General features: G+C 54.2%; 81 protein-coding genes, 2 tRNA genes and 3 pseudogenes. 52 read left to right on the forward strand and 34 right to left on the reverse strand.

The window, feature by feature from the left end; genetic code table 11:
* The first annotated feature begins 313 nt into the window (after nt 1-313).
* The 15 genes from rplU to A7P97_RS08330 all read left to right on the forward strand — a co-directional run bounded on the left by rplU (nt 314) and on the right by A7P97_RS08330 (nt 9,450).
* On the forward strand, nt 314-622 hold the full coding sequence (gene rplU / locus A7P97_RS08265; protein ID WP_023887837.1) for a 50S ribosomal protein L21: 309 nt from the start codon (nt 314-316) through the stop codon (nt 620-622).
* Nucleotides 623-651: 29 nt separating this feature from the next.
* Nucleotides 652-924 (forward strand): 50S ribosomal protein L27, encoded by a 273-nt coding sequence (gene rpmA / locus A7P97_RS08270; RefSeq protein WP_023887836.1) that lies wholly within the window; start codon nt 652-654, stop codon nt 922-924.
* A gap of 176 nt (nt 925-1,100) precedes the next feature.
* Nucleotides 1,101-2,099 (forward strand): 4-hydroxythreonine-4-phosphate dehydrogenase PdxA, encoded by a 999-nt coding sequence (gene pdxA, locus A7P97_RS08275; protein ID WP_067530090.1) that lies wholly within the window; start codon nt 1,101-1,103, stop codon nt 2,097-2,099.
* Nucleotides 2,100-2,350: 251 nt separating this feature from the next.
* Nucleotides 2,351-3,151 (forward strand): ABC transporter ATP-binding protein, encoded by an 801-nt coding sequence (locus A7P97_RS08280; protein ID WP_064087054.1) that lies wholly within the window; start codon nt 2,351-2,353, stop codon nt 3,149-3,151.
* Nucleotides 3,152-3,155: 4 nt separating this feature from the next.
* A complete protein-coding gene (gene mlaE / locus A7P97_RS08285) occupies nt 3,156-3,932 on the forward strand; it encodes a lipid asymmetry maintenance ABC transporter permease subunit MlaE (protein WP_023887833.1) in 777 nt (258 codons plus the stop codon).
* Nucleotides 3,933-3,939: 7 nt separating this feature from the next.
* Nucleotides 3,940-4,410, forward strand: coding sequence for an outer membrane lipid asymmetry maintenance protein MlaD (gene mlaD / locus A7P97_RS08290; RefSeq protein ID WP_067530091.1), 471 nt, complete (start codon nt 3,940-3,942; stop codon nt 4,408-4,410).
* A gap of 45 nt (nt 4,411-4,455) precedes the next feature.
* A complete protein-coding gene (locus A7P97_RS08295) occupies nt 4,456-5,046 on the forward strand; it encodes a phospholipid-binding protein MlaC (protein WP_067530092.1) in 591 nt (196 codons plus the stop codon).
* 4 nt (nt 5,047-5,050) lie between these two features.
* A complete protein-coding gene (locus tag A7P97_RS08300; protein WP_067530093.1) occupies nt 5,051-5,341 on the forward strand; it encodes a lipid asymmetry maintenance protein MlaB in 291 nt (96 codons plus the stop codon).
* Nucleotides 5,338-6,240 (forward strand): VacJ family lipoprotein, encoded by a 903-nt coding sequence (locus tag A7P97_RS08305; RefSeq protein WP_067530094.1) that lies wholly within the window; start codon nt 5,338-5,340, stop codon nt 6,238-6,240. Before A7P97_RS08300 ends, A7P97_RS08305 begins: the two co-directional genes overlap by 4 nt.
* Before the next feature lie 112 nt (nt 6,241-6,352).
* Nucleotides 6,353-6,706, forward strand: coding sequence for a VacJ (locus A7P97_RS08310; RefSeq protein ID WP_067530095.1), 354 nt, complete (start codon nt 6,353-6,355; stop codon nt 6,704-6,706).
* A 40-nt stretch (nt 6,707-6,746) separates the two neighbouring features.
* A complete protein-coding gene (locus tag A7P97_RS08315) occupies nt 6,747-7,175 on the forward strand; it encodes a thioesterase family protein (RefSeq protein ID WP_067530096.1) in 429 nt (142 codons plus the stop codon).
* Nucleotides 7,172-7,462 (forward strand): hypothetical protein, encoded by a 291-nt coding sequence (locus A7P97_RS08320; protein ID WP_067530097.1) that lies wholly within the window; start codon nt 7,172-7,174, stop codon nt 7,460-7,462. The genes A7P97_RS08315 and A7P97_RS08320 overlap by 4 nt, the downstream gene beginning before the upstream one ends.
* Nucleotides 7,462-7,614 (forward strand): hypothetical protein, encoded by a 153-nt coding sequence (locus A7P97_RS10795; RefSeq protein ID WP_231865692.1) that lies wholly within the window; start codon nt 7,462-7,464, stop codon nt 7,612-7,614. The genes A7P97_RS08320 and A7P97_RS10795 overlap by 1 nt, the downstream gene beginning before the upstream one ends.
* Before the next feature lie 8 nt (nt 7,615-7,622).
* Nucleotides 7,623-8,525: a tRNA pseudouridine(55) synthase TruB gene (gene truB, locus A7P97_RS08325; protein ID WP_067530098.1), complete on the forward strand. Its 903-nt coding sequence runs from the start codon at nt 7,623-7,625 to the stop codon at nt 8,523-8,525.
* A gap of 133 nt (nt 8,526-8,658) precedes the next feature.
* Nucleotides 8,659-9,450, forward strand: a complete 792-nt coding sequence (locus A7P97_RS08330) for a Slam-dependent surface lipoprotein (RefSeq protein WP_067530099.1) — start codon at nt 8,659-8,661, stop codon at nt 9,448-9,450.
* A gap of 143 nt (nt 9,451-9,593) precedes the next feature.
* Here A7P97_RS08330 and A7P97_RS08335 read toward each other — a convergent pair whose 3' ends face one another.
* Together A7P97_RS08335 and A7P97_RS08340 are read right to left on the reverse strand one after the other, a co-directional pair.
* The gene (locus tag A7P97_RS08335; protein WP_067530100.1) at nt 9,594-10,451 is read right to left on the reverse strand and encodes a folate-binding protein YgfZ; all 858 of its coding nucleotides are present in this window, start codon (nt 10,449-10,451) and stop codon (nt 9,594-9,596) included.
* Nucleotides 10,452-10,566: 115 nt separating this feature from the next.
* Complete coding sequence (locus A7P97_RS08340; RefSeq protein WP_067530101.1) at nt 10,567-10,818, reverse strand: hypothetical protein; 252 nt, start codon at nt 10,816-10,818, stop codon at nt 10,567-10,569.
* A 208-nt stretch (nt 10,819-11,026) separates the two neighbouring features.
* Between A7P97_RS08340 and A7P97_RS08345 the strand changes: the two genes are divergently transcribed.
* The 3 genes from A7P97_RS08345 (at nt 11,027) to A7P97_RS10230 (ending at nt 13,981) form a co-directional block, all read left to right on the forward strand.
* Complete coding sequence (locus A7P97_RS08345; protein ID WP_067530102.1) at nt 11,027-12,001, forward strand: hypothetical protein; 975 nt, start codon at nt 11,027-11,029, stop codon at nt 11,999-12,001.
* Nucleotides 12,002-12,231: 230 nt separating this feature from the next.
* Nucleotides 12,232-13,734, forward strand: coding sequence for a DASS family sodium-coupled anion symporter (locus A7P97_RS08350; protein WP_067530103.1), 1,503 nt, complete (start codon nt 12,232-12,234; stop codon nt 13,732-13,734).
* A 52-nt stretch (nt 13,735-13,786) separates the two neighbouring features.
* Nucleotides 13,787-13,981, forward strand: a complete 195-nt coding sequence (locus A7P97_RS10230) for a hypothetical protein (protein WP_125080006.1) — start codon at nt 13,787-13,789, stop codon at nt 13,979-13,981.
* Between the two features lie 149 nt (nt 13,982-14,130).
* On the opposite strand, the gene A7P97_RS08355 is transcribed toward A7P97_RS10230, so the two are convergent.
* Together A7P97_RS08355 and A7P97_RS08360 are read right to left on the reverse strand one after the other, a co-directional pair.
* On the reverse strand, nt 14,131-15,018 hold the full coding sequence (locus A7P97_RS08355; RefSeq protein WP_067530104.1) for a polyprenyl synthetase family protein: 888 nt from the start codon (nt 15,016-15,018) through the stop codon (nt 14,131-14,133).
* A complete protein-coding gene (locus A7P97_RS08360) occupies nt 15,011-15,238 on the reverse strand; it encodes an exodeoxyribonuclease VII small subunit (RefSeq protein ID WP_067530105.1) in 228 nt (75 codons plus the stop codon). Before A7P97_RS08360 ends, A7P97_RS08355 begins: the two co-directional genes overlap by 8 nt.
* 265 nt (nt 15,239-15,503) lie before the next feature.
* On the opposite strand from A7P97_RS08360, the gene A7P97_RS08365 reads away from it, so the two are divergent.
* Entirely contained in the window at nt 15,504-16,919 is a 1,416-nt protein-coding gene (locus A7P97_RS08365) for a sodium:proton antiporter (RefSeq protein WP_067530106.1), read from the forward strand.
* 519 nt (nt 16,920-17,438) lie between these two features.
* Here the strand turns inward: A7P97_RS08365 and A7P97_RS09830 are convergent.
* Nucleotides 17,439-17,798: a YbaN family protein gene (locus tag A7P97_RS09830; RefSeq protein WP_167508199.1), complete on the reverse strand. Its 360-nt coding sequence runs from the start codon at nt 17,796-17,798 to the stop codon at nt 17,439-17,441.
* Nucleotides 17,799-18,163: 365 nt separating this feature from the next.
* A complete protein-coding gene (locus A7P97_RS08375; RefSeq protein ID WP_067530107.1) occupies nt 18,164-19,129 on the reverse strand; it encodes a PhoH family protein in 966 nt (321 codons plus the stop codon).
* Between the two features lie 376 nt (nt 19,130-19,505).
* Here A7P97_RS08375 and A7P97_RS08380 point away from each other — a divergent pair, with 376 nt between their 5' ends.
* Nucleotides 19,506-20,537, forward strand: a complete 1,032-nt coding sequence (locus A7P97_RS08380; protein ID WP_067530108.1) for a porin — start codon at nt 19,506-19,508, stop codon at nt 20,535-20,537.
* A gap of 324 nt (nt 20,538-20,861) precedes the next feature.
* Here the strand turns inward: A7P97_RS08380 and A7P97_RS08385 are convergent, their stop codons facing one another.
* The 5 genes from A7P97_RS08385 to A7P97_RS08405 all read right to left on the reverse strand — a co-directional run bounded on the left by A7P97_RS08385 (nt 20,862) and on the right by A7P97_RS08405 (nt 26,263).
* Nucleotides 20,862-22,163, reverse strand: a complete 1,302-nt coding sequence (locus tag A7P97_RS08385) for an adenylosuccinate synthase (protein ID WP_067530109.1) — start codon at nt 22,161-22,163, stop codon at nt 20,862-20,864.
* Nucleotides 22,164-22,217: 54 nt separating this feature from the next.
* Nucleotides 22,218-23,219 (reverse strand): hypothetical protein, encoded by a 1,002-nt coding sequence (locus A7P97_RS08390; RefSeq protein ID WP_067530110.1) that lies wholly within the window; start codon nt 23,217-23,219, stop codon nt 22,218-22,220.
* Nucleotides 23,220-23,317: 98 nt separating this feature from the next.
* Nucleotides 23,318-24,352 (reverse strand): phosphoribosylformylglycinamidine cyclo-ligase, encoded by a 1,035-nt coding sequence (gene purM / locus A7P97_RS08395; RefSeq protein ID WP_067530111.1) that lies wholly within the window; start codon nt 24,350-24,352, stop codon nt 23,318-23,320.
* An 84-nt stretch (nt 24,353-24,436) separates the two neighbouring features.
* Complete coding sequence (locus tag A7P97_RS08400) at nt 24,437-25,351, reverse strand: TIGR01777 family oxidoreductase (protein WP_067530112.1); 915 nt, start codon at nt 25,349-25,351, stop codon at nt 24,437-24,439.
* A gap of 267 nt (nt 25,352-25,618) precedes the next feature.
* On the reverse strand, nt 25,619-26,263 hold the full coding sequence (locus tag A7P97_RS08405) for a hypothetical protein (protein WP_067530113.1): 645 nt from the start codon (nt 26,261-26,263) through the stop codon (nt 25,619-25,621).
* A 255-nt stretch (nt 26,264-26,518) separates the two neighbouring features.
* On the opposite strand from A7P97_RS08405, the gene A7P97_RS08410 reads away from it, so the two are divergent.
* Nucleotides 26,519-27,139 (forward strand): L-threonylcarbamoyladenylate synthase, encoded by a 621-nt coding sequence (locus tag A7P97_RS08410; RefSeq protein ID WP_067530114.1) that lies wholly within the window; start codon nt 26,519-26,521, stop codon nt 27,137-27,139.
* Nucleotides 27,140-27,318: 179 nt separating this feature from the next.
* Here A7P97_RS08410 and tpx read toward each other — a convergent pair whose 3' ends face one another.
* The 4 genes from tpx to A7P97_RS10910 all read right to left on the reverse strand — a co-directional run bounded on the left by tpx (nt 27,319) and on the right by A7P97_RS10910 (nt 29,398).
* Nucleotides 27,319-27,813: a thiol peroxidase gene (gene tpx / locus A7P97_RS08415; protein ID WP_067530115.1), complete on the reverse strand. Its 495-nt coding sequence runs from the start codon at nt 27,811-27,813 to the stop codon at nt 27,319-27,321.
* A gap of 270 nt (nt 27,814-28,083) precedes the next feature.
* The gene (locus A7P97_RS08420; RefSeq protein ID WP_067442020.1) at nt 28,084-28,596 is read right to left on the reverse strand and encodes a protein disulfide oxidoreductase; all 513 of its coding nucleotides are present in this window, start codon (nt 28,594-28,596) and stop codon (nt 28,084-28,086) included.
* A 136-nt stretch (nt 28,597-28,732) separates the two neighbouring features.
* Nucleotides 28,733-29,245, reverse strand: coding sequence for a hypothetical protein (locus A7P97_RS08425; RefSeq protein ID WP_231865693.1), 513 nt, complete (start codon nt 29,243-29,245; stop codon nt 28,733-28,735).
* A 21-nt stretch (nt 29,246-29,266) separates the two neighbouring features.
* A complete protein-coding gene (locus A7P97_RS10910; RefSeq protein WP_255361157.1) occupies nt 29,267-29,398 on the reverse strand; it encodes a hypothetical protein in 132 nt (43 codons plus the stop codon).
* Nucleotides 29,399-29,466: 68 nt separating this feature from the next.
* On the opposite strand from A7P97_RS10910, the gene A7P97_RS08430 reads away from it, so the two are divergent.
* The 3 genes from A7P97_RS08430 to rpsO all read left to right on the forward strand — a co-directional run bounded on the left by A7P97_RS08430 (nt 29,467) and on the right by rpsO (nt 31,941).
* Nucleotides 29,467-30,507 (forward strand): PTS transporter subunit IIC, encoded by a 1,041-nt coding sequence (locus A7P97_RS08430; RefSeq protein WP_067530116.1) that lies wholly within the window; start codon nt 29,467-29,469, stop codon nt 30,505-30,507.
* A 137-nt stretch (nt 30,508-30,644) separates the two neighbouring features.
* The gene (locus A7P97_RS08435) at nt 30,645-31,421 is read left to right on the forward strand and encodes an RNA methyltransferase (RefSeq protein ID WP_067530117.1); all 777 of its coding nucleotides are present in this window, start codon (nt 30,645-30,647) and stop codon (nt 31,419-31,421) included.
* A 250-nt stretch (nt 31,422-31,671) separates the two neighbouring features.
* Entirely contained in the window at nt 31,672-31,941 is a 270-nt protein-coding gene (gene rpsO / locus A7P97_RS08440; protein WP_003823508.1) for a 30S ribosomal protein S15, read from the forward strand.
* Nucleotides 31,942-32,222: 281 nt separating this feature from the next.
* Here rpsO and coaBC read toward each other — a convergent pair whose 3' ends face one another.
* Nucleotides 32,223-33,410 (reverse strand): bifunctional phosphopantothenoylcysteine decarboxylase/phosphopantothenate--cysteine ligase CoaBC, encoded by a 1,188-nt coding sequence (gene coaBC / locus A7P97_RS08445; protein WP_067530118.1) that lies wholly within the window; start codon nt 33,408-33,410, stop codon nt 32,223-32,225.
* A 338-nt stretch (nt 33,411-33,748) separates the two neighbouring features.
* Between coaBC and A7P97_RS10800 the strand changes: the two genes are divergently transcribed.
* The 13 genes from A7P97_RS10800 to A7P97_RS08485 all read left to right on the forward strand — a co-directional run bounded on the left by A7P97_RS10800 (nt 33,749) and on the right by A7P97_RS08485 (nt 46,748).
* Nucleotides 33,749-34,171: an ESPR domain-containing protein gene (locus A7P97_RS10800; RefSeq protein ID WP_231865694.1), complete on the forward strand. Its 423-nt coding sequence runs from the start codon at nt 33,749-33,751 to the stop codon at nt 34,169-34,171.
* Nucleotides 34,172-34,300: 129 nt separating this feature from the next.
* Nucleotides 34,301-34,654: a hypothetical protein gene (locus tag A7P97_RS10805; RefSeq protein WP_231865695.1), complete on the forward strand. Its 354-nt coding sequence runs from the start codon at nt 34,301-34,303 to the stop codon at nt 34,652-34,654.
* Nucleotides 34,655-34,800: 146 nt separating this feature from the next.
* On the forward strand, nt 34,801-35,880 hold the full coding sequence (locus A7P97_RS10810; protein WP_231865696.1) for a hypothetical protein: 1,080 nt from the start codon (nt 34,801-34,803) through the stop codon (nt 35,878-35,880).
* The gene (locus A7P97_RS10815; protein WP_231865697.1) at nt 35,870-38,179 is read left to right on the forward strand and encodes an autotransporter outer membrane beta-barrel domain-containing protein; all 2,310 of its coding nucleotides are present in this window, start codon (nt 35,870-35,872) and stop codon (nt 38,177-38,179) included. The genes A7P97_RS10810 and A7P97_RS10815 overlap by 11 nt, the downstream gene beginning before the upstream one ends.
* A gap of 77 nt (nt 38,180-38,256) precedes the next feature.
* Nucleotides 38,257-38,826, forward strand: a complete 570-nt coding sequence (locus tag A7P97_RS08455) for an OmpA family protein (RefSeq protein ID WP_067530119.1) — start codon at nt 38,257-38,259, stop codon at nt 38,824-38,826.
* A gap of 580 nt (nt 38,827-39,406) precedes the next feature.
* Complete coding sequence (locus A7P97_RS08460; RefSeq protein WP_067530120.1) at nt 39,407-40,531, forward strand: ABC transporter ATP-binding protein; 1,125 nt, start codon at nt 39,407-39,409, stop codon at nt 40,529-40,531.
* A 210-nt stretch (nt 40,532-40,741) separates the two neighbouring features.
* Nucleotides 40,742-41,716 carry an ABC transporter permease subunit gene (locus A7P97_RS08465; protein WP_067596349.1) on the forward strand — a complete coding sequence of 325 codons (975 nt, stop codon included), beginning with the start codon at nt 40,742-40,744 and terminating at the stop codon, nt 41,714-41,716.
* Complete coding sequence (locus tag A7P97_RS08470) at nt 41,679-42,695, forward strand: ABC transporter permease (protein ID WP_067530121.1); 1,017 nt, start codon at nt 41,679-41,681, stop codon at nt 42,693-42,695. The genes A7P97_RS08465 and A7P97_RS08470 overlap by 38 nt, the downstream gene beginning before the upstream one ends.
* A gap of 149 nt (nt 42,696-42,844) precedes the next feature.
* A complete protein-coding gene (locus tag A7P97_RS10235) occupies nt 42,845-44,515 on the forward strand; it encodes a hypothetical protein (RefSeq protein ID WP_125079996.1) in 1,671 nt (556 codons plus the stop codon).
* A complete protein-coding gene (locus tag A7P97_RS08480) occupies nt 44,509-44,994 on the forward strand; it encodes a hypothetical protein (RefSeq protein WP_067530123.1) in 486 nt (161 codons plus the stop codon). The genes A7P97_RS10235 and A7P97_RS08480 overlap by 7 nt, the downstream gene beginning before the upstream one ends.
* A 2-nt stretch (nt 44,995-44,996) precedes the next feature.
* A complete protein-coding gene (locus A7P97_RS10240; protein WP_125079995.1) occupies nt 44,997-45,596 on the forward strand; it encodes a hypothetical protein in 600 nt (199 codons plus the stop codon).
* 102 nt (nt 45,597-45,698) lie between these two features.
* Nucleotides 45,699-46,163 carry a hypothetical protein gene (locus A7P97_RS10245; protein ID WP_125079994.1) on the forward strand — a complete coding sequence of 155 codons (465 nt, stop codon included), beginning with the start codon at nt 45,699-45,701 and terminating at the stop codon, nt 46,161-46,163.
* An 84-nt stretch (nt 46,164-46,247) separates the two neighbouring features.
* A complete protein-coding gene (locus A7P97_RS08485) occupies nt 46,248-46,748 on the forward strand; it encodes a hypothetical protein (protein ID WP_067530124.1) in 501 nt (166 codons plus the stop codon).
* A gap of 101 nt (nt 46,749-46,849) precedes the next feature.
* Here the strand turns inward: A7P97_RS08485 and A7P97_RS08490 are convergent, their stop codons facing one another.
* Both A7P97_RS08490 and luxS read right to left on the reverse strand, forming a co-directional pair.
* Nucleotides 46,850-47,065: an RNA-binding S4 domain-containing protein gene (locus A7P97_RS08490; protein ID WP_067524609.1), complete on the reverse strand. Its 216-nt coding sequence runs from the start codon at nt 47,063-47,065 to the stop codon at nt 46,850-46,852.
* 83 nt (nt 47,066-47,148) lie between these two features.
* Nucleotides 47,149-47,658: an S-ribosylhomocysteine lyase gene (luxS, locus tag A7P97_RS08495; RefSeq protein ID WP_067530125.1), complete on the reverse strand. Its 510-nt coding sequence runs from the start codon at nt 47,656-47,658 to the stop codon at nt 47,149-47,151.
* Between the two features lie 124 nt (nt 47,659-47,782).
* Between luxS and A7P97_RS08500 the strand changes: the two genes are divergently transcribed.
* Nucleotides 47,783-48,004: a hypothetical protein gene (locus A7P97_RS08500; protein WP_067530126.1), complete on the forward strand. Its 222-nt coding sequence runs from the start codon at nt 47,783-47,785 to the stop codon at nt 48,002-48,004.
* A 171-nt stretch (nt 48,005-48,175) separates the two neighbouring features.
* Here A7P97_RS08500 and murJ read toward each other — a convergent pair whose 3' ends face one another.
* The 8 genes from murJ to A7P97_RS08540 form a co-directional block, all read right to left on the reverse strand.
* A complete protein-coding gene (murJ, locus tag A7P97_RS08505) occupies nt 48,176-49,714 on the reverse strand; it encodes a murein biosynthesis integral membrane protein MurJ (protein WP_067530127.1) in 1,539 nt (512 codons plus the stop codon).
* 154 nt (nt 49,715-49,868) lie between these two features.
* On the reverse strand, nt 49,869-50,072 hold the full coding sequence (locus A7P97_RS08510; RefSeq protein ID WP_067449296.1) for a hypothetical protein: 204 nt from the start codon (nt 50,070-50,072) through the stop codon (nt 49,869-49,871).
* Nucleotides 50,073-50,306: 234 nt separating this feature from the next.
* Complete coding sequence (locus tag A7P97_RS08515; protein WP_067530128.1) at nt 50,307-50,927, reverse strand: GDSL-type esterase/lipase family protein; 621 nt, start codon at nt 50,925-50,927, stop codon at nt 50,307-50,309.
* Between the two features lie 95 nt (nt 50,928-51,022).
* On the reverse strand, nt 51,023-51,409 hold the full coding sequence (gene gcvH, locus A7P97_RS08520; protein WP_067449292.1) for a glycine cleavage system protein GcvH: 387 nt from the start codon (nt 51,407-51,409) through the stop codon (nt 51,023-51,025).
* 190 nt (nt 51,410-51,599) lie between these two features.
* Nucleotides 51,600-51,791, reverse strand: coding sequence for a YqaE/Pmp3 family membrane protein (locus A7P97_RS08525; RefSeq protein ID WP_067449290.1), 192 nt, complete (start codon nt 51,789-51,791; stop codon nt 51,600-51,602).
* Nucleotides 51,792-52,119: 328 nt separating this feature from the next.
* Nucleotides 52,120-53,220, reverse strand: coding sequence for a glycine cleavage system aminomethyltransferase GcvT (gene gcvT, locus A7P97_RS08530; protein ID WP_067530129.1), 1,101 nt, complete (start codon nt 53,218-53,220; stop codon nt 52,120-52,122).
* A gap of 332 nt (nt 53,221-53,552) precedes the next feature.
* Nucleotides 53,553-54,920, reverse strand: a complete 1,368-nt coding sequence (locus A7P97_RS08535; protein WP_067530130.1) for an L-serine ammonia-lyase — start codon at nt 54,918-54,920, stop codon at nt 53,553-53,555.
* 148 nt (nt 54,921-55,068) lie between these two features.
* A complete protein-coding gene (locus tag A7P97_RS08540) occupies nt 55,069-56,346 on the reverse strand; it encodes an HAAAP family serine/threonine permease (RefSeq protein ID WP_067530131.1) in 1,278 nt (425 codons plus the stop codon).
* Nucleotides 56,347-56,882: 536 nt separating this feature from the next.
* On the opposite strand from A7P97_RS08540, the gene A7P97_RS08545 reads away from it, so the two are divergent.
* Nucleotides 56,883-57,368: an Lrp/AsnC family transcriptional regulator gene (locus A7P97_RS08545; protein WP_067441972.1), complete on the forward strand. Its 486-nt coding sequence runs from the start codon at nt 56,883-56,885 to the stop codon at nt 57,366-57,368.
* A 344-nt stretch (nt 57,369-57,712) separates the two neighbouring features.
* Here A7P97_RS08545 and nrdD read toward each other — a convergent pair whose 3' ends face one another.
* On the reverse strand, nt 57,713-59,515 hold the full coding sequence (gene nrdD / locus A7P97_RS08550; RefSeq protein WP_067530132.1) for an anaerobic ribonucleoside-triphosphate reductase: 1,803 nt from the start codon (nt 59,513-59,515) through the stop codon (nt 57,713-57,715).
* Nucleotides 59,516-59,579: 64 nt separating this feature from the next.
* A complete protein-coding gene (gene nrdG / locus A7P97_RS08555) occupies nt 59,580-60,134 on the reverse strand; it encodes an anaerobic ribonucleoside-triphosphate reductase activating protein (RefSeq protein WP_067530133.1) in 555 nt (184 codons plus the stop codon).
* Between the two features lie 569 nt (nt 60,135-60,703).
* Between nrdG and A7P97_RS08560 the strand changes: the two genes are divergently transcribed.
* The gene (locus tag A7P97_RS08560; RefSeq protein WP_067530134.1) at nt 60,704-61,909 is read left to right on the forward strand and encodes a hypothetical protein; all 1,206 of its coding nucleotides are present in this window, start codon (nt 60,704-60,706) and stop codon (nt 61,907-61,909) included.
* 402 nt (nt 61,910-62,311) lie between these two features.
* Here A7P97_RS08560 and fumC read toward each other — a convergent pair whose 3' ends face one another.
* The 3 genes from fumC to A7P97_RS08575 all read right to left on the reverse strand — a co-directional run bounded on the left by fumC (nt 62,312) and on the right by A7P97_RS08575 (nt 64,224).
* Entirely contained in the window at nt 62,312-63,706 is a 1,395-nt protein-coding gene (fumC, locus tag A7P97_RS08565) for a class II fumarate hydratase (RefSeq protein WP_067530135.1), read from the reverse strand.
* Nucleotides 63,707-64,061: 355 nt separating this feature from the next.
* Nucleotides 64,062-64,138, reverse strand: a tRNA-Asp gene (locus tag A7P97_RS08570).
* A gap of 10 nt (nt 64,139-64,148) precedes the next feature.
* A tRNA-Val gene (locus A7P97_RS08575) sits at nt 64,149-64,224 on the reverse strand.
* 217 nt (nt 64,225-64,441) lie between these two features.
* On the opposite strand from A7P97_RS08575, the gene recJ reads away from it, so the two are divergent.
* From recJ to A7P97_RS08620, 9 genes are all read left to right on the forward strand, one after another.
* Nucleotides 64,442-66,139, forward strand: coding sequence for a single-stranded-DNA-specific exonuclease RecJ (recJ, locus tag A7P97_RS08580; RefSeq protein ID WP_067444245.1), 1,698 nt, complete (start codon nt 64,442-64,444; stop codon nt 66,137-66,139).
* Between the two features lie 242 nt (nt 66,140-66,381).
* A complete protein-coding gene (gene pilB, locus A7P97_RS08585) occupies nt 66,382-68,055 on the forward strand; it encodes a type IV-A pilus assembly ATPase PilB (protein WP_067449272.1) in 1,674 nt (557 codons plus the stop codon).
* A 45-nt stretch (nt 68,056-68,100) separates the two neighbouring features.
* On the forward strand, nt 68,101-69,336 hold the full coding sequence (locus A7P97_RS08590) for a type II secretion system F family protein (protein ID WP_067530136.1): 1,236 nt from the start codon (nt 68,101-68,103) through the stop codon (nt 69,334-69,336).
* An 89-nt stretch (nt 69,337-69,425) separates the two neighbouring features.
* Nucleotides 69,426-70,283 (forward strand): A24 family peptidase, encoded by an 858-nt coding sequence (locus tag A7P97_RS08595; RefSeq protein WP_067449268.1) that lies wholly within the window; start codon nt 69,426-69,428, stop codon nt 70,281-70,283.
* A gap of 1 nt (nt 70,284) precedes the next feature.
* Nucleotides 70,285-70,890, forward strand: coding sequence for a dephospho-CoA kinase (gene coaE, locus A7P97_RS08600; RefSeq protein WP_067530137.1), 606 nt, complete (start codon nt 70,285-70,287; stop codon nt 70,888-70,890).
* Nucleotides 70,891-70,893: 3 nt separating this feature from the next.
* Entirely contained in the window at nt 70,894-71,670 is a 777-nt protein-coding gene (zapD, locus tag A7P97_RS08605) for a cell division protein ZapD (RefSeq protein WP_185737496.1), read from the forward strand.
* Nucleotides 71,667-71,849, forward strand: coding sequence for a DNA gyrase inhibitor YacG (gene yacG, locus A7P97_RS08610; RefSeq protein ID WP_067530138.1), 183 nt, complete (start codon nt 71,667-71,669; stop codon nt 71,847-71,849). Before zapD ends, yacG begins: the two co-directional genes overlap by 4 nt.
* Nucleotides 71,850-71,909: 60 nt before the next feature.
* Nucleotides 71,910-72,623, forward strand: coding sequence for a hypothetical protein (locus A7P97_RS08615; protein WP_067530139.1), 714 nt, complete (start codon nt 71,910-71,912; stop codon nt 72,621-72,623).
* A gap of 197 nt (nt 72,624-72,820) precedes the next feature.
* Nucleotides 72,821-73,615: a thymidylate synthase gene (locus tag A7P97_RS08620; RefSeq protein WP_067530140.1), complete on the forward strand. Its 795-nt coding sequence runs from the start codon at nt 72,821-72,823 to the stop codon at nt 73,613-73,615.
* A gap of 422 nt (nt 73,616-74,037) precedes the next feature.
* On the opposite strand, the pseudogene thrB reads toward A7P97_RS08620, so the two are convergent.
* Nucleotides 74,038-74,952 (reverse strand): annotated as a pseudogene (gene thrB, locus A7P97_RS08625) (homoserine kinase); the annotation flags it as partial.
* Between the two features lie 372 nt (nt 74,953-75,324).
* On the opposite strand from thrB, the gene adhP reads away from it, so the two are divergent.
* The gene (gene adhP, locus A7P97_RS08630) at nt 75,325-76,362 is read left to right on the forward strand and encodes an alcohol dehydrogenase AdhP (RefSeq protein ID WP_082887655.1); all 1,038 of its coding nucleotides are present in this window, start codon (nt 75,325-75,327) and stop codon (nt 76,360-76,362) included.
* Between the two features lie 125 nt (nt 76,363-76,487).
* Here the strand turns inward: adhP and A7P97_RS08635 are convergent, their stop codons facing one another.
* Nucleotides 76,488-77,354 carry a DMT family transporter gene (locus A7P97_RS08635; RefSeq protein WP_067530141.1) on the reverse strand — a complete coding sequence of 289 codons (867 nt, stop codon included), beginning with the start codon at nt 77,352-77,354 and terminating at the stop codon, nt 76,488-76,490.
* Nucleotides 77,355-77,526: 172 nt separating this feature from the next.
* Nucleotides 77,527-78,855: a metalloprotease PmbA gene (gene pmbA, locus A7P97_RS08640; RefSeq protein WP_067530142.1), complete on the reverse strand. Its 1,329-nt coding sequence runs from the start codon at nt 78,853-78,855 to the stop codon at nt 77,527-77,529.
* Nucleotides 78,856-78,973: 118 nt separating this feature from the next.
* On the opposite strand from pmbA, the pseudogene zwf reads away from it, so the two are divergent.
* Together zwf and A7P97_RS10250 are read left to right on the forward strand one after the other, a co-directional pair.
* Nucleotides 78,974-80,195, forward strand: a pseudogene (gene zwf / locus A7P97_RS08645) (glucose-6-phosphate dehydrogenase).
* A gap of 364 nt (nt 80,196-80,559) precedes the next feature.
* A pseudogene (locus tag A7P97_RS10250) lies at nt 80,560-80,776 on the forward strand (gamma-aminobutyrate permease); the annotation flags it as partial.

Raw genomic sequence — 80,776 nt, forward strand, 5'->3', positions numbered from 1 at the left:
AAAACACCCACACTTATCGGTAATCTGATTGTTAAAGAGCTGCTGAACCGTAAAACCGACAACAAAACCGTGCCGTAAGGAACAGCGAAGATGCGGACTATACGCCTACCAAAATATTTTGTCAAATGTATTATTCTGATCCATTTTAATACCAACAACACAGCCATCAGACTACAGACTACAAGAGAAAAATAACCTTTTGACAAGATGCCTGCTGATACAATAAAATACCTAACTCTTGTGCTCGATAAGACACCGTCGCCGAGCACTAATCTTAAAAACCTTAATAAATTAACCCAATACGGAGTTGAGTATGTACGCGGTCATAAAAACCGGCGGCAAACAATACAAAGTTGCTGTTGGCGAAAAATTAAAAGTAGAACAGATACCTGCCGAACTCGATAGCCAAATCGAACTGACTGAAGTTTTGATGATTGCTGACGGCGAGTCTGTAAAAGTAGGCGCACCTTTTATTGAAGGCGCGAAAGTAACAGCCAAGGTAGTGGCTCATGGCCGTGGCGAAAAAATCCGCATTTTCAAAATGCGTCGCCGTAAACACTATCAGAAACGCCAAGGCCACCGCCAGAATTTCACCCAAATTGAAATCGTGGCCATCGCCTAAGTTTTTAACCTAATTCAGGAGTATCAAACATGGCAAGTAAAAAAGCAGGCGGCAGCACCCGTAACGGCCGCGACTCAGAAGCCAAACGCTTGGGCGTGAAAGCCTACGGCAACGAGCTGATTCCTGCCGGTTCCATCATCGTTCGCCAGCGCGGCACTAAGTTTCATGCAGGTAACAACGTAGGCATGGGTAAAGACCATACCCTGTTTGCCAAAGTGGACGGCTATGTAGAATTTACTGTAAAAGGCGTACACAACCGTAAAACCGTTAATGTCCGCCCCTACACTGGCGCCGACGAATAATTAACGGCTAGCCAAATCTCAGGATGCTACTTTAAGGTAGCATCCTTTTATTTTGCTCAATCAAATTATCCTGACTAATACCCTCATTTAGCACACAAGCATTATCCGCCATCAAAAATCTGCTTAGCTACCAACTGCTATAATCCTGCCATCTTTAGTTTTCAGGTAGCCTCACCATGCCCGCCACCCCTATCCTAGCCATCACCTCCGGCGAACCTGCCGGTATAGGCCCCGATATCTGCCTTACTTTAGCCCGGCAAACTCTGCCCTGCCGCTGCGTTGTCTTAGCCGACAAACAACTCCTCACCGAACGTGCTCAGCAACTCGGCTACAACATCCACCTTGCCGATTATCATCCCAACCATCTGCCCGCCCCAGGCACACTGGAAGTTTTGCACATTCCCCTCACCGCTCCCTGCCACACTGGCCAACTCAACTCCGCCAATGCCCGCTACGTACTCTCCCTGCTTGATCGTGCCTATAGCGGCATCTGCCAAGGTGAATTTGCCGGCATGGTAACCGCCCCGTTGCACAAAGGCATCATCAACGATGCCGGCATCCCCTTCAGCGGCCACACCGAATACCTCGCTGCCATCAGCCATACCGAACAGGTCGTCATGATGCTGGCCGGCAACGGCCTACGCGTTGCCCTCGCCACCACCCACCTCCCCCTCAAAGATATCCCCGCCGCCATCACCCGCCCGCTGTTGCACTCCGTGTTGCACATTTTACACACCGACCTGCAAACCAAATTCGGCATCACCAAACCCACCATCCTCGCGGCCGGGCTCAACCCCCATGCCGGCGAACAAGGTCATCTCGGCTGGGAAGAAATCCAAATCATTGAACCCGAATTACAATCCCTGCGCGAGCAAGGCCTCGATGTACGCGGCCCCTATCCCGCCGACACCCTATTCCAGCCTTTCCTGCTCAAAGATGCCGATGCCGTGCTTGCCATGTATCACGACCAAGGCCTGCCTGTACTCAAATATGCCTCCTTCGGCCAAGGCGTGAATATTACCCTCGGCTTACCCTTTATCCGCACTTCAGTCGATCACGGTACCGCCCTCGACCTAGCCGGTACCGGCCGCGCCGACCACGGCAGCCTGCTCACCGCCATTCAAACCGCCCTCAATATGGCCGAACACTGGCAACACCACCGCACTCCATCATAGCCGCACACTATCAGGCACAAAGGCTACCTGAAAATCCACCACTCATGCAGCAGTCTTAAAACTTTCAGGTAGCCTTCAGTTCAAGCTATCTACATGATATAAAAACACTTCCCCCCCACACAAAGGCTACCTGAAAAAATCTACAACACTTCCAGCCAGCACTCGGCCTCACCACTGGCAAAATCATTGAACCCAGTGCGCTTTTTCCCTATAATCGACACCCTTGTATGTAAACCTAACCTCTGCCACCTATGGCCACACCCTTCATCGAAATGCAAAACGTCGCCTTTGCCTATGGCGAACGCCCCATCCTGAACAACGTTAGTTTTCAGGTAGCCCAAGGCACGTTTGCCGCCGTGATGGGTGGTTCCGGCAGTGGTAAGACCACCCTGCTGCGCCTGATTACCGGCCAAATTGCGCCCACTTCCGGCCGCGTGCTGATTAACGGCCGTGACCTTGCCGCATTCAACGCCAAAGAGTTGTACCAACATCGGCGCAATATGGGCGTACTGTTCCAATTCGGCGCACTGTTTACCGATTTATCCGTATATGAAAACGTGGCTTTCCCGCTGCGCGAGCAAACCGACTTGCCCGAAGAAATCATCCGCGACTTAGTGCGCCTGAAGCTCAGCGCCGTCGGCCTGCACGGCACGGAAAACCTGATGCCGGACGAGCTATCCGGCGGCATGTCCCGCCGCGTTGCCTTGGCGCGTACCATCGCCCTCGACCCCGCGTTGATGCTGTATGACGAGCCATTCACCGGCCTCGACCCGATTTCTCTGGGCGTAATTGCCGACTTGATCAGCAAAATCAACCGTGCCCTGCGCTCCACCAGCATGATGGTTACACACGATGTGCCACGCTCGCTGCAGATCGCCGACCAAGTGATTTTCCTTGCCCACGGCGAAATCCTGTTTTCAGGTAGCCCGGAAGAAATGCGCAGCCTCGATTCGCCGTGGATTACCCAATTTATCAACGGCCTGCCCAATGGCCCGGTCGCCTTCCGCTATCCGGCCGAACGCGGCATACAACAAGTTTTGCTCAATAGCTAAAATTATGAATTTTTTCCGAACCCTAGGCGCGAAAACGCTGGATTTCCTACAGGAACTGGGCAAAACCACCCTATTCCTGTTTGCCGTGCTGGCACGCTCCGGCACGCTGCTGCCGCGCCTGCGGCTGGGCATCCGCCAAATGTATTTTACCGGCGTGCTCTCCATCATTATCATTGCCGTATCAGGGCTGTTCGTGGGCATGGTATTGGGTTTGCAGGGCTACACCCAGCTGGCCAAATTCAAATCGGCCGATATTTTGGGCTATATGGTAGCTGCATCGCTGTTGCGCGAACTGGGGCCGGTGCTGGCCGGCATTCTGTTCGCCAGCAGCGCCGGCGGCGCGATGACCAGCGAAATCGGCCTGATGAAAACCACCGAGCAGCTGGAGGCGATGAAGGTAATGGCGGTCGATCCCGTTGCCCGCGTGGTGGTGCCGCGCTTTTGGGCAGGCGTGATTTCCATGCCACTGTTGGCTTCTATCTGCAATGTGGCCGGCATTTACGGTGCCTATCTTATCGGCGTGCGCTATTTGGGCTTGGACGGCGGCATTTTCTGGTCGCAGATGCAGGCGAATATTGATGTGGGCTACGATGTGGTGAACGGGTTGATTAAATCGGTGGTGTTCGGCGTGGCTATTTCTCTGATTGCCGTGTATCAAGGCTTCCACTGCCGCAGCACGCCGGAAGGCATCCTGCGGGCCAGCACCCGAACCGTGGTGAGCAGCGCGCTCACCGTTTTGGCCTTGGATTTTGTTTTAACCGCCATCATGTTTATCGGATAACCGGATTATGAAAAGAAGCACTTTAGAACTTTGGGTCGGCGTTTTTGTGGCCTTGGGCATTGCCACTGTGGTATTTTTATCACTGCGCGTAGCCGGTGGACAAACGGTTTCCCGTCAGTCGTCCTACACTGTTTCCGCCAGCTTTACCGACATCGGCGGCTTAAAGGTAAAAGCCCCGGTAAAAGCTTCCGGCGTGGTGGTGGGTAGGGTATCCTCCATCCAGCTCGACCCGAAAACCTACCGAGCCAATGTGAGCCTGAATATCGACAGCCAATACCGTTTCAGCACCGACGTTTCCGCCGAAATCCTCACTTCCGGCCTGTTGGGCGAGCAATACATCGGCCTGCAGCAGGGCGCGGAGGAAGCCGAACTGAAAAACGGCGACACCATCGAAATCACCAGCTCCGCTCTCGTGCTGGAGCAATTAATCGGCAAATTTATGACCAATACCGTAGAAAAAAACGGCGCAACACAATAAACACACTACAGCATTTTCATTTTTCACTGGGAAAGGAAAACATCAATGAAAAAATCCGCACTCACAGCCGCCCTGAGCATTGGCATCATGAGCATCGGCCTGGCCTTCGCTACACCGCAGCAGGCCGTGGCGCAACTCAAGCAGAACAGCACCCAAGTGCTGAACATCTTGCAAAACGCCAAAAACAACAACGATGTGCAAGTTCGCCGTCAGGCCGAAAACTATGCTATTCCCTATTTCGACTTTGCCCGCATGACCGAGCTGGCCGTGGGCGCCAACTGGCGCAACGCCACCCCGGCACAGAAAACCGCGCTTACCGAGCAGTTTAAAACCCTGCTCATCCGCACCTACTCCGGCACCATGCTGCAATACCGCAACGCCAACGCGGTTATCCGCGAAAACGCGGTTCAGCGCGGCAACAGCATTATCGTTACCGCCGACATCACTCCCGCCGGCGGCAAACCGGTAACCATGGATTACACCATGTACCAAAGCGGCGGCAAATACCGCGTTTATAACGTGGCCGTAGAAGGCGCCAGCCTGGTAACCGTGTACCGCAGCCAGTTCAACAACACCATCGCGCAAAAAGGCATCGACGGCCTGATTCAAGAGCTGCGCAGCAAAAACGGCAGCTGAGTCCATGCACAGCGAATGCCGCGATGAAACCGTGTACCTCAGTGGGGAAGTGACCGTTGCCACGGTAACCGCCCCGCTGTTTCACGCCTATTGCCAACAGCTGGGCTACCTGAAAAACAGCCCCTCCCCCGCAATCGATTTCTCCGGCGTAAACCAAGCCGATTCCGTCTGCATTTCCCTTATGGCCACCGCCAAACGCAGCCGCCCCGAAGCTGCTTGGGTGTTCCGCGGCCTGCCCGCCGGCGTGGCCGCTTTGGCCGAACTGTATGAAGTAGGCGGCTGGATAACATCATGAAAAAACTGCTCACCCTTACCCTGCTGACCATCGGCCTGTCCGGCAATGCCTTGGCCGAAGGCGTCGCCTACGACCCCTATGAAGGCTACAACCGCTTCATGTTTGGCGTAAACGACCGCATCGACCGCCACTTCCTTTCTCCCGTGGCACGCGGCTACCGCGCCGTTACTCCCCGCCCCGTGCGCAGCGGCATCGGAAACTTTTTCAATAACTTGCGCGACATCGTGAGCGTGGGCAGCAACCTATTGCGGCTCAACATTTCCAAAGCCGGCAGCGACCTCGTGCGCGTGGGCATCAACACCACCTTCGGCTTCGGCGGCCTTATCGATATCGCCGGCGCCGCCCAAATGCCCAACAACAAAAACACCCTCGGCGACACCTTCGCCAGCTGGGGCTGGAAAAACAGCAACTACTTCGTCTATCCCCTGCTCGGCCCCAGCACCGTACGCGATGCATTGGGCAACACCATCACCAGCGTTTATTCCCCCGAAAAACTCGCCTTCGGCAACGGCGCCGGCTACTGGGCCGCCACCGGCGTGAAAACCCTCGACACCCGCGCCAACCTGCTCGACCTCACCGACGGCGTAAACCAAGTTGCGCTCGACCGCTACACCTTCATCCGCGATGCCTACATGGCCGCCCGTGCCAAACAAACCGGCACCACACTGCCCGGCAGTGAAGACGACTACGTCCCCAGCTTTGAAGAGGACGGTGGCAACACTGGCAGCGAAGCCACAGCTACTGCCGAGCAACCCGCCGCTGAACCAGACACCACCGCACAACCGTCTGCCGAGCCCGCAGCAAACTCAGCCACCCCAGCTGCCAATACTCTGGCAGACAACACAAACGGCGGTCACCCAGCTCCCAATACCATCCACGAAGAAATCATCAGCCGCTAAAATTGCCACCCTTCAGATTTTCAGGTAGCCTTTCCACAAGCAGCAAGGCTACCTGAAAAACAAAGGCTACCTGAAACCCTTTTCCCCCAACGCCTCATCAAAGGAGCGCATCATGTACGAAATCAACCGCAGCGTATTCCGGCTGGTGCCGCTACAGCCGTTTTGGAACTGGCTTACCGCCCTGCCCGGCGCCGAGCTCGACGACCTTACCCTCGAAGATCTGCAAAACAACGCCAACGCCTACCTCACCAACCCCTGCGATGACGGCGAAGAAGTGTGGGCGGAAATCAAACCCCAAATCGACACCATCTTTGCCGCCGAGCTGGCCGACTGGTGCGAAGACGAAAGCCAATGGCCAGATTTGCATCCCGACATCTTTGCCGAATGGTTCGATATCCAGATCTCCCCCATCCTCTGCGATTTGTCCGCCCGCGAAGTAGAGCGCGAACCCTTCCAGCCCCTGTAAAACCAAAGGCCGGCAGCCCGCACGCCGGCCATTTCCATCCATGCCACACCACACCCACCTCACCGTACGCGGCTACCACCTCGACGTATACCGCCACGTAAACAACGCCCGCTATCTCGAATTTCTCGAAGAAGCCCGCTGGGACTATTTCGACCACAACGGGCTGGCCGAATTCTTCCGCAACAGCCGCTACGGCATGGCCATCGTCCACATCGACATCCACTACCGCCGTGCCGCCCTCCTCGGCGACCGGCTCGATATCGAAACCGCCTTTGCCCAAGCCGATGCACGCCAAGCCGTGATCAGCCAAATCATCCGCAAAACCGGCAGCCCACACATCCTCGCCGAAGCCCGTGTCAGCTTCATGCTCATCAACCAAACCTCCGGCCGCGCCATCCGCTTCCCCGCCGAACTGCAGCAAGCCATTGCCTCCCATATCCCATCCAACCCCGCAGAACCCGCCTCATGAAAAAATACCTCGGCGCCTTCCTCCTGCTGGCCGTGCTCGCTGCCGCCGGCTACATCCTGTTCGCCCCCAAACGCCTCCGCCTTCGCCCTGCAAAACCTGCAAGGCCAAAACGTGGATCAACCCGCCCCGCAAGGCAAAGTTACCCTCATCAACTTCTGGTTTCCCTACTGCCCCGGCTGCATAACCAAAATGCCCAAACCCACCGTCTGCTCTTCACCGTGCTCTACGACACACAAGGCCAAACCCAGCAGGCCTACCAAGTCATCGCCGCTGCGTTTCCTTTCTGATGGACAAAAACGGCCAGATCGCCAAAACCTATGTGGGCGAGCTCAACTTCGCCGAAGTGTACCGCCTGGCCGAACAACCCGCCCCAATATTCTCAGGTAGCCTTCCTCCGAAGAAAAGCTACCTGAAAAATAAACTACCGATCAATCAATAATCCACACCATGAAACCTCAAAAACGCCCCCTTGACGGCGTCCTCCTGCTCGACAAAGCCACCGGCCTATCCAGCAACAGCGCCCTCCAGCAAGCCCGCCGCCTCTACCATGCCGAAAAAGCTGGCCACACCGGCGTGCTCGATCCGCTGGCCACCGGCCTGCTCCCCGTTTGCTTCGGCCAAGCCACCAAATTCGCCCAATACCTGCTCGATGCCGACAAAGCCTACATCGCCACCCTCCGTCTCGGCCAGGCCACCGACACTGGCGATGCCGAAGGCAGCATCATCGCCACCAGAAACACCAAAATCAGCCAAACCGATTTTCAGGTAGCCTGCCGCCAGCACCTTGGCGCACAGCAGCAGCAGCCTCCCATGTATTCCGCCCTCAAGCACCAAGGCAAACCCCTCTACCAATACGCCCGCCAAGGCATCGATATCCAACGCCAGCCCCGCAGCATACATATTCACGCCATCCAAATCCTCCGCTTCCAATTCCCCGAAGCCCAAATCAGCGTGCAATGCAGCAAAGGCACCTACATCCGCACCCTCGCCGAAGACATTGCCAAAAGCGCCCGCACCCTGGCCCACCTCACCGCCCTGCGCCGCACCGCCACCGCCGGCTTCCAAATCGAACACAACCACAGCATCGAAAACCTTACCGCGCTCACCGAAGAGCAGCGCGACGCCTTGCTGCTGCCCTGTGATGCATTGGTGCAACATTTGCCACAGCACACCGCCAGTGAGCAAACCATCCGCGCCCTGCGCTTCGGCCAAACTCCTGCCGCCCCACTGGAGCTGCCGGAAAACACCCCTCTACGCATCTACGCCGCCAACGGCGAATTCATCGGCCTCATCACCAGCCAGCAAGGCTACCTGAAAGCCCTGCGCCTGATGAGCACGCAAGCCAACTGAATTAGGCAAACCCCATATTTATGCTAGAATCGCGCCCTTTTTTACTTAACGTTCCATGGCCACGCCGACCCACCATCGCGACACTCGTTACCCAGTCAGCAGGCCGATAGCCTTCTCAACACAAGGAATAAGAATGAAAGCACAAACCCTACTGACCATCGCCATCACCGCCCTTGGCTTGGCTGCTTGCGGCAGCGGTGGCGGCGGCAGCCCGATCGACAACGGTCGCAACGGCCCCAACCCCAACAATCCGATCAATCCCGACGACCCCAACCCGGGCGGCGGCAATCCTCCTCCCCCTCCCGCTAATCAGCGTACCGGCAAGGCCATCACCCTGTCATCTAACGGCTATCAGTGCATCAGCGAGCAGGCTCTGTCCTTTACCCAGCAAAACTTTGGCGTTCTGAAGGTAGATGGTCAAGAGCTGAACATTATCCCTCCCAATATAGTTGCCGGCGGTCTGCTCAATATGCAAGCACGAAACACCGCACGCGTAGGGCAAGTGATGACGCAATCCAGCTATGGCTATGTCCGCGAAGGAACCGATGCTCAGGGTTATATGTTTTCACAAGGCATCGTAACCTCAGCCAACGACATGCCTACCAGCGGTACATTTAACTATTCCGGTTATGCCGTTCACGCCCCAGTGTCCAATCAACCCAACGCTCGGATTGAAACCGGCGCGGCCAACTTCAATGTTAATTTCGGCAACCGCACTATCAGCGGCACGCTTTCCCCCACCAACAACGCAGCCGTTGTGTTGGATAACGGTATCATTTCCGGCAACAGCTTCGGCGGCACGGCCAACTCCGGCGCGAAATTCAGCGGCCACTTCTATGGCGGCCATGCCGACGAGATGGGTGGCACCTACCAAAAACAAGGTGAGTACACCGGCGCTTTCGGCACACGGAAAATCGCTCCTTAATCGATCTGGCTGAAACGCTTTTGCTGTGTAGTTAATCAAAGCAGCAACACAACAGGCTACCTGAAATTTTAGCTTCACAGAAACTGCGTAGCATTTTCAGGTAGCCTGTTTCTTATTCCATTTTAATCAGGCAGGCGGCTATCTCATCCCGCCGCTTCCGTTTCAAACCACAACTTCTGCGTTTGCAAAGCCTGGCCATCAGCCTGCAAGGCCTTGCCTGCCGCGCCGTGTTTGATTACCACCAGCAACACAAAAGCCCCGTCGTGTGCCGCACTGTTAATCACAATGCCCACTTCCTCACCATCGGCTTCCACCTTGCTGCCCGCGGCTACAGGCTGGGCGCTGCGGCACACCGCCATACCACGCCGCACCTGGCCGCGATATTGCGCACGGGCGATGATTTCCTGCCCCGGATAGCAGCCTTTTTTGAAATGCACACCGCCGAGCAGGTGCTGATTCAACATTTGCGCCACACAGCTTTCCACAGTGGGCCGTGAAATCCACGGCCGCCCCTGCAAAATTTCGGCGGCCTGCCAGGCTTCGGCAGCGGCAGGGCAGTCGGCATCGGGCAGCGGCACCGGGCTGAGCACCATGCGGTTGCCGCCGGCCAAAGCCAGCGTAATCAGCCCGTTATCGTCTTCTTCGGCGGCAAATTTGAGTGCGGCGGCATCCGCGCCCGTATCCGCACCGCTTTGGCCGTACACCTGCCAGGCGCTGTCGGTATGGAACACTGTTTTGCTGCGCAGCACAAACATCCGCAGCCGCTTTATCGTGGCTTCCAGCAAATCCGCCGCCATCACCAGCAGGAAACAGTCGGCACGGCGCAACACCAGCATATTGGCCAGCACCCGCCCGCGCGGCGAATTGTAGGTGGCGAAACAAGCCTCGCCCGGCTGCAAATCCAAAATGTGGTTAGAAAGCTGGCTGTGCAGAAATTCGGCAGCATCCGCGCCACTTACCTCCGCCACGCCGAAAAAGGGCAATTTGCAAAGTGTATGCATGGTTTTCTCCTGTGTTTTAGCAAATGAAATTTAAACCGATACTGCATTGGCCCGACTGTACTATCTGCGGCCAGTCTTATCCCGATTTAAATCTGATTCACGACACCTGATTTAGTCAGTAGTTCTTCTCACCAAAAAAGGCATAAGTTGCATCATGGAACAGCTCGCTTTGTGCGCTGTCGGAATATTCCAGCCGCGCCAATTCATCGTCAAACCCCGCACGCACTGCCTCCAGCACATCTTGCGCCATATCCGGCGGCAGGCTGCGCAGCAAGCTTTTCAGCGCACTGCCCAACACCAGATTTTGCACATGCAAAGCCTCGCAGATTTCTTCCAAATAGCTGATTCTCTGATTGATTTCTTCCATAACATTCTTCCTTTCCGCCTTAGGCCACGCTGCCGGGCAACGGGGCGGATTATAAGCTCAAGCCCGGCGATTGGACAGCCGCCACCCACAGAAGCATATTTTATGAAATAATATCGTCTGTTACGTTTTCAGGTAGCCTCATGGCAAGCAATCAAAGGCTACCTAAAACGGTTAATACATAAACTAACCACTCCTCGAAAAAACCACCATGACCCAAGCGCAAGACAATTTGGTTTTCACCCTCAATGACAACACCTCCACCCCGCAATCCACCACATCAGACACCGAAGATTGGGAAAAAGGCCTGGAACGCCTGCAACAAAAACGCCGCCATCTGGCCAAACAGGCACAACAACCGCCCGCTGCCCAATCCAACCGCCTCCCTTCTGCCGCCCTCCTATACGACACTTTGGTGGCCGAGGCCAACCCAACACCTGCGCCGTCTGCCACGCCTACTGCCGAACCCCGCACCGTACCGCTTCACACCCCCGCGCCCGTGGCCGAAACTGCCGCACAGCCCGCTAGCACCGGCACGCGCCCCAGCGCACTCAGCGGCAGCCGCCACCGCCGCCTGAATCTGGACGAACAAAAACAAGCCTATCAAGCCTATCTCCAACATTGGCAGCAACAGCACAACCTGCAAACCGCCAGCTCCGAAGCCGAGCTGAATAATCCGCAAATCCTGTTTCAAGAAGACTGGCTGGCCGCCCAAAACTCCCTGCGCGTCGGCCGCGACGAGCCCGTAGTCGAGCAAGCCACCGTTTTGCTGGGCGGCGCACAGCCCACGGTAATGCCCGATCAAGATGTAGCCGAACAAATCGAAGCCGCCGCCGAGGCTGCCGCACAGCCCGAATACGATGCCCAAGCCGAGCCCGGCACCGCTGCGCTGGCCGCCGCCGAAAAAGTGGTACTGCTCAATGCCTATGCCCTGCCCGGCAATTTGCAACACAAAATCCTCTGCCTAAGCGAGCAAGTCCTACTCGAACGCCTGGCCGAAAAACTGCGCCCGCATCTGGCCGATGCCGTATCCGGAATGGTGAAAACCGCGCTTCAACGGCAAACCGCGCTGATGGTGCAGAATATGCAGCGGGCCTTCTTAGACGAAGTGCCCCGCTTGGTAAACGATGTATTGGCCTACAACCTCACCCGCGCCCTAGCTGCCGTGAAAAAAGAGCAGCTATGACGGCTAAAGCCCAAATAAAGGCTACCTGAAAATCCCCACCGATTTTCAGGTAGCCTTTGCCATTTTGCCCTGCCCCAATGCCGCCATATTCGCCTCACTTCGGCAAGTCATTACATTTACAGCAAATTTTCGAAAAGTAAATTCCCTCTATTTGCATAAAAAATTGCTGAAATGCGCTAGACAATTCATTGGTTGCAGTACTTTCATCAACTTGAATTAAGGAGTAGGAAATGGACAACAAACTCGGGTTCAAACCCATACCAATGGCGGTGGCTGTTGCGCTGACGCTGTTGATTTGGTTTGTCATTCCCGTGCCGCAGGGCGTTACCCCCAATGCCTGGCATCTGTTGGCGCTGTTTATGGGCGTGATTGCCGCCATTATCGGCAAAGCCATGCCCATCGGCGCACTGTCGATTCTCGCCATTATGTTGGTGGCCATTACCAAGGTAACCGTGCCCGAGCTTGATCCCGAAGGCAACCCGATCAAAAACCCGGCCACCGTGGCCATTAAAGACGCGCTGAGCTCCTTCGGCGACCCTCTGATTTGGCTCATCGGTATTTCCATCATGATTTCGCGCGGCATCCTGAAAACCGGGCTGGGCGCGCGTATCGGCTACTACTTTATCTCCTTGTTCGGCAAGAAAACGCTGGGCATCGGCTACAGCCTGGCCATTTCCGAGCTGATTCTCGCCCCGGTAACGCCCAGTAATACTGCGCGCGGCGGCGGCATCATCCACCCGATTATGAAATCCATTGCGGGCAGCTTCGATTCCGACCCGGAAAAAGGCACGCAAAGCCGCATTGGCAAATACCTGGCCTTGGTAAACTACCACAGCAATCCGATTACCTCCGCCATGTTCATCACCGCCACCGCACCCAACCCGCTGATCGTGAATCTGATTGCCAAAGCCACCAACTCCGATATCCACCTGAGCTGGGGCACTTGGGCCATTGCCATGTTCATACCCGGCCTGGTAGCCATGTTCCTAATGCCGCTGGTGCTGTATCTCTTCTTCCCGCCTGAAATCAAGGAAACCCCGAATGCTTCTCAGTTTGCCAAAGACAAGCTGCAAGAGTTGGGGCCGATGAACCGTGGTGAAAAAATTATGTTGGGCATTTTTGCCATCCTGCTGCTGCTGTGGGCAGGCATTCCAGCCATGATTTTCGGCAAAGCCTACGCCGTCAACCCCACCACCACCGCCTTCCTCGGTCTCTCCCTGCTGCTGCTCAGCGGCGTGCTTACTTGGCAGGATGTCCTGACTGAAAAAGGCGCGTGGGACACCGTTACCTGGTTCTCTGCCCTGGTGATGATGGCCACCTTCCTCAACAAGCTCGGCCTGATTGCCTGGCTCTCCAAACTCTTGGAAAGCGGCATCGGCGGCATGGGCATGGGCTGGGTTGGCGCGGTAACCCTGCTGCTTCTGGCCTATATGTATGCCCACTACATCTTCGCCAGCACCACCGCCCACATCACCGCCATGCTCAGCGCCTTCTATGCCGCCGGCCTGGCCTTGGGCGCACCTCCCATGCTCTACGCCCTGCTGCTGGCTTCCTCTTCCAGCATCATGATGACCCTTACCCACTACGCCACCGGTACTTCGCCCGTGATTTTCGGCTCCGGCTACACCACCTTGGGCGAATGGTGGAAAGCAGGCTTCATCATGAGCGTGGTCAACCTCGCCGTCTTCGTGATCATCGGCGGTGTTTGGTGGAAAGTGATGGGTTACTGGTAAACCCGAAGCATTACGCCGGCAACGTTGAAGCATAACGGAAGGCTACCTGAAAATGAGCGAAGCGGATTTCTGCGAAGCTAAAGTTTCAAGTAGCCTTTTTTATAGTAGATCAACAACGCACAACGAGATCGATACGTCGAGGCTTGAGCAATTGGCATTCCAGCTAGCCCGTGCTGTTTCAGGCTACCTGAAAACGAAAGAAGGGCGCACCGATTTTTCAGGTAGCCCCAAATTGCAGAAGCCGTAGGTCGGACTCTCAAATCCGATATTTCCAGCATAACGGTTTTGTCGGATACAAGTATCCGACCCACGGTTTGGTGCCGGATTAAAAAGGCTACCTGAAAATCCTTTTAGCAGGTTTTCAGGTAGCCTTTCCCTTTTTCGGCCAGCAACCCATCAGTTCCGCCGTTCGGTAACAAAGGCGGCCAGTTGGCGCAGACGGTCGGCACGGGCATCGAAGCCGGACAAGGCCTGCTGCGCTTCGGCCACGAGCCGTTCGGCATAGTCGCGGGCGGTGTTCAGCCCCATGAGTTTGACATAAGTGGGTTTGTCGGCTTCTTGGTCTTTGCCGGCGGTTTTGCCCAATGTGGTAGTGTCGGCTTCGCAATCGAGCACGTCGTCGATTACTTGGAAGGCAAGGCCGAGTTTGGCGGCGTAGTCGTCGAGCCGCTCCAGGGCGGCATCGTCCAAATCGGGGCAGCTTAGCGCGCCCAGAGCCACGGCGGCGCGGATCAGGGCGCCGGTTTTCAGGCGGTGCATGGTTTCCAGCTCGGCCTGGCCGATGCGCTGCCCCACGGATTGCAAATCGATGGCCTGCCCGCCGGCCATGCCGAGACTGCCGGAAGCACGGGCGAGGGTGTGCACCATTTGCAGCTGCTGCTGCGCAGAAAGGCCATTGGGGCGGCTGAGCACATCGAAAGCGAGGGTTTGCAGCGCGTCGCCCACCAAGAGGGCGGTGGCTTCGTCGTATTGGACATGGCAGGTGGGCTTACCGCGGCGCAGGCTATCGTTGTCCATGGCGGGCATGTCGTCGTGCACCAAGGAATAAACGTGCACCAGCTCCACGGCAGCCAGGGCGGCCTCGGCAGCAGCGGCTTCGGACTGGCCCAATTCGGCGGCGGCCAGTACCAGCAGCGGGCGCAGCCGTTTGCCGCCGCCGAGCACGGCATAGCGCATGGCTTGGTGAAGCCGCTGCGGCAGGCTGTTTTCTTTGGGCAGCACGCGCTCCAGCACGAGTTCGGCTTGGGCGCGGGCGCGTTGTTGCCAATTATCGGGTTTATTCATCTTGCTCCAACACCAGTTTGCGTTCTACGCCAGAATCCAGCACTTGCAGCTTCTGCTCCACCTCGGCCAGCCGCGCTTGGCAGAAACGCACCAGCTCGCTGCCTTCCTGATAGGCAGCCAGCGCGTCTTCCAGCGGCATATCGCTGGCCTGCATGGCTTGGTTGATGGCTTCCAGCCGGCTCACGGCTTCTTCAAAGGTTTTCGGTTTTTTCTTGGTCATGGCGGGTTTGCGGCAGTTCGATTCAAGGGCGGGATTGTAGCACAGCGGGCGGGTGGGTTTTAGGTAGCCTCCTCTGCCGCCTAAGTGACTGGGATAGGAAATCAAGCCTACTTATTTTCAGGTAGCCTGCCGCCGTCATCGTATAACATATAACATATACTGACACACCGCCCGCTTTCATTTACAATCAGCACAGTAAAGCAGCCGGAATAACCCGTCCGGCTGAAATATTTTGTTTGTGACCTCCTGCCAATAAGGAAACCCTATGCGTATCCGAACCGCCCTCCTCCTGCCGCTTCCCGCGCTGGCCGGCGAGCTCAACGGTGCCGAGCTGAGCCTGCCCTGGGGCATCCCCTTCGTGCTGATTCTGCTCTCCATCGCCACCGGCCCGCTGTTTTTCTCCCACATTTGGCACCACCACTTCGGCAAAATCACCGCAGCGTGGACCCTGGCCTTCCTCATCCCCTTTACCCTCGTGTACGGCTTCTCCACCAGCCTGCACGTGCTGGTGCACGCCTTGGTGACCGAATACATCCCCTTCATTTTACTGCTGTGGGCGCTCTACACCATCTCCGGCGGCATCCTCGTGTGGGGCAATCTGCACGGCAGCCCATGCATGAACACCGCGCTGCTCGCCATCGGCACGCTCCTGGCCTCCGTGATGGGCACCACCGGCGCCGCCATGCTGATGATCCGCCCCATCCTCAAAGCCAACGACAATCGCAAGCACCGCGTGCATGTGGTGGTCTTCTTCATCTTCCTCGTGGCCAATATCGGCGGCGGCCTCACCCCGCTGGGCGACCCCCCGCTCTTCCTCGGCTTCCTCAAAGGCGTGGATTTCATGTGGACAGTGCAACACATGCTGCCGCCCGTGTTGATTAGTGCCGCCGTGCTGCTCACCGTGTTTTACGTCCTCGACAGCAAATACTTCGCCCAAGCCGACGAAATCCTTGCCAAAGACCCGAGCCCAGACAGCCCGCCCGAAAAAATCAAGCTCATGGGCAAATGGAACTTCCTGCTCCTGGGCGGCGTAGTGGCAGCCGTGATGATGTCCGGCATTTGGAAGCCCGCACACCCTGGCCTGGAAATTTTTGGCACCCACTACGCCCTGCAAAACCTCACCCGCGACCTGATGTTGGTGGCACTGGCCATTACTTCCCTCGCCATCACCCCCAAACAGGTGCGTGCCGGCAACGAATTCAACTGGGGACCCATCGCCGAAGTGGGCAAACTCTTCCTCGGCATCTTCATCACCATCGCCCCCGTATTGGCCATACTGCAAGCCGGCGAACACGGTGCGTTTGCCCCGCTGATTTCCCTCGTGCACGATGCTTCCGGCAATCCGATCAATACCATGTATTTCTGGATGACCGGCATGCTCTCCGCCTTTTTGGATAACGCCCCCACCTACCTCGTGTTCTTCAACATGGCCGGCGGCGACACACACACCCTGATGAACGGCCACCTGTTCCACACCCTGCTCGCCGTGTCCATGGGTTCCGTGTTCATGGGCGCGCTCAGCTACATCGGCAATGCCCCCAATTTCATGGTGAAAGTCATCGCCGAACAGCGCAAAGTGCCCATGCCCGGCTTTTTCGGCTACATGGCCTGGTCATTCGGCATCCTCGTGCCGCTGTTTATCCTGCACACCTTGATTTTCTTCGTGTGGCAGATTTTATGATTCCATAGCAGGTAAAAGGCTACCTGAAAGTGTAAGCTTCAACGAAGTTAAAACGGCTACGCAAGTTTCTGCGCAGCTGGAATTTCAGGTAGCCTTTTTATTCAAGGAAGCCACCATCCAGTACAGGCTGCCTGAAAACAAGAGCTCCAACAAAGTGAAAACATAACTATCTTTTCTCGCGAAGAAACACCATCTTGCCGCAATACGCTACTACCCATCGCCACAAAACCCTTATACTGCCAAAACATTACAGCTAAAGCACTTATTGCTTCATACCGCGTTGGCTCGCCCGGTATGAAAAACAATTGCTGCAGCCGTATCCACCACGCCCGAAAGGGAAAAATCATGACTCAACAAATCCTGCAAGAAGCCACCGGCACACGCCGCAGACAAACAGCTCGCTCCGATTGAAGAACTGTTTTTAAAGTACACAGCCTGTAGAACGGCACGTTATTTGATACAGGAGGGGCTACCTGAAATCTTCAGGTAGCCCCTTCCTCATGTTCCCCTCCCTCAACTTTACTTGCTCGGCAGCCGCCACATCCACACTGTTACCGCCAAACACACTATCACCATCCCCACACCTGCCCACCAGCGCTCTGGGAAACGATACAGCATCCACGCACACGAACAGGACATCATCAACGCCGATATTATCTTGCCCTTAAGCGGAATCACCCGTTTGCGCTCCCAGTCACGCACCATTGGGCCGAAATGGCGGTGTTCGCTCAGCCAACGGTGGAAACGCGGCGATGTGCGCGACCAACAGCCTGCCGCCAGCAACACAAACGGTACAGTCGGCAAACCCGGCAAAAAAATGCCGATAATACCCAAGAGTATAGCCAGCCAACCTGCCAGCCACACCAAAGGCCGCCACAACGGTAAGTAAGAATCTTGACCAGATTGCCGGCGATGCCGTATCCACGCCACCCCAGCCGCCAGCCCTGCCGCCAAAACCGCAATCATCCATTCCATTTTGCCCATTATTCCTAATTCTCCCGCAAGGTTTGGTACGATTGTATCATTTGGTGAAGGAAATGCGACTTATTCACATATGCCGAAATGGTGTGAATATTTTGAAATAGAGCCGCAACGGCAGCCGCATATTTTGCATAATCGTTCTTTAATAATCGTTCTTTATGAAGGTTGAGGTCGAACCCGAGATAAATTTCAGGTAGCCCTCAAACCATCTACTTAAAGGCTACCTGAAACCGGAATAATTAAAGAGGCAAAGGCGGCAAACGCTACTCTTCCCGCTCTGCATTCGCAGCATCGTAAGCATCCACAATTTTCTGCACCAAGGGATGGCGTACCACGTCTTCGCTGGTAAAGGTGTGGAAATAAATGCCCTCGATGCCTTGCAGTTTTTCCCGCGCGTCTTTCAGACCGGACTTAATATTGCGTGGCAAGTCGATTTGGCTGATGTCGCCGGTGATTGCTGCCTTAGCGCCGAAGCCGATACGCGTGAGGAACATTTTCATTTGTTCCGGAGTGGTATTTTGCGCTTCGTCTAGAATCACATACGAACCGTTCAGCGTACGCCCGCGCATATAGGCCAGCGGTGCAATTTCAATCAGCCCGCGTTCCAGCAGCTTGGTAACGCGGTCGAAGCCCATCAAATCATACAGCGCGTCATACAGCGGGCGCAGATAAGGGTCTACCTTTTGCACCAAATCGCCCGGCAGAAAGCCGAGTTTCTCCCCCGCTTCCACCGCAGGGCGAACCAATACAATGCGTTCCACCTCATGTTTACTCATTGCGTCCACTGCTGCCGCTACTGCCAAATAAGTTTTGCCCGTGCCCGCTGGGCCTAGGCCGAACACAATATCGTGGTTGAGCAGTGCGCGGATATAACCGTTTTGGCGCGGCGTGCGTCCGCCCAGCTTGCCGCGCCGCGTTTGCAGGAAATACTGATATCCAGCTTCGCTCTTTGGCACAAAAGCCTCGTCGGCTGTTTTGGCCTCTACCGCTGAGAGCTGGATGTCGTTATCGTCCAAATCCCGCCGCTCAGCCAATTCGGCCAGCTTTAAGAGGGCGACCCGCGCTGCATGAGCATGATTGCCAATAAAGGTAAATTCGGCAAACTGTCGCCCAATTTCCACTTCCAACACTTTACCAAGTTTTTCTAAATTCTCTTCCAGCGGCCCGCACAGCCGCTGCAAAACAGAGTTGTCTATCTCTTCAAATTTCAGGTGTACAGTGTGGCTCATAAACTCTCAAACATTTATTTCAAACTCCCGGCTGCACCGCCTTCTGGCAGCTGGAACAATATAATTTATACGATAATAGGCCGTATCGCGTACCAGGGCAATCCTCGCCGCGCAACCAGATGCTGCCAGAAAGCACAGCCCTGAAACAACACAAAACCCGCCCCTCAACACAGCGCTACATTGTTGCATAAAGCATACAACTTCGCCCGCATCTGCTGTTTTGCCCGCGATTGGATTTGTTTTTTTGCCGCCGAACAATTATATTGCAGTTATGAAATCGCTAATGCGGCGATTGCGTAAGAGCTTAAATAAAGGAAGACGAAGTTTCTTTTTTAAGTGTGTATTTTTAGTTTAGACATAGATAAAGGAATGCAGCATGAAAAAAACCCTGATTGCATTAGCATTGGTTTCCTTGCCGGTTGCCGCTTCTGCGGAAGTGATTCTGTACGGTAACATCCGTGCCGGTGTTGAATTTGTTCGTGAAGGCACCTCTGCCCAGCCGAAGAGCGTAAGAAACGCTTGGGGTGTGGTTGACTACGGTAGCTACATCGGCTTCAAAGGTTCTGAAGACCTAGGTGGCAACCTGAAAGCTATTTGGCAAGTTGAAGCTAACACCAGCTTGGCCGGTGGCAGCTTTGTAAACAACCGCGACAGCTTCGTTGGTTTGGAAGGTGGTTTCGGTACTGTTAAAGTTGGTCGTGTAAGCACTCCGCTGAGAAATGCTGTAGTTGCCCAAGACAACTGGGAATATGGCAGCTACCTCTTAGGCTTGGATCGCTATACCCGTTTCGGTACTCGACGTACCAGCTTGAACTATCAGTCTCCTGACTTTGGTGGTTTTGACTTCTCATTCCAGATGGCTCCTGGTGCTAACGTACACGGCGGCCGCACTAATGACGGCAAGCCGGTATTCGGTTTGGGCTTAGGTTACAAAAACAGCGGCTTCTTCGCACGTTACGCAACTGAATACGCTCGCAAATCTACCAGTGCTGCCGCCGGTCGGAAAGACAGCCACGCCCACAACCTGTCTGTAGGTTATGATGCTAACAACCTGTATGTTGCTGGTGGTTTCCAATACGCTAAGAATGTGAACTCTAACTTCTTTGCAGATGCTGATGTTGCTACTAACACCGAAAACAACGGCAAAACCACAGAGGCTCAACTCTCTGCTGCTTACACTTTCGGTGCCATTACTCCGAAAGCAACTGTAGCTTACGGTCGTGCCAAGAGTGATAATGTTCAGACCGATGGTGGCCGCTACCTGCAAGCCATCGTTGGTGCTGACTACGCGTTCTCTCGCCGCACCACTGGCTTGGTATCTGTAGGTTGGTTGCGTGAAAAAGCCAATACTAACGATAAAAACGTAAACAACTGGGGCGTAGGCACTGGCGTGGTACACAAATTCTAATTTGTGGCTAACCTAGTCTAGTAACCCAACAAAAAGGCTTGCTTCGGCAAGCCTTTTCTTTGCCTATACTCTTCTTGATTGTTTGGAACAAAGGAAAATAGGGTTACCTGAAAGTAACGCTTCAACGAAGCTAAACCAAGCAAATCTGTATTCTCAGGTAACTTTCGATTTAGTATAGCAAACTATGTGCATGGAGTGTGCCGAGCTTTCCCTTGCAATATTTCTCTCGCAATATGGCTCACAAAGTTGCTCCGCACTCACCTTGTACATGAAGGAGGCTACCTGAACCCCTTCAGGTAGCCTTTTCTCATCCAGCCCAGTGGTTTAATTGGTAAACGGATGCTGCAGCACGATGGTCTCCACGCGATCTGGGCCAGTGGAGACGATGGCGATGGGTGCTCCGCACACTTCTTCAATGCGTTTCAGGTAGCCTTTGGCGTTTTCTGGCAACTGATCGAAGCTTTGTACGCCGAAGGTGGATTCTGTCCAGCCGGGTAAGGTTTCGTAGATGGGCGTGCAGCCGACTACGGTATCACTGCCGAAGGGCAGGATATCAGTGGTACTGCCGTCGGAAAGGGTATAGCCGGTGCAGATTTTGATTTCGGGGATGCCGTCCATCACATCAAGTTTTGTAATGCACAGACCGCTGATACCGTTGATTTGGATGGCGCGTTTGAGGGCGGCAGCATCGAACCAACCGCAACGGCGGGCACGGCCGGTTACCGAGCCAAATTCGTTGCCGCGTTCGGCCAGGCCTTTACCGGTGTCGTCAAACAGTTCGGTGGGGAAGGGGCCGGAGCCGACGCGGGTGGTATAGGCTTTCACGATGCCGAGTACATAATCCAAAGCCTGCGGCGGTACTCCCGCACCGGCCGAGGCCGCGCCTGCCAAACAATTGGACGACGTAACAAAGGGATAAGTGCCGTAGTCAATATCCAACAGCGTGCCTTGCGCACCTTCAAACAGCAGGCGTTCACCGCGCTGGATGATGTCATGCAGGCTGCGCGACACGTCGGCGAGCATAGGCAAGATGCGTTCTTTGAAGGCTTTGATTTTGGCCATCACGTCATCAAACTGCACGGGCTCTGCGCCATGCAGGTGTTGCAGCTGCACGTTGTACACTTCGAGATTGGCACACAGTTTGTCGGCCAACAGTTTGGTATCGGCCAAATCGCCCAAACGGATGGCGCGGCGGGATACTTTGTCTTCATAAGCCGGGCCGATGCCGCGGCCGGTGGTGCCGATTTTGCCGGCGCCTTTGGAGGCTTCGCGGGCATGATCGAGCGCAATGTGGTAGGGCAGAATCATCGGGCAGGTGGGGGCGATGTGCAGCCGGCCGGCCACGTTTTTCACGCCGGCAGCAGTGAGCTCGTCGATCTCGCCGAGCAGGGCTTCGGGGGAAACCACCACGCCTGAGCCGATATAGCAATGCAGGTTTTCATGCAGGATGCCGCTGGGAATCAGGCGCAGCACGGTTTTTTTGCCGTTCACCACCAGCGTATGCCCGGCATTGTGGCCGCCTTGGAAGCGCACTACGCCAGCACATTCTTCGGCCAGCCAGTCTACGATTTTGCCCTTGCCTTCGTCACCCCATTGTGCGCCGATTACTACGATATTTTTTGCCATGATATTGTTGCCTTTGTTGGTTAATTGGTAGAAATGGTTTTTTGTAACTTCTGCCTACATTAGAACCTTAATGTGTTCAGGTAGCATGGGCAGGGTAAGGAATGTTAATTCATACATGCTGCTGAAAGCTTTGGCCTGCGCTTCGTCTATATCGGTAACCAGTAAGATAAAGTTTTCGGCGGGAATATTCAGCCGTTTGCGTAGGGTAAGGTATTTATCCAAATCGCGACGGTACTCACCAGTTTTGCATTCGATTACCAAAGGCTGTTTGCCAGTAGGCAGAAAGACGACATCCAGTTCATGCAGGTCTTCATTGGCGAAACGGATTTCCAAGCTTCTGGCGCAAGAGAACGAATAAGTTTTCCCCCGTTGCTTGGCTTCTTTCAATATCTGCCCGAGTGCGTACCATTCCAGCCATTCGCCACTAAAAAATTGGCGGACAGGTACGGCACTTTGTAGCTTCAAGTGGATGAGTTTATCTTGTTTTTGATAAGAATAGCGTGAAAATAGGGTGTTGCTATAAAACTCGCGGCAGAGGGTGTTAATTTGTTGGGCGTCTTTTTGCGAGTATTTTTTCAAATCCAAATTCAGCCCGCTGTGGCTATTGCGGTATGACCAAGTAATTCTGCCGATAATGTCTTTGAATACGTTGTAATACTGCCCAATACGTTCGGCAGCTTCATCGTAATAGCCGCTCATGTCCACGGCGGAATAGTCGAAGTTTGGGGTAATTTGTTTGTCAGCAAACCATTGCGCCAATCCGAAATGCTGCTGTGTAGTACTTAGAACTTCAGTATTCGACAATTTAATGCCGTATAGTGGATTGGTATCACTTGATTGTGTGGCCTCATTTGCTAAATTAGAAACCTGTTCGCTTTCCTGCTCTTTCAACGCATTTAGTTCACGCATAACAGCAGCGTAGCGGTTAATCAGCTGGCTGATGAAATACACGGTATCGTAAACGGTAACTGGCTGCCCACATTTTTGGCATACGGCACCTTCTTGTACAGAATGTTCCCCTAGTTGTTTACAATGGTTGCAGCGATAGACGCCCATTACCTCCCCTTTCTAATCTTATTAATCTTAATAAATAAGAAGCAATTAGATTTTTCAGGTAGCCTCCCCATACCAATAATTAGGCTACCTGAAACTATTTATGCCACCTGCGTTTGATGCTCGCTTCCCGCGCGTTCGCGGATTGTGCCCAGGCGGTACGCGGTTTCGCCTTGTTCGGCGAGGAAGGCTTGCGCTGCCTCAGCCTGCTCGGCAGGCACGATAACGGCCATGCCGATGCCGCAGTTGAAGGTGCGGTACATTTCCTGCTGCTCCACGTTGCCGGCCTGTTGCAGCCATTGGAACAGTTTGGGCAGCGGCCAGGATTGGGCATCGATTTGCGCCACGCAGTTTTCAGGCAGCACGCGCGGGATATTTTCGGTAATGCCGCCACCGGTAATGTGCGCCATGCCTTTGATTTCAAATTTTTCCAGCGCCGCCAAAATCGGTTTCACATACAGGCGGGTGGGCGCGATAACGGCTTGGCGTAGGGTTTGGCCGCCGTCGAACTCGGCATCCAAATCGGGATTGCTGCGCTCGATGATTTTGCGGATGAGCGAATAGCCGTTGGAGTGCGCGCCGTTGGAGGCGAGGCCGAGCACCACATCGCCGGGCCGGATGCTGCGGCCGTTGATGACTTTGCTTTTTTCCACCACGCCCACGGCGAAGCCGGCCAAATCGTATTCGCCTTCGGGATACATGCCGGGCATTTCGGCCGTTTCGCCGCCAATCAGGGCGCAGCCGGATTGTTCGCAGCCCTCGGCGATGCCTTTAATCACATCGGTGGCGCGCGCCACATCGAGCTTGCCGCAGGCGAAATAGTCGAGGAAAAACAGCGGCTCTGCGCCTTGCACGAGGATGTCGTTCACGCTCATGGCAACCAGGTCGATGCCCACGGTGTGGTGGATATCCCATTCAAACGCCAGTTTCAGCTTGGTGCCTACGCCGTCGGTGCCGCTCACCAGCACGGGGTTTTGATACTTTTTGCCGATTTCCACCAGCGCGCCGAAGCCGCCCAAGCCGCCCAACACTTCGGGGCGCAGGGTGCGCTTGGCAAAGGGTTTGATGTTTTCGACCAGTTGGTCGCCCGCATCGATATCGACACCGGCGTCGCGGTAGCTGAGGGATTGGGTCATGGCATTCTTTCGGGGAAAAATTTAAAACAGGAAAACGTTATTTTACCTGATTTTAAGCAATGGCTAAGGATTGAATTGGGCGGCCTAATCCAGCAGGTTGTCGAGCGCACGCTCAATGATGGGGAAGGCAAATTCAAATCCTTGCTGCAACAGGGCTTTTGGTGGGGCAAATTGGCCGTCTAGCACCAAATCGGCCTGCTCGCCCAGCATCAGGCGCAACACTTGCTCGGGAACGGAAAACAACAGCGGTCGGCGCAGCCGTTGGGCAGCAGCGCGGGCAAAGTCGAGCTGGGTGGTGCGCTTGGGGGCAGTAATGTTGTAGGCCTGAAAGCCGCTGTGTGTTTGCGTAGCCAGCAAACGGATGGCGGCCACGGCATCATCCATATGCACCCACGGCAGGGGCTGCTCGCCGCTGCCGAGCCGGCCCGCGCAGTAGCGCACCGGTTTGAGCAGCTGCGGCAAAATGCCGCCATCCCTGCCCAGCACCACGCCAAAGCGGCATACGGCCACCGGCACGCCGCTCTCCTGCTGTACGCGCTGTATTGCCGCTTCCCATTGCCGGCACAGCTGCGAAGGGAAAACATTTTGCGGTGGTGCGTTTCCCGCACACGGCGGCCAGCCCTCCGCGCTGCCGTTGCCATAATAGCCCACGGCGGAAGCCTGAATGATGAGGCGCGGCGGCTGCGGGTGGTGGCGCAGCCAGTCGGCCACAGCCTGCACCGGCTGCAAGCGGCTTTGCAACAGCTCCTGCTTGCGCTGCGCCGTCCAGCGGCCTTCGCCCACCGACGCCCCGGCCAGGTTAATCAGCAAATCGGGGCGGATACTGTTGTAGAGGTGGTGCAGCGCGGCGATGTATTCAAAACGCTTATCCGCCTCACGCGCGCTGGCCGGATGGCGGCTAACGATGATCACACGATGGCCGTCGGCCTGATACGCCGCAGCCAGATGGCGGCCGATAAAGCCGCTGCCGCCGATAATCACGATAGTTTGCCGGCTCATGCGCACCTCCGGCCGGCAAAAGAAAAGGCTACCTGAAACATGACTTCTCTTTCATGAAGAATTTTCAGGTAGCCTGCCATGTTCCAAACAGGTGTGCAAGTTTATTGATGCGAGGATATTCGGGCTTGTTTCAGGTAGCCTCAGCGGCGCAGACCACCTGAAATACCATCCTATTCCTTGCAAAAGAACAAATCTGCAAGCACTCAAAATATCAAAAGGCTACCTGAAACCTTTCAGGTAGCCTTTAATCATGCTTACAACAGTAGCCTACTGATGCCGGCGCAGCTCTTGGCGCAGCGACTGCAAGCCGGAGCGGCGGTCGGCAATTTGCAGTTGCAGGTTGCCGGCACGATCAGACTGGTTGTTGCGGCGGGCAGTGGCCAGCTCGCGTTCCACCTGCGCCAAGGCACGTTCTTCACGGCGGATGTCGCGGGCGATGATTTCCTTGGGTGTGAGCGGTTTGGCGGCAGCAATCACCGGAGCAGGGTGCACGGGGGCGCGACGCTCGGGCTGGTGGCGCAGGGTAACGCGCATGGGCACGGATTTGCTGATTTCCACATCGCTGGCGGCAGCCACGGCTTCTTGCCATATGGCGGGCAATTCGCTGCTGCCACCATTGGCTTTATCGGCAGGTTGGCTAGCGGATGCGGAGGCAGCAACCACGGGGGGAGACACAGCGGCAGCCTGCTTGGGCAAATCAGCCTCTTCCTCCACCAAAGACTTAGTCACGGGGCGGCAACGGCCTTGCGGCAAGGAGGTGCGCACACTACGCCCATCGGCCAGCTGGCAGAGATAGGAAATTTCAGCCGGAGCGGTTTCGCTGCGGGCAGCGGGGGTTTCGGTGGCGGCACTGATGCCGAAAGCCAGCAGCAAAAAGCTGGGCAGAACAATATGGGCTAATTTTTCAAACATGATGTGGTATGTATTGCTAAAGCGTTTAATTTCCCATACGGCATTGGCTTACTATGGCGAATTAATCCGCTGTGTTATGAATAGATACAGCATTATATCAAGCAGCAGGCACACGGGCTGTTGGCTTAGGTTTAAACAGGTAAACAGGCTACCTGAAAAACGCAACAGGCTTTAAGCGGCGTGAATTCAATTTAATTCAGGACAAGGCACGGCATAAAGGCTTAAAATATTCATTTTTTCCAGCAGGAGAGAGCCATGGCACAATTCTTCGCCATCCACCCCGAAAATCCCCAAGAGCGGCTGGTGAAACAAGCCGCCGAAATCGTGCGCCAGGGCGGCGTGATCGTGTATCCCACCGACTCCTGCTACGCGCTCGGCTGCCAAATGGGCAACAAAGAAGCCATGGAGCGCATCCTGGCCATCCGCAAAATCGATTTGAAACACCACCTCACCCTCATGTGCGCCGATTTGAGCGAGCTGGGCACTTATGCCAAAGTGGACAACAGCCAATTCCGCCAGCTCAAGGCCGCCACCCCCGGCGCCTACACCTTTATCCTGCCCGCCACCAAAGAAGTGCCCAACCGCACGCTGCACCCCAAACGCAAAACCATCGGCCTGCGCGTGCCCGACAACCAAATCGCCCTCGCCCTTTTGGCCGAGCTGGGCGAACCCATGCTCTCCTGCACCCTGATGCTGCCCGAAGAAACCGAGCCGCAAACCGACCCCTACGAAATCCGCAACCTGCTCGAACACGCCGTGGATTTAATCATCGACGGTGGCTGGTGTGGCACCGAGCCGACCACGGTAATCGATATGACCAACGGCACCGAGCTTATCCGTCAAGGTGCTGGCGATACCACGGTGTTTGGGTTGTGATCAGCGAGTGAACCGAAACAGCTGTTGCAACCGACACACAACAAAGGCTACCTGAAACCCTTCGTAAAAATCCCGCTGCGGAGTATTTCAGGTAGGTAGCCCCTCCCTGCCCTACCACCCAAAGCCAAACCGCCTGCACACAATGGATGCAGGCGGTTTGGCTTTGGCTTGGCGCCGGGTTACAGCACTGCCAAAGCAGCATCGTAGTTGGGCTCTTGGCCGATTTCGGGCACGAGTTCGGCGTGCAGCACTTTATTGTTTTCATCCAGCACCACCACGGCACGGGCGGTGAGGCCGCGCAGCGGGGTGTCGGCCAGGGTGATGCCGTAGTCGGCGCCGAAGCCGCTGCGGAAGCTGGAGAGCGTTACCACGTTTTCAATGCCTTCCGCGCCGCAGAAGCGGGAAAGGGCGAAGGGCAGGTCGGCGGAAACGCACAGCACCACGGCGTTTTGCAGCGCGGCGGCGCGTTGGTTGAAGGTACGCACGGATTGGGCGCACACGCCGGTGTCGATGCTGGGGAAAATGTTGAGCACTTTGCGCTTGCCGGCGAAGTCGGCCAAGGTTTTATCGGACAAATCGGCGGCGGTGATGGTGAAGGCGGGAGCGGCGGTGCCAACGGCGGGCAAGTTGCCTACGGTGTTGGCGGGCGTGCCGCGGAGGGTGATGTTTGCCATTTTGCTATCCTTTTCTTGATGTTGATGAAGATTGCTGTTACGCGGCGGCAAGGATAGAGGTTTTTCTACGGATTGCCAAGCAATGGCTATCTGAAAGCGCGGCTTTAACGAAGTTAAAACGACACGCAGCAGGGTTTCTGCGGAGCGATAGCGGACTGAATTGTAATCGATACAAGGCAGCGAGCCGCAGGCAATAACAAGAATCCGGCCAAGCAACCCAACACCATATCGGCCATTCAACCGGCTCACTATCCAACTTTTCAGGTAGTCTCACCCATCCAGCACATCCAACAAAGCAATCCTCGCCCGCAGGCCCCAATAGCTGGACAACCCAGTGGTGCTGTGGCGCACACGGCCGTTTTTCACCAGCACGATGGTGGGCGTTACCTGCACCTGCCATTGCCGCGCCCAGACGCCGTCTGCATCATTTACTGTATCGAATTGCCAGCCGTGCGTTTTCAGGTAGCTCCTCACTTCTTCATCGCCGCCCGACTGCAAGGCCACACCCACCACGGGCACGCCGTTGCGCGCGAGTTTATCCACCGCCGGAGAGGTGTGCCGGCAAATACCGCACCACGAACCCCAGAAATACAGCACGGTAGTGCGGCGGCCGCCCAGTTCGGACAAGGTGGTTTGCCTCCCTTGCAGGGTGTGCAGCGGCAGTACGGCAGTCTGGGGCGGCACGACAGGGGCGCGATACCAGTCAAGCAGCAGGCTGATAACGATAAAGGCGGCAGCCATCGTGGCGGCTTGGCGCAGAAAGGAGAAAAGGCGTTGGCGGATGGGCAGCATGGTTTGGTTTGAATGGTGTGTGGAAGGATTGGTTTTTAACTTCATTGAAGCTGCGCTTTCAGGCAGCCCCAATCCCCCAATAATAAAGGCTACCTGAAAAACGATGCGAAGCAAAGTTTCTGTGAAGCTAAAGCGCAGCTTCAATGAAATTAAAACGAGCAGCACGAGTTTCTATGAAGCTAAAATTTTTTGGCAGCCTATGTTGAGCCTTATTTTTCTTGCAGCTTGCGGATTTCGTTTTTGAGCCATTCAGCCCAGTTGGAACGTTGGCGGCAGAGGGCTTCACTTCAGTAGAGGCAGTCCCTGCCATACCGCGCGAAGCTTCGGTATTGCGGGCAAATATTTGGGCAACAAAGAAGGCAAACGTTTCCGCGCTTTGCCACATGCCGCCATGCTCGCCATACACGCGGCAGGCTTCAGGGTGGAGCACATCAAGCAGGGCTTCGATTTCGGGTTGCCGGGCAAGCCATGAGCCGTTGTCATCATCTAAGTTGGGCACTTCCTCCAGCCAGCATTTGATGTTTTCCAGCCCCTGAAAGCGCGGGTTGTGCCAGAGCAGGCACAGGGGCGCAGGCAGGGCTTTAGTTAGTTTCCGGTATGCCTTGCGGGTTATTGTGGTCAAATCGCCAAACAAGTTCATACAGGACGCGGTTGTGCTTGGTTACGGGCAGGGCGAGCAGGATGTCGCGGACTTGCTCGGGGTATGCCAGAGGCTGAGTTTGGTCATGATGTATTCGGTGTGGGGTTGGCCGGTTTCAGGTAGCTTTTCCGTTTCCGCGCCCAAGCCACGCAAATTTGCGCTCTTTTATCGGCAGCGTTATATTTCTCCATACATAAATCTTTCTCCAAAGGAGTGAAATCATGGAAAAACTCACCCCCAAATCCTTTATGATGCACCTGCTCAACGGCTCGGCCTTGGGCATTGTGGTAGCTCTGGTGCCGGGTGCGCTGTTGGGCGAGCTGTTTAAGGCGCTCACGCCGTATTGCGAGCCGCTAGGCATGCTCACGCAGATGATTGGTGCCACCAACGCCATGGTCGGTATCGCCGTAGGTGTGTCCATCGGCTATATGTTTAAATTCACACCAATTGAATCGATTTCGGTGGGGATGGCTACCATGGCTGCCGGCGGTGCGGTGCGTTTTGCCGACGGCATCATCCAGCTCAAGGGCACGGGCGATATTTTCACCATGGTGTTCACTGCTGGCATTGCCGCCGGGCTGATTGTGCTGCTGCGCGGCAAGGTGCGCGGCTATGCGATTTTGGTGGTGCCTGTGGTGAGCTTGTTTGTGGCGGGCACGCTGGGGCGGCTGGCGTTTCCGTATTTCATCGCCTTTTCGCAGCTGTTGGGCTCATGGATTGCCCACCTGCTCACGCTGGAGCAAACGCTGATGGCGGTGCTGATTGCCATCGCGTTTGCCTGCCTGATTGTTTCGCCGGTGTCTTCCGTGGGTATCGCCACGGCGATTCACTTGGCCGGCGTGGGCTCGGGCGCGGCCAATTTGGGCATTTGCGCCTGTGCGTTTTCGCTGGCCGTGGCCGGGCGGCGGGTGAACCCGTTGGGCACTTGCGCGGCGCATTTTGTGGGCTCGCCCAAGCTGTCCATGCCCAATATCGTGGCCAAACCCAAGCTTTTGCTGCCGATTATGCTCAATGCCGCGCTAGCCGGGGTGCTGGCTTCGCTGTTTCAAATCCAAGGCACGGAATTTAGCGCCGGCTTCGGTATCAGCGGCCTCATCGGCCCGGTGAACCATTTGAAACTCGCCGGCTGGGGCGCGGAGCAGCTGGCGGTGTCGCTGCTGGTGTTTGTGCTTGTGCCTGTGGCCGGGGCGTTTGCAGCGGACTGGCTGTTTGTGAATAAGCTCAAATGGATTGCGCCGGAAGATTACAAGATTGATGTGTAATGAAAAGAGGCTACCTGAAAAATGGGCAAGCAGTTTCAATTTCGTTGAAGTTGCGCTTTCAGGTAGCCTTTGGTTTGTGTGCCGAAAGGCTACCTGAACAAGCAAAATTACCTTGCCCTGCTATATAATCCGCCGCCATGAACACCATCGAATCCGCCCAAAACCCCGCGCTCAAACATCTGGCCAAACTGCTGCGCAGCGCCCGTGCTCGCCGCGAGAGCGGGCAGGCTGTGCTGGAAGGGGCACATTTGCTCTCCGCCTATTTGCAGGCGGGCGGGCAGGTGTTGCAAGTTTATGTGCCTGCAAGCAAAACGCAGCAGCCGGAAACTGCACGGCTGCTCACGCAGCTGCCACCCGAACGGGTGGTGCAGACGGCGGGCGCGGCCTTGCAGAAAATCACCAGCCTCACCGATGCCGAAGAAATCACCGCGCTGATTGCGCTGCCGCCCACCGCGCCGTTTGATGCCGAAGCCGATTGCGTGGTGCTGGAGCGTATTCAAGATCCGGGCAATATCGGCACGATTCTGCGCAGCGCGGCAGCAGCGGGCGTGGGGCAGGTGGTACTTTCCGCTTATTGCGCCGATGCGTGGTCGCCCAAGGTGCTGCGTGCGGGCATGGGGGCGCATTTTGTGCTGCGCTTGTTTGTTGAGCCGGATTTGGCCATGTGGCGGGAGCGATGCTGTGTGCCGCTGCTGGCCACCGCGCTGCGCCGCAACAGCGTGAGCCTGTATGATTGCGATTTGCGCGCACCCGCTGCCTGGCTGTTCGGCAACGAAGGCACGGGCGTGAGCGAAACCATGCTGGCCGCGGCCAGCCGCCTCGTGCATATTCCGATGGCGGCGCAAACCGAATCGCTGAACGTGGCGATGGCGGCCACCGTTTGCTTGTTTGAGCAGATGCGGCAGCGGTTGTAGCGGAAGTTCGGTTTTCGGCTAAAAGGCTACCTGAAAACGAGGCTTCCAAAGAAAGCTGAGTTTTCAGGTAGCCTTTTGGTTGCACAGCGGCATCATCTTTAGTGCGATTTTGCCTATGCGGCTGTTTTTGGCAGCGGTTTTGTGCCATAATTCGCGCCTGCCTGTTTTAGCAGGCATTTAGGAGTTGGCGTGGGTCTTCCCGGCTCGGCCAGCTTGTCCGGCCGCAAGGCTATATTTTTGGAGTTTTATTATGGCATTAACCGTAGAACAAAAAGCGCAAATCATCAAAGACTTCCAGCGCAAAGAAGGCGATACCGGCTCTTCTGAAGTACAAATCGCTCTCTTAACTTTCCGCATCAACGATCTGGCTCCGCACTTCAAAGCCAACCCGAAAGATTTCCACAGCCGCCGCGGCCTGCTGAAAATGGTGAGCGCCCGCCGCCGCCTGTTGGCCTATCTGCGCAACACTGATGTGGATACCTACCGCGATGTGATTACTCGCCTGAACCTGCGTAAGTAATCTTTGCCCAATAAAAACCGTGCCGCCGGAGCTTTCCGGCGGCACGGTTTTTTTGTTTTAGCTGCTCTTTAACTTGATAGCAACTCAGCTTTGACTTTGCCAAAACCTCGGTCCGCTTCGCAGAAACTCGTCCTCCTGCGGAAACCTCATTTTCAGGTAGCCTGTTGGGTGTAAGGCTACCTGGAAATAGTATCGTTCAAGCCCTGCTTTTGGGCTGTTGCGTTGGTTCTTCTTGCTGCTCTGCTTGGTATGAAAAACGCGCTGCAGCCATAGGGCAGGTTTCAGGTAGCCTTTTCCAGCAGGCGGGCGATTTCGGCCACGATGGCATCGGCGGTATCGCGTTTGCCCATTTCCGGCAGCGCGGTTTCGGCCGAACCGCTGATGAGCGTTACTTGGTTGTTGCCGCTGCCCATGGCACTGACAGCGTGGTTGGCCACGATCAACGGCACGCCTTTGCGCAGCCGTTTGGCGCGGGCGTGTTCGAGCACGTTGTGGCTTTCAGCGGCAAAACCCACGCAAAAGGGCGCGTTGGGCAGCCGAGCCACGGTGGTGAGGATGTCGGGGTTTTCTGCTAGCTCAATAACGGGCGGTGTGCCGCTGCCGTCTTTTTTCAGCTTTTCGGCGCTGCGGTTGGCCACATGGTAGTCGGCCACAGCGGCCACGCTGATGAATACGTCGCAGCTACGCACTTCCCGCATCACAGCTTCGTGCATTTCACGCGCGCTGTGGGCATGGAGCACGGCTACCCCGGCGGGCGGGGCTACCTGAAGCTGCCCGGCCACCAGCACCACTTCTGCCCCGGCGGCACGGCAGGCTTGTGCCAGTGCCACACCCATGCGGCCGCTGGACAGGTTGGTGATGCCGCGCACGGGGTCGATGGCTTCAAAGGTGGCGCCAGCCGTGAGCAACACGCGTTTGCCAGCGAGCAGCTTGGGTGTCCATAAATCGGGCAGCAGTTCGGCCAATTCGGCGGCTTCGAGCATGCGGCCTTCGCCGGTTTCGCCGCAGGCCTGGCTGCCGCTGGCGGGGCCGAACACGGTAATGCCGTCGGCCTGCAGTTGGGCGATGTTGCGCAGGTTGGCCGGGTTGCGCCACATTTCCACGTTCATGGCGGGGGCAACAGCCAGCGGGCAGGCGCGGGCGGCGGCTAGGGTGGGGAGCAGATTATCGGCCATGCCGTGGGCAATTTTGGCTAGGGTATTGGCGCTGGCGGGAGCGATGAGGAATACGTCGGCCTCGCGGCTTAGGTGAATGTGTGCCATGCCGTCGGCGGAATCGGCAGTATCGTCCGTCCACACAGTGTACCCGCTTAGGGCTTGGAAGGTTTGCGGAGAAACGAAACCGGCAGCGGCGCGGCTCATGGCCACGCTCACGGTATACCCCTGTTTTCTGAGCAGGCGTACGAGTTCGCAGGATTTGTAGGCGGCAATGCCGCCGCTGATGCCGAGCAGGATGTGTTTGGTGGGCATGGTGTATGGCGTGATGTGAAAAGATGGGCGCTATGGTAACACAGGGATGGGCAGGGTGTTTCAGGTAGCCTTCGGATAGGGAAATGCTACCTGAAACTAGTTGTTGCACATTGATAACAGAGAAACAGTATCCATTTAGAGTAAGCAGTCCAATGAGATGTGTTGTATTGCTATTTTGTACCTTTTATCCATCAATTGCTGTTGTTGGTGATGAGTTTTCGTTAGCTCCCTTGTTTGCATATGTTAGAATCCGCTGCTTTTATTTTGCGGAACGGTATGTGAGCATTTGAAGCCTGTTCAAATGTATCAACGTATTTGCACTTTAATGAATTAATTTAATGAATAAAATTTATAATATTGTGTACTCTGAAGAGCGCGGCAGCTGGGTGGTGTGCTCAGAGCTGGAGCGTGCTAGTCGGAAAAAATCTTCCAGTAATTCTGCCGCCAAGCTGCTGGCTTCTGCTGCAGTGATTGGTCTTGGCGTATCTGCTTTGCCCGCAGCGGCTTCTACCTGCGGCGACGGTAGTACTGTAGCCAATGGCGGTAGCTGTGATATGGGCACATTCAGCGCAACCGTTAATGACCGTAAGGTTGGTCAGGCTTTGGCTAATAATGGTGATACCGTTACTGTAACCACCTCAGATATCAACAAAATTACATCGGCAAGCAGCTCGTTCCGAGCCGGCAAGCTGCGCAATTTGTTTACCGATCCAGCTATTCTCCAGCAGTTGAGTGATTTGCAGCGTGTGAACCCCAATTAAAAAGGCGAAACACGTACTGTTACCGACCCAATCAGCGGCAGTAATCAAACTGTTAACGTATACAATAATATTGGCTTTCTATCCGCATTGGACATCGATAGCATCGTGGCGACAGGGAATGATGTTTATGTGGATATACGCATCGGTACCGCCACCGGCAGTGGCAGCAAAATCATTGCCTCTTTGGGTGATCCCAATGCTGCTATAGTAGATAATACCGTTGCCACCAACCGTACGGCTACGCCTATCGCTGCAAAAGATACGCGCATGGTGCAGGCTGAAAATGGTGCTTCGGCGGAATGGACATCTAAAAACCGCATCCGGTTTGAGCAAAATGTAGTTGTGTCCGATAAATTATCTATTACCCAGGCTTTGTTCCAGCCGAAAACTGTTACCTTTTATGGACGGCAGCACCTATCGGCTCGACACAGTGCAAGATCTGATCAATTACAACAACAATGTTTTGAAACCTGCTATCGGTAAACCTGGTTTTGCCAAAGCCGGCGAAACTCAACAGGCGGCTTATGACCGCTGATTCAATGAGGCTGCCAAAACCCAAAATTATAAGCTTGAACAACCTAATCCAATCACGCCCACTCCGGATTCGTTGCTGCCTACAAGGAAATTTGGTGTTGGCTGCTACTGGCAGCGGCTCAACTGCTACATTGAAGAATGGCGGTCAAATCGACCATCGTACCGGACAAGGTACCGGTGGCGGTATGCTGGCTGAAGAAGGCGGTAAGGCTGTTATTGAAGAAGGTGCTAATTTGTCTGGCGTCTTCAGTAGCTTAGTTGTGTGTGGTTCGGGCAGTGTCGGCGAAAACCACGGTGTGATTTCCAGTGGTTATTATGCTTCCGACAATTTCGATACCAGTAAAGCTGGTCAGGTCAATAAAAACGATAATTATGTTGAAGCCATAACAGTTAATGCTACTAATAATGGCGTTTTCAAAAACGACGGTATCATCAACGTTACCAGTTTTACTTATCCCGATCTGAATTTCAATAACTACGGTATTCGGGTAAACAATAATGCCACAGCTGTAAACCAAGCAGGCGGTGTTATTAACGTTGCGGTGAATCACACGCCGAATAATCCTGTGCATGGCGTACGTATGGAGGACAATGGTACGTTCACGGGCGAAGCCGGCAGCGAAATTTTCATCGGCCGTACTGCGCAATATAGCAAAAATACGCCCACGACCCTAATCGGCAACACCTCCGATCAGGTTGGTATCTTGGTGAGAGGCAACAATGCTACCGTAAATCACGATGGCACTATTACCATCGGTAAGGAAACCCAAGGTGCAACCGCTGTTAGAGTGAGTAATGGTAATGCCACGGTAGCAGGCGGTCAGCCGAAGCAGAATATCGGCGTTCAAGCGCAAAACTCCGGGACTGCACAAATCACTAATGCCGGCACAATTAATGTGAGCGGCACCAATGCTGTGGGCGAGAACATCGTGGCCGAAGCTGGGTATACGGCCAAGATTACCAATACTGCCAGCAGCAAAATTATTGTGGAAGAAACCAGCGCCAACACTGCTACCCGTAACTACGGCATTTATGCTGAAGGACGAGGCACAGGTAAGGCTGATGTGGTGGTAGATGGTACGCTGACGTTGAAAGGTGATAACGTAATCGGTGCCCATACACGTGGCAACTCAGCGATGGACGTAAATTCGAACATGATCAACAGTGTTCGATGATTCCAACAACGCAAAAAACCAAATTGCCTACTATATTCACGGCGGTTCAGCCACAGCCAATATAGCGGCTTTATCCAACAATACCAACATTATCACCGAAAACTCCACCCTATTCCGTGCGGAGGCGGGCGGCACTATTAATGCAGCAAGCCTGAATGTAACCGCTTCCGGAAAAGATGCAGTAATTTTAACCAGCAACGGCAAAGATACTGGCGCCAACAAAGTGTCCAGCATCACAGTAAACAACGGCACGTTCAACCTCACCGGAAACGGCGCAACTGTTGCGCTGGTATCCGGCGGTGCAACCGGCAATCTGAAGGGCACAGCAACCATTGCTGACAGCGCCACTGGTGCCACCATCGGTAAAGCAGATGGCAGAAGCTACGGTTTGGATAACCAGCTGATTGCAGGTAGCGCCAGTAATAACACCACCAAATTGGTTTCCGAACTGAACACCATCACTAACGCAGCCGGTGTAACCGGATATACCGCGCAAAACAGCAGCACAGTGGAATATTCAGGTAGCTTCAATCTAAATGGCGCCAACAGCGTTGCTGTACAAACACTGGATAACGGTACAGCCAACCTGAACAACGCAACGGTGAAAGCCAATGGTGATGCTTTGCGAGCCAATGGTGGCAACAACACCATCAATGTTAATGGCGGCACGGTAACCGGCACCACCAACGTATTTAATTCAGTTACCGGCACCAACTCGCTCGTTACCACAAACGGTGCAGTGCTGAATGGTGTGATGTCGCTGGCGGCAGGAACTTCTTCCGTGGAGCTGGCTAACGGCACCACCTGGAACAATACTGGAAATTCCACCGTAACCAGCTTGGATAACTCAGGCACCGTAGCCTTTGCCACACCGGTTGCAGCTGCTGTTGGTAATTACAAAACTATCACCGTAAACGGCGACTACACCGGCAATAACGGTAAATTGGTGGTGAACAACCTGTGGAACAGCGATGCCGACAAAGATTCTGATCACCTGATCATCAAAGGCACCGCTAGCGGTACTACCGTGGTTAGCACGCCGAACGGCATCATCGGTAACATCAGCAAAACCAACGCCCAGCAATTCTCGTCTGACGTGGTTACTGTAGAAACCCCGAGTGCCAATGCCCCTAATCAGCAAGAAGGCCAGCCTGACGGCAATGCCATCTTTACCGGTACGGCTAATACCACCAATGCCGGCCAAGCTCAGCTTGTATTGAAGAGCACTGCTGGCGGTAAAAACGTGTATACCTGGACGCTGTTTGCCGACCCCAACGCCGGTCCGTCGACCTACATTTACGCCCCTGCCGTGGCCGGCTATGTGTTGATGCCGCAAGTGAACCAAGAAATTGGCCACCACACTATCGGCACCCTGCACGAGCGCCGTGGCGAGAACCAAACCCTTGCTTTGGATGATTGCGCCCGTTGCGGCGAGCAAGCCAAAGGCCAAACTTGGACCCGCCTCCTTGGCAGCCGCCTCGATAGCGATGGCAAAGAACGCTTCAATTTTGAAACCAAAATGGGCGGTTTCCAGATCGGTCACGACTTCGCTGTTCGCCGCAACGATAAAGGCGGCCACCGTCTCACCAGCGGCTACCTGGCCTATACCCGAACCAGTACCGATTTCTTCGACCGTTATCGTGCTGTAAACGGCAGCATCAGCCCTGACCACTACAGCGGCAAAGGCACCACCGATGCAGTTAGCCTCGGCTTGAGCAACACCTATTATGCCGCCAACGGCAGCTACTTCGACTTGGTTGGCCAGCTGAGCTGGTTGCGTAACAAATACCAAGATCGCGACAGCGCCAGCGTGAAACAAAACGGCTGGGGTGCTGCCATCTCCGCCGAAGTCGGCCGTCCGTTTGCCTTAGGCAGCCATGCCGACAACCAAGGTGGCTGGCTGATTGAGCCGCAGGCACAACTGGTATACCAATACGTTGGCCTCAAAGATTTCAACGACGGTATCCGCCAAGTTAGCCAAGACAAGCAGCACAGCTTGCGCGGCCGCCTTGGTGCCCGCTTGGCCTACAACGGCCCCAGCCGCAGCCTGCGCACCAACACCTTCTATGCCGTGGCCAACGTATGGCACGACTTTATCCAGCCGCACGGCGTAGATATCGGTGAAGACAATGTGCGCGAGAAACGCAACGCCACCTGGGGTGAAGTTGGCCTCGGCGCCCAGCTGCCCGTATCCCGTAACGCCTATGTGTATGGCGATGCCTGCTATCAGCACAACTTCGGCAGCACCAGCCGCCATGGTTACCGTGGCAGCGTAGGCTTCAAATACACCTGGAAATAAGCGTTTGATGCAGCAAAGGCTACCTGAAAAAGTTTGAGCAAACCGTTTTCAGGTAGCCCCAACAAGGATTGAATACAATGAATCAGATTACAAAAACCCTCCTTCTCACCGCTTTGACCGCCGGTTTGAGCAGCCAAGCCGCCGCCCGCGACGTACACCACCGCTGGTGTGCCGAAGAAGCGCCCGTTGAGCAACCCGTTGTGGAAGACCCGATAGTTAAAAGTGAGCGCATCAACCTCTCGGCTGACGCCCTGTTCCGCATCAACCTCTCGGCTGACGCCCTGTTCCGCTTCAACCAATCGGATGCTGCCGATATGTTGCCCGAAGGCAAAGCCACCCTCGACCGCTTGGCCGAAAACCTCGTTAGCCGTCAAGCTCATATCGACAGCATTACCCTCACCGGCCACACCGACCGCCTCGGCAGCGAGCAATACAACTACAACCTCGGCCTGCGGCGTGCCCAAACAGTAAAAGACTATCTGCAGGGCAAAGACGTGCAAGCCCCCATCAGCGTGGCCAGTGCCGGTGAAAGCCAGCCGGTTACCACGGCTTGTACCGGCACCCGTGCCACTGCTGCTCTGAAAGCCTGCCTGCAGCCCGACCGCCGCGTTACCGTGGATATTTCCGGCACAGCAGCGCAAGAGTAGTCTAGCCGGTTGGAATCAAGGCTACCTGAAAAACAGCAGAGCGGAATTGCCGCCAAGCTGAACTTTCAGGTAGCCTTTTTCTATGGTTAAACCAAAGTATAGTGGATTAAAATAAGAATGGGACAAGGCGGCGAGCCGCAGACAGTATGAGCAATACGGCAAGGCGAGCCAACGCTGTAGCATTCTTATTTTAATTCACTATATTGAATCGTTTGAAATCTTGGGCATGAATTGAGGCTACCTGAAAAATGGAATAATGGCTTGCCGGCTTGGCCGGGCAGCTTTCAGGTAGCCTTTTACAGCACCGGTATGCTCTCAGGCGACAACACTTTCCCTGCCGAATCGGCCAAAAGCGGGCGCATTCGGTTTTTTTCATTGCCCCTGCCGGTGCTCTATCCTACAATTACGCTTTGCAGTCTGTGATTTATCGCTTGAAATAAAAACGATACGAGGGCGAATCGCCTTGCCGCTTCAATGCCACCATTTTGCCTCGTTGCCATTTTGAACAAGCATACACAAACTGCCACCTGCGGCTTCCCGTGCGGAAGCCGGTTTGCAACTGCTGCGGAGCCCTGTGCCCATGTCTGAAAAATACATTCCTCCCCAAAAGCCCTATCTGCAAATCAAAGACGTGGTGAAAACCTACGGCGAGAATTATGCGGTGGACCACATCGATTTGGATATCGACCGACACGAAATCTTCGCCCTGTTGGGCAGCTCCGGCTCGGGCAAATCCACGCTGCTGCGTATGCTGGCGGGTATGGAAACGCCGGATCAGGGCAAGATTATTTTGGACGGGCAAGACATCACCCGCCTGCCGCCCTACGACAGGCCGATTAACATGATGTTCCAAAGCTACGCCCTGTTTCCGCACATGACGGTGGAGCAGAACATCGCTTTCGGCCTGAAGCAGGACAAAATGCCCAAAGACCAGATTGCCGAACGGGTGGAGGAAATGCTGCGCCTGGTGCAGATGAGCAAATACGCCAAACGCAAGCCGCACCAGCTTTCCGGCGGGCAGCAGCAACGTATCGCGCTGGCCCGCGCGCTGGCCAAACAGCCCAAACTTTTGCTGCTGGATGAGCCTTTGGGTGCGCTGGATAAAAACCTGCGCCAGCAAACCCAGCTGGAATTGGTGGATACGTTGGAGAAGGTGGGCGTAACCTGCATCATGGTAACGCACGACCAAGAAGAAGCCATGACCATGGCCGCGCGCATCGCCATCATGTCGGAAGGCCAGCTGCAGCAGGTGGGCACGCCGCGCGAGGTGTACGACTTCCCCAACAGCCGCTTCACCGCCGAATTCATCGGCGAAACCAATATTTTTGAAGGCCACCTGGTGGCCGACGAGGCCGACCACGCCGAAATCGACTGCCCCGAGCTGGCGCAGAACATCCTCATCGACCACAGCGTGGCCGGGCCGGAGGAGCAGACCATGTGGGTCAGCATCCGCCCGGAAGACATCAATATGCACAAGGAAAAGCCGGCCAATGCGGGCGAACACAACTGGACCATCGGCACGGTGAAGGAAATCGCCTATTTGGGCAGCTTCGCCATTTATCATGTGCAGCTGCCCAGCGGGCGCATGGTGAAAAGCCAGGTGCTGTCGTCTTATTGGTATTTGGCCAACCTAGAGCCGCCCACTTGGGACGAAACCGTGTATCTGAGCTGGCCGGCCAACCAGCCCGTGCCACTCACCCGCTAAAGGCTACCTGAAAGCGAAGCTTCAACGCAGTTAAAGCTTAGCGAAGCGAAGTTTCTGCAAAGCGGATCGAGTTTCCGCAAAGCCAAAACGCGGTTGCAACAGAGTTAAAACCAACATACCGGTTCGGCAAGGCAGCCGAACATGAAAAGGCTACCTGAAACCTGAAACCGCACTTTCAGGCCAGGGCAAGCAAGAGAGGCTACCTGAAAAATGAAATGGCAGGCTTTAAAACGCAAACTCAGCCCCGGGCAGGGGCTGGTTATCGGCATACCCTATTTGTGGCTGCTGGTGCTCTTCCTGATCCCCTTCTTCTTCGTGCTGAAAATCAGCCTGGCCGAGCAAGCCACCTCGATTCCGCCCTACACCCCGCTCTACACGGTGGACGAAGCGGCCGGGCGCGTGAACATTTCCCTGAGCTACCTGAACTACACCGGCATTTTCGATAATTTCTGGCAGTCGTTGTGGCTCGGGCTCAACCCTTTTGCCGACAAATCCGGCAGCAACCTGTATGTGCACATCTACCTGCTCTCCATCAAAACCGCCATCACCGCCACGCTGATCTGCCTCTTGGCCGGCTACCCCATCGCCTACGCCATCTCGCGCAGCCGCGAAAAATGGCGCAACCCGCTGCTCTTGGCCATTATGCTGCCGTTTTGGACCTCGCTGCTGCTGCGCGTGTACGCCTGGATGGGCCTGCTTTCGCAAAACGGCATCATCAACAACCTGCTGTTGCGTTGGGGTTGGATTAACCAGCCGCTGGATATGTTCTACAACAGCTTCTCGCTCAATATCGTGATGGTGTACACCTATCTGCCCTTTATGGTGCTGCCGCTGTACACCCAGCTCCTCAAGCTGGATAACCGCCTGCTCGAAGCCTCTGCCGATTTGGGCGCCGGGCCGGTGAAATCATTTTTTTCCATTACCCTGCCGCTCTCCAAAAGCGGCATCATCGCCGGTTCCATGCTGGTGTTTATCCCGGCGGTGGGCGAATTTGTGATTCCCGATTTGGTGGGCGGGCCCGAACACCTGATGATCGGTAAAGCCCTGTGGCAGGCCTTCTTCACCCAAAACGACTGGCCGCTCGCCTCGGCCATGGCCGTGGTGATGGTGCTGCTTTTGGTGGTGCCCATCGGCCTGTTCCACCGTCATGAAGCCAAACAGCTGGAAGGAGCGCGCCGTGGCTAGAAAATCTGCATCGTCCACCTGGTTTCTGCGCATCTGCCTGTTTTTGGGGCTGGCCTTCCTCTATATCCCGCTGCTGGTGCTGGTGGTGTATTCCTTCAACCGCTCCGAGCTGGTAACCGTATGGGGCGGCTTCTCCACCAAATGGTACGGCGCGCTGCTGAATAACAGCGAGATTTTGGAAGCCACCTGGCTCTCCATCCGCATCGCGCTCATTTCCTCCGCCGCCGCCGCGGTGCTCGGCACGATGGCCGCCTATGCCCTGGCGCGCATCAAACGCTTCCGCGGCAGCACCTTGTTTACCGGCATGGTGTCCGCCCCCATGGTGATGCCCGACATCATCACCGGCATCTCGCTGGTGATGCTGATTCTGCAAGTGCAGGCCTTGCTGCGCGGCTCCAGCCTGAGCTGGCTGCAATTCGAGCGCGGCTGGTTCACCATCTGGCTCGGCCACACCACCCTGTGCATGGCCTACGTTACCGTGGTCATCCGCACCCGCCTGGGCGAGCTCGACCAATCCCTGGAAGAAGCCGCGCAGGATTTGGGCGCCAAGCCGTGGAAAGTTTTCTGGGTGATCACCCTGCCGCTGATCGCCCCCGCCATCGCCTCCGGCTTCCTGCTCGCCATGACCCTTTCCATGGACGACCTGGTAATCACCTCCTTCCTCAGCGGCCCCAACTACACCACCCTGCCGCAGCTGATTTTCGCCAAAGTAAAACGCGGCGTGAACCCGCAAATGAACGTGCTCGCCACCTTCCTAATCGCCATCATCGGCACCCTCGTCATCACCGGCAACTACTTCATGATGCGCCGCGTCAACAAACGCGACCGCGAAGCCGCCCTGGCCTACAAACAAGCCCAGGAAGCCGCAGCGGCAACAGCCACCCCGCCGCCCTCCGCGCTGATTGAGGCCGAAGAGGCTGCGCAGGAGGCAGATACGGCTGCCGAAACGGCCGATACCGGCAGTACCTCGTCAGAATAACAAGCTGACCGCAGGTTTGACTTACTGCAAATAAATGCCAATATTTACAGTATATTGATTGCCATCCGCCATCAAGCAGCCTATATTGAAGGCTACCTGAAACCTTTTTTCAGGTAGCCTTCAAACACATCTGCAGAAAGGGAAAGAATATGCCCACCATCCATGCAAATACCCAACTGAAAACCGGCGACACCGTAAACGGCCTGATCGGCCTGAAAGATTGCGAAAGCGGACGCTGTTTGAATTTGAGATTAGACGGCAAGGCCGTGGCACCTGAAGGTTGGCCATCAGTGTGCCAACCTCCTCATGCCCGCTATTTTTACGTAAATCTCAATTTGCATGAACATAATCCGTCCGTGCCACCGTATAAGAGCCTGCGGATGGATGTATCAACCAAGCAGGAGGCTGTAAATTTGCTTAAACAATTTTATGCAGGATATTCAGACAGTAATTTCGGCTGTGCTGAGGAGCCGATAACTAAATCGTTTGTAGAAGCATTAGAGCGGTATAGTGTTTGCCATACTCAAAGGCAGCTTTGCACTCCAGATCGTAAAAGTAAAGTTTGGTGTTCGGGAGGGGTTTTTGCCAGATTTTGTCCTAGAGAAAACGCGCCTGATGTTTGCAAAGATAAAACCTCCTGGCCGAAAGAAACCTGTTCCGAATTAATCTACGATGCCGCCTCCGGCCGCTTCAAGCCCGCCTGCGCCCAACACGATCCGCACCTGCCCGAGAGCCTGAAAAACGAACGCCGCTGCCTGAGCCTGTGCGACACCGAAGGCAACTGCGTGATCATCCGACGCACCGAGCGCGGCATCGAGCTGTGGCAGGAAAAATACAAACAGCGCGCACTGCTTGATCCGGCTACGGGGAAGGTGTTGGGTATGGAACAGGATAATGGGACGGCCAAATTGAAGCTTTCATCATCAGTCAATGTGCGAGATGTACTCACTAACCGTATTTCTCTTATTAGCGGAAGCACATTAACCGTAACAGCCAATCAGAAGGTTACTTGGTCGGTTAGTAGTACATTATTAACAGTAATGGAAACTAGTGAGACTCAATTAACTCTTAAAGTAGGTAGTCAAAATGGCCCGGTAACAGTTTATGCCAGAAATGAATGTGAATCTAAGGATATTGGTTTTAATGTAATCTTAGGTACACCTATGGAAGTTACCCCTGACCCCTGGGAGGGAGTGCCGCTCGTTTTTTCGGAAAAAGGATTATTTCAATATCATCTATGCAGATTTATGAAAGAATACGGGATAACCAATAAAACAGAGGTAGCCGCATTTTTTGCAAATGTTGATGTAGAGACGGGAGGAGGAAAGAGTATGACGGAGAGTACTGTATATAAAACATTTAATGCGTGGAAAGGATTGAATCAAGATGTTAAAGACTGGGTTAGTCAAAAAGGTAATAATGCTGAAGCTGAATTCCTTAAACTTTCTGAAGAGGAGCGTATCAATATCCTGTATGACAAACGCCCTGGGTTGGGAAATATGTATCCCGGGGATGGCTATCGGTTTATAGGCAGAGGATGGGTGCATTTAACTGGACGTGATGCATATCAAAGTTTTTCCAATTTCAAACGTATGCCGCAAATTATGGAAGATCCGTCACTGATTGCAAAAAACCCTGTCTTGGCATCGGAAAGTGCGGCTTGGTTTTGGACGCATTATAAAAGCAAGTTGGCTCAAGCAGCCCGTGAAGGTCGTTTTGATGAAGTGCGCAGAATTTTAAATGGAGGGGACAATGGGAAGAGAGATAGATGGGATAGGTTCAATCAATATTTAAATGGTAAGGGAGCATTGGGATGTTAAAAATAAAATATTTCCTTGCAATATTTATTGCATCTGTAATATTTCCAGCTTATGCACAACGCCCCAAAACCGTTTTTTCTTGCACTACTGTCCGAGGCAATCAGGTAAAAGTAGAAAGCATAGGTAATTCTTATCGATATAGTTTTGGTAAACGTGGGCAACGCCCCCAGTTGGTTTTTTCTCAATCTAAACGGCAGGTCATCGCCCTGAGCCCCAGAGGCCCGGAGATTATGCGGTTTCGGTGGCGTGCGATGGTTATGGAAAATAAGGGCTATCGCTATCGCGTATATACAGCGATAGATAGCGCAACAGAAACCGTCTGGATGGGGGTTTCTGTGTGGAATAGACGTAAGAATAAGATTCGGGATGAGGAATGCTCAAAACGTTATCCAATCATAGACGATATGGATGAGCCATTTGATGGATATGCTTATGGATCTGCGGATGGGATGCCGTTTTATGATTATCTCGAGAATTGAGTATGAATCATGTATTTTTTATCATGACTGTTATTGCCAGCAGCTCTATTTATGGTGAAGTATATAGGCTTAGTCATCTAGATAGGGGTTCAATCGGAATAAAGTGTGGTGCTAGGACTTATATAGGCGAGAAAGGAGGATTATTCATAAATTTTGCCCAAAATGGATTGATACTATTAAGGCGAAATCAAGCCCCTAATCCTCAAACTTCTAATCAGTTTTATAAAATAGACGAAGATCAGATTATTCCTGGCTCTTTAGCCCATGCCGAACAAATAGCCGCCGATTGTGAAACCTATCTCCGGCATCGCTATCATGTAATGGAGCAGGCTACAAAACAGAACCAAAATAGTATCAGGAAGTGGGATGTTGCCGCCTATTTTGTAGAAACAATACATGAGTGGGCTCCATCTCCAAAAAGTATGCGGTTTTTTAAGGTTGGTTCGAATGTTATTGGGGGAGAAGGTGGTTATGTATTGAATCCAGTAGATTCAGTAGTTTATGAATCTTTGAAAGATAATCCAGAGATGTGCAGATATGTACATAAATTGTGGTGGGGCGATACGGAGGCAAATCCTCATTGCCAGGAAGGGTTATTTTAAACCAATTGAGGCTGCCTGAAAGGTTCAGGTAGCCTCAGAGAATAGTATGGTAGGCATATGATAAGCATAAATTTTTAGGTTAAACTAAAGCTAATAGGCGGAATGTCTATGAAAATATTTCCAATAATTGTTATGTGCACAATAAGCTCTTTTATACAGGCGGAAATAAAAAAGCCAGAAGCATTGGCTATAACAGTTTTTTCCTGTACAACAGTGAATGGGAAACAATTGGCAATTTATCAAAAAGATGATAACTATATTTATAGTTTTGGCCATCCCAATCACCCTGAATTGGTTTTCAGCAATCCGAAACAAGATGTTTTAGAAAGGAGTTTGGATAATACAAAAACCGGCAGCTCCGGATTGTGGGGTGAGAAAAATATGATAAATGGTCGCTATAGCTATAGTGTATTTTGGGCTGTGAATAAATGGGACAATGACATGATTGTAGGAGTTGATGTTTCAATGGAAGGAAATTTAGATACTGTGCGTGGTGATCTAAATTTTCCTTCGGCTAGAATTCTTTGTGATAAGAATAAGCCGATTTACTCGTATCCGGGATCGTGATTAGGGGATAAGTTATGCAAGAAGGTTACCTGAATTTTTCAGGTAGCCTGTAAGAGTTCTACTGTGAATATGAAAGGATTGGATATGTCGAGATTTGTTTTTTCTATACTTTGTGTACTGATAATGCAGCAAGCATATCCAGAAGTTGTTTTGTACAATCAACATATGCCAATCTCAATTTGCGGCAGCAATGTAGATGGAGCAGAATCAGTTGCCAAACAACAGGCGGCTTTGCAACAGTTTTCCAGAAGCAGTTTGTTGCTGTTGAGAAACGAGACACCTCCTTCGGCAGCAGGCAGGCAAAAATTACTGCCCGTTATGCCTGAAGAGCAGTTGAATCAGAGATACCCAAGCTGTTCTGCCTATCTGCAAGCGAGGTATCGGAATCTGGTGGATGCGGCGGCGCAAAATAAGCAGGGAGGAAACGGACGGCTGGATATTTTAACGTACTTTATGCTTTCCGTTTACCATTGGCGGGATTCGCAAACGAAGGCGATGAATCCGGCATTTAATGCAATCATGGATGATGTGTTAAAAGATAACCGGCCTTTGAGAGATTATATTTTGCAGGAATTGGAAAGTTAGGTTGAGAGAAAGGCTACCTGAAAGCGCAGCTTCAACGGAGTTAAAACGCAGCACAGCGGAGTTCCTACGAAGCTAAATTTCAAGTAGCCTTTATTGCGGCGCTATTCCTGCACTTCAATCGCGCTGCCGCTATCCAACTCGATGATTTCGCCGGCGACGATTTTGGCGGTTTTGCGGGTTTCGGTTTCGCCGTTGCGGCGCACGCGGCCTTCGGCGATCCAGGTTTTGGCTTGGCCGCCGCTGTCGGCCAGGCCGGTGAGTTTGAGGAGGTCACACAGGGCGATGTGTTCGTGGCCGTTGAGGGAGAAGGTTTGCATGGCTTTCGTTTCGAATATTTGGTTTGGCGGGCGATAGAGGCTACCTGAAAAATATGTTTCAGGTAGCCTCTTTGTTTGGCTATTTATAGCTTGCCGAGAATGTCTTCGCTCAGGGCGAGGTCGGCATTTTTATTGATGCCGATCTGGCGGGCGAGGATGTTGCGGGCGATTTGCTGGGCTTCTTCGAGGGAGTGCATGCGGTAGGTGCCGCATTGGTATTCGTTCAGCTCGGGGATTTGGCTTTGGTCTTGCACGTTTAAAATATCCTGCATGGCGGCTTGCCAGGCAGCGGCCACGGCTTCTTCGCTTGGGGTGCCGATGAGGCTCATGTAGAAGCCGGTGCGGCAGCCCATGGGGGAAATGTCGATGATTTCTACGTTTGCGCTGTTGAGGTGATCACGCATGAAGCCGGCAAACAGGTGTTCCAGCGTGTGGATGCCTTTTTCGGGCAGGATTTCTTGGTTTGGCACGCAGAAGCGCAGGTCGAACACGGTGATGTCGTCGCCTTTTGGGGTGCGCATGTTTTTGGCCACGCGCACGGCGGGGGCATGCATGCGGGTGTGGTCTACGGTGAAACTGTCGAGCAGGGGCATGGAAGTTCCTTTGTGTGTTGGAATTGCGAAGACGGTATCATACCATTTTCACTTGTGGCTTGAAAAAATGTATGCTTTGTGCAGGATTTTGCCTCTTTCTTAACCATACAACAATGGGACAATCATGCAAAACATAGGTAGCACTTTGGCCATTTTAGGCATCCTGGCGATTTTTCTAGACTTCTTCAACCGTGTGCCGAAAGTATTGGCTTGGATTTACAACTGGGGCGACGACGTGGCCTGGGGCATTAAGATTGCACTCGTTGTGGTGGGCGGCGTATTGTGGCTGATCGGCCGCAATCAGGAAGCGGCGCATCCTGCCTTGGCAGAGGAAGACGACGAATAACCCCCCGCAACGATAAAATCCGCCGGCAAACACGATTGTTTGCCGGCGGATTTGTTTTGTTTGGATTGGGCGTTTGAACTACATTGAAGCTGCGCTTTAGCTTCGCAGAAACTTCGCTTCGCTCCGTTTTCAGGTAGCCTTTTGATAAGAGGCTACCTGAAATCTCCAGAACTACATTTCCCGCCGCTTGAAGTGGCGCGGCCGGAAGCCCAGCAACCCAAGCGTGGCAAAATACAGCACCATGCCGAAGCCGATCAGCGCAAACAGCTGCCCCGTGCGCCGCAAGCCGCCCACGCGCACCCACTCCAGCGCCACATAATGCTGTACTGCCCAAAGTCCGCCGGCCATCACGGCCAGCGCAATCGCCAACTTCAGCAAAAACGCGCGCCAGCCCGCCTTGGGCTGATACATCTCTTTAATCCGCAACAATAAAAACAGGAACGCCGCATTGATACACGCGCCCAGGCTGATGGATAAGGCCAGCCCGGCATGCTGCAGCTTCCACACAAATATCAGGTTCATCAGCTGCGTGCACACCAGCGTTACAATCGCCACCTTCACCGGCGTTTTGATGTTTTTCTGTGCATAAAACCCCGGCGCCAGCACCTTAATCAGAATCAGCCCCAGCAGGCCCACCGCATAGGCAATCAGCGCCTGTTGCGTCATCTGTGCGTCGTGCACGCCGATTTTGTTATACATAAACAGCGTGGCCACCAGCGGGAAGGCCAGCACCGCCATGCCCACCGCCGCCGGCGCCGTGAGCAGCAGGCACAGGCGCAAGCCCCAATCCAACAGCGCGGAAAATTCCCGCTTGTCGCCCGTGGCGGCGTGTTTAGACAGCCCCGGCAGCAGAATTGTGCCCAGCGCCACGCCCAACACACCGGTGGGCAGCTCCATCAGCCGGTCGGCAAAATACATCCACGATACGCTGCCGCTTTGCAAGTACGACGCGATATTTGTGTTGATCACCAACGACACCTGCGCCACCGACGTGCCCAAAATTGCCGGTGCCATCTGTTTAATCACCCGGTTTACCGCCGGATCGCCGAAACGCAACTTCGGCATTTTCAAAAAGCCCAGCTTAAACAGCCAAGGCAGCTGGAAACCCAGTTGCAGCACCCCGCCGCAAAACACGCCCCAACCCAAAGCCATCACCGGCTGCTCGAAATGCTTCGTCCCCAACAGCGCAAAGCCGATGAGCGACACATTCAGCAACACCGGTGTGAAGGCAGGCACGGAAAACTTGCCATAAGTGTTGAGAATGCTGCCTACTAAAGACGATAGTGAAATCAGCAGGATATACGGGAAAATAATCCGCAAAAGCTGCGAAGCCAGCACAAACTTCTCCGGCTTGCCGCCCCAGCCGCTGGCCGTGGCCCAAATCACCGCCGGCGCCGCCAGCACGCCGATGGCGGTAACGATGAGCAGCGCAAACATCAGCATCCCCGCCACATGCTGCACAAATTCCTGCGTTTCTGCCGGCGATTTCTTCTGCCGGTATTCCGCCAAAATCGGCACAAAAGCCTGCGAAAACGCCCCTTCGGCAAAAATACGGCGCAGCAGGTTGGGCAGGCGGAAGGCCACCACGAATGCGTCCATGGCAATGCCCGCGCCGAAAATCCTCGCCAGCACCGCATCGCGCACAAAACCGAGCACCCGCGACAGCATGGTCATGCTACCGATTTTCGCCAACGCGCTAAGAAGGTTCATGCTTTCCTACCTATAGATAAAACGGGCGCAAGTGTACCGCAAGCAGCTGCTTTTGTGGGAGGGAGCGAAGAAAAGGTTACCTGAAAGCATCGGCTTTAACGAAGTTAAAACTGTTTTGCGGTTTTCAGGTAGCCTCAAAATATGGGCAGCAGGATTAGCCGGGCTTGGGCAATGCGGCCGATAAAATCAGGGAGGAGATGGCACCGACTAAGGCAAATACCGGTCCGAATATGGGCAAGGCCTCGCCTGCACCGTTATCACTAGGCAGAATAGCGAAGACAAGAAAAAACAGTGAAATGCCGGCAAAGTAAACACCGCCGTCGATTAACGCCGACAGCAGCTCGCCGGCAAACAGCATTCAGCCGACCATTTCCAGCCCCAGGTTAATGCGAAACCGGCAACCATAAGCAACAGAACCAGCGGAAAGCCCAAAAATACCTGCATGACAGTATAGCGGCTGTAGAGGGATACCATACGCGTAAACTTTCACTCTGATGGTGTTTTTATCTTGATTCATCGGCAATTCTCTTAATGTGGCAAACGCATGGCTTAGTTTGGGATGAAACTTTTTCAGGTAGCCTCAACAGCGGTTTTAAGCAAAGCCCTGTTCTTTTAAAAAGGCATACAGCTTTTCGGCAAACAGGCGGTAACCGGCGGCATTGGCGTGAATTTGGTCGGATTTCAAATCTCGGTCACCGAGGATTTCCGACCACGCGCCGCTCATCAGGGGGAGGCGGTATTGTTCGGCTATTTCCCGGTAAAGCGGGTGGTCGCTGAGTTTGCCGAACAGTGCGCCTACGGTGAAATGGGGGATGGCCACCAGCACGGCGGGGATGTTTGCGGCCTGCACGGTTTGGATAATTCTGCCGATGTTGGCGCGGGTGGTGCTTTCGGGCAGTTTGCGCAGGAAGTCGTTGCCGCCGATGCTGATAATAACGAGTTTGGGCTGCCGTTGCATAAGCCCGGGCAGGCGGGCGAGGGCATCGGCTGTGGTGTCACCGGATACGCCGCCGTTAATGATTTTCCAACCGGTGAGCTCAGCCAGCTGCATAGGGTAGGCGGCAGCAGGGGCGGCACCATAGCCGTAAGTGAGGGAATCTCCCAGAGCGAGTACGGTACTGTCTTTGGGAAGGGCCTGGGTGCGGTTGCGGCGCTTGCCGCAGGCGGCCAGGGTGAGGATGGCGCTGCTGATGAGGAATTGTCGTCTGTTCATGGATGTGTGGGTTTCAGGTAGCCTTTTGGCAAACCTGCTGCGGGCGGAAATGGAAAACAGCCTGAAAGCCAACTTTCAGGCTGTTGTTTACCTAGTTAGGCAATTTCGGCAGCGTATTGCTCTGCGTTCATCAGGCTGTCTAAGTCGGCAGGGTTGACAGGCTTGATGCGGAAGAACCAGCCTTCGCCGTAGGGGTCGCTGTTTACGGTTTCGGGCGCATCGGGCAAGGCTTCGTTTACGGCCACGACTTCGCCGGCAATAGGGGCGTACACGTCGGAAGCGGCTTTCACTGATTCCACTACGCCGGCTTGGTCTTCGGCGGCGAGCGATGTGCCCACTTCGGGCAATTCAACGAATACGATGTCGCCCAAAAGCTCCTGTGCGTGGTGGGTTACGCCCACGGTTACGCTACCGTCGGCTTCGGCGCGCAGCCATTCGTGGCTGGAAACGTATTTGAGTTCGGCGGGAATGTTGTTGCTCATGGTTTTTCTCCGGAGTTATGAAGGTGGGCTGATGTAAGGTCATTCACATTATACAGATTTGCCTGTATTGGGTTTGCGCTGACGCAAGGCTACCTGAAAAACAGCATCTTGCACTGAGCAAATTCGTGGTGTGTGTTGAACGGGCTTACGCTTTTGCTTAGCTTCGTTGAAACTGTGCTTTCAGGTAGCCTTATTTATCTTGTAGGGCACGGCGGATTTTCTGGTCGGTTTTATATTGGCTCAGGGCATACACCGACCAGATGGCGGCGGGAATCCAACCGATGAGCGTGAGTTGCAACAGCAGACAGATGACGCCAGAAATGGGTTTGCCGATGGTGAAAAATTGCAACCAGGGCAGAAGCAGGGCGAGGATGAGACGCATAGCGGGTTTCCTTTCTTGAGTGGTGCGGTGGAATGAATGTTTTCAGGTAGCCTGCATTACTGCCGAGACGGGGTTAATGCCCTTTGCAATGCCTGCCTTTCAAACGGCCAGCTGGCAGTATATTTTTCTACCAATGCTTTAATCTGCGGATATTGCTTCATGTTCGATCCGAGCGACCAGCGAGCGGCACCATAGATTAGAATTTTTTCAGCATTTTGCCGGGTGGGGTTGGTCGGTTTTTCATCAAGCAGCTTGGCATTAAAGCTTTGCTTTCAGGTAGCCTGTACGCCCGATTGATGCAACAGGCTACCTGAAACCCTAAACGCGTTTAATCAAACTGTTTCTGGCCGTTGCGCACGAAAGGCAGTTTCAGCACTCGCACATCCACTTCTTTGCCGCGAATCACCACTTTGGCAGTATTTCCTTCAAAGGTTTTGGGCACGCGGGCGATGGCGATGGATTGCTTGAGGCTGGGTGAGAACACACCGCTGGTGGTTACCCCTTTGCCCTGCGGGGTGATCACTTCCATGTGCTCGCGCAGCACGCCTCCCTTGGCCAAGAGCAGGCCGACCTGTTTCACACTCACGCCTTTTTCTTTCAGGGCCACCAGCGAGGCTTTACCGACGAAATCGCGGGCTTCGTCTTTCAAATCCACCGTCCAGGCCATGCCGGCTTCAAGCGGGCTGGTATCGTCGTCCATATCGTTGCCGTAGAGGTTCATGCCGGCTTCCATACGCAGGGTGTCACGCGCGCCGAGGCCGCAAGGCTTCACGCCGGCCTGTTGCAATGCTTTAAAGAAAGGCTCGGCTTCGCTGCCGGGCAGAATCACTTCCACACCGTCTTCGCCGGTGTAGCCGGTGCGGGCTACGAACCAATCATTGCCCAAATCGGCGCTTTGGAAGGGCTTGAGGCTGTTTACGGTGTCAGCCCATTCAGGTTTCACGGCGAGCAGCTTAGCCACGGCTTTGGGGCCTTGTACGGCGAGCATGGCCAAATCGTAGCGGGGTGTAAGCTTAATGCTGAATTCGGCGCCGATTTTTTGGAACTGGGCGGAGTCTTTTTCGCGGGTGGCGCCGTTGGATATGATGCGGTATTGCGTTTCGGCTTCGTTGCCGCGATAAACGATGAGGTCGTCGATTACTCCGCCTTGGTCGTTGAGCATGGCGGAGTAGAGGGCTTTGCCAACAAAGGCGAGTTTGGCCACGTCGTTGGCCAGCAGTTTCCGGAAAAAAGCCTTGGCTTGCTCGCCGGATACATCGGTTACGAGCATATGGGATACGTCGAACATGCCAGCATCGGTGCGTACAGCTTCGTGCTCGGCGATTTGCGAGCCGTAATGGATGGGTAGCTCCCAGCCAGCAAAATCAACCAGCTTGGCGCCCGCATCTTGATGGGCTTGGTAGAAAGGGGTAGTTTTGATCGCAGGCATGATTTCAGGGTCTCCATTGGGCGGTAATAAAAGTAGCTTCTCTAATCTGTTTCGGGTATCTGAGATTTTCAGCGAATTTGCCGATTCTTCAGTGGGCACTGCACGCTGCTCTCTGGATGAAGCTGTTTCAGGCAGCCTAGCAGACAGGCCGACACATAAGGGACTTGGGAAGCAAGTTTACCCCCAACGGATGATTCCTCTTTAATCATCGCAAAGAAGACCTGTATCAACTCTTGCTAAAGATGTTGCGGAATCATCCGTGGGGTATAGGCCCCATTTAATAACCCCCCAGTTATCTAGGATAGCTTCTTTAATGAAAGCAGGTTGCAATGTTAATTGCAGACAATCTTGATTGCCAGGCCTCCTTGTGATGTTTCGCGGTATTTGGCGTCCATATCCTTACCGGTTTCATACATGGCATCAATCACTTTGTCCAAGTCGACATATGGCGTACTGGCGCGGCGCAGAGCCATACGTGCAGCGTTGATGGCTTTTACTGAACCGATGGCATTACGTTCGATGCAAGGAACCTGCACTTGGCCGCCTACTGGGTCACAGGTGAGACCAAGACTATGCTCCATGGCGATTTCTGCTGCGCTGCAAACGCGTTCGGGCGTACCGCCTAAAATTTCCGCCAACCCTGCCGCTGCCATTGAACAGGCTACGCCGACTTCGCCTTGGCAGCCTACTTCCGCTCCCGAAATAGAGGCATTCATTTTATAGAGCGATCCAATAATGCCTGCGGTGAGCAAATAGCGGTCGATGATTTCGGGGGTGAGCGGTTCGACAAATTTGTCGTAATACATCAAAACGGCAGGCACGACACCGCACGCACCGTTGGTCGGGGCAGTTACCACGCGGCCACCGGCGGCATTTTCTTCGCTTACCGCTAGAGCATACATATTTACCCAGTCTATAATCTGCATCGGGTCGTTGCTGAGGCTTTTATTAGCAGAAAGCCAGCGGTGAAGCCCTGTGGCGCGACGGACGACTTTTAGTGGGCCTGGCAACACGCCTTCAGTTGCCAAGCCATGCTTCATGCAGTCGGACATGGTTTGCCAGATGTATTGCAGGTATTCTTCAACTGCTTCTTCGCCATGCAATGCAACTTCATTTTGATACATCAGATTGGAAATGGACAAACCGTTGTCGTTGCAGTACTTGATAATGTCTTTGGCGTTTTTATAAGGGAAGGGGACTTCAATTGTTTGTTTTTCTTCAGCGCCGAAATGCGCTTCGTCAACAATAAAACCGCCGCCGATGGAATAATAAGTTTGGCGGTAGGCTTCTTTTTCGTCTTTATCAAAGGCTGTGATGGTCATGCCGTTTTCATGCAGAGGCAAAAAATCGTTATGGAACAACATGTCTTCGGCGTATTGGAAGCGTACTTCGTGTTCGTTTAATGCCACAGCCAGTTTGCCGCTTGCTTTAACGTTTTCAACAAAAATCGGAATCAAATCGATATCGACGTTATGCGGCAAATAACCAGCCAACCCCATAATGATGGCAGTATCCGTCCCATGACCCAAACCGGTCATGGATAATGAACCATATACGTCAATGCGGATATGCTCTATCTGCTTCAATTTGCCTTGAGCGCACAAATCGTCAATGAATTGTTTGCCTGCTTTCATCGGACCGACAGTGTGTGAGCTCGAAGGACCGACCCCAACTTTAAAAATATCGAATACACTAATCATGGCACTGCTCACTTATCTTTAGGATACGGCTTTATAAAGCCGGAATGGTATTTGTCTGAGAGGCCGTCTGAGAAACCTCTTGCTTCACATGACCATAAAACATTTGAACAGATGGTTTTCAGATGGCCTGAATACGGTTACAGCTTATTTAAGCAATTAGGTTATAGATAATATTGGATATTGCAATCAAGCCCATTACCACCACGAAGATATTGCTGAATTTGCCTTGGAACCGTTTCATTGCCGGTACTTTTCTGACGGCGTACATCGGCATAATGAACAGGATCGTAGCAATAATGGGGCCGCCCAGCGACTCAATCAAGCCCAAGATGCTCGGATTGATGATGGCAACAACCCACAAAGTAATCAGGAAGAACAGAGCAGAGTAGAGGTTCAGTTTTTTATGATTGATGGCAGTATCCGAGCTGGCATCGCGTTTAAGTTTGATAAACAAGCCTTCCAAACCCTCGCGCGCACCCATATAGTGGCCGAAGAAAGAGCTGGCAATAGCTAGAAATGCAACAAACGGACCTAAATAGGAAATGTAAGGATTGTCGAATTTATTGGCGAGGAACGACAGAATCGAAATATTTTGTTCTTTTGCCAGGGCCAGCTCAGACGACGTTAAAGTCAATACGCAACTGAACACGAACAGCATCACGAAAATCAATAACACGGTGGCAGTGCTGCGCAGGGTGTTGCTGGCATGCTGGTCTGTTAATTCGGTATCTTGGTATTCTCGTTGTTGGGATAAAACGAAAGAAGAAATGGCCGGCGAATGGTTGAAGGAAAAAACCAACACGGGTATCGTAATCCATAAGGTGGTTAAAAACGCGCCCGCGCTCGGAATATTGGTAAGCGAAGAAGTATTCCATTCAGGAATCAAGTATACCGATAAGATAAACAGAATAAATACCAGCGGATATACCAGCCATTCGGTTACTTTCAAAACGATACGTTCCCCCAACAACAGCACACCGATTAACGAAGCAATCAAAATGAATGACAACAAGGCCCGCGGAGGAGAGGCCATGCCGAGCTGGTTGACGAGAAAGGAGTCTACGGTATTGGTGATGCCGTTACCGTAAATCAGTAAAATGGGGAAAATGGCAAAGAAGTAGAGCAAGGTAATTAATTTGCCGGCAGTTTTGCCGAAGTGCTCTTCCACTACTTCGGTAATATCGCTGCCGGGCTTGGCGGAAGAAAGTACAAAACGCGCCAACCCCCGATGGGCGAAATAAGTCATCGGGCCGACAATAATGGCCATGGCAACAAGCGGCCAAAATCCGCTCATGCCTGCATTGATCGGAAGGAACAGCACACCAGCGCCCACGGCGGTGCCGAATAGGTTTAGCATCCAAACCAAGTCAAATCTATTCAATTTCGAAGAGACCGTTTGCTGGTGGCTTGAATGCTGTGATTTCATCTTAAAACCCTCCAAATAAATGTTTTATTTCAAAAATTTTACTGAACTCAGGAATCTGTATTATCAAAAACATCAAAAATCTATCATTATTTAGGACTGATCCTCCAAAGTCATTAATAAAAATAACAGTTGAAATTGGCTTGCAGCATTTTACCTAGGCAATTGTGCCTTTGGTGCCGTTGTTTTAACAATTCTCCTGCAAACTCATCAAATTATTACCTGAAATCGGGTTTTGAGGCAAGATTTGTTTACTGGGCGTGAGGTATTTTAGATGATTTGTAGAGCTTAGAGCCTATTGCTTCGTATAGAATTCAATTAGAAATGCTCAGATATTGAATAGCTAGGTAAGATATTTCTCTATAATTGGAAATTATGGCGGATTATTCCAACATATTTACAATATAATAATCGACCAGATATTTGCTGTGTATAGCCAGTAAACCAGCTACAAGTCGGAGTGGTTGCTTTCCTAGTTGACAGCTTGGGCTGGCACACATACAGTCTCTGACTCAGTAGTATGATTGGATACCGAAATCATGACCATATCTGTTTCGCTTGACAAAATCGACCTGAAAATAATTCAGGCCTTGCAACACAATGGCCGACTGAGCAACGTTGAACTGTCCGAACGTGTTGCTCTTTCCCCTTCCCCTTGCCTGCGCCGACTCAAGCAATTGGAGTCCACCGGCATTATCCAAGGTTATGCTGCCTTGGTTCATCCTTCCACCGTGGCTCTCGGCCTGCAGGTGTTTATCCGCGTATCGGTGGATAAAAGCAACCATCTGCGCGATGGCTTTGCCGATTCTGTGAGCAATTGGCCGCAGGTGCTGCGCTGTTTCGCACTCACTGGCGAAACCGACTATATGCTGCACGCTTTTTTCGCCGACATGGCAAGCTTCTCCCAATTCATCCTAGACACCCTACTGGCGCACCCGGGCGTGGTGGATGCACGTTCCAGCTTTGTACTGCAGGAAGTGAAAAATTCCACCGTGCTGCCATTGGACCATTTGCAAATGGATTAGGATAGTTGTTACCAGATATTGTGTGCTTAGAGAGAGTAAAATTTCAGGTAGCCTTTAGTATATGGGCTGCCTGATTTTTTTGTGCGGGCAGTTTGGATTTCAGGGAGGCTCCTTTATTGTAGCTACCTGAAGAGTTAATCTTAATTGCAGATAGTTCCATATAGCCTCACGCGGCTGCAGGGCAGCACTATCCTACGCCACTATTCCATTTTTCCCACTCAATAAAAAGGCACACCGCAAAAGCGGTGTGCTTAAAGTTTTCAGATAGCCCGGAGGTGGAAGAGAAGCTACCTGAAAATGCTGTCTAGCGGATCAAATCGCTATCGGCGTAATCACAGCAGCCTCTAGGCCACTTGCCGCCATTTCTGCTGCTGCTCGCGGTGGTAGTGCCTGAGCGTGTGTTCTTTGCGCCGCCCGCTTGAGAAAGCGGAAACGCGTTTCAGGTAACCGATGACGCGGGTGCCATGGTCAATATCGTGCGAACCACAGGTGGAACAGGCGTGCAGGGTGCGTTTGTCGATGTGGCCGCATTTGTTGCAGATGGTGATGCGCACATTCACGCAGAAGTAGTTGCAGCCGGTTTGCGCGGCGATGTCCAGCAACGAGCGGTAGCCGGATGCGGGCAGGGCTTCGTCCAGGTTCAGGTGCAGCGCGGAGCCGCCATCGAGCCAGTCCACCAGTTCTTTGCCGTGCAGCAGGAATTTGTCGAGCGCGTTGATTTCTTCGTCTTCAACGACGTAGAAATAGGAGTTGTAGCAGTCGCGGCTGACTTTGTAGCCGTCGGCCTTGTCCCATTTGGCGTTTTTCACGCCAAGGTTTTCGGCGGGGACAAATTCGGTGTTGAACTTCACGCCGTAGTGTTTGCTGGCTGCTTGGTTGGCTTCAAATATGGTTTTCAGACGGCCTTGGACGAAGTTGATGTAGTCGTCGTTGTAGCCGACTTTGATGCCTTGCGATTCGGCGGCTTCCGCCATGCCGTTGATGCCGATGGTGAGGAACTGTTTGTCCAGCGTGATGAAGCCTGCGTCATAAACGGGCAGCATTCCGGCGGCTTGGTATTCTTCCATCAGTTTGCGGTAGGCGTATTGGTATTTGTGGATTTTGGCGACTTCTGCGGCAAGGTCGCGTCCGTCTTGTTCCAGCCGGTTCATGTTGATGGTGATGACGTTGATGGAACCGGTCGCCACACCGCCCGCGCCGAGGGTGTAGCTGAAGGTGCGGTCTTCGATGGCGTTGCGCAGGCGGCAGCAAGAAGCCAACGAGTCGGGGTTGTCGGAAAGATAGACGAAGAAGGAATTGCCTTCCGCCAATTCTTTCGCCATTTCGTCGGCAAACACGGTGTCTTTGCATTTGCCGCCGTCGGTCAGCATGGCGGCGGTAACGACGGGAAAGGTCAAAACGGCTTTGCTGCGCTCCTGATTGAACCATTTGAGGAAGAAGTTTTGCAGCTTCGCCACGCTCGCCCACACGGGTTTGCTGAGATCGGGAAAGACGAAATCGCCAAACATCGCGTCGAAATAGTATTGGTCGTAAACGGAAATATTCCAGAACACGCTCTGATAACCGCGCGCTGCGGCGGGCTGGTTGATGCTGTACACCACCTGCTGCATGTGGTTGGCGATTTCTTTGCCGTGGGTTTCCAAATAATTGTCGCCGTAGTCTTTGCGGGCAAAGTGGTCGAAATAGGTCAGAAATTCCACTGTCGCTACTGCGCCGGCAAACTGCGCGCTGATGGCAAACACGAGGTTGATAAATGAACCGCAAAACGATGCCAGATGTTGCGGCGCTTTGGATTCGCCACCGAGTTTGCTTAAACCATCCAGCAGGAAGGGATACAGCGTGGCCGACACGCAATAGGGCTTCAGGCTGGTTTCGTCGTGCACATAGATTTCGTGTGCTTCGATTTGGCGCAGATATTCGTTTGCCACGGATTGGTCGAAAATCTCGGCAATTTTGCGCGACACCTGGGCGCGGTTAATCTGCACGAAAAAGTCTTTCATCAGCTCGGCTTCCATCGTGGCGATGTTCTTCTGCGTTACGTTGGCGTTGGCGTCCATTTTCGAGCCGTCCGCCGCGTTTTGCGCGCCAATGTAATCTTGCATGAATTGCAGTTTGCCGTTTAACTGCTCGGGATGCAGCCGAATCATGTGTACTCTCCTGGTTTGATGTGAAGTTTAGCGTGGGATGCCACTATCGGTGGGAAGCCTGCGTTCAGGCCGGTTGGAAACGTGCGCCCTCGGCAGCCGGTTGCGGGGTGTGCACCAAGGGGATGATTTTGGGGCGGGCGGCAGGCGTGTCTTTCACAAACAGATGGTTCAACACTTCGCCGCTGCGCAAATCGATAAAGCGCTGGTTGGTGTGCGGGCTGTCAAGGCCGCCGAGCTCCATTTTCCAGCGGCCGGTTTTCAGATAGGTGAGCTGCGGAATAATGGCGATGGAGGTGCGCTCCAGTTCGTCTTGCTCCAGGCCGGTATAGAGGCAGGTGTTCAGCCCGGCTTCTCGCACCTGCGCCAGCAGCGGCAGCAGTTTTTCAGGTAGCCACTCGCCACCCATAAACAGCACGCAACTAATCAGCCCGCGATAACGTTCCAAGCGGCTTTGCAGGTATTCGGCAGTCAGTTCGGTGCCCAAACCGCCCTTCCAACTGTCGGCGCTATGGCAGCCTTTGCAGCGCAACGGGCAGCCGGAAAACAGAAACGCCAGCGACACTTCGCCCGGCACTTCCTGCCAAACGATTTGCTCTCGGGTAAAATTCAGCGTTTCCATAGCCCTATCCTTAAAAATACAACATATAGTGCGATAAATTTTTTAAAACACTATATGTTGTGGTGAATTGTCCTGCTTTCGCAGGAAAAATGCAAGCGGCTGCGCCGTTAAATCGGGTTAATGACGAATGCTTTTAAATGAGAACAGCCTCTGAAGGGCAGGAAGATTTTTGTGCAGATAAGAGTTTGTACCCATCCATCATGCCGGGAAAACTGAATCCCTATCTCTCTTCGACAGACACAGAGTTTGACTTAGCTCAAAAGTGCACGGGGCTTGTGGCAGACAGGGGAATGGTTACATGAAGGCGAAGCTTCAACACAATTAAAACGCAACGCAGTTTCTGCAGGGCTAAAACTTCAGGCAGCCTTCAACGTATCAGTCAAAACATACATACCCGAGCAAATTAGTTGGAAAATTTAACGCAATCATGCATAATGCTGCAAAATTTTGCATATGGCGGATGAATACGCTTCCACTGCGACGTTAGCATGCCTTGTATCGAAAACGCATTCCTTTGCTATACCCCTCTTGGCAAAATTTATTTCTCCTCCAACAAAAGGAAACAACCCATGAAAAAATTCGCCCTGCTGCCAATTTTGGCCGCCCTCTCCCTATCCGCCTTTGCTGCCGACAATTACCTCACCAGCCAAGCATCCAACCACACTGAAACCATCAAAAATGAAGACCCTGCCGCACAGCAGCTGTTCCAGCGCAGCATCCGCCTGGAAGAAGGCCAAAGCAACACCACCACACTGGATGTAAAAGCCGGCCAGGTATACACCGTGTTTGCCGACTGCTCCGTGAACTGCTCCAACATCAAATTCAGCGTTACCCAAGGCCGCAACACCCTATTCCGTAAAAACCGTGGCGACGGCTCCCGCTTCACCTGGCAGGCCGAACGCGACGGCCGTGTGGAACTCAACACCGAAATGACCGAGTGCTCACGCAGCCGCTGCCGCTCCATGCTGCAAGTATTTAGCGGCGGCAAAGTAGGCAACAGCGACAACGCAGGCCCCTCCTTGGAAGCCGCACAAAAAGCCACCCGTGAGACGCAGCAAGCTCTCGACAAAAACATCCACGAACTGCCCCTGATTAGCGGCCAACTCACCGACAGCCAAAACCGTAGTGTGGAAATCGAGCTCACCGCCGGCAAGTATTACAGCGTGTTCGGCCGCTGCGACCAATCCTGCGAAGACCTCGATCTCACCCTCAACGCCAATGGCAAAACCATCGCCTCCGACACCGACAGCGACGACGCACCCCAACTGAGCTTCAAAGCTGAGCAAGGCGGCCGCCACCAGCTCAACATCAGCATGGAAGACTGCAACAACAACTCCTGCGCCTACTCCGTGCAAGTGTTTGAAAGCAGCACCGAAACCGATCCCTCCCTGCTGCGTGCCCAGCAAAGCAATGTGAACATCGTGAAAAACCACGACCCGGCCGCCCGCGTGTTCCTCCTACGCCAGCAACGCCTTGCTGCCGGCCAGAGCCACACCGAGCAAGTTAACCTCACCGCCGGCAAAGCCTACACTTTCTACGGCGACTGCGACGACAACTGCTCCGACATCGACCTCACCGTACGCCTCAATGGCCGCGTGGTGAAACAAGACGTATTGGGCGACAGCGTGCCCCTGTTCAGCTACCGCCCCGCCCGCAGCGGCCGCTACAGCGTAACCCTGCCGATGAAAACATGCTCCGCTGCCACCTGCGCCGCCAGCATCCACATCTTTGAAGGCACCAAAATGGTGTACGGCAACAACGGCCGCAACCGCTAACAAACTGAGCCGTCAGTAATCACAAGCAAAGGCTACCTGAAAGCGCAACGCAGCGAAGTTTCTGCGAAGCCAAACTTTCAGGTAGCTTTTTAGATTGCACTCAACAGTTACCCTCGGGCAACAATAGCTAAAGCACTTATTGCTTCATACCGAGCAGCGAGCCGCCGTAGTACGGCAAAGCTTGCCGATACAGTATACAGAAATAAGTGCTTTAACTATGATGGCCATACCGCCCGATCCAACACACCGCAAACCGGCATAGTCATACCGATACACATATCATCAAAGGGCTACCTGAAAATCCAAACAAACACTTTTCAGGTAGCCTTTCTGCCGTGCAAACAACAAACAAAATAAAGCGCATACTGCTTCCAATATACGCTTCTTCCTACCTCACCAAACTTATTTCAAACTGCCTACCATATCGGCAGGACGTACCCAGTCGTCAAACTGCTCGGCGCTCAAGAGGCCGGATTTCACAGCTTCTTCGCGCAGGGTGGTGCCGTTTTTGTGGGCGGCTTTGGCTATTTTGGCAGCATTTTCGTAGCCGATTTTGGTGTTCAACGCGGTAACCAGCATCAATGAATTGTCGAGCTGCTGTTTGATGCGCGGCAGATTGGGCTCAATGCCGGCTGCACAGTGTTCATCAAACGATATGCAGGCATCGGCCAAAAGCTGCGCCGATTGCAGGAAGTTGGCAGCCATCACGGGTTTGAACACGTTGAGCTGGAACTGGCCCTGCGTGCCGGAGAAGGAAATGGCGGTATCGTTGCCCAACACTTGGGCGCACACCATGGCGAGGGCTTCGCACTGGGTGGGGTTGACTTTGCCTGGCATGATGGAGGAGCCAGGCTCATTCTCGGGAATCAGGATTTCACCGATACCGGAACGCGGGCCGGAGGCCAGAAGGCGGATGTCGTTGGCAATTTTGTACAGCGACACGGCCAGCTGCTTCAATGCGCCGTGGGTTTCCACAATGGCATCGTGCGTGGCGAGTGCTTCGAATTTGTTCGGCGCGGTTACAAACGGCAGACCGGTGAATTTGGCGATATAGGAGGCTACCTGAACATCGTAGCCTTTGGGCGTGTTCAAGCCGGTGCCCACGGCGGTGCCGCCTAAAGCGAGCTCGGCCAAGTGCGGCAGGGTGTTTTCCAAGGCGCGGATGCCGTAGGCAAGCTGGGCGGCGTAGGCGGAAAATTCTTGGCCAAGAGTGAGCGGGGTGGCATCCATCAGATGGGTGCGGCCGATTTTCACCACATCGGCAAATGCCTCGGCTTTGGCAGCCAAGGTTTTTTGCAGGCGCTTAACGGCGGGCAGGGTGTGCTGCACTACTTTTTGGTAGGCGGCAATGTGCATGGCGGTGGGATAGGTGTCGTTGGAGGACTGGGATTTGTTTACGTCGTCATTGGGGTGGATAACGCTTTTCTCGCCCAGTTTGCCGCCGTTCAGCACGTGGGCGCGGTTGGAAATAACTTCGTTCAAATTCATGTTGGACTGCGTGCCGGAGCCGGTTTGCCAAATCACCAGCGGAAACTCTTCATCCAGCTTGTGCGCCAAAATTTCGTCACAGGCGGCAGCAATCAGATCGCGCTTCTCAGCAGGCAATACACCCAAGTCGGCATTGGCAAAAGCAGCTGCTTTTTTCAAATAGGCAAAGGCTTCAATGATTTCATGCGGCATGGAAGCAGCCGAGCCGATTTTGAAGTTGTTGCGTGAGCGCTCGGTTTGCGCGCCCCAATACCGGTTGGCCGGCACCCTTACTTCTCCCATGGTATCTTTTTCAATGCGAAATTCCATCACACAGCTCCTGAAGTTTGTTAGATTTCTAAATTCAAAAACCAACTGGGTAGATAAAACACTTAATTACCGCGTTGGCTCACCTTGCCATATTGCTCATACTGTCTGCGGATTATCGCCTTGCATGAAAAATATGCTTCAATTATAGCGGCTTCCAATTATGGCACAACCAAGCGGACACTATCTGCATCATACTGATTCTAAATAACTATACTAAGACATATCCAACTTATTCCTAGCCAAGGGGAATATATCATAAAACCAAGCGGCTTTTCACGGTGGGATATGGAAAATATTAAAACTGGAAACGCCAAAACCCCGCTGCCTTTAAGCAGCGGGGTTTTTTAATATGAAATGGCGCGGTGGACGGGACTCGAACCCGCGACCACCGGCGTGACAGGCCGGTACTCTAACCAACTGAGCTACCACCGCGCGCGCAAAATGGTGGGTGATGACGGAGTCGAACCGCCGACATTCTGCTTGTAAGGCAGACGCTCTACCAACTGAGCTAATCACCCGTATTTCCGTGCACAGCACTAGAAGACAGGTATTACACCAAACTATCCGCGCCATTGCAAGTATTTCTTACAAAAAAATTGCTATAAAATAGCAACACGCTGTTATAAAAGTGAAAAAACTTTTTCAACATTTCACCTGTCAACCTGTCGATAATCTCTCAGCCCACCCGTTTGCGCTATAATGTGCCGTTTAATTAATACCACGCACTATGGCTTTATGAATGCCGTTATCCGTACCCGCCAAATCGACCTCCAAGCCGAACAAGCCCTGCTGGCCGGTGGCACCCCGCCCTTGCTAGCACGCCTGTTTGCCGCCCGCAATGTCCGTTCTCCTGCCGAACTGCATAACCACTTAGCGAGCCTACTGCCCTATCAATCACTGAAAAATATTGATGCTGCCGCCGAACGGTTGGCTTACGCCATCCAAAAGGAAGAACGAATTTTAATTGTGGCCGACTATGATGCTGACGGTGCTACCGCCTGCGCGGCAGGCATTTTAGGCTTGCGCCGCATGGGGGCATGGGTGGAGTTTTTAGTGCCGGACCGTTTCAAACATGGCTACGGCCTCACCCCGCAACTGGCCGAGCTGGCTGCCAAACGAGGTACTCAGCTGCTATTAACCGTAGATAACGGTATTTCCAGCACTGCCGGTGTAGCACGCGCCCACGCATTGGGCATGGATGTGATTATCACCGACCATCACTTGCCGGGCGACACGCTACCTGAATGCATCATCGTTAACCCCAATCAACCGGGATGCACGTTTGCCAGCAAGAATCTGGCCGGCGTAGGCGTAATCTTCTATGTGTTAACTGCCCTACGCGCCCTGCTGCGTACACAGCAATGGTTCAACCCACAAAGGCTACCTGAACCTAATTTGGCCGAGCTTTTAGACTTGGTGGCTTTGGGCACCGTGGCCGATGTGGTGACATTGGATTACAACAACCGAATCTTGGTTAGCCAAGGGCTCAAACGAATGCAGATTGGCAAAACCCGTCCCGGCATTCAGGCGCTTTTCCAGGTAGCCCAGCGCGATATTCGGCAAGCCAAGCCGTTTGACCTGGGCTTTGCCATCGGTCCGCGCATTAATGCTGCCGGCCGTTTGGAAAACATGGAAATCGGCATTGCCTGCTTACTAACCGAAGACCCAGCCACCGCCGCCGAACTAGCCGAACAGCTAAATGAACTTAACCGTACACGGCAAGAAATCGAGCAAAACATGCTACAAGAAGCCCTTGCCCTGGCTGATCAAATCATCGTTGGCAGCAACCTGGGCATTACCGCCTTCCATCCCGATTGGCACCAAGGCGTGGTCGGTATTGTGGCCAGCCGGCTAAAAGACCGCCTCCATCGCCCCTCAATCGTGTTCGCCCCCACAGGCAATGGCGAACTGCGTGGCTCTGGCCGTTCTATCCCCTCATTACATCTGCGTGATGCCATCGATTTGGTGGCCAAACGCCATCCCGAGCTAATTCTAAAATTCGGTGGCCACGCCATGGCTGCCGGCCTCAGCATCCGCGAACAGGATTTTCCCCGATTCCAACAGGCTTTCGAAAACGTGCTGTCCGAACTACTAGATCGAGACTCACTTACCCGCACCTTCCTCACCGACGGCAGCCTGAACCCAGAAGAAATTTCCCTGCACACTGCCGAAACGCTGTCCAACCAAGTATGGGGGCAAGGCTTTCAACCCCCATGTTTCTATAACCAGTTTGAAGTATTGTGGCAGCGGGTAGTTGGCAACGGCCATAAAAAAGCTGGTCTAAACTGCGGCGGACACACTGTGGAAGCCATGTTTTTCCGTTGCACCGAAGAACTCCCGGCCAAAATTCACACCGTATACCGCCCCATCGCCAATCAATGGCGCAATCAATACGAATTACAACTGCATATCGACCACTGGGAGGCAGGCTGATGTGCAATACACAGCCAAAACTCTTATCATTGTCCTCATGGTACACCAACATATCTGGCTGCAGGGGATAATCACTTTTTCCATAAACGGTGCATTCTTACCATGATTTAACTTATAATCGCATCTTAACTATAATACTGTAAAAGCATTCTTACTAAATGTGGACATTGGGGGCGGTATCCTAAAAAGCAAATACCCGCCCGAAATTTCGAAATCCATTCTACTTTACTCAGGCAAATACTATGAGCGTCGGACTATTGCGCATCCTATTTCAAACCAAGCTGATTGAACAGGATCAGGTTGAAAAATACCGAGAAAAGGTTAATCAAAACAAAAATATAATTCCAATTCTAGCCGAAGCCGGCATCATCAAGCAGACAGATTTGGCACAACTTTTGGCCAAGTTGTTCCACTATCCGATTTTAGATTTGTCCCTCTACTCCCGCAGCATGATGGTGCAGGATGTGCTCAACGACAGCCAGATGATGGAGTACCGCTGTGTACCTTTGTTCAAACGCGGGCAAAAACTGTTTTTGGGTGTCTCCGATCCCACTTTGTTGCAAACATACCAAAAGCTCGTTTTCCCTAGCGGCCTAATTGTCGACCTGATTCTGGTAAACGACGAGCAACTAGATCGTCTGCTGGAATTCGCCAGCCAAACATCCACAGCCATTTTGGATGAAATTTCTGCCGATCCCACAGGCGTGGCCGCACCGGCACTCAAGGTGGATGACGAAGAAGAAGACGGCCCGATTGCCAAATTCATCCACAAAGTGCTGTCTGATGCCCTCAACACTGGCGCATCTGATATTCACTTTGAGTTCTACGAAGAAATGGCACGCATCCGCTTCCGTACTGACGGTCAGCTGCGTGAAGTGGTACAACCACCACTGAATATCCGCGGGCAGATTGCTTCACGTATAAAAGTAATGTCCAAAATGGATATTTCTGAAAAACGCGTTCCACAAGATGGCCGTATTCAGATTCAGTTCAATAAAAACCAAAAGCCCATCGACTTCCGTGTGAATACGCTGCCCACCCTATTCGGCGAAAAAATCGTAATGCGTATTTTGAATTCGGATGCTGCCACGCTGAACATCAACCAACTGGGTTTCGAACCTTTCCAAAAAGAATTGCTGCTGGAAGCCATCCACCGCCCCTATGGAATGGTACTGGTTACTGGCCCGACCGGTTCCGGTAAAACCGTGTCACTGTATACCTGCTTGAACATTTTAAATACCGACAGTGTAAACATTTCCACTGCCGAAGATCCGGCCGAGATTAACCTGCCTGGCATCAATCAAGTAAATGTGAACGATAAACAAGGCTTGACATTTGCCGCAGCACTGAAGGCTTTCCTGCGCCAGGATCCAGACATCATCATGGTGGGTGAGATTCGTGATTTGGAAACCGCCGATATTGCCATTAAAGCGGCACAAACCGGCCACATGGTGTTCTCCACCCTGCACACCAACAACGCCCCGGCCACTCTATCCCGTATGCTGAACATGGGGGTAGCACCGTTCAATATCGCCAGCTCGGTTAATCTGATTATGGCACAGCGTTTGGTGCGCCGCCTCTGCACCTGCAAGCAACCAATCGAACGTCCGCCTGCCGAGGCTTTACTGAAAGTCGGCTTCACTGAAGAAGATTTGACCAAGGATGACTGGCAGCTATACCGTCAAGTGGGTTGCGACCGTTGCAAAGGCAAAGGCTTCAAAGGCCGTGCCGGTGTATATGAAATCATGCCGGTTACTGATGCCATGCAGAAAATCATCATCAATAACGGCACCGAGGTGGATATTGCCGAACAAGCCTATGCCGATGGACTGGTGGACTTGCGCCGAGCCGGTATTTTAAAAGCAATGCAAGGTATTACCACCTTAGAAGAAATTCTTGCCAGCACCAATGATTAATTCAAAGATTAATTCAAAGTTCGTTTCATTTAAAAGGGAATCATCATGGCTACAAACAAACGAAACAACCACCCCAAAAAAGTGGCAGGAACCAGCTACGAATTTGAAGGCCGACACATGGAGTCCGAACAAATCGTTCGTGGCGAAGTAGTTGCCAAAGACGAACAGGATGCCCGTGCCAAACTCGCTCGCCGCCGCATCAAGGTTATCAGCCTACATAAAAAGAAAAAAGTTCGCGAAAAGAAAATTACCCAGAGCGACATTACCGTTTTTACCCGCCAACTAGCTACTATGATGAAAGCCGGCCTGCCGGTTATGCAAGCATTTGATATTGTGGCAAAAGGTCACTCCAATGCCTCTATGACCAAGCTTTTGATGGAAGTACGCAACGACATCGAGCAAGGGACGTCTATGGCCAATGCATTCCGCAGGCATCCTAAATATTTTGATGATTTCTATTGCAACCTAGTGGATGCCGGTGAGGCAGGCGGTGTACTAGAAACTCTGCTGGACAAACTGGCCGTATATAAAGAAAAAACCCAAGCCATCAAAAAGAAAATCAAGAGCGCACTGACTTACCCGATTGCAGTAGTGGTAGTAGCCATCGTGTTGGTTATCATCATGATGATGTTCGTATTGCCCGAGTTTAAAAAAGTGTATGACGGTATGAATGCAGAAATGCCGGTACTTACCCAATTCATGATGGGCATTTCTGATTTCATGGTTGCTTACGGCTGGATCGTAATTGTCATTATGATTGGTTCTGTAGTAGCTTTCGTTCAATGGTATAAACGCTCCTTTGACCTGCAAAAACGCATTGATGCCCTATTGCTCAAAATGCCTATTTTCGGCAACATAGTAGAAAAAGGTACGATTGCCCGCTGGGCTCGTACAACCGCCACCCTATTTACCGCTGGTGTACCGCTGGTGGAGGCACTAGAATCCGTAGGCGGCGCATCAGGTAATATTATTTATGAGGAAGCTACTAGAAGTATCCGTAACCAAGTAAACCAGGGTACTTCATTGACCACCGCCATGGGCTCAACCGACCTGTTCCCCAATATGGTTCTGCAAATGGCCTCCATCGGTGAAGAATCTGGCTCGCTGGACGATATGCTGAACAAAGCTGCGGAATTTTATGAGGAAGAAGTAGATATTGCCGTTTCTACTCTATCGTCCCTGATGGAACCGATTATTATGGTGGTATTAGGCAGCATTATTGGTGTGATTCTAGTTGCCATGTACCTGCCACTGTTCAACCTGGGCAGCGTAGTTGGCTAATCTATTCAGTCAACCCATTCCATCTTAATCATCTTAGCCTTTCAGGTAGCCTCCCACGGGCTACCTGAAAATATACCCGCACCACGCCCATGACCAATCTTGATCCCGAAATCTACATCCCCTTCGCCGTCCTGCTTGGCCTGCTGGTGGGCAGCTTTCTCAACGTGGTTATCTACCGCCTGCCGGTCATGCTAGAGAAACAATGGCGTATCGCTGCCAAACAGCATCTTGAACTGCCGCTGGACGAAGAAGACCAAAAACCGTTCAACATCAGCACCCCGCCCTCGCGCTGCCCCAAATGCGGCAGCCCGGTAAAGCCATGGCAGAACATCCCCATCATCAGCTACCTGCTGCTGCGAGGTCGCTGCCATAGCTGCCACACCCCCATCGGCTGGCGTTATCCCGCCGTTGAGCTGCTCACCGGCATCCTATTTGGCATCGTCGTCTGGCGCTACGGCTACACTTGGCTCACCCTTGGCGGCCTCGTGTTCACCGCCATGCTGGTTGCCCTCACCTTTATCGATGCCGATACCCAACTCTTACCAGACCAGCTCACCCTGCCCCTGATTTGGCTCGGCCTGCTGTTCAACTGGCAGGTAGGCTTTGTTAGTCTGCCTTCAGCACTGCTCGGCGCCGTGGTTGGCTATTTGAGCCTCTGGCTGCTGTTCCACCTGTTCAAACTCATTACCGGCAAAGAAGGCATGGGCTACGGCGACTTCAAACTGCTCGCCGCACTGGGTGCCTGGCTTGGGGTTAGTACCCTACCCGTTATTGTTTTCGTGGCCGCCTTGGTTGGCCTAGTTGCCGCCTTGGTGATGCGTGCCGCCAAAGGCCAGCCCATTGCCTTCGGTCCAGCGCTCGCCATTGCCGGCTGGCTGGTTTTCGCTGCCAACAGCTACATCCTGCAAGGTATCCAATGGTGGCTGCACAAATCTGGATTCATCTGACATGACTGCCTGGGTCGGCCTCACCGGCGGCATCGGCAGCGGTAAATCCACCGCTGCCCGCCTGTTTGCCCAACACGGCGTGCCGCTGATTGATGCCGATGCCGTCTCCCGCGCCCTCACCGCAAACGGCGGAGCTGCCCTGCCCGCCATCCGTGCTGCCTTTGGCGAGGCCGTATTCGATTTTTCAGGTAGCCTCAACCGCGCCACCCTGCGGCAACTCGTTTTTCAATCCCCCGAAGCCAAATCCAAGCTCGAAAACATCCTCCACCCGCTGATTCTCGCCGAAATCCGGATGCAACAGCAGCAATATCCCCAAGCCACCTACGGCATCATCGAAATCCCCCTGCTTACCGAGCAGCCTGTTTTTCAAAGCATTCTCCAGCGCATTCTCGTTATCGATTGCAGCGAAGAAACACAAATCCGCCGCACCATTGAACGCAGCGGCCTTACCCGTGATATGATTAACGGCATTCTCACCGCCCAGGTCAGCCGTCAACTGCGCCGCCGCATTGCCGACGACCTCATCAGCAATGAAGCCGGCCTGCCCGAGTTTGCTGCCGCCGTGAAGCGGCAACACCTTATTTACCAACAATTATTCGGTAGTTGAACCATGTCCGCCATCATTACCTTCGAACACCCTCTGTCCGAACGCATCCGCAACTTCCTGCGCCTCGAGCATCTCTTTTCCCGCTTCAACGCCACCGTCAGCCATCCAGACCCTTGGGCACACCACGCCGCCCTTGGCACCCTATTCGAAATCATGGATTGCGCTTCCCGCGCCGAACTCAAGCTCGACATCCTGCAAGAGCTCGAACGCCAACGCCAGCAAATTTCCCAAGCCGAACGCGAGCAATACGACTCCACCCCTGAGCAAGACGACCTCTACCAGGCCACCCAAAACCTGCAAGAAGTACAACAAAAATTCGGCCAACATCTGCGCGAAAACGAATGGCTCATGGGCGTAAAGCAGCGTATGCTCGTATCCGGCGGCACCAGCCCCTTCGACCTTCCCTCTTATCACTACTGGCTGCAACTGCCCTTTGAGCAGCGCGTGGCCGACCTCGGCTGCTGGATTCGATCCCTCACCCCCACCGGTGATGCCATCTCCCTGCTGCTGCGCATCCTGCGCCGCAACAGCATCCGCCTCGAATGCCTCGCCCGCCAAGGCAACTATCAAAACACCAAACTCGGCAGCAACATCCACATGCTCACCGTAGATGTAGCCCAATCCCACCACACCCTGCCCGAGATTTCTGCCAACAAATACTTCACCCATATCCGCTTCACCCAAGCCACCCAAGACAGTCCGCGCGGAAAACAGATCGACACCGACATCCCCTTCCAGCTCAAAATGTGCAGCTTCGACCCCATCGCCGACAAACCATGACCCAGCGCACCGTATCCTGCCCCACCTGCCAAAAGCCTGTACTCTGGAGCGAGAACAGTCCCTACCGCCCCTTCTGCAGCCAACGCTGCAAAATGATCGACCTGGGCACCTGGGCAGACGAAAGCTACCGCATCCCCAACCAGGAAGAGGCCCCGCCCCAGATTGGCGACCACGAATAGTCGACAGAGGCTACCTGAAACCCCAATCCCGCTTTCAGGTAGCCTCAATCTATCCACACCATGAATACCGCCACCATCCACAGCATCGACCACGAAGGCCGCGACGTAGCACGCATCCACGACAAAACCACCTTCATCACAGGCGCCCTGCCCCAAGAAACCGTTGCCTACCAAATCACCCGCAGCAAAAAACACCACGACGAAGCCCAAGCCACCCGCATCCTCACCCCCTACCGCACCACCCCCGCCTGCCCCCACTACAACCAATGCGGCGGCTACACCCTCCAACACGTCCACAGCAACGTACAGGTAGCCTACAAACAACGCATCCTCGAAGACCAACTCCAACGCCTCAGCAAAATCCGACCCAAATTCCTCCTGCCTCCCATCTACGGCCAAGCCTGGGGCTACCGCCACCGTGCCCGCCTCAGCGCCCACCATGGCAGCCAGCACACCATCCTCGGCTTCCAAAGCCGCCGCAGCCACCGCATTATCGATATCCAACAATGCCCCATCCTCGCCCCCCAGCTTGCCGACCAACTGGGCAACACCCGCGCCCTGCTGCAGCAGCTAAACCGCCCACGCCCTCTCCAAACCCTGCACGTACCCTATATCCTCCGCCGCATCGTATACGTTTCCTGCAACCCCGCCACCTTTGCCCGCGATGCCGCCGTACTCGTGGGCAAAGGTTACCGCTTCCGCAACGCCGGCATCGTCAACATGTTCCCCCAAACCGCCCACGTCGAAACCGTCGGCTGCTTCGATTTGGAATAACCCCCGCGCCCGCTATAGCGGATTAAAATGCGAATGGCTCAAAGCGGCGAACCGCAGCCAGCAAGGCAAGCCAGCGCAGTAACATTCTTAATTCCCTAAAAAAGGCTACCTGAAATCTTCAGGTAGCCTTTCCCTTTCCTCCCCGCACCCCCAAACGTGTACAATACGCCATTTCAATATTTCCACCACCCAACACCATGCAACCCTACCTCCACCTCATGCAGCACATCCTCAGCCACGGCACCGACAAATCCGACCGCACCGGCACCGGCACCTGTTCCGTATTCGGCCACCAAATGCGCTTCGACCTCGCCCAAGGCTTCCCCCTGCTCACCACCAAAAAGCTCCACCTACGCTCCATCATCCACGAGCTGCTCTGGTTTCTCAAAGGCGACACCAACATCCGCTACCTGAAAGAAAACAACGTATCCATCTGGGACGAATGGGCCGACGAAAACGGCGACCTCGGCCCCGTATACGGCTACCAATGGCGCTCCTGGCCCGCCACCGACGGCCGGCATATCGACCAAATCGCCAACGTTGTCGAGCAAATCAAACGCAATCCCGACAGCCGCCGCCTTATCGTATCCGCCTGGAACCCAGCCCTTGTCGACGAAATGGCGCTGCCCCCCTGCCACGCCCTGTTTCAATTTTACGTAGCCGAAGGCCGCCTCTCCTGCCAGCTCTACCAGCGCAGCGCCGACGTCTTCCTCGGCGTGCCCTTCAACATCGCCAGCTATTCCCTGCTCACCATGATGATGGCGCAAGTGTGCGGCCTCGCGCCCGGCGAGTTCATCCACACCTTCGGCGACGCCCACCTCTACAGCAATCACTTCGAGCAAGCCAAACTCCAGCTCACCCGCGAGCCGCGAGCCCTGCCGCAAATGCAGCTCAACCCCGAGGTGCGAAACCTGTTCGACTTCCGCTTTGAAGACTTCGAACTGCAAAACTACGACCCGCACCCGCACATCAAAGCGCAAGTGGCGGTGTAATACTGGCGGCAATCGAAAAAAGGCTACCTGAAACTTTCAGGTAGCCTTTTCACATCCCTACTCCAACGGTCCTATGGCACGCACTCGTCCCACACCGCTTCGCCGTCTTCGCTAAACAAATGCAGTCGCAGGCGGCTATCGGGCAGGGTTTCAATACGCAGGCGGCCGCTGCTGCTGTGGGCGGCTCCGGCGAGGGTGAGGAGTTGGCGGGTGTAGGCGATGCTGCTGCGTTCGGTGTAGCGGCCGAGCAGGAAGCCTTTGCGGATGCCGCCGCCTTGGTATTCCGCCCACACGGTGTCGCCGTCTTGGCGGAAGCGGCAGTGTTCGGGCGTTTCGCCTGTATGGTCTGCTTCGGCGGGTTGGAACGCTTTGCCTTCGAGGTTGAACGGGGCTTGGCCGGTTGCGGCGGGGGCGGGGCTTTGGCGGAAATGGAGCAGCAGGTCGCGGAAAACGTCGGGGTCTTTCACGAAGGTCATTTCGCCGCCCTGCGGGAAATGGTAGTCGAGCAGGCGGGATACCCAGAAACGGATGCAACCGGCGCGGTGGGCGGTGGGCAGGTAGGCCTGTTCGGCGGGGGTGAGGGGGCGCACGCTTTGATAGCCGCGCATAAAGGCTTGCTGCAACTGCGGGTCGATGCGGTTGTCGGCCAGGCGCGCCCAGTCGTTTACGGCGATGGCGAGGTCGTATATGAAGCTGCCGTTGCAGGCGTAGTAGAAATCGATGAAGCCGGCTACCTGAATGCCGTCGAGCAATACGTTGTCTTTGAACAGGTCGGCGTGGATGATGCCGTGGGGCAGGTGGCTGTCGGGGTGGGCGGCAAGAAAAGCAATTTCGTCTTGCAGCAGCGCGGCATCTTCACTGCTCAGGCAAGGCAGCAGGCGGCGGCTTTCGGCTTCCCACCAGGCGGCGTGGCGAGGGTTGGGCATGCTTTGGCCGAAGCTCTGCCCTGCAATATGCATTTTGGCGAGCATAGCGCCGGTGTGGAAGCATTGGGCGGCATCGGGCACGGCGGTGTCGCGGCCGTTGAGGAAGGTGGCGAGGCAGGCGGGTTTGCCGGCAAGCGTGCTCTCGAAGCGCCCGTCGCGGCGGGGGATGGGCGCGGGGCAGGCTACGCCGTTGCGGCTAAGGTGCTGGCTGAGATCCATGAAAAAGGGCAGCTCTTCGCGGGTGAGCACCTCGAAGATGGTGAGCACATAGCGGCCGCAGTCGGTGTCGAGGAAATAGTTGCTGTTGGTCACGCCTTGGGCAATGCCTTGCAACGACACGAAGCTGCCTAAGTCGTAGTCTTCTAAAAACTGGCGGATTTCTTGATCGGAAACGCTGGTGTAAACAGACATGGCGGGCATCGCGGCAAAGTGGTTGTGGAACGGGCATTCTAGCAAATGAAACAGCAGGCAGGCTACCTGAAAGCGCAAGCTTCGGCATCCGTCAGAAACCGTATGCCTCGGTAAAATAATATCGCAATAATTTCCAGCTGCCAGCCCCACAACGGGCTAATCCGGCTGTTGCCAAACTGCACCGTTTGCCTTGCCCGCGCTGCTTTCAGGTAGCCTTGTTCAGGCAGGCCAATCCAAGTGAGAGTTATAATATAACATGATTTAAATCAATAAGTTATTTTGCTTTGAAACCTTGACTGCCAGCTTGGAAAAAGTGCATACTCACGATTGAGTAGTCCCCCTAATCAACCAATCAGCACAAGGATCATAGCCATGAAAATGAAAGCAGCTGTTGTTACCCCCCAATGCGACGGTAACGTAGAAATCGTTGAGCGCGACATTCCTGCCGTGGGCGCAGGTGAAGCGCTGGTGGAAGTAGAATACTGCGGCGTGTGCCACACCGACTTACACGTGGCTGCCGGCGACTACGGTAAAAAACCCGGCCGCGTGCTCGGCCACGAAGGCATCGGCATCGTGAAACAGATTGCGCCCGACGTAACCACCCTGAAAGTGGGCGACCGCGTGAGCATTGCCTGGTTGTTTGCCAGCTGCGGCCACTGTGAATACTGCATCACCGGCCGCGAAACCTTCTGCCGCAGCGTGCTGAACGCCGGTTACACCGCCGACGGCGGCATGTCCACCCACTGCGTGGTGAAAGCCGATTATGCGGTGAAAGTGCCGGAAGGCCTCGACCCTGCTCAGGCTTCCAGCATCACCTGCGCCGGCGTAACCACCTATAAAGCCATCAAAGTGGCCGGCGCTGCGCCCGGCCAGTGGATTGCCATCTACGGCGCCGGCGGCTTGGGTAACCTGGCCGTGCAATACGCCAAGAAAGTATTCGGCGCACACGTGATTGCCGTGGACATCAACGACGACAAACTGGCCCTGGCCAAAGAATCCGGCGCTGATTTGATTGTGAACCCAGCCAAACAAGACGCTGCCAAGTTCATTCAAGAGAAAACCGGCGGCGCACACTCCGCCGTGGTAACTGCCGTGTCTCGTGCTGCATTCAATTCCGCAGTAGATTGCGTGCGCGCTTGCGGCCGCGTAGTAGCTGTTGGTCTGCCGCCCGAAACCATGGATTTGTCGATTCCGCACCTGGTGCTGGACGGCATCGAAGTGGTGGGCTCACTGGTGGGCACGCGCAAAGACTTGGAAGAAGCCTTCCAATTCGGTGCCGAAGGCATCGTGGTGCCCATGGTGCAGCTGCGCCAGCTGGACGAAGCCAACACCATTTTCCAAGAAATGCGCGATGGTAAAATCCAAGGCCGTATGGTTATCGACATGAAAGCCTGCGGTTGCCATCACTAAACCTTAGGCTGTAAACAAACAGGCCGCTCCCAAAAACGGGGCGGCCTGTTTGCTTTGCGGGAGGCTACCTGAAAATTGAAATCAACGCGTAGGCCATGTGCAGAACACCCCCCTACCAATGCAAGCTACGCTCGCTGCCGCACCAGCCATTTCGGCATCACCACCGAGCCTACCGTGGCCGAAATCACCAGCACCACGCCCGCCAGCGACATAGCCGAAATACGCTCACCCAAAATCAACACCGCCAGCAGCGTGCCGAAAATCGGCTCCGAGGCCGTCAGCATGCCAGATACGTTCGACGACACACTAGTCATGCCCTTGTTCCAACAAGTGTACGACAACCAACTGCAACACACACCCAAATACAGCAGCCCCAACGTGCCCGGCAAATTCCAGCCAATGTGCAAATCATCCGCGAGCAGCAGGCTCACCGGCAAACACAACAAAGGCGCCATCCCCATCGACAGCGACGTAAACGCCGGTGCACCGATGGCCGCGATCATCTTCTGTGTCGGGCGCAACGTGGCACAGAACACCACCCCGCCGCCCAACACCATCAAGCAGCCCAGCAAACTGATGTCGCCACCCTCGCCGCCGCCCACAATCAAAAGCGCCACACCGATAAAGGCCAGCAGCCCGCACAGCCAGTGGTACCACTCGGCACGGTCGTGAAAAAAGAAATGGCCGATAAACACCGTTAACAGCGGTTCCAGCCCCGCAATGGTGGACGTGCTCGCCGCTGAAGTAAACTTCAGTCCCCCAAACTGCAAAGCCAGCACCACCACATAATTCCAAAACGACAGCCACAACAGCCCCGGCCAATAGCGCCGTTCAATAGTCCGCCAATAGCGCAGGCAAGGCGGCAACACCAGCAAAGCCGCAATCCCCAGCCGGAACAGCAGCATCATCAGCGGATCCATCATCGTGTAGGAATATTTGGCCGCAATGAAAGCACTACTCCATAAAAGCAACGCAATAACTTGGTAAAACACAGCGCCTCCTCAGGCATACCCTGCCGAAAACCATTGTGCAAGCAGTTTACTGCGCCAGCATGCCTGCCCGCAAGGATAGAAAAGGCTACCTGAAAACAGCAACGCGGCATGTTTCCTTCGTTGCAACCCACGTTTTCAGGTAGCCTTTTTGCCGCATCCGGCACACGCCCGCTCAATGCCCGGCCACGGCCATCTGTTCGAGCAGCAGGGAACCGGTTTTGTGGGCGCTGCGTTTGAGGGCGTCGTTGGCGGCGCCGGCGATGTTGGGTAGCATGTCTTGCAGGCGGCCGGCGATGGTGATTTCCTGCACGGGGTAGGCGATTTGGCCGTTTTCCACCCAAAAGCCGGCGGCGCCGCGCGAGTAGTCGCCGGTGAGGGTATTGACGCCTTGGCCCATGAGTTCGGTAACGAGCAGGCCGCTGCCCATTTCGCGCAGGAGCTCGGCCTGGCTTTGGTGGGTGTGGCTGAGGATGAGGTTGTGGGCGCCGCCAGCGTTGGCGGTGGTGGGCAGGCCGAGTTTGCAGGCGCTGTAGCTGCTGAGGAAGTAGCCTTGGATGATGCCGTTTTCAATCACGAAGCGGGGGCGGGTGGCGACGCCTTCGGCATCGAAGGCGGTGCTGGCCAGCGCTTTGGGCAGGTGTGGCTCTTCGCGCAGGCTGAGTGCGGCGGGGAGGATTTGGCGGCCAATGCTGTCTTGCAGGAAGCTGGTTTGGCGGTAGAGCGCGCCGCCGCTGAGCGCGCCGGCGAGGTGGCCGATGAGGCTACCTGAAACGGTGGCATCGAATAGCACGGGGTAGCTGCCGGTGGGCAGGCTTTTGGCACCGAGGCGCTGCACGACGCGGCGGGCGGCGGTTTGGCCGATGTGTTCGGGCGTGTCCAAATCGGCGCTGCTGCGGGCGAGGTCGTACCAATAATCGCGCTGCATGCCGCTGCTGCTGCCGGCCACCACGCTGCAAGACAGGCTGTGGCGGCTGCTGCGCTGGTATTGCATAAAGCCGTGGCTGTTGCCATACACGTATTGATAATGGCCGGTTTGGATGTGAGCGCCTTCGGAATTGGTAATGCGGGAATCGGCGGCGCGGGCGGCGGCTTCGCTGCGGCGGGCGAGCTCGGCGGCTTCGGCGGTGCTCAGCGGCCATTCGTGGTAGCTTTGCAAATCGGGAAATTCGGTGGCCATCAGGGCGGCTTCGGCCAGTCCGGCGCAGGGGTCTTCGGCGGTGTAGCGGGCAATGTCGAGTGCGGCGCACACAGTGTCGGCAATGGCGGCGGGGGAGAAATCGGCGGTGCTGGCGCGGCCTTTGCGCCGGCCTACATACACGGTGAGGTCGAGCGATTTGTCTTGCTGGTATTCGATGTGCTCGATTTCCTGCAGCCGCACCTGCACGGATTGGCCGATGGATTCGCTCACGTCGGCTTCGGCTGCGGTGGCGCCGTCGGCTTTGGCCAGCTCGAGGGCTTGGGCGCAAACATCGCGCAGGGTTTGCTCGCTGTGGTTGAACATGGTGGTGTGCCCGTATCAAATGAAAACGCCGTATTGTACCTGAGCCGATGCTAAATTTTCAGGTAGCCTGACAGCAGAACTATAATGCGCCTGTTTTTTCTTAACGGCCTATCCAACCATGCCTACCCCTTTCGATATAGTCTTCTTTGGCGGCACCGGCGACCTCGTGATGCGCAAGCTGCTGCCCGCCCTCTATCAAGCCCACGCCGCCGGCACGCTGCACCCGGGCGGCCGCATCATCGGCCTCGGCCGCCGCGATTTAGGGCGCGAAGGCTACCTGAAAAAAATAGAGGAATCCGCCCCGCAACCCGCATCGTGCTGGAAAAACCGCTCGGCCACGACCTCGCCTCCGCGCAAAGCATCAACACCGCCGTGGCCGCCTTCTTCCGCGAAGAGCAGATCTACCGCATCGACCATTATCTAGACAAAGAGCCCGTGCAAAACCTGCTTGCCCTGCGCTTTGCTAACCGCCTGTTCGAACCCCTGTGGTGTGCCGCCCAAATCCGCGCCGTGGAAATCACCATTACCGAAGAACTCGGCGTGGAAAAACGCGGCGAGTTCTACGACCAAACCGGCGCCCTGCGCGATATGCTGCAAAACCACCTGTTGCAGCTTTTGTGTTTCACCGCCATGGAGCCGCCGCCGTCCCTCGGCGACAGCGACGTGCGCAACGCCAAGCTCAACGTCTTGCGCGCACTCAAGCCCTTCAACGCCTACAGCGTGCGTGCCGATGTGGTGCGCGGCCAATACACCGCCGGCCAAATCCAGGGCGAAAACGTGTGCGGCTACCGCGAAGAAGCCAACGTAGCCCCGCAAAGCCGCACCGAAACCTTCATCGCCCTGCGCGCCGAAATCGACAACCCGCGCTGGCGCGGCGTGCCCTTCCTATTGCGCAGCGGCAAACTCCTGGCCGGGCGCTTGGCCGAAATCGTGCTCCACTTCTGGCCGGAAGCCACCCCGTATTCGGCTGCGGCGGCTCGCCCAACCGCATCAGCGTGCGCCTGCAGCCGCAGGAATCCGTGAAGCTGTTCCTGCAAATGAAAGCCCCCGGCACCAGCCTGTGCGTGCACGAAGCCGCACTGGATTTGGACTTGCTCAAAATCTTCCCCGAACGCCGTGCCGACGCTTATGAGCGCCTGCTGCTCGACGCAACAGACGGCAAACTCGCCCTCTTTATGCGCAGCGACGAACTCGAAGCCGCCTGGCACTGGCTCCAGCCCGTGCTCGACGACTGGGCGGCACGCCAACCCGAACCCCAGCCCTACCCTGCCGGCAGCCACGCTCCCGAAGCCGCCATCGAAATGGCCGCTGCTTGCGGAGTGGATTGGCGCAATCGCTAGATCAAAAGGCTACCTGAAAACGAGATATCAAAAATAGACAGTTTTCAGGTAGCTCCAAGTTTGCGGATGTGGTGTTTATGACACGTTGTGAAACGGGGTTCAGCAGGTAAAAAATTCACGCAAAGCTAGGTATCAAGCTACTCTCAGGCAAATCAAAAGTCTTTGTTTCGAGTAATGTTTCTATTAAAAATAGCAGTATATGCCGTTTATTTGATTTAACTACAGGTTTAAGCGGTTTTACCAAGTAGTGATTGCTCCTATAATGCCCCAAAGTTAAGGTGGGAATCTTTGCCAATTTGCAGTTTTGCAAGGTTTCCGTTTCGGTTTAGTTGCCGCTAGGCAGCCTCTTTGGGAGAAATAGAGCATGAGTACACCGAACCCAAACCCTTCAACCGCGGCCAACCCTGCTACCACGCAGGCCAACAAAAACAAAATCCGCCGCAATTTAAAAACCCGCCATCTTTCGATGATCGCCATCGGCGGCAGCATCGGCACCGGCCTGTTTATGGCCAGCGGCAGCGCCATCCATATGGCAGGCCCGGGCGGCGCATTGGTGGCTTATGCCGCCATCGGCCTGATGG

Source organism: Eikenella sp. NML070372 (assembly GCF_001648415.1).
Taxonomy (GTDB): Bacteria; Pseudomonadota; Gammaproteobacteria; order Burkholderiales; family Neisseriaceae; genus Eikenella; species Eikenella exigua.

Bases quoted from the DNA above. Each gene is read 5' to 3' on its own strand.
- mlaD (WP_067530091.1), top strand. From the start codon at position 3,940: ATGAAAAGAAGCACTTTAGAACTTTGGGTCGGCGTTTTTGTGGCCTTG.
- A7P97_RS08460 (WP_067530120.1), top strand. From the start codon at position 39,407: ATGTCTGAAAAATACATTCCTCCCCAAAAGCCCTATCTGCAAATCAAA.
- A7P97_RS08465 (WP_067596349.1), top strand. From the start codon at position 40,742: ATGAAATGGCAGGCTTTAAAACGCAAACTCAGCCCCGGGCAGGGGCTG.
- rpsO (WP_003823508.1), top strand. From the start codon at position 31,672: ATGGCATTAACCGTAGAACAAAAAGCGCAAATCATCAAAGACTTCCAG.
- A7P97_RS10230 (WP_125080006.1), top strand. From the start codon at position 13,787: ATGAGCGAAGCGGATTTCTGCGAAGCTAAAGTTTCAAGTAGCCTTTTT.
- A7P97_RS10235 (WP_125079996.1), top strand. From the start codon at position 42,845: ATGCCCACCATCCATGCAAATACCCAACTGAAAACCGGCGACACCGTA.
- gcvT (WP_067530129.1), bottom strand. From the start codon at position 53,220: ATGCCTGCGATCAAAACTACCCCTTTCTACCAAGCCCATCAAGATGCG.
- A7P97_RS08500 (WP_067530126.1), top strand. From the start codon at position 47,783: ATGCAAAACATAGGTAGCACTTTGGCCATTTTAGGCATCCTGGCGATT.
- A7P97_RS08620 (WP_067530140.1), top strand. From the start codon at position 72,821: ATGCAACCCTACCTCCACCTCATGCAGCACATCCTCAGCCACGGCACC.
- A7P97_RS08540 (WP_067530131.1), bottom strand. From the start codon at position 56,346: ATGAAATCACAGCATTCAAGCCACCAGCAAACGGTCTCTTCGAAATTG.
- A7P97_RS08410 (WP_067530114.1), top strand. From the start codon at position 26,519: ATGGCACAATTCTTCGCCATCCACCCCGAAAATCCCCAAGAGCGGCTG.
- A7P97_RS08560 (WP_067530134.1), top strand. From the start codon at position 60,704: ATGAAAAAATTCGCCCTGCTGCCAATTTTGGCCGCCCTCTCCCTATCC.
- nrdG (WP_067530133.1), bottom strand. From the start codon at position 60,134: ATGGAAACGCTGAATTTTACCCGAGAGCAAATCGTTTGGCAGGAAGTG.
- mlaE (WP_023887833.1), top strand. From the start codon at position 3,156: ATGAATTTTTTCCGAACCCTAGGCGCGAAAACGCTGGATTTCCTACAG.
- A7P97_RS08365 (WP_067530106.1), top strand. From the start codon at position 15,504: ATGCGTATCCGAACCGCCCTCCTCCTGCCGCTTCCCGCGCTGGCCGGC.
- A7P97_RS10800 (WP_231865694.1), top strand. From the start codon at position 33,749: ATGAATAAAATTTATAATATTGTGTACTCTGAAGAGCGCGGCAGCTGG.
- A7P97_RS08480 (WP_067530123.1), top strand. From the start codon at position 44,509: ATGTTAAAAATAAAATATTTCCTTGCAATATTTATTGCATCTGTAATA.
- pdxA (WP_067530090.1), top strand. From the start codon at position 1,101: ATGCCCGCCACCCCTATCCTAGCCATCACCTCCGGCGAACCTGCCGGT.
- A7P97_RS08340 (WP_067530101.1), bottom strand. From the start codon at position 10,818: ATGGAAGAAATCAATCAGAGAATCAGCTATTTGGAAGAAATCTGCGAG.
- A7P97_RS08525 (WP_067449290.1), bottom strand. From the start codon at position 51,791: ATGCGTCTCATCCTCGCCCTGCTTCTGCCCTGGTTGCAATTTTTCACC.
- A7P97_RS08310 (WP_067530095.1), top strand. From the start codon at position 6,353: ATGTACGAAATCAACCGCAGCGTATTCCGGCTGGTGCCGCTACAGCCG.
- A7P97_RS08305 (WP_067530094.1), top strand. From the start codon at position 5,338: ATGAAAAAACTGCTCACCCTTACCCTGCTGACCATCGGCCTGTCCGGC.
- A7P97_RS08335 (WP_067530100.1), bottom strand. From the start codon at position 10,451: ATGCATACACTTTGCAAATTGCCCTTTTTCGGCGTGGCGGAGGTAAGT.
- A7P97_RS08315 (WP_067530096.1), top strand. From the start codon at position 6,747: ATGCCACACCACACCCACCTCACCGTACGCGGCTACCACCTCGACGTA.
- A7P97_RS08590 (WP_067530136.1), top strand. From the start codon at position 68,101: ATGGCTACAAACAAACGAAACAACCACCCCAAAAAAGTGGCAGGAACC.
- A7P97_RS08390 (WP_067530110.1), bottom strand. From the start codon at position 23,219: ATGGGCGTCTATCGCTGCAACCATTGTAAACAACTAGGGGAACATTCT.
- rpmA (WP_023887836.1), top strand. From the start codon at position 652: ATGGCAAGTAAAAAAGCAGGCGGCAGCACCCGTAACGGCCGCGACTCA.
- A7P97_RS08430 (WP_067530116.1), top strand. From the start codon at position 29,467: ATGGAAAAACTCACCCCCAAATCCTTTATGATGCACCTGCTCAACGGC.
- A7P97_RS08350 (WP_067530103.1), top strand. From the start codon at position 12,232: ATGGACAACAAACTCGGGTTCAAACCCATACCAATGGCGGTGGCTGTT.
- A7P97_RS10795 (WP_231865692.1), top strand. From the start codon at position 7,462: ATGGACAAAAACGGCCAGATCGCCAAAACCTATGTGGGCGAGCTCAAC.
- coaE (WP_067530137.1), top strand. From the start codon at position 70,285: ATGACTGCCTGGGTCGGCCTCACCGGCGGCATCGGCAGCGGTAAATCC.
- yacG (WP_067530138.1), top strand. From the start codon at position 71,667: ATGACCCAGCGCACCGTATCCTGCCCCACCTGCCAAAAGCCTGTACTC.
- A7P97_RS08295 (WP_067530092.1), top strand. From the start codon at position 4,456: ATGAAAAAATCCGCACTCACAGCCGCCCTGAGCATTGGCATCATGAGC.
- A7P97_RS08510 (WP_067449296.1), bottom strand. From the start codon at position 50,072: ATGCTGTTTGCCGGCGAGCTGCTGTCGGCGTTAATCGACGGCGGTGTT.
- A7P97_RS08380 (WP_067530108.1), top strand. From the start codon at position 19,506: ATGAAAAAAACCCTGATTGCATTAGCATTGGTTTCCTTGCCGGTTGCC.
- pmbA (WP_067530142.1), bottom strand. From the start codon at position 78,855: ATGTTCAACCACAGCGAGCAAACCCTGCGCGATGTTTGCGCCCAAGCC.
- zapD (WP_185737496.1), top strand. From the start codon at position 70,894: ATGTCCGCCATCATTACCTTCGAACACCCTCTGTCCGAACGCATCCGC.
- A7P97_RS08320 (WP_067530097.1), top strand. From the start codon at position 7,172: ATGAAAAAATACCTCGGCGCCTTCCTCCTGCTGGCCGTGCTCGCTGCC.
- A7P97_RS08615 (WP_067530139.1), top strand. From the start codon at position 71,910: ATGAATACCGCCACCATCCACAGCATCGACCACGAAGGCCGCGACGTA.
- A7P97_RS08345 (WP_067530102.1), top strand. From the start codon at position 11,027: ATGACCCAAGCGCAAGACAATTTGGTTTTCACCCTCAATGACAACACC.
- A7P97_RS10245 (WP_125079994.1), top strand. From the start codon at position 45,699: ATGTCTATGAAAATATTTCCAATAATTGTTATGTGCACAATAAGCTCT.
- murJ (WP_067530127.1), bottom strand. From the start codon at position 49,714: ATGAACCTTCTTAGCGCGTTGGCGAAAATCGGTAGCATGACCATGCTG.
- luxS (WP_067530125.1), bottom strand. From the start codon at position 47,658: ATGCCCCTGCTCGACAGTTTCACCGTAGACCACACCCGCATGCATGCC.
- adhP (WP_082887655.1), top strand. From the start codon at position 75,325: ATGAAAATGAAAGCAGCTGTTGTTACCCCCCAATGCGACGGTAACGTA.
- A7P97_RS08535 (WP_067530130.1), bottom strand. From the start codon at position 54,920: ATGATTAGTGTATTCGATATTTTTAAAGTTGGGGTCGGTCCTTCGAGC.
- A7P97_RS08400 (WP_067530112.1), bottom strand. From the start codon at position 25,351: ATGAGCCGGCAAACTATCGTGATTATCGGCGGCAGCGGCTTTATCGGC.
- A7P97_RS08490 (WP_067524609.1), bottom strand. From the start codon at position 47,065: ATGCAAACCTTCTCCCTCAACGGCCACGAACACATCGCCCTGTGTGAC.
- A7P97_RS10240 (WP_125079995.1), top strand. From the start codon at position 44,997: ATGAATCATGTATTTTTTATCATGACTGTTATTGCCAGCAGCTCTATT.
- A7P97_RS08405 (WP_067530113.1), bottom strand. From the start codon at position 26,263: ATGTTTGAAAAATTAGCCCATATTGTTCTGCCCAGCTTTTTGCTGCTG.
- A7P97_RS08470 (WP_067530121.1), top strand. From the start codon at position 41,679: ATGAAGCCAAACAGCTGGAAGGAGCGCGCCGTGGCTAGAAAATCTGCA.
- A7P97_RS08545 (WP_067441972.1), top strand. From the start codon at position 56,883: ATGACCATATCTGTTTCGCTTGACAAAATCGACCTGAAAATAATTCAG.
- purM (WP_067530111.1), bottom strand. From the start codon at position 24,352: ATGACCCAATCCCTCAGCTACCGCGACGCCGGTGTCGATATCGATGCG.
- rplU (WP_023887837.1), top strand. From the start codon at position 314: ATGTACGCGGTCATAAAAACCGGCGGCAAACAATACAAAGTTGCTGTT.
- A7P97_RS08425 (WP_231865693.1), bottom strand. From the start codon at position 29,245: ATGAACTTGTTTGGCGATTTGACCACAATAACCCGCAAGGCATACCGG.
- A7P97_RS08455 (WP_067530119.1), top strand. From the start codon at position 38,257: ATGAATCAGATTACAAAAACCCTCCTTCTCACCGCTTTGACCGCCGGT.
- A7P97_RS08355 (WP_067530104.1), bottom strand. From the start codon at position 15,018: ATGAATAAACCCGATAATTGGCAACAACGCGCCCGCGCCCAAGCCGAA.
- A7P97_RS08435 (WP_067530117.1), top strand. From the start codon at position 30,645: ATGAACACCATCGAATCCGCCCAAAACCCCGCGCTCAAACATCTGGCC.
- A7P97_RS08375 (WP_067530107.1), bottom strand. From the start codon at position 19,129: ATGAGCCACACTGTACACCTGAAATTTGAAGAGATAGACAACTCTGTT.
- fumC (WP_067530135.1), bottom strand. From the start codon at position 63,706: ATGGAATTTCGCATTGAAAAAGATACCATGGGAGAAGTAAGGGTGCCG.
- A7P97_RS08330 (WP_067530099.1), top strand. From the start codon at position 8,659: ATGAAAGCACAAACCCTACTGACCATCGCCATCACCGCCCTTGGCTTG.
- pilB (WP_067449272.1), top strand. From the start codon at position 66,382: ATGAGCGTCGGACTATTGCGCATCCTATTTCAAACCAAGCTGATTGAA.
- A7P97_RS08515 (WP_067530128.1), bottom strand. From the start codon at position 50,927: ATGAACAGACGACAATTCCTCATCAGCAGCGCCATCCTCACCCTGGCC.
- A7P97_RS08280 (WP_064087054.1), top strand. From the start codon at position 2,351: ATGGCCACACCCTTCATCGAAATGCAAAACGTCGCCTTTGCCTATGGC.
- tpx (WP_067530115.1), bottom strand. From the start codon at position 27,813: ATGGCAAACATCACCCTCCGCGGCACGCCCGCCAACACCGTAGGCAAC.
- A7P97_RS08385 (WP_067530109.1), bottom strand. From the start codon at position 22,163: ATGGCAAAAAATATCGTAGTAATCGGCGCACAATGGGGTGACGAAGGC.
- gcvH (WP_067449292.1), bottom strand. From the start codon at position 51,409: ATGAGCAACAACATTCCCGCCGAACTCAAATACGTTTCCAGCCACGAA.
- recJ (WP_067444245.1), top strand. From the start codon at position 64,442: ATGAATGCCGTTATCCGTACCCGCCAAATCGACCTCCAAGCCGAACAA.
- coaBC (WP_067530118.1), bottom strand. From the start codon at position 33,410: ATGCCCACCAAACACATCCTGCTCGGCATCAGCGGCGGCATTGCCGCC.
- A7P97_RS08300 (WP_067530093.1), top strand. From the start codon at position 5,051: ATGCACAGCGAATGCCGCGATGAAACCGTGTACCTCAGTGGGGAAGTG.
- truB (WP_067530098.1), top strand. From the start codon at position 7,623: ATGAAACCTCAAAAACGCCCCCTTGACGGCGTCCTCCTGCTCGACAAA.
- nrdD (WP_067530132.1), bottom strand. From the start codon at position 59,515: ATGATTCGGCTGCATCCCGAGCAGTTAAACGGCAAACTGCAATTCATG.
- A7P97_RS08485 (WP_067530124.1), top strand. From the start codon at position 46,248: ATGTCGAGATTTGTTTTTTCTATACTTTGTGTACTGATAATGCAGCAA.
- A7P97_RS08360 (WP_067530105.1), bottom strand. From the start codon at position 15,238: ATGACCAAGAAAAAACCGAAAACCTTTGAAGAAGCCGTGAGCCGGCTG.
- A7P97_RS08595 (WP_067449268.1), top strand. From the start codon at position 69,426: ATGACCAATCTTGATCCCGAAATCTACATCCCCTTCGCCGTCCTGCTT.